Origin of the sequence: Dactylosporangium sp. McL0621 (assembly GCF_049995355.1) — a bacterium.
Classification (GTDB): domain Bacteria; phylum Actinomycetota; class Actinomycetes; order Mycobacteriales; family Micromonosporaceae; genus Dactylosporangium.
The window spans coordinates 11251129-11364285 of sequence record NZ_CP188259.1 but is presented as its reverse complement, the minus strand read 5'-3'; the positions used below and the strand labels follow the sequence as shown (position 1 = coordinate 11364285).

At 71.5% G+C, this 113157-nt stretch carries 109 protein-coding genes, 1 tRNA gene and 4 pseudogenes (1 of these 114 only partly in view); 63 read left to right on the top strand and 51 right to left on the bottom strand.

Going from position 1 to position 113157, the window contains the following annotated elements; genetic code table 11:
- Positions 1-1448 precede the first annotated feature (1448 nt).
- Positions 1449-2762: an ATP-binding protein gene (locus tag ACPPVO_RS53840; protein ID WP_426507227.1), complete on the bottom strand. Its 1314-nt coding sequence runs from the start codon at positions 2760-2762 to the stop codon at positions 1449-1451.
- Between the two features lie 35 nt (positions 2763-2797).
- Between ACPPVO_RS53840 and ACPPVO_RS53835 the strand changes: the two genes are divergently transcribed.
- Both ACPPVO_RS53835 and ACPPVO_RS53830 read left to right on the top strand, forming a co-directional pair.
- Entirely contained in the window at positions 2798-2944 is a 147-nt protein-coding gene (locus ACPPVO_RS53835) for a hypothetical protein (RefSeq protein ID WP_426507225.1), read from the top strand.
- A gap of 260 nt (positions 2945-3204) precedes the next feature.
- A complete protein-coding gene (locus ACPPVO_RS53830) occupies positions 3205-4098 on the top strand; it encodes a polysaccharide deacetylase family protein (protein WP_426507223.1) in 894 nt (297 codons plus the stop codon).
- A 540-nt stretch (positions 4099-4638) separates the two neighbouring features.
- Here the strand turns inward: ACPPVO_RS53830 and ACPPVO_RS53825 are convergent.
- Positions 4639-4959, bottom strand: coding sequence for a hypothetical protein (locus ACPPVO_RS53825; protein ID WP_426507221.1), 321 nt, complete (start codon positions 4957-4959; stop codon positions 4639-4641).
- Between the two features lie 53 nt (positions 4960-5012).
- Between ACPPVO_RS53825 and ACPPVO_RS53820 the strand changes: the two are divergent.
- Positions 5013-5547, top strand: a pseudogene (locus tag ACPPVO_RS53820) (IS6 family transposase); the annotation flags it as partial.
- Positions 5548-5730: 183 nt separating this feature from the next.
- Here ACPPVO_RS53820 and ACPPVO_RS53815 read toward each other — a convergent pair.
- Positions 5731-6081, bottom strand: a complete 351-nt coding sequence (locus ACPPVO_RS53815) for a DUF6086 family protein (RefSeq protein WP_426507219.1) — start codon at positions 6079-6081, stop codon at positions 5731-5733.
- Positions 6082-6345: 264 nt separating this feature from the next.
- On the opposite strand from ACPPVO_RS53815, the gene ACPPVO_RS53810 reads away from it, so the two are divergent.
- Together ACPPVO_RS53810 and ACPPVO_RS53805 are read left to right on the top strand one after the other, a co-directional pair.
- A complete protein-coding gene (locus ACPPVO_RS53810) occupies positions 6346-6708 on the top strand; it encodes a transposase family protein (protein ID WP_426507218.1) in 363 nt (120 codons plus the stop codon).
- Positions 6621-7226, top strand: a complete 606-nt coding sequence (locus tag ACPPVO_RS53805) for an ISAs1 family transposase (RefSeq protein ID WP_426514866.1) — start codon at positions 6621-6623, stop codon at positions 7224-7226. Before ACPPVO_RS53810 ends, ACPPVO_RS53805 begins: the two co-directional genes overlap by 88 nt.
- A gap of 393 nt (positions 7227-7619) precedes the next feature.
- On the opposite strand, the gene ACPPVO_RS53800 is transcribed toward ACPPVO_RS53805, so the two are convergent.
- Both ACPPVO_RS53800 and ACPPVO_RS53795 read right to left on the bottom strand, forming a co-directional pair.
- Entirely contained in the window at positions 7620-8048 is a 429-nt protein-coding gene (locus ACPPVO_RS53800) for a hypothetical protein (RefSeq protein ID WP_426507216.1), read from the bottom strand.
- Positions 8049-8648: 600 nt separating this feature from the next.
- Positions 8649-9374, bottom strand: a complete 726-nt coding sequence (locus tag ACPPVO_RS53795) for an SDR family NAD(P)-dependent oxidoreductase (RefSeq protein WP_426507214.1) — start codon at positions 9372-9374, stop codon at positions 8649-8651.
- Positions 9375-9428: 54 nt separating this feature from the next.
- On the opposite strand from ACPPVO_RS53795, the gene ACPPVO_RS53790 reads away from it, so the two are divergent.
- On the top strand, positions 9429-9983 hold the full coding sequence (locus ACPPVO_RS53790) for a MarR family winged helix-turn-helix transcriptional regulator (RefSeq protein ID WP_426507212.1): 555 nt from the start codon (positions 9429-9431) through the stop codon (positions 9981-9983).
- Between the two features lie 90 nt (positions 9984-10073).
- On the opposite strand, the gene ACPPVO_RS53785 is transcribed toward ACPPVO_RS53790, so the two are convergent.
- From ACPPVO_RS53785 to ACPPVO_RS53755, 7 genes are all read right to left on the bottom strand, one after another.
- A complete protein-coding gene (locus ACPPVO_RS53785) occupies positions 10074-10241 on the bottom strand; it encodes a hypothetical protein (protein WP_426507211.1) in 168 nt (55 codons plus the stop codon).
- Positions 10242-10346: 105 nt separating this feature from the next.
- A complete protein-coding gene (locus ACPPVO_RS53780; protein ID WP_426507209.1) occupies positions 10347-10667 on the bottom strand; it encodes a hypothetical protein in 321 nt (106 codons plus the stop codon).
- Positions 10668-10672: 5 nt separating this feature from the next.
- Positions 10673-11272 (bottom strand): GTP-binding protein, encoded by a 600-nt coding sequence (locus ACPPVO_RS53775; protein ID WP_426507208.1) that lies wholly within the window; start codon positions 11270-11272, stop codon positions 10673-10675.
- On the bottom strand, positions 11250-11669 hold the full coding sequence (locus ACPPVO_RS53770) for a DUF742 domain-containing protein (protein ID WP_426507206.1): 420 nt from the start codon (positions 11667-11669) through the stop codon (positions 11250-11252). The genes ACPPVO_RS53775 and ACPPVO_RS53770 overlap by 23 nt, the downstream gene beginning before the upstream one ends.
- Positions 11666-12118, bottom strand: coding sequence for a roadblock/LC7 domain-containing protein (locus ACPPVO_RS53765; protein WP_426507205.1), 453 nt, complete (start codon positions 12116-12118; stop codon positions 11666-11668). The genes ACPPVO_RS53770 and ACPPVO_RS53765 overlap by 4 nt, the downstream gene beginning before the upstream one ends.
- Positions 12115-14643: a sensor histidine kinase gene (locus ACPPVO_RS53760; RefSeq protein ID WP_426507203.1), complete on the bottom strand. Its 2529-nt coding sequence runs from the start codon at positions 14641-14643 to the stop codon at positions 12115-12117. The genes ACPPVO_RS53765 and ACPPVO_RS53760 overlap by 4 nt, the downstream gene beginning before the upstream one ends.
- Positions 14630-15742, bottom strand: coding sequence for a hypothetical protein (locus tag ACPPVO_RS53755; RefSeq protein ID WP_426507201.1), 1113 nt, complete (start codon positions 15740-15742; stop codon positions 14630-14632). The genes ACPPVO_RS53760 and ACPPVO_RS53755 overlap by 14 nt, the downstream gene beginning before the upstream one ends.
- Positions 15743-15989: 247 nt before the next feature.
- Between ACPPVO_RS53755 and ACPPVO_RS53750 the strand changes: the two are divergent.
- Positions 15990-16109, top strand: a pseudogene (locus tag ACPPVO_RS53750) (integrase core domain-containing protein); the annotation flags it as partial.
- A gap of 224 nt (positions 16110-16333) precedes the next feature.
- Here the strand turns inward: ACPPVO_RS53750 and ACPPVO_RS53745 are convergent.
- Positions 16334-17965: a glycoside hydrolase family 6 protein gene (locus ACPPVO_RS53745; RefSeq protein ID WP_426507199.1), complete on the bottom strand. Its 1632-nt coding sequence runs from the start codon at positions 17963-17965 to the stop codon at positions 16334-16336.
- 442 nt (positions 17966-18407) lie between these two features.
- Between ACPPVO_RS53745 and ACPPVO_RS53740 the strand changes: the two genes are divergently transcribed.
- Positions 18408-19598, top strand: a complete 1191-nt coding sequence (locus ACPPVO_RS53740; protein WP_426507198.1) for an integrase core domain-containing protein — start codon at positions 18408-18410, stop codon at positions 19596-19598.
- 445 nt (positions 19599-20043) lie between these two features.
- On the opposite strand, the gene ACPPVO_RS53735 is transcribed toward ACPPVO_RS53740, so the two are convergent.
- From ACPPVO_RS53735 to ACPPVO_RS53725, 3 genes are all read right to left on the bottom strand, one after another.
- A tRNA-Lys gene (locus ACPPVO_RS53735) sits at positions 20044-20119 on the bottom strand.
- Between the two features lie 78 nt (positions 20120-20197).
- Positions 20198-20332, bottom strand: a complete 135-nt coding sequence (locus tag ACPPVO_RS53730) for a hypothetical protein (RefSeq protein ID WP_426507197.1) — start codon at positions 20330-20332, stop codon at positions 20198-20200.
- 71 nt (positions 20333-20403) lie between these two features.
- Positions 20404-21432, bottom strand: a complete 1029-nt coding sequence (locus ACPPVO_RS53725) for a LacI family DNA-binding transcriptional regulator (protein WP_426507196.1) — start codon at positions 21430-21432, stop codon at positions 20404-20406.
- 199 nt (positions 21433-21631) lie between these two features.
- On the opposite strand from ACPPVO_RS53725, the gene ACPPVO_RS53720 reads away from it, so the two are divergent.
- The 10 genes from ACPPVO_RS53720 (at position 21632) to ACPPVO_RS53675 (ending at position 31136) form a co-directional block, all read left to right on the top strand.
- On the top strand, positions 21632-22969 hold the full coding sequence (locus ACPPVO_RS53720; RefSeq protein ID WP_426507195.1) for an ABC transporter substrate-binding protein: 1338 nt from the start codon (positions 21632-21634) through the stop codon (positions 22967-22969).
- A gap of 67 nt (positions 22970-23036) precedes the next feature.
- Positions 23037-24023 (top strand): carbohydrate ABC transporter permease, encoded by a 987-nt coding sequence (locus tag ACPPVO_RS53715; RefSeq protein WP_360381677.1) that lies wholly within the window; start codon positions 23037-23039, stop codon positions 24021-24023.
- Complete coding sequence (locus ACPPVO_RS53710; protein ID WP_426507193.1) at positions 24020-24967, top strand: carbohydrate ABC transporter permease; 948 nt, start codon at positions 24020-24022, stop codon at positions 24965-24967. Before ACPPVO_RS53715 ends, ACPPVO_RS53710 begins: the two co-directional genes overlap by 4 nt.
- A gap of 77 nt (positions 24968-25044) precedes the next feature.
- Entirely contained in the window at positions 25045-26580 is a 1536-nt protein-coding gene (locus tag ACPPVO_RS53705; RefSeq protein ID WP_426514865.1) for a glycoside hydrolase family 13 protein, read from the top strand.
- A 22-nt stretch (positions 26581-26602) separates the two neighbouring features.
- Complete coding sequence (locus ACPPVO_RS53700; RefSeq protein WP_426507192.1) at positions 26603-26803, top strand: hypothetical protein; 201 nt, start codon at positions 26603-26605, stop codon at positions 26801-26803.
- Between the two features lie 69 nt (positions 26804-26872).
- Complete coding sequence (locus ACPPVO_RS53695; RefSeq protein ID WP_426507190.1) at positions 26873-27235, top strand: response regulator; 363 nt, start codon at positions 26873-26875, stop codon at positions 27233-27235.
- A 241-nt stretch (positions 27236-27476) separates the two neighbouring features.
- A complete protein-coding gene (locus ACPPVO_RS53690) occupies positions 27477-28175 on the top strand; it encodes a phosphoribosyltransferase (protein WP_426507188.1) in 699 nt (232 codons plus the stop codon).
- Between the two features lie 97 nt (positions 28176-28272).
- The gene (locus ACPPVO_RS53685; RefSeq protein WP_426507186.1) at positions 28273-29067 is read left to right on the top strand and encodes an ATP-binding protein; all 795 of its coding nucleotides are present in this window, start codon (positions 28273-28275) and stop codon (positions 29065-29067) included.
- Between the two features lie 106 nt (positions 29068-29173).
- Positions 29174-30319: a SigB/SigF/SigG family RNA polymerase sigma factor gene (locus tag ACPPVO_RS53680; RefSeq protein WP_426507185.1), complete on the top strand. Its 1146-nt coding sequence runs from the start codon at positions 29174-29176 to the stop codon at positions 30317-30319.
- An 88-nt stretch (positions 30320-30407) separates the two neighbouring features.
- Entirely contained in the window at positions 30408-31136 is a 729-nt protein-coding gene (locus ACPPVO_RS53675; RefSeq protein ID WP_426507184.1) for a GAF and ANTAR domain-containing protein, read from the top strand.
- A 286-nt stretch (positions 31137-31422) separates the two neighbouring features.
- On the opposite strand, the gene ACPPVO_RS53670 is transcribed toward ACPPVO_RS53675, so the two are convergent.
- Positions 31423-31902: an LNS2 domain-containing protein gene (locus ACPPVO_RS53670; RefSeq protein ID WP_426507182.1), complete on the bottom strand. Its 480-nt coding sequence runs from the start codon at positions 31900-31902 to the stop codon at positions 31423-31425.
- 116 nt (positions 31903-32018) lie between these two features.
- Here ACPPVO_RS53670 and ACPPVO_RS53665 point away from each other — a divergent pair, with 116 nt between their 5' ends.
- Both ACPPVO_RS53665 and ACPPVO_RS53660 read left to right on the top strand, forming a co-directional pair.
- Positions 32019-32747 (top strand): S8 family serine peptidase, encoded by a 729-nt coding sequence (locus ACPPVO_RS53665; RefSeq protein ID WP_426507180.1) that lies wholly within the window; start codon positions 32019-32021, stop codon positions 32745-32747.
- A gap of 137 nt (positions 32748-32884) precedes the next feature.
- The gene (locus ACPPVO_RS53660) at positions 32885-34339 is read left to right on the top strand and encodes an RtcB family protein (RefSeq protein WP_426507179.1); all 1455 of its coding nucleotides are present in this window, start codon (positions 32885-32887) and stop codon (positions 34337-34339) included.
- Here ACPPVO_RS53660 and ACPPVO_RS53655 read toward each other — a convergent pair.
- Positions 34329-34643, bottom strand: coding sequence for an EAL domain-containing protein (locus tag ACPPVO_RS53655; RefSeq protein ID WP_426507177.1), 315 nt, complete (start codon positions 34641-34643; stop codon positions 34329-34331). The two genes, ACPPVO_RS53660 and ACPPVO_RS53655, sit on opposite strands and share 11 nt — an antisense overlap.
- Before the next feature lie 173 nt (positions 34644-34816).
- Between ACPPVO_RS53655 and ACPPVO_RS53650 the strand changes: the two genes are divergently transcribed.
- From ACPPVO_RS53650 to ACPPVO_RS53630, 5 genes are all read left to right on the top strand, one after another.
- A complete protein-coding gene (locus ACPPVO_RS53650; protein ID WP_426507176.1) occupies positions 34817-35845 on the top strand; it encodes a LacI family DNA-binding transcriptional regulator in 1029 nt (342 codons plus the stop codon).
- A gap of 415 nt (positions 35846-36260) precedes the next feature.
- Complete coding sequence (locus ACPPVO_RS53645) at positions 36261-37652, top strand: ABC transporter substrate-binding protein (protein ID WP_426507175.1); 1392 nt, start codon at positions 36261-36263, stop codon at positions 37650-37652.
- Between the two features lie 97 nt (positions 37653-37749).
- Positions 37750-38694 carry a carbohydrate ABC transporter permease gene (locus tag ACPPVO_RS53640; protein WP_426507173.1) on the top strand — a complete coding sequence of 315 codons (945 nt, stop codon included), beginning with the start codon at positions 37750-37752 and terminating at the stop codon, positions 38692-38694.
- A 26-nt stretch (positions 38695-38720) separates the two neighbouring features.
- Positions 38721-39710, top strand: coding sequence for a carbohydrate ABC transporter permease (locus ACPPVO_RS53635; protein WP_426507171.1), 990 nt, complete (start codon positions 38721-38723; stop codon positions 39708-39710).
- A 53-nt stretch (positions 39711-39763) separates the two neighbouring features.
- Positions 39764-41350: a glycoside hydrolase family 13 protein gene (locus tag ACPPVO_RS53630; protein ID WP_426507170.1), complete on the top strand. Its 1587-nt coding sequence runs from the start codon at positions 39764-39766 to the stop codon at positions 41348-41350.
- A 391-nt stretch (positions 41351-41741) separates the two neighbouring features.
- Here the strand turns inward: ACPPVO_RS53630 and ACPPVO_RS53625 are convergent, their stop codons facing one another.
- On the bottom strand, positions 41742-42626 hold the full coding sequence (locus ACPPVO_RS53625; protein WP_426507168.1) for a helix-turn-helix domain-containing protein: 885 nt from the start codon (positions 42624-42626) through the stop codon (positions 41742-41744).
- Positions 42627-42713: 87 nt separating this feature from the next.
- Here ACPPVO_RS53625 and ACPPVO_RS53620 point away from each other — a divergent pair, with 87 nt between their 5' ends.
- Complete coding sequence (locus tag ACPPVO_RS53620) at positions 42714-44354, top strand: alpha-amylase family protein (protein WP_426507167.1); 1641 nt, start codon at positions 42714-42716, stop codon at positions 44352-44354.
- On the opposite strand, the gene ACPPVO_RS53615 is transcribed toward ACPPVO_RS53620, so the two are convergent.
- Positions 44335-46035 (bottom strand): putative bifunctional diguanylate cyclase/phosphodiesterase, encoded by a 1701-nt coding sequence (locus ACPPVO_RS53615; RefSeq protein ID WP_426507166.1) that lies wholly within the window; start codon positions 46033-46035, stop codon positions 44335-44337. The two genes, ACPPVO_RS53620 and ACPPVO_RS53615, sit on opposite strands and share 20 nt — an antisense overlap.
- Before the next feature lie 53 nt (positions 46036-46088).
- Positions 46089-46559, bottom strand: coding sequence for a MarR family winged helix-turn-helix transcriptional regulator (locus tag ACPPVO_RS53610; protein WP_426507165.1), 471 nt, complete (start codon positions 46557-46559; stop codon positions 46089-46091).
- Positions 46560-46616: 57 nt separating this feature from the next.
- On the opposite strand from ACPPVO_RS53610, the gene ACPPVO_RS53605 reads away from it, so the two are divergent.
- Positions 46617-46988 carry a hypothetical protein gene (locus ACPPVO_RS53605; protein WP_426507164.1) on the top strand — a complete coding sequence of 124 codons (372 nt, stop codon included), beginning with the start codon at positions 46617-46619 and terminating at the stop codon, positions 46986-46988.
- 419 nt (positions 46989-47407) lie between these two features.
- On the opposite strand, the gene ACPPVO_RS53600 is transcribed toward ACPPVO_RS53605, so the two are convergent.
- Positions 47408-48550, bottom strand: coding sequence for a geranylgeranyl reductase family protein (locus tag ACPPVO_RS53600; protein WP_426507162.1), 1143 nt, complete (start codon positions 48548-48550; stop codon positions 47408-47410).
- Positions 48551-48859: 309 nt separating this feature from the next.
- On the opposite strand from ACPPVO_RS53600, the gene ACPPVO_RS53595 reads away from it, so the two are divergent.
- Positions 48860-49951 (top strand): hypothetical protein, encoded by a 1092-nt coding sequence (locus tag ACPPVO_RS53595; protein ID WP_426507160.1) that lies wholly within the window; start codon positions 48860-48862, stop codon positions 49949-49951.
- A gap of 33 nt (positions 49952-49984) precedes the next feature.
- Here ACPPVO_RS53595 and ACPPVO_RS53590 read toward each other — a convergent pair whose 3' ends face one another.
- Complete coding sequence (locus ACPPVO_RS53590; RefSeq protein WP_426507158.1) at positions 49985-50170, bottom strand: hypothetical protein; 186 nt, start codon at positions 50168-50170, stop codon at positions 49985-49987.
- 102 nt (positions 50171-50272) lie between these two features.
- Here ACPPVO_RS53590 and ACPPVO_RS53585 point away from each other — a divergent pair, with 102 nt between their 5' ends.
- From ACPPVO_RS53585 to csrA, 3 genes are all read left to right on the top strand, one after another.
- Positions 50273-52522, top strand: coding sequence for an MMPL family transporter (locus ACPPVO_RS53585; protein ID WP_426507157.1), 2250 nt, complete (start codon positions 50273-50275; stop codon positions 52520-52522).
- Positions 52523-52544: 22 nt separating this feature from the next.
- Positions 52545-52718, top strand: a complete 174-nt coding sequence (locus ACPPVO_RS53580; RefSeq protein ID WP_426507156.1) for a hypothetical protein — start codon at positions 52545-52547, stop codon at positions 52716-52718.
- A gap of 136 nt (positions 52719-52854) precedes the next feature.
- Positions 52855-53091 carry a carbon storage regulator CsrA gene (csrA, locus tag ACPPVO_RS53575; protein WP_426507154.1) on the top strand — a complete coding sequence of 79 codons (237 nt, stop codon included), beginning with the start codon at positions 52855-52857 and terminating at the stop codon, positions 53089-53091.
- Between the two features lie 51 nt (positions 53092-53142).
- On the opposite strand, the gene ACPPVO_RS53570 is transcribed toward csrA, so the two are convergent.
- The 3 genes from ACPPVO_RS53570 to ACPPVO_RS53560 form a co-directional block, all read right to left on the bottom strand.
- Entirely contained in the window at positions 53143-53460 is a 318-nt protein-coding gene (locus ACPPVO_RS53570) for a hypothetical protein (RefSeq protein ID WP_426507152.1), read from the bottom strand.
- Positions 53461-53544: 84 nt separating this feature from the next.
- Positions 53545-53976, bottom strand: a complete 432-nt coding sequence (locus ACPPVO_RS53565; RefSeq protein WP_426507150.1) for a DUF5655 domain-containing protein — start codon at positions 53974-53976, stop codon at positions 53545-53547.
- A gap of 34 nt (positions 53977-54010) precedes the next feature.
- A complete protein-coding gene (locus ACPPVO_RS53560) occupies positions 54011-54136 on the bottom strand; it encodes a hypothetical protein (protein WP_426507148.1) in 126 nt (41 codons plus the stop codon).
- A 216-nt stretch (positions 54137-54352) separates the two neighbouring features.
- Here ACPPVO_RS53560 and ACPPVO_RS53555 point away from each other — a divergent pair, with 216 nt between their 5' ends.
- From ACPPVO_RS53555 to ACPPVO_RS53545, 3 genes are all read left to right on the top strand, one after another.
- Positions 54353-55135 (top strand): hypothetical protein, encoded by a 783-nt coding sequence (locus ACPPVO_RS53555; protein WP_426507147.1) that lies wholly within the window; start codon positions 54353-54355, stop codon positions 55133-55135.
- Positions 55136-55143: 8 nt separating this feature from the next.
- On the top strand, positions 55144-55398 hold the full coding sequence (locus tag ACPPVO_RS53550) for a hypothetical protein (protein WP_426507145.1): 255 nt from the start codon (positions 55144-55146) through the stop codon (positions 55396-55398).
- Positions 55399-55664: 266 nt separating this feature from the next.
- A complete protein-coding gene (locus tag ACPPVO_RS53545) occupies positions 55665-57110 on the top strand; it encodes an RICIN domain-containing protein (RefSeq protein ID WP_426507143.1) in 1446 nt (481 codons plus the stop codon).
- Positions 57111-57165: 55 nt separating this feature from the next.
- Here the strand turns inward: ACPPVO_RS53545 and ACPPVO_RS53540 are convergent, their stop codons facing one another.
- A complete protein-coding gene (locus ACPPVO_RS53540; RefSeq protein WP_426507141.1) occupies positions 57166-57669 on the bottom strand; it encodes a response regulator transcription factor in 504 nt (167 codons plus the stop codon).
- A gap of 158 nt (positions 57670-57827) precedes the next feature.
- Between ACPPVO_RS53540 and ACPPVO_RS53535 the strand changes: the two genes are divergently transcribed.
- The gene (locus ACPPVO_RS53535) at positions 57828-58154 is read left to right on the top strand and encodes an MmcQ/YjbR family DNA-binding protein (protein WP_360381727.1); all 327 of its coding nucleotides are present in this window, start codon (positions 57828-57830) and stop codon (positions 58152-58154) included.
- Positions 58155-58193: 39 nt separating this feature from the next.
- On the opposite strand, the gene ACPPVO_RS53530 is transcribed toward ACPPVO_RS53535, so the two are convergent.
- The 3 genes from ACPPVO_RS53530 to ACPPVO_RS53520 form a co-directional block, all read right to left on the bottom strand.
- Positions 58194-58394: a hypothetical protein gene (locus ACPPVO_RS53530; RefSeq protein ID WP_426507139.1), complete on the bottom strand. Its 201-nt coding sequence runs from the start codon at positions 58392-58394 to the stop codon at positions 58194-58196.
- Between the two features lie 238 nt (positions 58395-58632).
- The gene (locus ACPPVO_RS53525; RefSeq protein WP_426507137.1) at positions 58633-59358 is read right to left on the bottom strand and encodes an SRPBCC family protein; all 726 of its coding nucleotides are present in this window, start codon (positions 59356-59358) and stop codon (positions 58633-58635) included.
- 141 nt (positions 59359-59499) lie between these two features.
- Positions 59500-60009 (bottom strand): DUF7594 domain-containing protein, encoded by a 510-nt coding sequence (locus ACPPVO_RS53520; protein ID WP_426507135.1) that lies wholly within the window; start codon positions 60007-60009, stop codon positions 59500-59502.
- 541 nt (positions 60010-60550) lie between these two features.
- Here ACPPVO_RS53520 and ACPPVO_RS53515 point away from each other — a divergent pair.
- Together ACPPVO_RS53515 and ACPPVO_RS53510 are read left to right on the top strand one after the other, a co-directional pair.
- Positions 60551-60769, top strand: a complete 219-nt coding sequence (locus ACPPVO_RS53515) for a DUF7455 domain-containing protein (protein WP_426507134.1) — start codon at positions 60551-60553, stop codon at positions 60767-60769.
- 58 nt (positions 60770-60827) lie between these two features.
- A pseudogene (locus ACPPVO_RS53510) lies at positions 60828-61082 on the top strand (diguanylate cyclase domain-containing protein); the annotation flags it as partial.
- A 233-nt stretch (positions 61083-61315) separates the two neighbouring features.
- Here the strand turns inward: ACPPVO_RS53510 and ACPPVO_RS53505 are convergent.
- A complete protein-coding gene (locus ACPPVO_RS53505) occupies positions 61316-62812 on the bottom strand; it encodes a GGDEF domain-containing protein (RefSeq protein ID WP_426507133.1) in 1497 nt (498 codons plus the stop codon).
- A 134-nt stretch (positions 62813-62946) separates the two neighbouring features.
- Here ACPPVO_RS53505 and ACPPVO_RS53500 point away from each other — a divergent pair, with 134 nt between their 5' ends.
- Together ACPPVO_RS53500 and ACPPVO_RS53495 are read left to right on the top strand one after the other, a co-directional pair.
- Complete coding sequence (locus ACPPVO_RS53500) at positions 62947-63192, top strand: hypothetical protein (protein ID WP_426507131.1); 246 nt, start codon at positions 62947-62949, stop codon at positions 63190-63192.
- Positions 63193-63230: 38 nt separating this feature from the next.
- Positions 63231-64760, top strand: a complete 1530-nt coding sequence (locus ACPPVO_RS53495; protein WP_426507130.1) for an ATP-dependent DNA ligase — start codon at positions 63231-63233, stop codon at positions 64758-64760.
- Here the strand turns inward: ACPPVO_RS53495 and ACPPVO_RS53490 are convergent.
- Entirely contained in the window at positions 64742-65557 is an 816-nt protein-coding gene (locus ACPPVO_RS53490; protein ID WP_426507128.1) for an SURF1 family protein, read from the bottom strand. The two genes, ACPPVO_RS53495 and ACPPVO_RS53490, sit on opposite strands and share 19 nt — an antisense overlap.
- 90 nt (positions 65558-65647) lie before the next feature.
- Here ACPPVO_RS53490 and ACPPVO_RS53485 point away from each other — a divergent pair, with 90 nt between their 5' ends.
- A complete protein-coding gene (locus ACPPVO_RS53485) occupies positions 65648-69517 on the top strand; it encodes a cobyrinate a,c-diamide synthase (RefSeq protein WP_426507127.1) in 3870 nt (1289 codons plus the stop codon).
- A 65-nt stretch (positions 69518-69582) separates the two neighbouring features.
- On the top strand, positions 69583-70092 hold the full coding sequence (locus tag ACPPVO_RS53480) for a GNAT family N-acetyltransferase (RefSeq protein ID WP_360381947.1): 510 nt from the start codon (positions 69583-69585) through the stop codon (positions 70090-70092).
- Between the two features lie 68 nt (positions 70093-70160).
- Here ACPPVO_RS53480 and ACPPVO_RS53475 read toward each other — a convergent pair whose 3' ends face one another.
- The gene (locus tag ACPPVO_RS53475; RefSeq protein ID WP_426507125.1) at positions 70161-70721 is read right to left on the bottom strand and encodes a hypothetical protein; all 561 of its coding nucleotides are present in this window, start codon (positions 70719-70721) and stop codon (positions 70161-70163) included.
- Between the two features lie 184 nt (positions 70722-70905).
- Between ACPPVO_RS53475 and cobC the strand changes: the two genes are divergently transcribed.
- From cobC to cobA, 3 genes are read left to right on the top strand one after another with little or no spacing between them, the layout of a single operon-like run.
- Positions 70906-71922, top strand: coding sequence for an Rv2231c family pyridoxal phosphate-dependent protein CobC (gene cobC, locus ACPPVO_RS53470; RefSeq protein ID WP_426507124.1), 1017 nt, complete (start codon positions 70906-70908; stop codon positions 71920-71922).
- A gap of 2 nt (positions 71923-71924) precedes the next feature.
- Positions 71925-72968 (top strand): nicotinate-nucleotide--dimethylbenzimidazole phosphoribosyltransferase, encoded by a 1044-nt coding sequence (gene cobT / locus ACPPVO_RS53465; protein ID WP_426507123.1) that lies wholly within the window; start codon positions 71925-71927, stop codon positions 72966-72968.
- The gene (gene cobA, locus ACPPVO_RS53460; RefSeq protein WP_426507122.1) at positions 72965-74179 is read left to right on the top strand and encodes a uroporphyrinogen-III C-methyltransferase; all 1215 of its coding nucleotides are present in this window, start codon (positions 72965-72967) and stop codon (positions 74177-74179) included. The genes cobT and cobA overlap by 4 nt, the downstream gene beginning before the upstream one ends.
- A 113-nt stretch (positions 74180-74292) precedes the next feature.
- On the opposite strand, the gene otsB is transcribed toward cobA, so the two are convergent.
- Positions 74293-76851, bottom strand: a complete 2559-nt coding sequence (gene otsB / locus ACPPVO_RS53455; RefSeq protein WP_426507121.1) for a trehalose-phosphatase — start codon at positions 76849-76851, stop codon at positions 74293-74295.
- Positions 76852-76944: 93 nt separating this feature from the next.
- Positions 76945-78345, bottom strand: coding sequence for an alpha,alpha-trehalose-phosphate synthase (UDP-forming) (locus ACPPVO_RS53450; protein ID WP_426507120.1), 1401 nt, complete (start codon positions 78343-78345; stop codon positions 76945-76947).
- Positions 78346-78455: 110 nt separating this feature from the next.
- Between ACPPVO_RS53450 and ACPPVO_RS53445 the strand changes: the two genes are divergently transcribed.
- The 8 genes and pseudogenes from ACPPVO_RS53445 (at position 78456) to ACPPVO_RS53410 (ending at position 85649) form a co-directional block, all read left to right on the top strand.
- Positions 78456-79031, top strand: a complete 576-nt coding sequence (locus tag ACPPVO_RS53445; RefSeq protein WP_426507118.1) for a hypothetical protein — start codon at positions 78456-78458, stop codon at positions 79029-79031.
- Positions 79032-79115: 84 nt separating this feature from the next.
- Positions 79116-80795, top strand: a complete 1680-nt coding sequence (gene ettA, locus ACPPVO_RS53440) for an energy-dependent translational throttle protein EttA (RefSeq protein ID WP_426507117.1) — start codon at positions 79116-79118, stop codon at positions 80793-80795.
- Positions 80796-80800: 5 nt separating this feature from the next.
- Entirely contained in the window at positions 80801-81202 is a 402-nt protein-coding gene (locus ACPPVO_RS53435; protein ID WP_360381762.1) for an acyl-CoA thioesterase, read from the top strand.
- Positions 81190-81813: a hypothetical protein gene (locus ACPPVO_RS53430; protein ID WP_426507115.1), complete on the top strand. Its 624-nt coding sequence runs from the start codon at positions 81190-81192 to the stop codon at positions 81811-81813. Before ACPPVO_RS53435 ends, ACPPVO_RS53430 begins: the two co-directional genes overlap by 13 nt.
- Before the next feature lie 307 nt (positions 81814-82120).
- Positions 82121-82537: pseudogene (locus ACPPVO_RS53425) on the top strand (YbjN domain-containing protein); the annotation flags it as partial.
- A 372-nt stretch (positions 82538-82909) separates the two neighbouring features.
- Positions 82910-84787 (top strand): translation elongation factor 4, encoded by a 1878-nt coding sequence (gene lepA, locus ACPPVO_RS53420; RefSeq protein ID WP_426507113.1) that lies wholly within the window; start codon positions 82910-82912, stop codon positions 84785-84787.
- Positions 84784-85299, top strand: coding sequence for an NUDIX domain-containing protein (locus ACPPVO_RS53415; protein ID WP_426507111.1), 516 nt, complete (start codon positions 84784-84786; stop codon positions 85297-85299). The genes lepA and ACPPVO_RS53415 overlap by 4 nt, the downstream gene beginning before the upstream one ends.
- 71 nt (positions 85300-85370) lie before the next feature.
- Positions 85371-85649, top strand: coding sequence for a GlsB/YeaQ/YmgE family stress response membrane protein (locus ACPPVO_RS53410; protein WP_426507109.1), 279 nt, complete (start codon positions 85371-85373; stop codon positions 85647-85649).
- Positions 85650-85721: 72 nt separating this feature from the next.
- Here the strand turns inward: ACPPVO_RS53410 and ACPPVO_RS53405 are convergent, their stop codons facing one another.
- The 3 genes from ACPPVO_RS53405 to ACPPVO_RS53395 form a co-directional block, all read right to left on the bottom strand.
- Complete coding sequence (locus tag ACPPVO_RS53405; RefSeq protein WP_360381772.1) at positions 85722-86642, bottom strand: phytanoyl-CoA dioxygenase family protein; 921 nt, start codon at positions 86640-86642, stop codon at positions 85722-85724.
- Positions 86643-86788: 146 nt separating this feature from the next.
- On the bottom strand, positions 86789-87682 hold the full coding sequence (locus ACPPVO_RS53400) for a hypothetical protein (RefSeq protein WP_426507108.1): 894 nt from the start codon (positions 87680-87682) through the stop codon (positions 86789-86791).
- Positions 87683-87739: 57 nt separating this feature from the next.
- Positions 87740-88516, bottom strand: a complete 777-nt coding sequence (locus ACPPVO_RS53395; RefSeq protein ID WP_426507106.1) for an enoyl-CoA hydratase-related protein — start codon at positions 88514-88516, stop codon at positions 87740-87742.
- Positions 88517-88533: 17 nt separating this feature from the next.
- Here ACPPVO_RS53395 and hemW point away from each other — a divergent pair, with 17 nt between their 5' ends.
- A complete protein-coding gene (gene hemW, locus ACPPVO_RS53390) occupies positions 88534-89730 on the top strand; it encodes a radical SAM family heme chaperone HemW (protein WP_426507104.1) in 1197 nt (398 codons plus the stop codon).
- A gap of 20 nt (positions 89731-89750) precedes the next feature.
- Here hemW and ACPPVO_RS53385 read toward each other — a convergent pair whose 3' ends face one another.
- Positions 89751-90341: a DUF4870 domain-containing protein gene (locus tag ACPPVO_RS53385; protein ID WP_426507103.1), complete on the bottom strand. Its 591-nt coding sequence runs from the start codon at positions 90339-90341 to the stop codon at positions 89751-89753.
- A gap of 183 nt (positions 90342-90524) precedes the next feature.
- Between ACPPVO_RS53385 and hrcA the strand changes: the two genes are divergently transcribed.
- From hrcA to ACPPVO_RS53370, 3 genes are all read left to right on the top strand, one after another.
- Positions 90525-91547 carry a heat-inducible transcriptional repressor HrcA gene (gene hrcA / locus ACPPVO_RS53380; protein ID WP_426507101.1) on the top strand — a complete coding sequence of 341 codons (1023 nt, stop codon included), beginning with the start codon at positions 90525-90527 and terminating at the stop codon, positions 91545-91547.
- A gap of 26 nt (positions 91548-91573) precedes the next feature.
- On the top strand, positions 91574-92698 hold the full coding sequence (gene dnaJ / locus ACPPVO_RS53375) for a molecular chaperone DnaJ (RefSeq protein WP_426507099.1): 1125 nt from the start codon (positions 91574-91576) through the stop codon (positions 92696-92698).
- A gap of 375 nt (positions 92699-93073) precedes the next feature.
- The gene (locus ACPPVO_RS53370; RefSeq protein WP_426507097.1) at positions 93074-93772 is read left to right on the top strand and encodes a 16S rRNA (uracil(1498)-N(3))-methyltransferase; all 699 of its coding nucleotides are present in this window, start codon (positions 93074-93076) and stop codon (positions 93770-93772) included.
- A gap of 386 nt (positions 93773-94158) precedes the next feature.
- Here the strand turns inward: ACPPVO_RS53370 and ACPPVO_RS53365 are convergent, their stop codons facing one another.
- Positions 94159-94884 (bottom strand): SDR family NAD(P)-dependent oxidoreductase, encoded by a 726-nt coding sequence (locus ACPPVO_RS53365; protein WP_426507095.1) that lies wholly within the window; start codon positions 94882-94884, stop codon positions 94159-94161.
- A gap of 15 nt (positions 94885-94899) precedes the next feature.
- On the opposite strand from ACPPVO_RS53365, the gene ACPPVO_RS53360 reads away from it, so the two are divergent.
- Complete coding sequence (locus tag ACPPVO_RS53360) at positions 94900-95253, top strand: HIT domain-containing protein (protein ID WP_426514864.1); 354 nt, start codon at positions 94900-94902, stop codon at positions 95251-95253.
- Positions 95250-96599 (top strand): serine hydrolase domain-containing protein, encoded by a 1350-nt coding sequence (locus ACPPVO_RS53355; RefSeq protein WP_426507093.1) that lies wholly within the window; start codon positions 95250-95252, stop codon positions 96597-96599. The genes ACPPVO_RS53360 and ACPPVO_RS53355 overlap by 4 nt, the downstream gene beginning before the upstream one ends.
- Here the strand turns inward: ACPPVO_RS53355 and ACPPVO_RS53350 are convergent.
- The gene (locus ACPPVO_RS53350) at positions 96596-97381 is read right to left on the bottom strand and encodes a VOC family protein (protein ID WP_426507091.1); all 786 of its coding nucleotides are present in this window, start codon (positions 97379-97381) and stop codon (positions 96596-96598) included. The two genes, ACPPVO_RS53355 and ACPPVO_RS53350, sit on opposite strands and share 4 nt — an antisense overlap.
- A gap of 222 nt (positions 97382-97603) precedes the next feature.
- Here ACPPVO_RS53350 and ACPPVO_RS53345 point away from each other — a divergent pair, with 222 nt between their 5' ends.
- The 4 genes from ACPPVO_RS53345 (at position 97604) to ACPPVO_RS53330 (ending at position 100894) form a co-directional block, all read left to right on the top strand.
- Entirely contained in the window at positions 97604-98677 is a 1074-nt protein-coding gene (locus tag ACPPVO_RS53345; protein ID WP_360381789.1) for a PhoH family protein, read from the top strand.
- Between the two features lie 14 nt (positions 98678-98691).
- Positions 98692-99147: an rRNA maturation RNase YbeY gene (gene ybeY / locus ACPPVO_RS53340; protein ID WP_426507090.1), complete on the top strand. Its 456-nt coding sequence runs from the start codon at positions 98692-98694 to the stop codon at positions 99145-99147.
- A gap of 93 nt (positions 99148-99240) precedes the next feature.
- On the top strand, positions 99241-100563 hold the full coding sequence (locus ACPPVO_RS53335) for a hemolysin family protein (RefSeq protein WP_426507089.1): 1323 nt from the start codon (positions 99241-99243) through the stop codon (positions 100561-100563).
- A complete protein-coding gene (locus ACPPVO_RS53330; RefSeq protein ID WP_360381794.1) occupies positions 100556-100894 on the top strand; it encodes a cytidine deaminase in 339 nt (112 codons plus the stop codon). Before ACPPVO_RS53335 ends, ACPPVO_RS53330 begins: the two co-directional genes overlap by 8 nt.
- A 66-nt stretch (positions 100895-100960) precedes the next feature.
- On the opposite strand, the gene ACPPVO_RS53325 is transcribed toward ACPPVO_RS53330, so the two are convergent.
- The 4 genes from ACPPVO_RS53325 to ACPPVO_RS53310 are packed head-to-tail and all read right to left on the bottom strand — an operon-like array spanning position 100961 to position 106700.
- A complete protein-coding gene (locus tag ACPPVO_RS53325; protein ID WP_426507087.1) occupies positions 100961-101758 on the bottom strand; it encodes an isoprenyl transferase in 798 nt (265 codons plus the stop codon).
- Positions 101755-102561: a DNA repair protein RecO gene (gene recO / locus ACPPVO_RS53320; protein ID WP_426507085.1), complete on the bottom strand. Its 807-nt coding sequence runs from the start codon at positions 102559-102561 to the stop codon at positions 101755-101757. The genes ACPPVO_RS53325 and recO overlap by 4 nt, the downstream gene beginning before the upstream one ends.
- Positions 102561-103454 carry a GTPase Era gene (gene era, locus ACPPVO_RS53315; protein WP_426507083.1) on the bottom strand — a complete coding sequence of 298 codons (894 nt, stop codon included), beginning with the start codon at positions 103452-103454 and terminating at the stop codon, positions 102561-102563. The genes recO and era overlap by 1 nt, the downstream gene beginning before the upstream one ends.
- 15 nt (positions 103455-103469) lie before the next feature.
- On the bottom strand, positions 103470-106700 hold the full coding sequence (locus ACPPVO_RS53310) for an FtsK/SpoIIIE domain-containing protein (RefSeq protein WP_426507082.1): 3231 nt from the start codon (positions 106698-106700) through the stop codon (positions 103470-103472).
- 198 nt (positions 106701-106898) lie between these two features.
- On the opposite strand from ACPPVO_RS53310, the gene ACPPVO_RS53305 reads away from it, so the two are divergent.
- Positions 106899-107603 (top strand): HAD family hydrolase, encoded by a 705-nt coding sequence (locus ACPPVO_RS53305; RefSeq protein ID WP_426507080.1) that lies wholly within the window; start codon positions 106899-106901, stop codon positions 107601-107603.
- A 161-nt stretch (positions 107604-107764) separates the two neighbouring features.
- Here ACPPVO_RS53305 and ACPPVO_RS53300 read toward each other — a convergent pair whose 3' ends face one another.
- The 6 genes from ACPPVO_RS53300 to ACPPVO_RS53275 form a co-directional block, all read right to left on the bottom strand.
- The gene (locus ACPPVO_RS53300) at positions 107765-108652 is read right to left on the bottom strand and encodes an aminotransferase class IV (RefSeq protein ID WP_426507078.1); all 888 of its coding nucleotides are present in this window, start codon (positions 108650-108652) and stop codon (positions 107765-107767) included.
- Position 108653: 1 nt separating this feature from the next.
- Positions 108654-109163 carry a MarR family winged helix-turn-helix transcriptional regulator gene (locus ACPPVO_RS53295; RefSeq protein WP_426507077.1) on the bottom strand — a complete coding sequence of 170 codons (510 nt, stop codon included), beginning with the start codon at positions 109161-109163 and terminating at the stop codon, positions 108654-108656.
- A gap of 48 nt (positions 109164-109211) precedes the next feature.
- A complete protein-coding gene (locus tag ACPPVO_RS53290; RefSeq protein WP_426507076.1) occupies positions 109212-109589 on the bottom strand; it encodes a hypothetical protein in 378 nt (125 codons plus the stop codon).
- Complete coding sequence (locus ACPPVO_RS53285) at positions 109589-111310, bottom strand: PHP domain-containing protein (protein ID WP_426507075.1); 1722 nt, start codon at positions 111308-111310, stop codon at positions 109589-109591. The genes ACPPVO_RS53290 and ACPPVO_RS53285 overlap by 1 nt, the downstream gene beginning before the upstream one ends.
- 77 nt (positions 111311-111387) lie before the next feature.
- On the bottom strand, positions 111388-112095 hold the full coding sequence (locus tag ACPPVO_RS53280) for an energy-coupling factor transporter transmembrane component T family protein (RefSeq protein WP_426507074.1): 708 nt from the start codon (positions 112093-112095) through the stop codon (positions 111388-111390).
- A protein-coding gene (locus tag ACPPVO_RS53275) for an ABC transporter ATP-binding protein (RefSeq protein ID WP_426507072.1) crosses the window boundary here: on the bottom strand, positions 112092-113157 show its 3' portion. The gene runs 263 nt beyond the window's last position; 1066 of the gene's 1329 nt are visible here — the last part of the coding sequence; the start codon falls outside the window, past its right edge; its stop codon occupies positions 112092-112094. The genes ACPPVO_RS53280 and ACPPVO_RS53275 overlap by 4 nt, the downstream gene beginning before the upstream one ends.

Genomic DNA, 113157 nt, shown 5'->3' with positions numbered 1-113157 from the left:
ATGGGGCACAAGGCCGCAAGGACGACCTGGAGCGGATGATCGAACTTCGGGGGCCTGCCGAAGACAAGGTAGGACGACGTCCGGCAAGATCAGACGCGCGACCCCAACGCGGACGCCAAGGCGGACGCCCGAACAGGGGTCAAGCCGGAGTCTTTCACCGCGGTCAGCTGGCGACCGCGACGGCGATGGCGAGTGGTGGAACGACAACGGAACTGCCTTTCGAAAGTGGGCAAGGGGGAACCCTGCCGGGTCACGCCCGGCCGGGCGGGCCGCGCGAGGGTGGCCAAGGTGGTACATCCACTGTGGAGTTTTCAACGAACGTGCCGTCCGGCGTCGGGCGGATCAGGGCAGCAGTCATCGTCACGACCGTGGCACGCACGGCCGTGCGCAGAGGGGAACAACAAACAGCGGCGCGAACCGGCGGCCCTGGACAGAGCATCCTGCCGGTCCTCGTCGATGCGGGTGACGGACGGGGCGCTGGCTCAGCCCGCCAGGAGAAGATCCTTCATGGCGGTCCTCCTGTCAGTCGTACCGGCGCCCGGTCGGCAGGGTCGGTTGAACACCGGGCCACAACGACAACGAGCGCCCCCAACGGGAGCGCTCACCCATCGACCTATGTGGCCCGGCGCGAGACGCCGCACGGGGAACGTACTTCCAGTACGCCGCGCCCGAACCGGCAAGTCAAGTGCCTCTGCCGGACCATTTCGACGGAGACACCAAACCGTCCTCAGTGGACCGTCCGGAACGAGGTCGATCCGTGCTGGAACGTCCATGGGCGTCCGTCAACGGTGCCGAACGTCCACGCCGGTAAAGTGTGCCAACTTTCGCCCGTCACTCGCCGTAGGCGACTTCGGAAGACTTCGGCTGGCCGCTCGATGATCGTTTGTGTTGCGACGCATTCAAGCGCGCCGTTCCCGCAGCGGGCCGCCTGTCCATCGACGTGGATGACTTGACTCCTTGGCGAAGTGGAGCGTGGATCCACGTCCACGTCCCAATTCGCCGCCCGCGAGGAGCCTGGTCCGATGGCCGCACCAGTCCGTCAAGCGCGCCACTGCATTACTCGGACGGCGTGCGGTTCGGGCAGTTGATCGCCCAGCGCAGGCGGGAGCTCAAGCTCAGCCAGCGTGTCCTCGCCGACCGTCTGTGCGCGGCATCGGGCACTCGCACCCACAGTCGGGTACCCCTCCGCTCGCTTCAGGACGGGGCATCGTGCGGGGCCGAGCCGCGGTGGACGGGCCGGAATCGGTCGAGTGCGGTTGGGGTCAGGGGCCGCAGGAACGCACTCTGGCGGTCACTCAGTGGGGTGACATCCGGCGGCGGCGTGCGGTCGACCTGTGCCCATCAGGATGGTCTCGGGGCGAGTTGCTTGAGTAGCGCGCTGCAGGAGCTGCAGCGAACCAGCTCCGAGCGGGCCCGGCGCTGATACGCCACGGTCGTATCGAGGGGCGTCAGTCTTGATTGGTGGTCGTTGACCACAGTGCCTCGATGGGAAGGGCGCGGATCTTCTCGCCGTAGGGGAGTGTCTGCTGGCCGGTGTAGAGGATGTAGCCGGCGACGAAGCGGTCACCGACTCGGTCGGCGAGGTGTCGCAGCCCGGCGAGGTCGCCGCCGCGCACATTGGACGCGGCCTTGACCTCGATACCGACGATCCGGCCGTCGGCGGCTTCGAGAACGGCGTCGACCTCCACACCGTCCTTGGTGCGGTAGTGGTACAGGCGTACTCGCTCGTCGTTCCAGGTGAGCTGGCGGGCCAGTTCCATCAGGACGAAGTTCTCCATCAGCTGACCGGCCGCGCCGTCGGGTTCGGCGAGTCGTCCGGCGTCCTGGCCGAGCAGGTGGCTGGCGAGGCCGCTGTCGATGTACGCCAGTTTGGGTGTGCCGACGGCGCGGTGGGTGTGGTTGCCGGACCAGGCGGGGATCTGCTTGATGAGGAACACCGCGGCGAGCAGTTCGAGGTACCGGTTGAGTGTGGTGCGGGGGATGCCGGACTGGGTGGCGAGTGACGCGGCCACCAGCAGACCGCCGGAGCGACCGGCGAGCAGGGCCAGCAGGCGGCGCAGCTCACCACGGCGTTCGATGGCGGCCAGTTCGGTTACGTCCCGCTCGATCAGCGTCGTCAGGTACGACTCGAAGAATGCCGCGCGCCGGCGTGGCGTACGGCGTACCGCCTCCGGGTAGCCGCCGCGCACGACCCGGTCCAGGTAGTCGCGGCGGCGCAGCGTCGAGGTGTGGGACAGATCCGGGCCGTATGCGAAAGCGGCGTCGACGAACCGGTCGGGCGTACCGTCGATTTCTCCTTGGGAGAACGGCCAGAGTTCGACGGTTTCCATGCGCCCGGGCAGGGCGTCGGGCAGGTCGCGCAGGGCGAGGATGCGGGCGGATCCGGTCAGGAGGAACTGTCCGGGCGTCGGGTCGGCGTCGACGACGAGCTTGATGGCCCGGAACAGTTCTGGGGCAAGCTGGACCTCGTCGATGACCATGAGGCCGTCATGTTCGACGAAGTCGGTCGGTGCCTCGTGGGCGGCGCGCAGGATCGCGGGGTCGTCCAGCAGCCGGATGACCGGGTTGCGCGCCCTTGACGTCAGTGCCGTGGCGAGCGTGCTCTTGCCTACCTGCCGGGCGCCGTTGACGGCTACCACGCGGGTGTCGGTCAGTGCTTCGGCGACCAGGGGTTCGACGTGCCGGGGGAGTAGTTCGCGGTCGTACGCCATGCCAGCATTATGGACGATCGGTCGCACGATCTGTGGACGTTTGGTCGCCATGTTCGTGGACGTCTGGACGCTCCTCCTCCGGGCAGATGGACGTCTACCGTGACCGGGGCAGGCAACCGAACCTCGACGAGCTGGCGGCACGGCTCGCGACCACACCCTGCAGCCCGCTGTACCGCACCCACATCAGTCCCGACCGCGCGTTCACCGCTCTCGTGCACGCGATCCCGTGCTGAGGCGACGCCCCGCGCGGGCACCATCAACACCACCCTTACCTGGACGCCGGCGGACCGTTCGGGCCGCCCGCGGACCGGGGTGGGGGGGATCCCGGACGAGCACCCACCGACCACCCAGCCGGATGACCGCCGACACGAAAAAGCCCCCACGGTGATTCCCACTGTGGATCCGGATGGTCGGCGGGTGTCTCGGTCGTCGGGGCTGCGAACCCGAGGCCGTTTCGGCTAGCGTGGCCGCGGACCCGGGGGAGGGCAGGACGGTGACACAACGCAGGACGGCAATCGCGCTGCTGGTCGTGGCGGTGCTCGTGGTGTTCGGCACGGCGGCGTGCAGTTCGAAGGCGCAGCCCGCGACGGCGCAGCCCGCGGCGGTCGTGCCGTCGGCCGCTTCCGGGGAGCCGTCGCTGCCGCCCGAATCGTCTACGCCGTCGACGTCGTCGCTCGCACCGTCGGTCCGGGCCTCGCGGACGGCGGGTCCGTCCGGCACGCCGAAGGCGTCCGCGGAGAGCGCTTTTGCCGTCCGGCCGCCGGGCGCCGGTTCCGGCCCGGCCGGGTCCAGGGCGCACACGGGGTCGACGGCGGTGGCGTTGACCTTCGATGACGGCCCTGACCCGGTGAACACTCCGAAGATCCTCGAGGTGTTGCGCGCCAACGGTGTGAAGGCCACGTTCTGTCTGGTCGGCTTCCGCGTGCGGGACCATCCCGAGCTGGTGCGGCAGATCGTCGCCGGCGGGCACACGCTGTGCAACCACTCCTGGCAGCACCTGACGGACCTCGCCCAGCGGGACCAGACCTATGTCGACTGGGACCTCCAGCACACCAACGAGATGATCCACGCCGCGGTCGGCAACGACGTGCCGATCAAGTATTTCCGCGCTCCGGGCGGCAACTTCACGGCCGATCTCGTGGCGAAGGCACAGTCGATGGGCATGGCCCCGATCTATTGGGATGTCGATCCGCAGGACTGGAACCACAAGAACGACGCCAGCGACGCCGCCCACATCGCGCGGGTGATCGGCGAGGTGAAGCGGCAGGTGCGGCAGGGCTCGATCATCCTGTCGCACGACAACGTGCAGCCGGACACCATCGTGGCGTACCAGACACTGGTGCCGTTCCTGAAGCGGTACTTCACGCTCGTCGCGCTGCCAACCTGACGCGCCGGCTGCGCAGTTGCCGGGATCGCGCCCGCACCGGCGTGGCCCGATTCCTCGGCTACGAGATCACCACGCAGCACAACGACCGGCAGACCACCCGTGGCCAACGGTCATCATCGCCGGACACGCCTTCATGCAGAACCTTCGACGCGGCCGCTACGAGCTCGCCGTCGACGCCTCGCCCGCGCTGCGGGTCGCCACCACCGCGTTCACCGAACTGGCCCAGGCGAGCTGAACGCGGGACACCGTCACGGGCTCGACGGGTCCGCCGATCCCTCCACGCAACGGCACCGACCGAACTGCCCAGACGATCATCGCCGGACACGCGTTCATGCAGAACCTCCGCCGCGGCCACTACGAACTCGGACTCGACGCGCCGCGCGGACTCCGCGTCGCCGCGGCGTTCACCGAACTCGCTACCGCTATCTGAAGACCGGCCGCACTCGCTCAAACGCACCCTCCGATCGGCAAACGCAACAACGCCCTTGCCGGTGAGTTGGCCCGGCCGGGCGGCGGAGCGCCGCCGCCCGGCCGGTGCCGCTATCGGACCATGAAGACGTAGTAATACGGGTCGGAGGTAGTGCCGTCTGGACTTACCGTCCAGACGTCCAGTTCGTACCAGCCGGCCGAATCTGGTGTCCAGTTGATGGTCGCTGTGCCGTCGGGCCCGACTGGCGCGGTCTGCGTCGTCGTCTCGAAGTCGAACGAGTAGGCGAACTGCGTGCTACCGGGCACCTTTGCGGTGAACGTGAAGGAGCCGCTGACGCCGGCTCCGCCCGCCTCGGCGCTCTCTGGGTAGTCCGTCGAGCTGACCGTCGGCGTCGTGTCGAAGTAGAAGTAGCTTTGGCTTGCCGGGGACACCCAACCGTTCGACCCCGTGCTGGTGACTGACAGCCATGCAGGTCCGGGCGTGGTGGGTGCAGCGCTTCACGCCGTGCTGGCCGACGCCGCCCAGTTCTGCCGGCATGCACCCGGCGACAGGTGGTTCGTCGACGAGACGTGCGTCAAGGTCAACGGAGTCTGGCGGTACGTGTACCGGGCGGTCGACCAGTACGGGCAGGTCATCGATGTGCTCGTCGCGGCGCGCCGGGACGCCGAGGCGGCGCGGAGGTTCTTCCCGCCGGGCGCTGTCGACGCTGAAGGTCAAGCCAAGCGAAGTGGTCACCCGACGCCGCCGCGGTCTACCCCGCGGTCCTGGACGAGCTGATCCTGTCCGCGTGGCACCACGTCGAGCAGTACGCCAATAACCCGATCGAGGCCGATCACAGTCGGCTCAAGCACCGGCTGAGACCGATGCGCGGGCTACGAACGGACCAGACCGCCCAGGTGTTCATCGCCGGACACGCCTTCATGCAGAACCTTCGACGCGGCCACTACGAACTCGCCATCGACGCCCCGCCCGCTCTGCGGGTCGCCGCTGCGTTCACCGAACTCGCCCAAGCGATCTGACCGCGACCCAGGGCCCCGGCAAAGTCGTGATGCATGTCCGGCTTGAGGTGCTTCATGTGGATGCGCCCTTGCTGGGCGCAGCAGGACGGGCATGACCGGCTCGGAAGATCATCGAGGTTCCTACGCCCTGTTGATCGTTCCCGAAGCTGGATGCCCGCCGATCGCCTCATCTCGTGCGGCCGGTCAGAACGGCAGTTCGGACCTGAGCTCGGTCAGCGCGGCCACCTCGTTGTCGGTCTGTCCCTCCAGTGCGATGTCCGCCCGACGCAACAGGTCGAGGGAAACGGCCAGTGGCCCGCGGAGCAACGCCCGGACGTCCCCACGCCCGCGTTCCACATAGGCGTGGAGCATCGCCCCGACGAAGTCGCGGAAGGCGTCAGGCTCGATCGTGTACCAGTCTCCCGAGACATCGGTGAGCCCGGTCGGCTGGTCGACGTAGCGCGAGGCCGCGTCGACCGTGTCGAGGTAGAGCCGAGCGACTTGGTTGGCCGGGCCCCAGATTTCCTCGTTGTGGACGTCGAAGGTGAAACTCACGGCCACTCCACGGTGATCTCGATGTCGGGGTCCTTCGCACGAAGCTGCGGCAGGATCTGTTAAGCAAAGCCAGGATGGGTCCGGCTTGAGGTGCTTCGTGTAGACGCGCCCTTGCTGGGCGCAGCAGGACGGGCATGACCGGTTCGGAAGATCATCGAGGTTCCTACGCCTTGTTGATCGTTGCCGAAGTGAGCCATGCCCGCATTGCCATCATCGCTGATCGCATCGTTGTCGGCCGCACCGGCCGGACTCCGCCCACCAGAGTTGACCGTCGGACTGCCCGCGGCCCTGGCCGCGGTACCCGATCCACGCGCCCGCCGGGGCATCCGCCATCACCTGACCGTGGTGCTCACGGCGGCTGTCTGCGCGGTCGTGGCCGGCTACCGCTCCTACACCGCGATCGCCGAATGGGTCGCCGACCTGCCCGCCGACACCGCGGTACTGCTGGGCATCGACGCGGACCGTCGACCATCCGAAGCGATGATCCGCAGACTGCTCCAAGCCATCGACCCGGATCTGCTCACTGCCGCGGTCGGGATCTGGCTCGCCGCAAGGATCCCCGCACCAGCACCCGGGTCCCGGCGAGCGATCGCCGTGGACGGCAAGACCCTGCGCGGCTCACGCTGACCGTCAAAGGCAACCAGCCCAGCCTGCACCAGCAACTGGCCAGCCTACCCTGGCGACTCGTTCCTGTCGCCGACCGCACCACCGATCGCGGTCACGGCCGCCGAGAGATCCGCACCCTGAAGATCCTGTCCGTCTCCACCGGCATCGACTTCCCACACGCCGCCCAGGCGATACAGATCCGGCGCCGCCGGCGCCGGCTCGACGAACCTCGACGCTTCACCACCGAGACCGTCTACGCGGTCACTGATCTCCTTGCCCACCAAGCGAAACCGATGCACCTGGCCGACTGGATCCGCGGCCACTGGTCCATCGAGAACAAAACCCATTGGGTCCGCGACGTCACCTACGACGAAGACCGCTCCCAGATCCGCGCCGGCACCGGCCCGCACGTCATGGCCGCCCTCCGCAACGCCGCCATCGGCGCGCTCCGCCTCGCCGGTGCCACCAACATCGCCGCCGCCAACCGCCACCACGCCCACGACACCAACCGACCACTGGCCCTACTCGGCATCAGCTAACGACTTTGCCGGGTCCCTGGACCGCGACCCCAGCACGGGTTCAACGCGTCCAACGATCCCCCAACGCAACGGCGCTCCTGATCTGGTGCAACGCGGCCACCCCGCCCACCCCGCTTTCCGGCATCGCACAGTCTGGCGTGCACGACGCCGGCATCAAGGCCAAGCCCCCGCGGGCGGCCCTCCGGGCCGGCCTTGACCCCAACGTCGCATACACGCCTTCCGAACGCATCCCGGAAACAGACAAAACAACGTCAGTCCCTCAAGCCCTCATCGACTTGACCGGCCCCGCCCCTTCATGGCTGACACGGCCCCGACCGAAAGGCGTCTGCCAAGGCTGACCTCATCCACCGTTTATCGCCCCATCCGGTAAGCAGCCGCGATCAGCGCGAACTGCTATCCGACGTGCACGTAATTACCAATGCCGTAGCTGCAGTGGGTGGCGGAGCCCGCGAAGTTCAAACGGAAGCATGCCCGCGCGAGGTAACCGATCCCATCCCAATAATCGCCGGTCGCGTCATATTGAGCAGTGGAGTAGCTCCCGACGGTATGATACCCCGAGATCGTGTACCAGTAGCTGCCGCCATCTGTTGACCGATCAAGCCATCCGATGCAGCTCAACCCCGCATGTTGGTTCACGAAGCTGCCGTACACGTAGGTAGTGGTTCCCAAATCGAGCTTTACTTCCGCCTGGCAGTAGCCGGTCGAAGTGTCTTGCTGAACCCAGGCCACCCCGGCACTACTACTACCGCCATTAGTTTGGGCTTGGGCGGCGGTTTGTGCGCCGAGCAGGATGGCAGCGGCACCGACGACGGTGAACAACACACGGGACAGTTTTCTGCGGACACGCATGATGGGTTCCATTCTGGGTTGACGGGCTGAGCGTATTCGCGCAGGCGGCGCGGTCACGCTGCGTTACCCGGGTTTCATGGTGATGCCCGACCGGCCACGGGTTGGCTCCTCCCGCGGCTCTCCTTTCGTCGGAGGTCTGCCGGCCCGCCGAAGCGAACTGCCTGTCTTGACCCGCATCCTGGCGTCCCCTCTCCGGCACCTTGTCGAGTCCCATATCTGGTATAGACAACGGCCGAAGGTGAAACTGAGCGGTCCATGCCCGCTCAGTTTCCCGAGTCGTGGTGTCTTCATCTCTGACGGCTCGAACGCTGGGGCGTCGCAGGCCGGAACAACCGGGAACCGTACCCGTCGTCCCGGTGACATGGCGGCGAAAGCCTGCTCCGCGATTTGGCCGGCCCGCACCGTCGAGAGCTACAGGTGAACTGCTTTCCGTCAATCAGTGCCAACCGTGCTGTGGGGCTAAATATAGAATTCGGTCTCTGGCCGCTCGTCACGCGGCGTGACAGCCACCGCTACCTAGCGCGCACGGTCGGCGGCAGATGAGGGCGCTATGTGCTCGTCTTGTTTCCAGCGTCATCTTGTGGTGTGCGCGCCGCCGTTGACGTGCATGGTCTGTCCCGTGATGTGGCGGGCGCCGTCGGATGCCAGGAAGTAGGCGGTTTCGGCAATGTCGCTGGGCTGCCCTGCGCGTTTGTTGTGGGTCGCGTTGATCAGGGCGGTTCGCCGTTGCTCGCTGAGCTTTCCTCGGAAGAAGTCGGTTTCGCCGATGTAGCCGGGAGCGATCAGGTTGGCGGTAAGGCCCTTGCCGCCGACCGTCGATGACAGTCCGGCGGTCCATGCGGCCAGGGCGGCCTTCGCTGCGCCATAGGAGGTGGAGGCGTATTCGGCGCCGATGGAACCGATGTTGATGATCGAGCCGCCCGGCCGAAGTTTGTCGAGCACGGCCGTCGTAGTGAGTACCGCGCTGAGCAGGTTGGCATCCAGGTTCGCCCGCCACGCGGCCGCCACTCGGTCCAGGTCCGTGCCTTGCGGGTCAGGCTGGTCGAAGTCCGTGTTGCCACCCGCCATGTTGACCACCACGTCGAGGTCTGCGCCCAAGTCGTCGGCCATTCGTGCCACTTGCCGCACATCTGTGGCGTCGCACGGAATCGGTCGTGCGCCGATCTCGGTTGCCGTGTTGGTGAGCCGGTCGATGTTCCGGCCAGTGATGATCACAGCGTCGCCGCCGGATCGGAAGCGCGCGGCGACGGCCTTGCCGAGCCCGTTCCCGCCGCCGGTGACAAGCACGATGCGACTCACAGCTACCCCTCTCCCTGCTACGTTTAGCTCTAAACGTAGTGGGAAGGGTGCGTTATGACCAACAACCTCGACGCCGAGGAATACCCGTTGGGGCCGCCCTCGGCGTGGCCGGCCGCCGACATCGCCGAGTCCTGGCAGCGAGAACTGCCGGGCGTGTGCACCGACTCCATCGAGATCATCACGCCCGTCTGGCGGCTTGCGAAGGTTCTTGCCGACGACCGGCGACGCACCCTGGCCAAGCTCGGCGTCGACCCGTCCACCCTCGACCTGCTCAGCGTCATCCGACGTTCCGGCCCGCCGTACGAGCTCACCACCCGCGAGATCACCCGCCGGACACTCATCACACCCGGCGCGGTCTCCCAGCGCGTTGCCCGCGCCGAGCAGGCCGGACTGGTTGAACGATCGCCGTCATCCCGGTCGCGTCGCGCGGTCTCGGTCAAACTGACCGAGACCGGTCATCGCCTCATCGAAAACACCGTGCGCCAACTTCTGGAACGCGAGGCTGACCTGGTCGGCTCGCTCACCGCCGCCCAGCGCACCACCCTCATCGAACTGCTCGCCAACCTCGAACGGACCCTCGTCACGTCACCCGATGAACCGCGGCGATAAGGGCCAGAACGACCGCTCATCGGCGCTCCGGAGGTGTCGATGATGGCTCCGGCGCGGTGACGTGGTCGTCTTTGGAGAGACGTCGAGGACTCAGCCGTGCCACTGCCGCCAGAGTTTGGCGTACGGACCGTCGCGAGTGATCAGGTCGTCGTGGGTGCCCAACTCGATGATCCGGCCTGCGTCCATGACCGCGAGAGCCGCATCGGCATCCCCGACTTCGCGGCCGCGAACGTTGACACCATCGAACGTTGACACCATCGGACGAGGCAGGTTCAACCGGCGGCGATTCACCGCCGCGTACGCCTAGCCGCCAGGTGTAGTCATCTCCATGTGGGAGGCCGAAGAGTCCGCCGCCGCATCGGACTAATCGAGGATCCCGGGATTCTCCCGCAAAATATCTGCCAGACGCGCGGCCGTCGATTCCGGCGGTCCGGCGTCGGTGTCGAGCACGGCCTCGACCTCGACCCCGCTGTCGGTGCGGGTGACACGTAGGCGCCAGGCGACCCCGGCGTCCTCGGCCACGACGGACAGAGACAGCGACGGGTGGCGCTCCGCCAGGTCCCGCGCGGTCTGGATCACGTCGTCGATGACCGGCGGGGCGGCCCCGCCGCCGGCCGCGCGGCGACGCAGCGCGTCCCATCTCGCCAGGCGCGTGAGCGCATCGTCGGGTGGGCGGGCTCCCATGGCGATTACTGCGCTCCGGTGACCAGGGCGCGCTGCAGCGCGCCTTCGAGCACGATCAGCATCGCGTCGCGCACCGAGGTGCGCACGCGGGCGTCGAAGCTCACGACCGGGACCTGGTCGGCGACGGCGAGGGCCCACCGCACCTCCTCGAGGCTGTGCGCCATCCGGCCGTCGAAGGTGTTGACCGCCACGACGAAGGGCAGCCCGGCCCGCTCGAAGTAGTCCACCGCCGGATAACAGTCGTCCAGCCGGGAGCTGTCCACCACGACGAGGGCGCCGAGCGCGCCGCGGACCAGGTCGTCCCACATGAACCCGAAGCGGTCCTGGCCGGGGGTCCCGAAGAGGTAAAGCTTCAGGCTGTGGTCGATGGTCACGCAGCCGAAGTCCATCGCCACCGTGGTGGTGGTCTTGGTGCTGGCTTCGCCGGGTTCGTCGATGCCGAACGAGGCGGACGTCATCTCGGCCTCGGTGGTGAGCGGGGCGATCTCGGAGATCGCCCCCACGGTCGTAGTCTTTCCCACGCCGAATCCCCCGGCAACGATGATCTTGACGGGGACGGGTGCCCGGGTGGCAGCGGGCCTATCAGCTGATTGAACGAAGTCCATGCATCACTCGCAGGATGGTCTCGGCGGATTGGGAGTTGACGATGTCGACAACGTGCACGTCGAGGTAGCCCGCGACGCGCAGGTCGGCCACGAGGATGCGGGCGACGCCCAGGTGGAGGGGGACCAGGGCGGACAGCTCGGCCACCGAGATCGGCCGTTTGCACAGCCGCACGATCGCCTGCATCTCCGGCGTGAGCGCCACCGTTGCGGCGGCGTCGCCGCGCAGCGTCACCTGGGTCTCCAGGCCGATCTCACGATCGACCGCCTCGACCCGGCCGGACGTCAGCACGAACGGGCGCGGCTCGGCCGCGCCGCCCCCGGCCTCCTCGGCGGGGTCGTCGGCGCCGCTCAAGCCACCACGCAGATACGGCGGGATCCGCCCGATCGACCCGGTCACGTCTGGACGGAGTTTTTCAGTTCCGCGATTAGGGCGGGAGTCAGCGCGGCGCCGGCCCGGCCCGCGAACAGGGTCATCTCGTACGCCACCGTGCCCAGGTTGGCCGACCGGTCGGCGATCACACCCAGCACCGATCCCCGGCTGATCGCAGTGATGAGTAGGTACCCACCGGCCATGTCGACGATGACCCTGTTGAGCGAGCCCAGCGAGTACCAGCCGGCGGCGCCCGCGGAGAGGCTGGTCATCCCGGACACGATCGCGGCCAGCCGGTCGGCGTTGGCCCGGTCGTGTACCGCCGACATGGCCATCACCAGACCGTCGGACGATACGGCGATCGCCTCCCGGACACCCGCGGTGTTCGTGGTGAACGAGTCCAGGAGCCAGTTGAACTTCTTCGCATCGGCGCTGAGCCCCGACGGGCTGCTCGCGGGCGTGAAGGTGCTGCTCATCGTGGTGTTCCCTCTTCGGTGTCGGTTGCGGGCGGCGCGTCGCGCAGCGCGCGGGCCACGCCGGTTTCGAACTGCTCGACGAGACTACGGACTGTCTCGGGATCAGCCACGGCCACGCCCGGTTCGGGCGGGCGGTTCGGCCGGTCCATCCCGGCGAGGGCGGCGCCGGGGGTCCGCCGCCGCAGGGGCCGCGGGCCGGTCCCGTTCATAGGCGGTGGCGTGGGAGGACAATCCGGCGGCGGTACGACCAGTGCCGCGGCGTCCGCATCGGCGCGACGCACGCCGGCCTCGAACTGCTCGATCAGGTCCCGCGCGGCGAGCGCGTCCGGGGGCCCCGGCGGCGCCTCCGGCACCACACGCTCCAGGCCGGTCGGCAGCTGACGGCCCGGCACCCGACGGCGCAGGCCGGACGGCCCGCGGTCCTCCTGGGTCGCCGGCATCTGCGGGGTTGCCGCGGGCAGTGCGCGGGAGCCGGTCTCGAAGGCGTTCCACGGCCGCCAGTTCCGCATCGCCTCGCCGGCCTCCTGCAGCCGGCGGGCCGGCGCGACGGCCGCGCGGGGTGCCTCGAGCTCGCGCGTGGGCGCGTCGTTCAGCGACACCGCCGGTTCGGTCCGCACCTGCACACCGACAACCGGGCGGGTGTCGTACAGGAACGCGCCGTCGGTGCTGATCGCCGGGGCGGAGACGACGTGCGACGGACCGAGGTCGACGGTCGCGGTGACGCCGCCGGCCGGGGTGTGGCCAAGCTTCACGCCGAAGCCGTGACGGCGGGCGAGCCGACCGGCCACGAACAGGCCGAGGACGCGGCTGGGCGCGAGGTCGAGCCGCTCGCGGCGCACCAGCCGGGCATTCTCCTCGGCCAGGCGCTCGTCGCTCATCCCGATGCCGTTGTCGATCACGGCGATCCGCAGGCCGCCGGGCACGGCGCGCGCGGCGACGGTGACTCGGGTGTGCGGCGGCGAGAAGTTCGACGCGTTCTCCAGCAGCTCGGCCGCGAGCAGCACCAGGTCGCCGGCGACACCAGGGGCGACGAGCAGCTCGATCGGGATGTCGGTGTCGACGCGGGTGTACTCCTCGATCTGGCCGAGGGCGAGCCGGACGACGTCGATCAGCCGGACCGGGGCCACGTGGTCCTCGCCCTGGCCGGAGCCGGAGATGACGACGAGGCTGTCGGCGCTGCGGCGCAGGCGGTTGGAGAGGTGGTCGAGGCGGTACAGCTGCTCCAAACGGGCCCCGTCGGTCTCCCGCGACTCGAGCTGGTCGATGATGCCGAGCTGGCGGCCGACCAGGTTCTGGGTGCGCCGGCCGATGTGGCCGAACATCTCCGCCACGTTGCGCCGGCTCGCGACCTGACGCTCGACCAGCTGCGCGGCCGTGGTCTGGACCCGGTCGAACGCGCGGGCCAGGTCGCCGATCTCGTCGACGCCACCGGCGTCGAGCACGTCGAGGTGCACCGGCGTGCCGGCCTCGACATCGTCGTCGGCGACGCGGCGCAGCTCCTCCTCGCCCGCCTCGGCGATCCGCTCCGCGGACCGGGTCAGCCGGGTCAGCGGCGCGGCCACGGCTCGGACCACGGAGGCGACCAGCACCAGCACGAGGAGCAGGATCAGCGCGGTCAGCGCGCCGGCGCCGTACGTCGTGGTCAGCGCCTGCTGCTGCTCCCGGCTGACGGTGGAGCTGAGGTCGTCGATGAGGCGCTTCTCGACGTACCCGCCGAGCACGCTGAACGACAGCAGCTTCGGGAACAGCTCCGCCAGCGGGCGTTCCTGCATCGTGGCGACCGGGTTGACGTCGAAGTCGTCGTCGAACGAGGTGCCCAGCCGCTGATGGAAGGCGGTGGCCACGAGGCCGTACAGCTGGGCCTGCGCGGGCGTGGCGAAGGCGGCGAACCGCTCCTCGTACAACTCGCGCTCGATCTGCTCCTCGCGGTACCGCACGAACAGCGACTCGGCGTCGCCGCGCGACATCATGGCCAGGATGGCGGTGCTCTCGGTGAGCGACTCGTTCGCGCGCAGCAGCACATCGAGCGTGAGCAGCTCCCGGCCGGTGGCGGTGGTGGCGTCGGCGCGGCCGACGAGCCCGAGCGCCTCGATCGTGTCGTCCAGGAACGGCGCGAACGCGTCGAGAATCTCGTCCGGGGTGGCCGCCCTGATGCGCACGCGCTCGCGCAGCGGCGGCAGCTGCTGGCGGATCGCGTCGAGCGAGGTCACCAGCTCCGCGGGCACATTGCCCGCGGCGAGCACGGCGGCCAGCTGCTCGGAGACCCGGGCCGACTGCCGGGCCAGGTCGGTGCGGTCGACCGCGCCGAGCAGGTAGCCCACGGACAGTAGCCGCTCCTGCTGGAGGTCCTCCACAAGGGGGCCGACCCGTTCGGTGAGCCTCACGGCGGCGTCGGTGTCCGCCGCGCGGTTCGCGGTACCCACCAAATTCACCACTACGGGCACGAACAGGCCGAACATGGCCAGCAGCGGCACCGCGACCAGCAGCGTCAGCTTGCCGCGGATGCGGAACCTACCGAGCAGCACCTAACCGCTCCCTGTTGTCGTACTGCGGGCCGGGTGCGACGCTGGGCCACGCCGGCCGCGGGTTGCTCACGGCGTCGTTGCGCCGCCTGCGTCGGCGTAGCGCCTGCAGCAGGGTCAGCGCTGGCGCCGCCAGACCGAGCAGGATGGCCGCGACCAGGGTGGCGACGGCCACGGCCTCGCGCGATTCGAGGCTCGACACCCGCTCACGCAGCAGGCCGTCGATCTTGCTCAGCAGCGACGCGGACAGGTCGGCCCCGGCGCGCACGAGGTCGTCGCGGTCCTTGGCGAACCGCGCCGGGTCGACGGCGAGCGTCGCGCTCGCCGTCTCCGCCGACGGGACGAGGGCGTCGGTCGCCCGGCTGAAGCCGTCGATCTTGGTCAGCAGGGACGTGTCGAGGCTCTGGTTCGCGGTGCCCTGGGCGGCGCGTTGGACGTCCTCGGACAGGTCGCGGGCGGACCCGACGAGGTCGGATCGGGCGGCGGCGATGCCGAACAGCGCGTCGGCCTGCGCGGCCGCGGGCAGCCGCCGGGCCTGCAGGACAAGGCCGGCGTACCGCCCGGCGGCGGCGATGCCCTCCGGTAGCTCCTGGGCGCCGCCGTCGGCGAGGTTGTAGGTCTCGGCGTGCGGGTCGCGGGCCAGGCCGGATGCGCTGCGCACATTGTCGACGAGGTCCACGAGCAGGTCGATGGCCTCGCCGTAGGCGTCGAAGAGGGCGGCGGGGGTGCCGGTGGGCGGCACCGCCTCGATCTTGCTGCGTACGTCGGCCCACCGGTCGTACGTGAGCAACTCGCCGCCGTACTCGTCATCGAGCCTGGCCGCGCTGCCGACGGCGGCGGTCAGCGGCCCGCCCTGCACCGGGTTGCCGGCGGCCGCGACCGACTGCGCATTCACGAGTTCGATCTCCAGCGGCACGAGGGCCTGCAGGTACGCCACGCCGTGGCGCTCGGTGACGGCGAACGCGGAATCGTCGTCGGTGGACTGACGCTGCAGCCCGAACAGCACGGCCGTCGGCGCGATGAGCGCCACCGGCAGCACCAGCCGCACGAGGAATGCGACGGCACCGCGGGACCGGCGGTCGGGGGATGTCGAGATAGCCATGAATCACTCTCTGCAGGACATGCCCGCGTGGGAGCGCGGTCGACGGGGACCCGACCTTAGCTTTCCGCCAGTTGATCGCGTCATGAACGGGTCGATTGGATGTGCATGGCGGACTGGGTAATCGCGCTCACCAATCCGGTGAGAACGTCAGCTAATCATTGCCATATGCGCATGTCATCCATATAGTGCTCTGCCACCCTCCAGCCAGTCCCCACGAAACGTCGCGGCCGGCTGAGTGTCGCATTACTACGTGTTCTTCGTCATGGAGGTCGCCACCCGGTACGTGCACATCCTCGGGGTCACGACCAACCCCGACGGCGCGTGGACTACGCAGCAGACCCGCAACCTGCTCATGGACCTGGCAGAGCGGGTCATGACGACCGCGCCTCTGCGTCCGCACATCGGCTCCAGTTCAGTGCGCCTCGGTGGCCTGTGCATCCGTCACGGTCCGTGACTAGCGGCGTGTGGCGGGCACGTGGCCGGCGCGCACTACGCGGCATATCGCACCCGATCATGGCGTGCGTGACCTGCGGGACGTCGAGCCGCGCCGCGGGCGGACGGTTCTGTCGGTCTTCGAGATGCGCGGTGGTGTCACAGCGCCGGGTAGGCGTTGGCCATGAGCTGCCGGAACTGGGCGGAGAACCAGGCGCCGCGGGACGGGGCGTTCGGGAGGGCGCCAGTGGGGCGGTAGCCGTTCCCGCTGCCCGAGTACGTCGAGTCGCACATCAGGTTGCCGCCCGTGGCGGCGCCGTCGGACTCGCCCGGGGGCTTGATCCACACGTAGGCGTCGATGCCGGGGGCCGGGGTGGCGCGGGGGCGCTCCCCCAGGCCTGTGCCGCTCTGATTGCACCAGTTCCCAACCTGGTACCGCCGGTCGATGCGGCTCTGGTCGACGAAGGTGTTGACGTCGATCGAGGTGCTCGGGCCGGTGGGCCGGGCCGGGCCGCCCCAGCCGTTACGCGAGGTGTCGATGAGCATGCCCAGGCCCGCCGGGAAGCCCTTGGCGATCAGGGCGGCGCGGAAGCCTTGGGTGAAGGTCAGTTCGTCGGCGTACGAGTTCCAGTCGACCCAGCGGGACTGGCGGACCGAGACGCCCGAAACGGTGGTGCCGATGGTGAAGTACGGTTCGGTCGTCGCGCCGTAGTCGGCCGTGTTGGCCACGAAGCCGTCGACGGATGCGAGACCGGCGAATGTTCCCCGCGCGGTGTCGGTGATCAGCGTGACGGCCGCGTCGAACTCCGCGTCCCAGCCGAGCTTCCCGTGGTGACCGATGCCGAGGTAGTTGTAGATGTTCGGGCGGTGCAGCGTGTTCAGCGCGTACTGGATACCCTGCACGTAGACGCCGCTGGTGGCCGGCTCGTTGCAGGCCTGCATGTGCACGCCGGTGATCAGATCGGCCAGGGCATCGGGCTCGACGACGTTGACGATGCGCAGGCGGCTGTACTTCGGGTCGGCCTCGATCGCGCCGATCGGGTCGATGAACTCCGTCCGGTACCGACTCAGGCCGTCGCCGGCGATTGACAGCTCGCCGTCGGGCGCGGGCTTCGTGCAGTCGCGGCCGGGAAGGTCGTGGAGCACGAACTGGATGACCACCGGCGTGCTGCCGGTGGCCTGGGCGAGGGCGGCGTCGAGGTGCGCACGCACGCCCTTGGCCCCGTCGGTGCCCGAGATCGCGGCGATCCGGTCGATCCAGACGGCGGTCGAGGTGTTCGCGACCTGGCTGCCGCCCGGCTCGGCGGCGGCCTTCGCTGACCAGTCGGCGTTCACATAGCCCGTCGCGCCCAGGTACGGATTGTCGACATGCGCGTCGGGCGTCGGGCCGCCGCCGGTGCACGCAGCCCCGTTGAGCGTGAACGCGCCCGGAACCGGGTTGGCGGTGGTCCACGAGCCGACGAAGCCGAAGGCGACCTTCCCGCCGGCCGGCACGGAGCCGTTGTAGGTCTGGTTTCGGGCGGTCACGTGCAGCCCGGAGACCGCCGGGACGGCCTGCCACATGTGCTCGACCCGCTGGCCGGCGACGAAGTCCCAGCCAACACTCCAGCCGTTCAGGGCGCTGCCGGTGTTGGTGAGCTCGACGGTGGCGCCGAAGCCCCCCGGCCACTGGCTGTCCACGGTGTACCGCACAATGCACCCAACCGCCGCGAAGGCCGGCTGCCCGACGGCCGTCACACCGGCGGCCGCTGCGGCGACGACAACGCAAGCACTGGCGATTGAGCGCCTCATGCCCACACCGTTTCGGCGGACGCTCCCACTGGTCAAGCCCTGCCGCCGGGCGGCCCAGCCGACCTGGAGGCACGGTTGAAAGTTACCGGCGTCTCCGGGCCCGGCGCGTTGACCCGGGGATTTGCGGGTGCGGTAATCGACAACTGCGAATTCGGCAATTGACTGCGGCGCACCGCCCGCCGACTCCCAGCCGATTGCCTCGCTAGCGGCCTGCGGCGCCCCGTCGAACTCCGCGTACCAGGCCGTCGTACACCACGCCCGTGGACGCAGCCCCGCCAACTTCGTGGACAACTTCCGCGAACTGCCGTGGACAGTCACAGCGGGACAATCACGCCCGGTGTGACCTCGCTCATTTAGGAACGATTTGAACAGGCCACGTACGTACAACTCACCCTTGACCCGCTGGTCCGAACGCCGGACCGCACCATCCAACATCTGCGCGGTGAACTCGACCAACCGCGGCCCAAGCCTCGCAAGCTCGTCCTGTTGGGCTCGTAAATTCGGTTCGGTGGGTGTGACGTGCGGCTTGTGCGAGGTGGGCCAAACCAGGGCGGCGACGATCCAAAGTATGGCAGCCTCGCTGGTGTACCTGCTCCTGCGTCAGATCCTGCAGATGCTGACCCAGCTCGCTCGCGACGGCGGCGCGAAGGACGTCGAACTCCTGGTCTTACGCCATCAGGTGGCGGTGCTGCGCCGGCAGGTGCACCGACCCGACCTGCAGCCCGAAGATCGGGTGGTGCTGGCGGCACTGTCGCGGCTGCTACCCCGACCGAAGTGGTCGGCGTTCTTCGTCACCCCAGCCACACTGCTGCGCTGGCACCGGCAACTGATCGCCCGGCACTGGACCTATCCGCACGCGGGGCCCGGCCGGGCACCCGTCGACCGGGAACTGCGCGACCTCGTGCTGTGTCTGGCCGCGGAGAACCCGACGTGGGGGCATCGCCGCGTACATGGTGAACTGGCTCGACTGGGGTACCGGCTCGCGGCCAGCACGGTCTGGAAGATCCTGCACCGGGCCGGCGTCGACCCGGCACCACGCCGAACGGGACCGACCTGGCAGCAGTTCCTGACCGCACAGGCCCACACGATGCTGGCCTGCGACTTCTTCACCGTCGACAGCGTGCTGCTGAAACGGATCTACGTCCTGTTCTTCATCGAACTCGCCACCCGGCAGGTCCACATCGTCGGTGTCACCGCACACCCGACCGGCGCCTGGGTTACCCAGCAGGCCCGGAACCTGCTCATGAGCCTCGACCAGCACGCCGACAGGCTGCGCTTCCTGCTGCGAGACCGAGACACGAAGTTCACCGCAGCGTTCGACACGGTCTTCACCGCCGCCGGCATCGACGTGGTTCGCACACCGCCACAAGCGCCGAGGGCGAACGCCTACGCGGAGCGCTGGATCGGCACAGTGCGACGCGAGTGCACCGACCGGATCCTCATCGCCAGCGAACGACACCTGACGAACGTCCTGACCGAGTACACCGCCCACTACACCAGCCACCGACCACACAGACCGCTCGACCAGCAACCACCGAACCCACCACCACAGGTCATCGACCTCACCGCCGCCCGCGTTCAACGACGCCCGATCCTGGGCGGGCTGATCAACGAATACACGCAGGCCGCATAGCCGAAACCCGATTTACGAGCCCCACAGGATCGCGCTAGGCATGCGTACGCGGGCCGCTCCGCCCGACTGATCCGTCGCCCGTTGGGCTGTGGCGAGCGAATGAAGGCGCTTGGTCCTGATGGCATGCGTGCGTTGGCCGTCGTTGGTGCGACCGTGTTGTTGATTGTCAAATAGATCGCGTGGGTAGCTACCTCGCGGAGAGCCTGCATGCACGCCGTGCGCTCTGTCGTCCATAGAGTTGCAGGGCGGCCTACGCTCCGTTGCCGCGGCTCATCGGGTTGCGGATCAGTCCTGCTTGCAGGTTGGAACTGAAGGTCACGGGGCCAGCTGATTAAGGACCGAATGGTCTGGTGCGAGCGAGCACCCGCCGAGCACCAAACCAACCATTCATGCAATGAATCAAGGCCCTGATTCCTGGATAGCTCCAGGTCAGGGCCTTGTTAATTGGTACGCCGCGTAGGACTTGAACCTACAACCCGCAGATTAAGAGTCTGCTGCTCTGCCAGTTGAGCTAGCGGCGCTGGCCGAACGGAGGTAACCCTAGCACGCACCCGCAGGCCCGCAAAAACGAGATACCCCCGTCCGGAGCGTGGCCTCCGTTACTCCTCGTCGTCCTCCCAGAAGAAGTCCGTCTCGGCGGTCTGCGCCGGGTCGGCGGCCATGTCGTCGGCGAGCAGGTCCGAGTCCGGAGCGGCGAGCTCGTCCAGCTCGTCGTCCGGCTGGTCCCAGGTCACACGCGAATTTGGCATCTCGGCTGTCATCAAACACCCCCGTGCGTGGGTTCGAACAACTGGCGACGCGCGAGCTACCCGGCCCCCGCCGTCCTAACCGCCACCGGCCAGGTGGAGGCGCGCAGGACGAGGGTGGTCGGCATGAGCAGCTCTTCGGGGGTCCAGTCGCCGGCGGTCATGGCGCGGCGGAGCATGCCCGCGGCCAGGACGCCCTGCTCGAAGACGCGCTGGCGGACGGTGGTCAGGTCGAGCAGTGCGCTCAGTTCGTGGTCGTCGAAGCCGATGACCGATACGTGACGTCCGGTGCGGCGCAGTGCGCTCAGGGCCCCGAAAGCGAGTTCGTCCGATTCGGCGAACACGGCGGTCGGGGGGTCCGGGAGGGTGAGCAGGCGACGCATGGCCAGTTCGCCGCCGTCCATGCCGTGCGGTACCGACATCACGAGCGACTCGTCCACGTCGATGCCGGCCACGGCCAGGGTTTCGACGTACGCGCGCCGCCGGGCGTGGGCGACCGGCAGGAACATGCTCTGGTCGTTGAACGTGGAGATCATGCCGATGCGGCGGTGGCCGAGGGCGAGCAGGTGCTGCACGGCCGAGGCCGCGGCGGCCACGTCGTCGATCCGTACGCAGCCGGCGCCCGGCACGTCGTGGCCCACGGCGACGATCGGCACGCCCAGGGAGCGCAGGTCGGCGATCTCGGCGTCGGTGAACTGCATCGCGACCGTGAGCACGGCGTCGACGCGGCGGCGCAGCGGCAGGGCGCCGAAGAAGCGCTGGCGGGACGGGATGTCGCCGATGTTGTACAGCAGCAGGTCCAGCGAGTGCTCGCGCAGGACCGACTCGGCGCCGGCGACGATCTGGCCGAAGAACCAGCGCGACGCGTACGGCACGATCACGCCCACGGTGTGGGTGCGCCCGCTCGCCAGCCGCGAGGCGATCGGCGAGACGACATACGACAGCGACGCCGCGGCGTGCAGCACGCGGTCGCGTGTCTCGTCGGAGACGTTGGGCAGCCCGCGAAGCGTGCGCGACACCGTTGCGGTCGAGACTCCCGCCAGCCGGGCAACGTCTTCCATGCTGACGGGCGATGGAACGTCAGCCACACGCGGAAGGCTAGGCAACGCGCGGTCCCACGGCAATATGTCCGCCGTGTTGCTAACTCGTTATCGATGAAAGCGCCCCAAGGCCTCGACAAACCGACCTTGCAAACGCTTACATCCGAGGAACACAAGGACACCCCAGCACACCGGGTACGCGGGCGAGGTTCGCCCAAGGACCGGGTATAGCCAAAGGAGGCTAACCATGGCCGTCCTCTCGAGGCGGCGTCGAGCGTTCACGCTCGCCGGTGTGGCCGCGTTGGCCCTCGCCGCGTCCGCCTGCGGCAGTGACAGCGGCTCCGGCTCCAGCAACGCCGACAAGCCCGAGTGCGCGCCCTACGCGCAGTACAAGGTCGACAAGACCAAGCACGTCTCGATCTACGCGACCATCCGCGACACCGAGGCCGACAAGCTCGAGCAGTCGTGGAAGCAGTTCGAGGACTGCACCAATATCAAGATCGACTACGAGGGCTCCGGCGAGTTCGAGACCCAGATCAAGGTTCGCAGCGACGGCGGCCAGCCGCCGGACATCGCGGTGTTCCCGCAGCCCGGCCTGCTCGCCTCGTTCGCCAAGACGAACAAGCTCAAGGAGCTGCCGGCTCCGGTCAAGGCCAACCTCGACAAGAACTGGTCGAAGGACTGGGCGGCCTACTCGACCGTTGACGGCAAGGTCTACGGCGTGCCGATGGGTGCCAACGTGAAGTCGCTGGTGTGGTACTCGCCCAGCCTCTTCAAGGAGAAGAACTACACGGTCCCGAAGACGTGGGACGAGATGATCGCCCTGTCCGACAAGATCGCGGCGAGCGGCATCCAGGCGTGGTGCGCCGGCATCGAGTCCGGTGACGCGACCGGCTGGCCGGCCACGGACTGGATCGAGGACATCGTCCTGCGCGACCAGGGTCCGGACGTCTACGACCAGTGGGTCAACCACAAGATCCCGTTCAACGACCCGAAGATCTTCTCGGCCGCCGAGCGCGCCGCGTCGATCCTGAAGAACCCGAAGTACGTCGGCAACCCCAAGACCATCGTGACCACCTCGTTCCAGGAGGGTGGCCTGCCGGTCAAGGACAAGAAGTGCGGCATGCACCGTCAGGCCAACTTCTACTCCAACCAGTGGCCGAAGGGCACCAACGTCGGCCCGGACGGTGACGTCTACGCCTTCTACTTCCCGGCCGTCGACCCCGCCAAGGGCAAGCCGGTTCTGGTCGGTGGCGAGTTCGTCTCCGCGTTCACGGACCGCGACGAGGTCGTCAAGGTGCAGACCTACCTCTCCTCCGGCGAGTGGGCCAACAGCAAGGCCAAGCTCGGCGACTGGATCTCGGCCAACAAGAGCCTCGACGTGAGCGCGGTCAGCGGCTCGATCGACAAGCTCTCCGTGCAGATCCTGCAGGACCCCGCCACTGTGGCGCGGTTCGACGGCTCGGACCAGATGCCCGCCCAGGTCGGCTCGAAGTCCTTCTGGACCGGCATGACCGACTGGATCAACGGCACGAAGGACACCAAGCAGACGCTGGACTACATCGAAAGCACCTGGCCTAAATAACTGAACTGAGGTCCGGGTCCGGCGTCATGCACCACGGCGCCGGACCCGGCTGGTCGGAGGACACCCCATGGATTACGACTTCTCCGAGGACGTCGCCAAAATCTGGCCGGCGCTCATGTTCATGGCCGGTTTCATCGTCGTCGTCGCCGCGCTGCTGTTCGTGCTCGACATCCTGCCCCGGTGGGGGAGGGGCAAGGAACGGCTCCAGATGGCCGGGTTCCTGGGGCCCGCGCTGGCACTGCTCGCGGTCGGCCTGGTGTACCCGCTCATCCGCACCGTGTACCTGTCGTTCTTCAACGACACCGGTGACTCGTTCATCGGCATCGACAACTACACCTGGATCTTCACCAACGACGACACGCTCATCATGCTGCGCAACACGCTGCTGTGGGTGGTCTGTGTGCCGCTGTTCTCCACGGGCTTCGGCCTGCTGTACGCGGTGCTGGTGGACAAGGCCCGCGGCGAGGGCATCGCCAAGTCCCTGATCTTCATGCCGATGGCCATCTCGCTCGTGGGCGCGTCGATCATCTGGAAGTTCATCTACGCGTACCGCGACCCGGGCGTCGAGCAGATCGGCCTGCTCAACCAGATCCTGGTGTGGCTCGGTGGCAAACCCCAGCAGGTCCTGAGCAACGCCCCCGGCAACACCTTCTACATGATCGTGATCCTGATCTGGATCCAGGCCGGGTTCGCGATGGTCATCCTCTCCGCCGCGATCAAGGCCATCCCGGCCGAGATCGTCGAGGCGGCCCGGCTCGACGGCGCCAACCCGTGGCAGATGTTCTGGCGCGTGACCATGCCCAGCATCCGCCCCGCCGTCATCGTCGTGGTCGTGACCATCACGATCGCCACCCTGAAGGTGTTCGACATCGTCCGGACCATGACCGGCGGTCAGTTCAAGAGCAGCGTGCTCGCTTTTGAGATGTACAACCAGGCCTTCCGCTCCTATGACGACGGCAAGGGTTCCGCCCTCGCGGTGCTGCTGTTCCTGCTTGTCGTGCCGATCGTCATCTACCAGGCCCGGCAACTGCGGCACCGAACGGAGACCCGATGAGCAGCACTGACGCCGTCAGCACCGACGCTGCTGACGTGCCCGAGGCCAGCCCGCTCTACCGCCCCCAGGGCGCTGAGACGATGGCGGGCCGGGTGCGCCGCAAGCTCGCCTCCCGGGCCGCCAGCGTCGTGTCGATCATCATCGCCCTGGTCTGGACGATCCCGACCTTCGGGCTGCTCGTCTCGTCGATCCGCCCCGAGAACGACATCAAGACCAAGGGCTGGTGGACGTTCTTCGCCCACCCCAGCTTCACGCTGGACAACTACAACGAGGTCGTCTTCGGCACCTCGGCCACCTCGGGCCGGCTCGCCAGCTACTTCATCAACTCGCTGGTGATCACGGTCCCCGCGGTGCTGTTCTCGGTCACGCTGGCGGCGATGGCGGCCTACGCGCTGTCCTGGCTGAACTTCCGGGGCCGCGACTGGATCTTCATCGGCGTGTTCGCGCTGCAGATCGTGCCGCTGCAGATGGCGCTCATCCCGATGCTGCAGCTGGTCAAGGGGTACACCGAGTGGGGCGGCGGCTTCTTCGCCGTGTGGTTCGCCCACACCTGCTTCGGTCTGCCGCTGGGCGTGTTCCTGCTGCACAACTTCATGTCCGAGCTGCCCAAGGACCTCTTTGAGGCCGCGCGGGTGGACGGGGCCGGCCCGGCGGTTACCTTCCGGCGCATCGTGCTGCCGCTTGTCACACCGGCGCTGGCCTCCCTCACGATCTTCCAGTTCCTGTGGATCTGGAATGATCTACTGGTGGCGCTGGTGTTCACCTCGGGCCAGGGCAACCGCCCGCTGACGGCGCGGCTCGCCGAGCTCGCCGGCACCCGGGGCAACGACTGGCAGCGGCTGACCTCCGGCGCATTCGTGTCGATGATCATTCCGCTGATCGTCTTCCTGTCGCTGCAACGCTATTTCGTACGCGGCCTGCTGGCCGGTGGAGTCAAGGGGTGAGTCAACTGCTCTGGTGGCGCGATGCCGTGATCTATCAGGTCTACCCGCGCTCGTTCGCCGACGCGGACGGGGATGGGATGGGGGACCTGCGCGGCATCACGTCGCGCCTCGACCACCTGGTCGAGCTGGGCGTCGACGCCCTCTGGATGTCGCCGTTCTACCCGTCTCCACAGCACGACGCGGGGTACGACGTCGCGGACTACCGCGACGTCGACCCGCGCTTCGGCACCCTGGCCGACTTCGACGCGCTCATGGCCGCCGCCAAGGAGCGCGGCCTGCGCGTCGTGGTCGACCTGGTGCCCAACCACACCTCCAGCGACCACGTGTGGTTCCAGGAGGCGCTGGCCGCGGGCCCGGGCACCGCGGCCCGGGACCGGTACCACTTCCGCAAGGGCCAGGGCGTCGACGGCGAGCTGCCGCCCAACGGCTGGCAGAGCGTGTTCGGCGGGCCGGCCTGGACCCGGGTGCCGGACGGCGAGTGGTACCTGCACCTGTTCGACACGAGCCAGCCCGACCTGAACTGGGACCTGCCCGAGGTGCGGGCCATGTTCGAGGACGTGCTGCGCTTCTGGCTCGACCGCGGCGTCGACGGCTTCCGCGTCGATGTGGCGCACGGGCTGATCAAGGAGAGCGGCCTGCCCGACTGGACCGAGGCCCAGGTGCCGATCACCTCGCCCGGCGCCGAGCACCGCACGCCGCCGATGTGGGACCAGGACGGAGTGCACGAGGTGTACCGCACCTGGCGGCGCATCCTCGACAGCTACCCCGGCGACCGCATGATGGTCGGCGAGGCCTGGGTCGCACCGGCGGAGCGGCTCGCACGGTACGTCCGCCCGGACGAGATGAACCAGGCGTTCAACTTCAACTACCTGATGGCCCCGTGGACGGCGGCGGACCAGCGCGCGGCGATCGAGTCCAGCCTCGCCGGCGTCGAGCCGGTCGGCGCGATCTGCACCTGGGTGCTGTCCAACCACGACGTGGTCCGCCACGCGAGCCGCCTCGGCTTCGAGCCCGGGTACTCCACCCAGGGCGGCATCGGCGCCGGCGACCCCCAGCCCGACGAGGCCCTGGGCCTGCGCCGCGCCCGGGCCGCCACGCTGCTGATGCTCTCGCTGCCGGGCTCGGCGTACGTGTACCAGGGCGAGGAGCTCGGCCTGCCCGAGCACACCACCCTGCCGGACGACGTGCGGCAGGACCCGACCTGGTTCCGCTCGCGGCATGAGGTACGCGGCCGCGACGGCTGCCGGGTGCCGATCCCGTGGGAGGCCGACGCCCCCGCGTACGGCTTCGGACCGAGCGGCAAGACCTGGCTGCCGCAGCCGACGGACTGGGCCCGCTTCGCCGCCGACCGCGAGCGCGGCGTGCCCGGGTCGACGCTGTCGCTGTACACCGCGGCGCTGCGCCTGCGGCGGACCCATGGGCTCGGTCGCGGTACCGTCGCGTGGAATGCCGTTGAGAATGGCATCGACTTCATCAACGGACCGGTCCGGGTGATCACCAACTTCGGCTCGGCCCCCGCCCCGCTCCCGCCGGGTGAGGTCCTGCTGGCCAGCGGTGATCTGGCCGCCGACGGCAGCCTGCCGCCCGACACCACGGCCTGGCTGCGGGCGTGACAGCGGCGGTTACCGTCGAAGCATGAACGCTCTGATCGCGATGTTGTACAGCTACCTGAGCCCGGCCACGCTGGACGCCCTGGACACCGGACTCGAGCTGGAGCGCCGCCGCCGCAGCTACGGCGGCGGCGGGGTGATCGGCGGTTGCTGCTGCGCCGTGGTCGTGATCATCGCGATCGTGGTGCTCGTGATCGTCATGCGCCGGCGGCGCCCGCGGGCTTGATTTCCCGCGCCGGCGACCGATGGTCCCGGTGGGGAGGTTGGGATCCTCCGGGAAGGGAACCATTCGCTCATGGCGCGAGTCCTGCTCATCGACGACGACGCGGAGATCCGTGAGACCACCGCCATCCGTCTGCAGATCGGCGGCCACCACGTGATCTCCGCGGCCAGTCCGCAGGAGGCCCTGACGGTGGCCGCCGACGAGCCCCATTTCGACGTGGCCGTGCTGGACCTGCACCTGCCCCGGGTGGACGGGGACGAGCTGCTGGACCTGCTGCGCAAGCACGACGCGACGGCCGACGTGCCGGTGGTCTTCTACAGCGCGAACGCCCCGCACGCCACCTCGGTGCACGGCCTGTCCCTGGCCGACACGAGGCTCACCAAGGGCCGGCCCCTGAACAGCCTCCTCGCCACGATCAGCTGCCTGTCGACCTGAGCCAGGTCCGACAAGGCGGGCGCACTCATCCGGTGCGAGTGAGCGAAAGCCACGTTTTCGCAGGTCATGCGGGGGTAGGCTTCGCACCGGGCGCGGCGCCGCAGCAGAGCGGCGACAGGGATGGGGCGCTACTGGCACCGGAACACCGCGCCGACCGAAGGGGGTGTCCGCTTGATGCGGATCGATGTGCGGATCGCGTGCGACGCCCGGCGTACCGCCGGCCGGACGGAAGGGGACGGCCATGTGGCCGCCTGAGCACGAGCGGTTCGCGGACCGTACGGCCGCCGGACGCATGCTTGGAGTCACCGTCGCGGAGCACCTGCGCCAGCGGGAGACCGCGAGCACGAAGAAGCCTCTGGTGCTGGCACTGCCCAAGGGTGGGGCGCCCGTCGCGGTCGCCGTGGCCGAGGCCATCGGCGCCGAGTTCGACCTCGTGATCTCCCGCAAGATCGGCCTTCCCTGGCAGGCCGACCACGGCGTGGGCGCGATCGCCGAGAACGGGCCCGCCGTGTTCGACCTCAGCGCCGTGGCCGCGGTCGGCCTCACCGTCAGCGACCTCTCGCCGGCCGTCCAGCGCGAGCGCGTGGAACTGCGGCGGCGGCAGGAGCGCTACCGCGGCTCGCGCCCCGCGCCCGACGTGACGGATCGTGTGGTCGTGGTCGTCGACGACGGTCTCGCGACCGGAGTGACGGCCCGGGCCGCCGTACGCGCGCTGCTGGTCGGCAAGCCCGAGCACCTGATCTTCGCCGCGCCGGTGTGCGCGGCCGAGTCGGTCGACCTGCTCGCCGCCGACGTCGACATGGTCATCGACATCCACAGTCCCCGCGAATTCCACGCGCTCGGACTGTACTACCACGATTTTGCCCCGCTGACCGACGCCCACGTCCTCGAGATGTGCTCGCAGATGTGGAGCGACAGCAAGATTCCTACGCCTGTGTAGCAATTCCCGCATCACCCATTCGCGATCCCGGTGCCGAAAAGATTTGGCACCGGGATCGCGGTGTTTATAACGCCCGGGGTGGGTAGAGCATCACCCCATGAGGGCGGAAGACCTGCGGGCCCGCGTCGAGCGGCGGGGTGATGCCACCGTCGTACGCCTCGCCGGCCGGCTGGACGTGGACAACTCGCCGGCGCTGCGCGCGGCGGTGCTGGCCTGCCTCGCCGCCGAGCCGTCGGTGATCGTGCTCGACGTAGCCGGCCTGCGCCACGACGACGACGTGGCCCTGACCGTGCTCCCCGCGCTGGCCCAGCACGCCGCGGCCTGGCCGGGCAGCGCGCTGACCCTGGCCGCCGCCCCGCCGTCGCTGGCCTCGGCCCTGGACCGCATGGCCGTGGCGCGGCTCATGCGGATGTACCCGACCGCCGACGCCGCCCTCGCCGGCGCCGCCGCCACCGAGGCGACCGAGCGGGTCCGCGCCACGCTGCCGCCCATGCTCGACGCCACCGCGGCCGCGCGGCACCTGGTCGGGCGGGCCTGCACGCGCTGGGGCTTCGACCGCCTGCGCGACATCGCCGAGCTGGTCGTGACCGAGCTGGTCAGCAACGTGCTGCGGCACGCCGGTACCGACATGGAGGTCACCGTCGCCCACGACCGCCGCCTGCTGCACGTCTCCGTGCGCGACCGCGGCCAGGGCGTCCCGCGCCTCGGCGGCCGGCCGAGCCGCCCGGCCCCGCGCCTCGGCCGTACCGGGCGGGAGAACGGCCGGCCGGACCCCGATGAAGGACCGCGCGAGGACGGCCGCGGACTGCTCGTCGTGAGCGCCCTGACGCGGGCCTGGGGCTGCATTCCGGTGCCCGACGGAAAGGTGGTGTGGGCGACCGTCGCCAATTGAAAAGCTCACCCTGGAACTCATCCGGCGACGTTGAATTCGCGCCGGAATTGGTGTCTACAGTGATCCGGAAAGCAAATCCGCCTCAAGATCAGGGGGAGTCTCCGCCATGGAGACAATGCCTACGGATTCGGTACTCGAACTGGACACCTGGCGGAATGGCGACGACGAGATTCTGCGTCCTTCCGGGGTCCTCGACTATTCGGCGAGCGTCGGCCTGCGGGTCGCACTCGCGCGGCGCCTAGACGCCGGCCAGCTCAGCCTGACCGTGGACCTGTCCCGGCTGCGTCTGCTCGACTGCGCGGCCGCGGACACCCTGCTGCACGCCCAGACCGACGCCGAGGAGCGCGGGGGTGCACTGCGCGCCCCGGGCGCGTCCGACCTGGTGCTGGACGTGCTCGAGATCATCGGGGCGGCGAAGCAGCTGCGGGCGTACGACGACCCGCCGCCCGGCGCGCCGCCGGTGGCCGAGGAGGAGTCGTCCGGCGACGCCGAGCCGCCGAGCCAGTGGACCACCGTCAACGAGCTGCTGCGCCAGGCCGCGGCGCTGGAGCGCGGCGACCCCCGGCGGGGCGCGCTGCGGGACCGCGCGGTGGCGCACAGCCTGCCGCTGGCCGACCGGCTGGCCCGCCGTTTCCACGGCATGGGGGAGTCACCGGCCGATCTGAGCCAGGTGGCCGCGCTCGGGCTGATGAAGGCGATCGAGGGCTTCGACCCGGACTACGGCACCGACTTCGGCGGCTACGCGACGCCGACGATCGTGGGGGAGCTCAAGCGGTACTTCCGCGACAAGGGGTGGGGCGTGCACGTTCCCCGGCGCCTGCAGGAGCTGCGGATCGAGATCAACCGTGTCCGCGACTCACTCGGGCAGCGCCTGGGCCGCTCGCCCACCCCGAAGGACGTCGCCGAGCATCTCGGGATCGACGAGGAGCAGGTGCTCGAGGCGCTGGTGGCGTCCTCGGCGTACCGACCGGTCTCGCTCTTCGCCCCTCTGGGTGGGGACGACGACGCGGGCACCCTGGCCGACGTGCTGGGCGACGACGACCGGGACATCGACGGCGTCGAGTTCCGCCAGGCCGTGCGGCCGCTCATCGCCCGGCTCCCGGAGCGCGAGCGCCGGATCCTGTCGCTGCGCTTCTACGGCAACCGCACGCAGGCTCAGATCGCCGCCGACCTGGGCATTTCCCAGATGCACGTGTCCCGTCTGCTCAGCCGCACACTGGAGGGGCTGCGCCGCGCTCTGCTGGACGGGTGAGGCCCCTGTTACGGATGGGGCCGGAGGCAAACGGTTGAGACGATCGCGGTACGGGTAGTACGCCCCCCGGTTCGACGAAGGGGGAGCCGTGACTGACCTCCACACCGTGGAGTTCGCCGCCGTGCTGCGCCAGCTCACCGCCCGGCTGATCGCCAGCGACGATCTTCACGAGGCGCTGGAGGACCTCGTGGAGACCGCCGCCGACCTGGTGGACGGTGCGGCCTGGTGCGCGGTCACGCTGATCCGCTCGGGCGGGCCGTCCACCGCGGCGGCCTCGTCCGGCCTGCCGGAGTCGCTGCTCGACAGCCAGTACGACAGCGGCGCCGGCCCGTCGATGGAGGCGATCCGAAACCGGGACATCACACTCAGCGACGACCTGGCCGCGGAGGAGCGCTGGCCGCAGTGGCGTTTGCGTGCGCTCGAGGCCGGGGTGAAGGCGGTCCTCGCGGTGCCGGTCGACATCGACTCGCACGCGATCGGGGCGCTCACCGTGTACGCCTCGGAGGCCGGCCGCTTCACCGCCGACATCGGGCTGACCGCCATGCTCGTGGCCGAGCACGCGGGCCTGCTGCTGTCGGCCGTGCTCGACCGCGGGCGCCGCGCCGAGGTGCAGGCGCAGCTCACCTCGGCGCTCACGGAGGCGCTCACCGAGGGCGAGATGGTCAACCGCGCGGTCGGGATCATGATGGTGCAGCGCGCCTGCTCGTCGGAGGCCGCGCTGGACGTGCTGCGGGGGACGTCGGCCCGGCTCGGCCTGCCGCTGACCACCGTGGCGGAGCGCCTGGTGCAGACCGTGGAGCAGCGGGTCAGCTCGTAGAAACCGACTTATGCGGTGTCGGGGTATAAATCCGATAAGTCGTGGCGCGGAGCGCCCGACTTATCGTGGCTGGACAGCGTCGGGCTGCGGAGCTTCATGAGGCGTTCGGCCGGCGTCTCGCCGCCGGGGGTTTTGCCGGGCCGGCCGTCGATCCATGTCCGCGGCCTGCCGCCCTGGTGCACCGCGTCCGGCCGGTAGGCGCCGCTACCCGAATGCCGGTGGCGGGGTGATCTCCCGGCTGATCGTGCACCGCGGCCGGCCCGGCTCCGCCGCGATCACGATCCGCTCAGGTGCGGCCCTCCTGTTCCTGGGCTCGCTGCAGCGTCGAGGAGTGCGGCACCCAATCGGCCAGGCGTACCGTGTAGCCCAGGCCCCGCAGCCGCTGTACCACCTCCGGGTCGTCGTCCACGACCAGCTCGATCCCGGTCTCCCGGGCCATCCGCCCGAGCTGGCGCGCCTTGAAGTCGCGGGCCGGGCGGCGGTCGTTCGGCGGGCGCATGAACAGCAGGTCGGCCGGCAGGTCCGCGGCGCGCAGCCACGCCGCCGTGACGTCGCGCAGGTACTCCGGGCGGCCCGTCAGCCACACGAGCACGTGCGAGTCCGCGTAGGAGCGGGCCAGTTCTACGCCCTCGGCCAGCACCGGGTCGCGGTCGGCCGCGGCGAAGAAGCGGGTCCAGTCCTTCGGGCGGCGGTCCAGGTACTTCAGCCGGTGCCGCACGTCGGCCACCACTCCGTCGATGTCGAACACCGCCAGCGAGTCCTCCATGCCCCCCAGTCTCTCCCGCAACCGCGCGGCAACGTCCGGCGACCTGGACGCGCACCCCGGGTTCCCGAGTCTTGAACGACACCGCCTCGGCGTCGTCTGATTGGAGATCCGGCATCATGCGAGCGATCCTGCGCCGTTCGACCCTGATCGCGGCCGCGGCGGCCGCCGGGCTGATCGGGGCCGGTACGCCCGCCCTGGCCGCCCCGGAGGGCACCGTCCTCGGCGCGAACGAGGCCGGCACGATCCGGGACCGCTACATCGTGGTCTTCAAGGACTCCGTGGACGCCGGCCGTACCGCGGCCGACGCCAGCCGGCTCGCCGAGCAGTTCGGCGGGCGCGTGGGCCGCTCGTTCAGCCGGACGCTCAAGGGCTTCTCGGCGCAGCTGTCGGAGAAGGCGGCGAAGCGGCTGGCGGTCAACCCGCTCGTGGACTACGTGCAGCAGGACAAGAAGGTGAGCGTCGAGGGCGCCGAGTCCGGCGCGCCGTGGGGGCTGGACCGCATCGACCAGCAGTACCGGCCGCTGAACGGCGCCTACACCTACGCGAGCACGGCGTCGAACGTGACCGCGTACATCCTCGACACCGGCGTGCGCCTGACCCACGCCGACCTCGGCGGCCGGGCGCGCTCCGGGTACGACTTCGTCGACAACGACACCGACGCGAGCGACTGCCAGGGGCACGGCACCCACGTGGCCGGCACCGTCGGCGGCGCCGCGTACGGCGTGGCCAAGAACGTGAAGCTGGTCAGCGTGCGGGTGCTCGGCTGCGACGGCTCCGGCAGCTACTCCGGCATCATCAGCGGCATCGACTGGATCACCGCCAACGCGCAGAAGCGGCCGTGGTGAACATGAGCCTCGGCGGCGACGGGGACGGCTCGGTGGCGGCGCCGGCACCCTCGACAGCTGGACCCTCACGGTCTAAAACCCTTCGCCCGCACCGTGCCCCGAGCCCTACGCTCGGGGCACGCTGCTGAAGGGGCACGATGCTGAAACGGACCGACCCCCGTCTCGTCCGGCTCGACGAGTCCTGGACCACCCTGCCCAACCCTTACGACATCCCGGTCGAGATCTGCGCCGCCCCCGGCGTGCCGATCGAGCCCGCCGCCCTCGACGAGCTGCTGACGGTCCTGGACACTCAGCGCAGCCTCGAGGCGCTGTCCCCGGACGCCCGCATCGAGCGCGTGGTCTGCACCCCCGACTTCCACAAGGGCGCCGGCATCCCGATCGGCACGGTCCTGCAGACCCGCGGCGCGCTGGTACCGCAGGCCGTCGGCAACGACATCAACTGCGGCATGCGCGTCGAGGCGACCACGCTGAGCGTCGAGCAGGTCCGCCCCCGCCTCGACGAGCTCGAGCGCCGCCTGCGCCACCTGTTCTTCGAGGGCGGCCGCCACATCGGCCTCACCCCGGCCCAGCGCGAGGGCCTGCTCCGCGCCGGCCTGCCCGGCCTGCTCGCCCACGGCCCCCTCGACACCCCGGTGCGGCACACCGTCCGCGACGGCGACCGCCTGCACGCGAGCGGCTTCCCGGCCGAGCACGCCGAGGAGTTCCGCGACTGGGTGCACAGCGGCGGCGGCACGAGCTACGACTCCATCATCGGCGGGGTCGGCGGCGGCAACCACTTCGCCGAGCTGCAGTACGTCGCCGCGGTCCACGACGGCCCGACCGCCTACGCGTGGGGCCTCGCACCCGGGCGGGTGGTCACGATGGTGCACAGCGGCTCGCTGTCGCTGGGGCACCAGGCTGGCGCCACCGGCCGCGACCTGGCCCGCAAGGGCTGGCCGACCCGGCTGCCGCAGCCCGCGAACGGCATCCTGCCGATGCTGCTGGACGATTCGACCCAGCAAATGCGGCGGCGGTACCTGACCAGCTTCGCGAACGCCGCGAACTTCGCGGTCGGCAACCGGTACTTCCTCAGCCTCATGCTGCGCGCGGGCCTCACCGGCGCCGTCGGCGAGCTCGACGCCCGGCTCGTCTACGACGCCCCGCACAACCTGCTGTGGCCCGGCGAGGACACGGTCCTGCACCGCAAGGGCGCCACGCCCGCCGGCCGGTCGGACGACGGCTGGGGCGAGCCGGTCATCGTCCCGGGCTCGATGGGCGCGCCCAGCTACCTGCTGCGCGGCCTGGGCAACGAGCGCGCGCTCGGCAGCGCGTGCCACGGCGCCGGGCGCAGCGTCCCGCGCGGCGCGGCGGCCCGGGGCAGCGACGCGGAGCTCGACGCCTTCCTGCGCGAGTTCCGCGTGGTGACGCCGCTGAACCACCGCGACCCGGCGGTGGCCACGCGGCGGGACATCATCGCGGCGTGGCGGCGCGACCTGAAGCAGGAGGCGCCGTGGGCGTACAAGGAGGTGCTCCCGGTCGTGGACAGCCTGCGCACCGCGGGCGTCGCCGAGCCGGTCGTCGAGCTGCGCCCGCTGCTGACCGTCAAGGGCTAACAGCGACGGCCTGCTGGGCCTGCTCGGCCTGCTGGGCCTGCTGGGCCTGCTGGGCCTGTCCGGCCTGCCCGGCCTGCTGGGCCAGGAGTGAGGCGAGCGCCGGGGCCGGCAGCGGGCGGGCGAACAGGAAGCCCTGGGCCAGGCCGCAGTCCAGCTCGCGCAGCACCGGCGCCTGGCCCGGGGTCTCCACGCCCTCGGCGACCGGGGACAGGTACATGCTGCGCGCCAACTCCGCCACCGCGCGGAACAGCGACTTGTCCTGCTGCTCCTCGATGCTCGCCCTCGGCCGGCGGCCGGACCTCAAGGTGGATGTTTCAGGCTACGGCGGCGGCAAGATCTCCCTCGTTCTCGTCGGCTGACGCGGTGCCCGGAAAATACGGTATTTTTCGGGCACCCAACCGGCCGGCTCCTGGCCCGCACGGTTGCGTGGGCGACATCGTGCAAAAAATTGCGTAGTCATGCACTACGCTTGCGGGCATGACTCGACGACTCGCTGAGGTGGCGAAGTACGCCGGCGTGAGCGAGGCGACCGTGAGTCGGGTGCTCAACGGCAAGCCAGGCATCTCCGACGCGACCCGCACGGCGGTGCTCACCGCGCTCGACGTGCTCGGCTACGAGCGCCCGACCAAGCTGCGCGGCGAGCGGGCCCGCCTGGTCGGCCTCGTGCTGCCGGAACTGCAAAACCCGATCTTCCCGGCCTTCGCCGAGGTGGTCGCCGGCGCGCTGTCCAAGCGCGGCTTCACCCCGGTGCTGTGCACCCGGACCGCCGACGGCGTCTCCGAGGCCGACTACGTCGAGATGCTGCTGGACCAGCACGTGTCCGGCATCATCTTCTGCGGCGGCCTCTACCACCAGGCGGCCGCGGAGCACGAGCACTACCACCGCCTGCACGACCGCGGCCTGCCCGCGGTGCTGGTCAACGCCGCGATCGACGACCTGGGCTTCCCGCGGGTGTCGGTCGACGACGGCCACGCGGTGGACCAGGCGTTCAACCACCTCAGCTCGCTGGGGCACAAGCGGATCGGGCTGATCCTCGGCCCGGCCGACCATGCGCCGTCCAACCGCAAGCTGGCCGCCTTCCAGGCCGCCGCGGCGGACTCGGGCACCGTCAACGCCGACGATGTCGAGCGCGTCATCTTCTCGATGGAGGGCGGCCGCGCCGGCGCCACCCGGCTCATCAAGCACGGCGTCACCGGCATGATCTGCGCCTCCGACGTGCAGGCGCTCGGCGCGATCCGGGCCGCCCGCCGGCTCGGCCGCGAGGTGCCCGACGACATCTCGGTGGTCGGCTTCGACGACTCGCTGTTCATGAACTGCACCGACCCGCCGCTGACCACGGTGCGCCAGCCCATCCAGTCGATGGGCCAGGCCGCGGTGACCCTGCTCGTCAGCCAGGTGGCCGGCACGCTCGTGCCGACCGAGGAGATGCTCTTCGAGCCCGAGCTCGTCGTGCGCGGCTCCACGGGTGCCCTGCAGGAGGCGCGGGCGGCCACCACGGCCGCGTAACCCCCACCGACCTCGAGCGCCACGACTCCTGCGGGAGTCGTGGCGCTCTTTGCGTTGGTTGCGCAACCGGCTTGCTGGGCGCGCTCCCACCGGCCGCCGGCGGGCGCCGCGCTTCCCGCCTGCGCGTTTTCGGGCGATTCCGTGCAAGTTGCGGGCCCTTGGGAGGGCGTCTGTGCAAACGCCTGTACGGAGATCATTAAAATTTTGCAACGGACCATGGACTTCTTGTGCGACGTGAGCCTAATCTCTTGCCAACGCCAGGCGGAAACCCTGACGCGATGCGATGGAAACCGAGCAGTAACGCGCTTGATGCACTCCGGCAGCCGACGTCAGGCTGCGCGCCCGTGCGAGCGGCCCAGGTCGGACGCCCCCCGCCCGCATGCCTTGCCGAAACACCCCCCAACAAGGAGCGACGATGAAGTTCTCACGTACCACGATGGCGCTGGCCGTCGCGGGTGCGCTCGCGCTCAGCAGCACGCTCGTCGCGTGCTCCTCGAGCGACAGTCCGAGCGGCGATGCGGGATCGACCACGCTCGACCCGAACACCAAGGTCACCCTCAACGTCGTGGGCCTGGTCCCCGGCGCCAAGCCCGAGGCGCAGAAGGCGCTGGCCGACGAGGTCGCGGACTTCCAGAAGGAAAACCCGAACATCACGGTCAAGACCCACGACTACGAGTGGAAGGCCACCACGTTCGCGGCCGACCTCGCGGGCGGCACGCTGCCGACGGTGTTCGAGATCCCCTTCACCGACGCCAAGACGCTGATCGCCAACCAGCAGATCGTCGACATGCAGGCGTACCTCAACCAGCTGTCGTACGCGGGCAACTTCAACAAGAACCTGCTGCAGTACGGCCAGGGCCCCGACGGCCACGTCTACGCCATCCCGGCGAAGAGCATCTACGCCGTCGGCCTGCACTACAACCGTGACCTGTTCACCCAGGCCGGCCTCGACCCCAACAAGCCGCCGACGACCTGGGACGAGGTCCGCACCGCCGCCAAGACGATCGCGACGAAGACCGGCCAGGCCGGCTTCGCCCAGATGGCCAAGGACGGCACCGGCGGCTGGCAGCTGACGGTCGACACCTACGCCCGCGGCGGGCGCATGGAGGACGGCAAGAAGGCGACGCTCACCAACGAGCAGACCAAGGCGTCGCTGCAGTTCCTCAAGGACCTGCGCTGGACCGACAACTCGATGGGCGCGAACTTCGACTACGACTGGTCGAGCATCAACCAGGCCTTCGCCGCCGGCAAGGTCGGCATGTACACCTCGGGCCAGGACGTCTACACGAGCCTGGTGCAGACGAACAACATCTCCCCGAAGATGTACGGCCTCACGATGATCCCCCTCGCGGGCGGTGACTCCGGCGTCCTCGGCGGTGGCACCATGGCCGCCGTGTCCAGCAAGGCCGCGGGCAACGACAAGGCCGCCGCGGTCAAGTGGATCGACTACCACTACCTGCGCAAGTACACCAACCAGGACGCCGCCAAGAAGAGCGCCGAGATCCAGATCGCGAGCAAGCAGCCCGTGGGCACCCCCGAGCTGCCGATCTTCTCGCAGCAGCAGTACCAGCAGTACCAGGACTGGATCAAGACGTACGTCAACGTCCCGGTGGACCAGATGACCACGTTCACCGGCAAGGTCTTCGACGCCAAGCTCGTCAACGAGCCGGCCGTGGCCACCCAGGACGTCTACAAGTCGCTCGACACGGTCGTGCAGGCCGTCCTGACCAACAAGGACGCCAACATCGACCAGCTCCTCACCGACGCCAACACGAAGGCGCAGCGCGCCATCGACGCGGCCGGCTGACCCGCACCGCGATGACCCGCACGGTGTGGGCCGCTGGGAGTCCGGCGGCCCACACCTGGCACTGTCCCCGAAGATCAGGACGAGGAGTGATGTTGTCGTGAGTACCTCGGACGTCGCCGGGGGCGGTCAGGGCGGGCGGGGCCGCCGGCGCAGTCCGGTGACCTGGGTCCAGCGCGGCGGGCTGAGCTCGGTCGCGTTCGCGCTGCCGCTGCTGGTCATCTTCGGCGTCTTCTCGTGGTGGCCGATCGTGCGGTCGGTCGTCATGAGCTTCCAGAAGACCAACCTCGTCGGGGACCCCCGCTGGGTCGGCTGGAACAACTTCCACTACGTGCTCACCGATCCGGACCTGCCGACCGCGATCGGCAACACCCTCTACTTCGCGCTGCTGGCCCTGGTGATCGGCTTCCCGATCCCGCTGGTGACGGCGGTGCTCATCAGCTCGGTCCGGCGGCGCAAGGGCCTGTACTCGGTGCTCGCCTACCTCCCGGTGGTGGTACCGCCGGTCGTCGCCGTGCTGCTGTGGAAGTTCTTCTACGACGGCGCCCCCGACGGCGTGTTCAACACCATCCTCGGCTGGGTCGGCCTCGGCCCCTACACCTGGCTGTCGAGCCCCGGCCTGGCGATGCCCTCGCTGGTCGTCGAGGCGACGTGGGCCGCGGCCGGCGGCACGGTCATCATCTACCTGGCCGCGCTCATCGGTGTCCCCGACGAGCTCTACGACGCCGCCGAGGTCGACGGGGCCGGCCTCTGGCGCAAGGTGTGGCACGTGACCATGCCGCAGCTGCGCGGCGTCCTGCTCATCACGTTCATCCTGCAGATCATCGGTACCGTCCAGGTGTTCCTGGAGCCCTACCTGTTCACCGGCGGCGGCCCCGCGAACGCGACACTGACGATCCTGCTCATGATCTACAACTACGCGTTCGGCAGCTCCCTGGGCGCGAACTACGGCGCCGCGACGGCCCTGTCCGTCCTGCTGGCCGCCTTCCTGGCGATCCTGTCGCTGGTGTACTTCAAGCTCACGTCCGGCTGGAGCAAGTCGTGACCGGTCCCGAGGGGAAGCGAAGCACCATGGCCGTCATCGATCCCGCCCGGCAGCGGCCGGGCGCCGGGCCCGTCGCGACACCGGTCGACGTGGCCAAGGCGGCCCGCCCGCCCCGCAGGCGCAAGACGTCCCAGTTCGAGGGCAGCCGCGGTTACGTCTCGGCCCAGGACTGGCGCAACCGCCGGGTCAGCCTGGTCATGAAGACCATGCATACGATCCTGCTGGTGTTGCTCCTCGTGGTCGGCATCGGGCCAGTGCTGCTGCTGGCGAAGTACGCGATCACGCCCACCCAGGACATCATCCGCACGCCCCTGGCGATCTTCCCGCACGGCGTGCGCTGGCAGAACATCAGCGAGGCCTGGAACGACGTCCGGATCAGCCACTACTTCCTCAACACCATCTGGCTCGCCGCCGGCTCGTGGTTCGTGCAGCTGCTGGTCGCGACCACGGGCGGCTTCATGCTCTCGGTCCTGCGCCCGGCCTGGGCCCGGTTCGTCAACGGCCTGGTGATCGCGACCCTGTTCGTGCCGAGCGTCGTGCTCCTCGTGCCGCTGTACCTCACGATCCTGAACCCGCCGCTGGTCGGTACGTCGCTCATCAACAATTTCTTCGCCGTCTGGCTACCCTCGGGCGCGAGCGCGTTCAACGTGGTACTTGTGACACGGTTCTTCGACAGCCTCCCGCGCGAGGTGTTCGAGGCGGCCCGGGTCGACGGGGCCAGCTCGTTCCGGCTGTTCTGGTCGGTCGTCCTGCCGATGTCCAAGCCGATCCTCGGCGTGGTGTCCGTGTTCGCGGCGATCGCGAGCTGGAAGGACTTCCTGTGGCCGATGCTGGTGCTCAAGGACCCGAACATGCAGCCGCTGTCGGTGCGGCTGCCCGCGATCGCGTCACAGACCGACCTGGGCGTGTTCCTCGCGGCCCTGGCCATCTCGACGCTTATCCCGGTCGTGTTCTTCCTCATCTTCCAGCGCATGTTCCTGTCGAGCGCCGGCCTGGGAGGAGCGGTCAAGGGCTGAGCCCGGGACCGTCGTTTCAACACCTTCGATCTTCGTGAGAAAGCAGGTTCCACGTGGCCGACCAAGCTTGGTGGCGTAGCGCCGCTATCTACCAGGTGTACTTGCGGAGCTTCGCCGATGGCAACGGCGACGGCGTCGGCGACCTGGCGGGCCTGCGGTCGCGCCTGCCGTACCTGGCCGGCCTGGGCATCGACGCCATCTGGATCGTGCCGTGGTACCCCTCGCCGCTCGCCGACGGCGGCTACGACGTCGCCGACTTCCGGGCCATCGACCCGATCTTCGGCACCCTCGCCGAGGCCGAGAAGCTCATCGAGGAGGCCCACGCCACCGGCATCCGGGTCATCTGCGACATCGTGCCCAACCACTGCTCCGACCAGCACGCGTGGTTCCAGCGGGCCCTCGCGGCCGCGCCCGGCTCGCCCGAGCGGGACCTGTTCTGGTTCCGCAAGGGCCGCGGCGAGCACGGCGAGCTGCCCCCGACCGACCTGCAGTCGATCTTCGGCGGCCCGGCCTGGACCCGGGTCGCCGACGGCGAGTGGTACCTGCACCTGTTCGCCTCCGAGCAGCCCGACTTCAACTGGGACCACCCGGCGGTGCGCGAGGAGTTCGAGGACATCCTGCGGTTCTGGTTCGACCGCGGCATCGACGGCATCCGCATCGACTCGGCCGCCGTGCTCATCAAGGACCCGCTCGTCAGCGACGTCTACGAGGACAACGAGGGCATCCACGAGGTGTACCAGGCGTGGCGGCGCATCGCCGACACGTACACCCCGCGCCGGGCGCTCATCGGCGAGGTCTGGCTGCCCGACCACGAGGCGTTCGCCCGGTACCTGCGCCCCGACGAGCTGCACACCGCGTTCAACTTCGCGTTCCTGGGCGCCCCCTGGGAGGCCGCGCAGCTGCGCCGCGAGATCGACATGACGATCGAGGTGCACGCCCCCGTCGCCGCCCCCGCCACCTGGGTGCTGAGCAACCACGACGTCACCCGCGAGGTGACCCGCTTCGGGCGCGAGGTGACCAACTTCGCCTTCGCCGACAAGCGCCGCGACGTGCCGTCGGACCTGGAGCTGGGCACCCGCCGGGCCCGGGCGGCCGCGCTGCTGACCATGTCGCTGCCCGGCGCCTACTACCTCTACCAGGGCGAGGAGCTCGGCCTGGAGGAGGTCGAGGACCTCGACGACGCGCTGCGCGAGGACCCCATGTTCCACCGCTCCGGGGGTGTGAACCCCGGCCGGGACGGCTGCCGCGTGCCGCTGCCCTGGTCGGGGACCTCGGCCCCGTTCGGCTTCAGCCCGCCCGACGCCACCGGGGAGCCGTGGCTGCCGCAGCCGGCGCGCTGGGGCGGGCTCGCCGTCGCCGCCCAGCAGGGCGAGCCGGGATCGTTCCTGCAGCTGTACTGTGACGCGCTGCGCATCCGCCGCAACGAGCCCGCGCTCGGCGACGGGCCGATGCACTGGCTGGACTCGGCGCCGCAGGTGCTCGCCTTCACCCGCGGCGCCGGCGACTTCGCCAACGTCACGAACCTGGGTGCGGAGCCGGCCGTGCTGCCGCCGCACCGCGAGGTGCTGCTCAGCAGCGCCCCGCTCAACCCGGACGGCACCCTGCCGGCCGACGCCTCCGCCTGGCTGCGCCTGGCGTAACGGCACCTGCACGGGGGACTCAGACGCCGGGCGGTCGCACAAGTTGGCGGGTGCGGCCGCCCGGCCCTTTCTCGCTAACTTAACTGTTAATACCGGGTCGACCCCAGAGCGTTAACTGTTAAGACGATCCACAATCTTGATGGTCCGCGGCGCCGCCCAATATGTTCTCTGACAAGGAAAGACACTTCCTTGTGGAGGCGGCACATGCGTTCCACCCTGACCGTCGCGGCGACATCCCAGCCGTTCCGATGGTGACGCCGGATTGTTCCGGGAACAGAGGCGGGGCGCTGGCCACACCGGCGCCCCGTTGTTCTTCACTGCCATCGAAGGTGCTGTGACAAATGCCATCGAAGATTCTGTAGACCCCGCCGGGCGGCCCGGCCCGCTCGCGCTACTCCCAGTCCCAGCGCAGGCCGTAACGCCCGGGACCGTAGTCGAGCGCGATCGCGTGCACCGTGTGGCCCGTGTCGGCCTCCATTGACAGGACCTGTTCGTCCTGCCCGTCCATCTGCTGGAACTGATACACGGCCCGGGGTAACGCGGCGGCGTCGAAACACACCTCGACGACGTATTCACGCACCGGCAGCCGGAACTTGCGCTCGTACTGAGTCGCCAGCGGAAACGGCGGATAATTGTTCAGCGCGTGCTCGGTGATGACCGTCTCGCCCTTGGCGAGCGGGCGGTCGAACAACAACTCGGCCAGCAGCAGGCCGCTTTCCGGGTGCTCCACGACCCGGCCGAGCCGGCAGTTGCGCACCGGGGTCAGCAGCGGCAGCGGGTTCCCCGGCACGTCGAGGCGGATGATCGCCACCCAGCGGTCCGGCCCGTCGGCCTCGGCCCGCAGCACCTGCCGCACCAGGAACGACACCTCGCCGCGGTCCGGGCCCACGTTGACCCGGTCGTGCTGGCTGAGCCGGGTCAGCCGCTCGTCCCAGCGGGTCTCGATGCCCTGGGCCAGGTCGACGATCAGGTCCCGTTCGGACCAGAACGCGCCCAGCTCCACGGTGTCGGGGCTCTTGTGCAGGTGCCGGCCGCGCGGCCGCGGCGGCCCCACCAGGGCCGCGAGGGAGCCCGGCTCCACCTCGAGAATCTTCTCGAGCTCGGCCAGCGCCGCGAGCGACTCGCGCCGCTCCGGCCGGCTGCGCCCGGTCTGCCAGTAACTGAGCGTGGCCAGGCTCACCGAGTAGCCCTCCGCGCGTAACCGCTCCTGGATGCGCTCCAGCCCCAGACCACGTGCCTGGATTGCATCTCGTAGCGCGCCAGCGAAGTCGACCATCAGCCCCCCGGGAGCCATCCTCGCGTTCCGGGCCGCACACACGCAAGCGCGCGTTTGAGCCGAGGCCGATTCGGTTACCCGTCCGTCATGGGCGAGCGGTGGTACACCGAGAGTGTCATCTACTGCCTGGACGTCGAGACGTTCCAGGACTCCAACGGCGATGGTATCGGCGACTTTCAAGGTCTCATCAGTCGGCTGGACTATCTGACCAGGCTCGGAGTCAACTGCCTGTGGCTCAGTCCCATCCATCCGACGCCCGGCAAGGACGACGGCTACGACGTCACGGACTTCTACAACGTCGATCCGCGGCTGGGCACCCTCGGCGACTTCGCCGAACTGCTGCACCAGGCCGCGAACCGGGGCATCAAGATCATCATCGACCTCGTCGTCAACCACACCTCCGACGAGCACCCGTGGTTCCAGTCCGCGATCTCGTCGCCGGACTCGCCGTACCGCGACTGGTTCGTCTGGGCGGACAAGGAGCCCTCCGACCGCCACCAGGGCATGGTGTTCCCCGGTGAGCAGGCCGAGACGTGGACGTACCACCGCAAGGCCCGGGCCTGGTACTACCACCGCTTCTACAACTTCCAGCCCGACCTGAACTTCACCAACCCGCAGGTGCGCACCGAGATCAAGAAGATCATGGCGTTCTGGCTCCAGCTCGGCGTGGCCGGGTTCCGCATGGACGCGGTGCCGTTCATCATCGAGCTCACCGAGCCCGGCAACCCGAACAGCCCGATGGACTTCGACTTCCTCTCCGAGCTGCGCGCCCACGTCCAGTGGCGCCGCGGCGACGCGATGCTGCTCGCCGAGGCCAACGTCGAGCCGGAGAAGCTCCCCGAGTACTTCGGCGACTCCGGCGGCTCCGGCAACCGCATCCACATGCTCTTCGACTTCATGCTCAACGTCCGCCTCGTGCTCGCCCTGGCCCGGCAGAACCCCGAGCCGGTCATCGAGTGGCTGCGCACCACCCCGAAGCTGCCGGCGGGCGGGCACTGGGCCACGTTCCTGCGCAACCACGACGAGATCGACCTGTCCCGGCTCACCGCCGAGCAGCGCGACGACGTCTTCGCCGAGTTCGGCCCCGACCCCGACATGAAGCTCTACGAGCGCGGCATCCGCCGGCGGCTCGCCCCGATGCTCGGCGGCGACCGCACCCGCATCGAGCTGGCGTACTCGCTGCAGTTCACCATGCGCGGCACGCCCGTCCTGCGCTACGGCGAGGAGATCGGCATGGGCGAGGACCTGTCCCAGCAGGGCCGCTACGCCATCCGCACCCCGATGCAGTGGTCGTTCGACAAGAACGGCGGGTTCTCCGCGGCCGAGCCCATCCGGCCGGTGATCAGCAAGGGCGAGTACGCGTACGAGAAGGTCAACGTGACCGCCCAGCGCCACGACGACAAGTCCCTGCTCGCCTGGTTCGAGCGCATGATCCGCACGCTGCGGGAGAGCCCGGAGGTCGGCAACGGCACGTGCACCGCCGTCGACCAGCCGCTGCCGCCGGGGGTCCTGGCGCATCGGGCCGACGGGCCGACCGGCTCGATGCTGTTCCTGCACAACCTCGGCACCGACGACGTGGTCGCGGACCTGAGCTCGCTGGCGGCCGACACCAACCACCCCAACGACGTGTTCGCCGACAAGGAGTACCCGGAGGTCGGGGACTTCTCCGCGCTCGCGCTCGGCCCGTACGGGTACCGCTGGATCAGGCTTAAGCGGGAGAACGTGTAAGGGGGATCTGCACCGGTTCGACCGGGCGGCCGAAGTGCCAGCCCTGGCCCAGGTCGCAGCCCAGGGCGGCCAGGCGGGCCGCCTGGTCGGCCGTCTCGATCCCCTCGGCGGTGACCGTCATCTGCAACGTGTGCGCGAGGCGGATGACGGTCTCGACGATCTGCTCGTCGACGTGGTCGCTCTCCAGCTTGCGGATGCCGGCCATGAAGGCGCCGGCCAGCTTCAGCCCGTGCACCGGCAGGTGGCGCAGGTAGGCCAGGTTCGAGTAGCCGATCCCGAAGTCGTCGATGACGATCCGCACGCCCAGGTCGGCCAGCTGCCGCAGGGTCTGCACCGGGCGGCCGGTCTCCTGCATGAGTACCGTCTCCGTCAGCTCCAGCTGCAGGCTGGCCGGCTCCAGCCCCGACTCGGCCAGCGCCGCCCGCACGTCGTCGAGCAGCCGCGGGTCGGAGCACTGCCGGGGCGAGACGTTGACGCTGATCAGCAGCGGCGCCCCCGACGGGTCACGCGGCCACGCGGCCGCGGCCAGGCACGCCTCGCGCAGCACCCACCGGCCCAGCGGCAGGATCATGCCGGACTGCTCGGCGACCGGGATGAACGTGTTGGGCGAGACCGTGCCGAGCTCCGGGTGCCGCCAGCGCAGCAGTGCCTCGGCGCCGCGCAGCCGGTTGTCGGCCAGGCCCACCAGCGGCTGGTACACCAGCTCGAACTCGCCGCGGTCCAGGGCGCCCGAGAGCCGCCCGGTCAGCCCGTACTGCAGCAGCTGCTGCGCGTTGCGCTGCTCGTCGAACACCGCGTAACGGGCGCGGCCGTCGGCCTTGGCGAGGTACAACGTGGCGTCGGCGGCCCGCAGCAGCTCCTCGGGCTCGGCCCCGCGCGCGGGCTGCTCGACGATGCCGATGCTCGCCGAGACCGCCAGCTCGTGGCCGTCGAGGCGCACCGGCCGGGACAGCTCCTCGAGCATCGACTCGGCCAGCGCGGTCAGCTCGTCGGGCCCCTTCGTGTCACGCACCACGACGACGAACTCGTCGCCGCCGACCCGCGCCACGAAGTGCCCGGCCCCGTTGACGCAGCCCCGCAGCCGATCGGCGAGGGCGACGAGCAGCTCGTCACCGTACCCGTGCCCGAGCGTGTCGTTGATGGTCTTGAACTCGTCGAGGTCCAGGAAGCACACCCCGATGCGGGCGCCGTCCTCGGCCTCGCGCAGCGCCTCGGTGAGGTGGCCGTAGAGCAGTACCCGGTTCGGCAGCCCGGTCAGCGGGTCGTGGTGGGCCTGGTGGTGCAGCTCGCGCTGGAGGGTGTGCTCGGCGTCGGTGAGCGCCCGGGTCCACGCCCGCCGGATGCGCTCCTGGTCGTCGAGGATCTTCTGCCGCTGCGCCCGCGCGAACCCGGCCGCGAACCCGCCGAGCACCTCGCCCGTGGCCGTGTTCGTCAGCACCCCGATCGAGCGCTGCAGCGCCTCCGGGCTGTTGAGCCCGATCTGGATCAGGGCGGCCCCGACCTCTTCGGCCGCCGCCGCGTCACCTGTCGCGAGGGCGCCGGTCAGCTGGACGGCCTGGCGCTCGAAGAAACGCTGCAGAGCATCGGCGCTGAGGTCGAGATAGCTCGTCTGCCGCACGGCCGCGAGCCACTGCCGGGCAAGCTGCGACAGCGCCGGATCGATGCCGTCCGTGCCCGCCACTCCATCACCCCCGGCGAAGATTACTGCACGGCGGCCCCGCGAAGAATCGACGCTCAGTACCGTTCTGCCGCCGTTTCGGTGAGCCCGCCGACGAACCGCGCCAGGAGCTGCGCGAACGCGGCCCGCTCGGCCCGCGACCAGTTCCGCGTCGCGTCGGCGAACCGCCGCCGGCGCGCCTCGTGGACGCGCTCGCAGAGTTCCCGGCCCGTCACGGTGAGTACCAGCAACGCTTTCCGCCCGTCGCGCTGATCCGCCTCCCGCCTGATCAGCCCCGCCTCGACCGCGTTCGCGACGAGCTTGCTGGCGCGCGGCTGCGCCACGTCGAGCGCGCTGGCGATGTCGGTCACGGTGACGGGCCGTTCGCCGGCTGCACCGCCCTCGACCGCGTCGACGACGTCGAAGAGCGCGGGGTCGGCCTCGGGCGAGCTACGGGCGAGCGCGCGGCGCGTCTGCCGCCGCCGGATGGCCACCATCGCGCCCTCGATGACGGCAAGCACTCTTGCGTCTTCGTCGTCGTATTGCATAACCTTTATTATCTACATCCTCTCGTGTATGTAGTTCCGTCTCGTCAGGAGTGTGCCATGCGTCCCATCGGGTACTGGCTGCGCGAGCTCGACCGGCGCCTGGAACTGGCCTTCGCCGACGCCTTGTCGGCATCGGGGGCGACGCGGCGGGAGTGGCAGGTGCTGAACGGCCTGGGCCCGGACGCGCCGTTCTGGGTGGCGGGCGAGCCCACGTACGCGGACGTGGTGTCATCCTTGACCGCGCGCGGCTGGACCACGCCGGACGGCACGGTGACGGAGGCGGGCGCAGCGGCGCGGGCGGCACTGGCCAAGTCGGTCGAAGAAATCCGGGCGAAGTCCTTGACAGGCGTGGAGGACGACTCTTACCTGGTCACGGTGCGGACGCTGGAGCTCATGGCCGCGAACCTTCCGGCGGGGGGTCACGGATAGCTACGGCGGTTGACGGTGGGCGATCGGCGGAGATCGACTGAGGCCGAAATTTGGATGGCCTGGGTAGCGTGGATTTAGCGGAACGGCCCACCGCACGGCAGGGGTGCGTTGTTTCGCTCGTGCTCTGGTTGCTGCTGCCTTTCGCCTGTCGTTGGTTACGGGTCGCCGCTCGCTCGTGTCGCCGCTCGCTCGCTGCCTCGCGCGCGTGGCTCACGGCGATGGGGTAGGTGCAGTCGTCGGCGGCGGGTGGCTGCCGTCGGCCGCGGCGGTCACGCGTCGGCGGTGGGTGGATGCCGTCCGCCGTGGCGGTCACACGTCGGCGGTGGGTGGATACCGTCGGCCGTGGCGGTCACACGTCGGCGGTGGGTGGATACCGTCGGCCGCGGTGCTCACGGCCGGTCGGTCGCCGGGGTGCGCCGTCAGCGGCGGCTGGTGGTGGCGGCTCGGGCGATCGCGGCCAAGGTGCGCGGGGTCAGGCGCCCGTCGCCCAGGCCGAGCTCGATCAGCGCGTCGAAGACCCGCTGGTCGCGGTCGGCGGCTCGGACGGCGGCGTCGACGACCCACTGGCGCTGGCTGAGGGCCGCGGCCACGCGCGAGTGGCGCAGGTGCGGGCCGAGACGGGCGCGCAGGGCGCGGCGGTATCGGCCGGCCGGGTCGTCGCGGTGGGCGGCGGCGGCGCCGGCCAGGGCGCCGGAGAGGACGGCGTAGAAGATGCCCTCGCCGGTGAAGGGGTTGATCAGGGAGAGGGCGTCGCCGGCCAGGAGGAGGCGGCCGCCGGCCGGGGGCGGGCGGTGCGTGGAGAGCGGGAGGTGGTGGGCGCGCAGGTTCGTGGCGGCCGTTGTGTCCAGGTCCGGGAGGAGCTCGGCCAGGCGGTCCAGGAGCCGGCGGCGGGACAGCGCCGGGCCGCGCAGGACCTCGCCGTAGCCGATGTTGGCGCGGCCGTCGCCGATGGGGAAGGCCCAGGCGTACGCGGGCCAGCCCGACTTCGTGGTGACGATTCGCTGCTCCGGCGCCAGGTTCGGCGCTGGGGCGTAGCCGCGGATGGCCAAGGCCAGGTGGCCGGGGCCGTTGGGGGCGTGGCCCAGGGCCTTGCGGACCAGGGAGTACGCGCCGTCCGCGCCCACCACGGCGCCGGCGTGGATCTCGCCGTCGAGGACGGCGTGGGTGCCGTGGTCAGCGACGCTGCGGACGGTGTGGCGGCGGAAGACCGCGCCGGCCCGAATCGCGGCCTCCACCAGGTGGTTGTCGAAGATCGTCCTTGGGATCGTGTACGCGGGGCGGGCATGCGGGCGGGCCACCGCGCCGCCGGACGGGCCGACCAGGTGCAAAGCCAGGATTGGTGCGAAATTTGCCGAAATATCCGGCACGCCCAGATCCGTCAGGATGTCCAAGGCGTGCGGCGCTATGCCGTCGCCGCACGGCTTGTCGCGGGGAAAGTCCGATTTGTCCAGCAGGAGGACCGTCGCCCCCGACCTGCGGGCTGACAGGGACGCCGCCGCTCCTGCCGGGCCGGCGCCGATCACGACCACGTCGTACCGATCTGTGTCGGTATCCATGGGCATGACACTGCCACACGCCACGCGGGGAAGGAGTGACCTCGGCGCGGCCGCCCACGCCGCGTTCGTGCGATGGCGGCATGGCGGAACCAACCGGCCATCCGTCCTGCGCAGTCCGTCGGTTCGTCGCCCACGCGGGACGCACGGTGGTTCACGCTGGTTGCCGTGGATCGTTACGCTCGCGGTATGCCCTGCCCTACCTGTTACTTTCCGGGCAACGACCCTGCCGCCACGCAGTGTGCGCAGTGCGGTTCGGCGTTGACGCCCACGGCGGGCGCATACCCCGGCTCGCCCGTCGCCTATGACGTGCAGCCGATGTCCGACCAGGGTGCGATGCCGCCGCCCCCGGCGCAGTACCCGCCGGGCTACATGGCACAGCCGCCGTTCCCCGGCCCTCCGGGCCAGTACCCGCCCGGCCCTCCGGGCCAGTACCCGCCCGGCCCTCCGGGCCAGTACCCGCCCGGCCCTCCGGGCCAGTACCCGCCCGGCCCTCCGGGCCAGTACCCGCCCGGCCCTCCGGGCCAGTACCCGCCCGGCGTTCAGGGCCAGTACCCGCCCACCAATCCCGTGCAGTACCAGCCCGCCAACCCGGGCCAGTACCCCTCCGGCGCCTACCCGCAGTACCCCACCGGCGGGTACCAGCAGGTGCCGCCCGTCTCCGGCGCGCCCTATCCAGGGGTTCCGGTCTCGCCCACCCCGATCTCGGTAACGCCGATCTCCGGCTCGCCCCAGCCGGAGTACTACCAGCCGCTCAAGCCGTCCCGATCCCGCGTGCTGCTGCCGCTCACCGTCATCGTGGTCGTGCTCGTCATCGCCAGTACGGTCATCGCCGTCGTCAAGCTCACCGGCGGGCCGAGCGGCGCAGCGGTGGCGAGTCAGTCCTCGGACGCGCCGGCGCCGGTGCCCACCACGACGGCGCCCGGGCCGACGCCGACCACGGCCGGGCCGACCCAGCCGGCCGGCGACCCCAAGGCGCAGGCCGCGGCGGTCGACGCCTTGCTCGATGCGAGCATTTCCAGCCGTACGAAGCTCAACGCCGCGATCGACCTGGTGAACAACTGCACGTTGTTCGAGAAGGCGATCGGGGACATGCGGACCGTCGGCACCGAGCGGCAGTCCCAGATCGACAGCGTCAGCCGGTTCGACCTGTCGGCCATCCCCGAGGGCGAGCAGGTGCGCTCGATGCTCAAGGAGGCGCTCGGGTTCTCCCTCGCCGCCGACCGCAGCTTCGTGCCGTGGGGGCAGGCTCGGCAGTCCAGCGGGTGCAGTGGCGGCGGGCAGGCCGACTACGAGGAGGCGCAGCGGCAGTCGCAGAACGCCAGCGACGCCAAGGGCCGGTTCCTGGGCGTGTGGAACCCCGTCGCGAGCCGCTACGGGCTGCGCACGCGGTCGTCCAACGACATCTAGGTGCCGTCCTCCGAGCGGCGCTGCGGGAACGGCTCACCCGCGACCGCCTCGGGCGCGCAGCGGCTCGCCGGTGGCCGGGTCCGCCTCCTCGGGCGCGGCCGCGGGCTTCTCGGGCACTTCGGGCTTGCGGCCGTACCCCTGCGTGACGATCCGGAACACGCCCAGCATGACGGCGGCCACCGGCACCGCGATGAGCAGTCGCAGCAGTGCGGTCTGCATGTCGAGCCCTGATACTCAGGGAAACCCCCGGTTCGCGGATCCGGGTGCGGGGCGGGTGCAGCCCGGATGTCCGCGGCCCGCCGGATCCATAGCGTCGACGGCGTGGAGAAGAGACCAGTCACCGTCCGCGTCGCCCGCTGGAGTGCCGAGCACCCGTGGCGCGCCATTGCTCTGTGGGTCGTGTTCGTCGCCGTCTGCTTCGTCGGCGGGAGCATGGCCGGTACCGTCGAGGCCACCAACCGCGACCAGGCCATCGGCGAGTCCGGCCGGGCCGACGTCATCGTCGGCGACGGCCACTTCGACAACCCGGCCGCCGAGAGCATCCTCATCACCGCGCGCACCGGCGCGCTGGACAACGACGCGGCGATGCGCGCCGCGGCCGACGTCAGGACCGCGATGCAGGCGCTGCCTGACGTCGCCGAGGTCGCCGACCCGCTGCCGTCGCACGACAAGAGCGCCCTGATGGTCCGGGTGACCCTGAAGGGCGACCCCGACACCGCTCAGGACCGCCTCGCTCCGCTCGTCGCGGCGACCGCGGACGTCCAGCAGCGCCACCCGGACCTGCGCGTCGAGGAGACCGGCGGGCCGTCCATCTCCAAGGCGATGGACGACACCCTGGGCAAGGACTTCCAGCGCGCGGAGTACCTCAGCCTGCCCGTCACCTTCGCCATCCTCATCGTCGCCTTCGGCGCGCTCATCGCGGCCGGCGTGCCCGTGCTGCTCGCGCTCTCCTCGGTCGCGGCCGCCCTCGGCCTCTCGACCCTCGCTTCGCACCTCGTGCCGTCGACCGACACCACCTCCAGCGTCATCCTGCTCATCGGCATGGCCGTCGGCGTCGACTACTCCCTGTTCTACCTGCGCCGCGAGCGCGAGGAACGGGCTCGCGGCCGCGAGCACCTCGACGCGGTCGAGATCGCCGCGGAGACCTCCGGGCACGCCGTCGTCGTCTCCGGCGTCGCCGTGACGATCGCCATGGCCGGGCTCTTCCTCGCCGGCGACGTCGTCTTCTCGTCCCTGGCCATCGGCTCCATCCTCGTCGTGCTCGTCGCCGTGCTCGGCTCGCTGACCGTGCTGCCGGCGCTGCTGTCGAAGCTCGGCCGCTGGATCGACCGGCCCCGCGTGCCGCTGCTGTGGCGCCTCACCCGCCCCCGCAGCTCAATGACACAGGCCTCGTCGGTGGGGACCCAGTCGGCCCGCGCCGGCGATCCCCCGCAGGGCTCCCGCGTCTGGTCCGCGATCCTGCGCCCGGCCCTGCGCCGGCCCGCCGCGACGCTCACGATCTCCGTGCTCGCCCTGCTGGCGCTGGCCGCGCCGGCGCTGAGCATGCGGCTCACCTTCCCCGGCATGGAGGACCTGCCGCGGACCACGCCGGCGATGCAGGCGTACGACCGGCTCGTGAAGGCGTACCCGAGCAACGGCACGACGCACACCGTCGCCGTGCGGGTCCCGGCCGGGCAGGTGGACAACGCGAAGGCCGCGCTGACCCAGCTGGCCCAGAAGGCGGCGGCCGACCCGCTGTTCGCGCCGCTGGACCAGGAGCCGCGGATCGAGGTGTCCGCGGACGGGCGGGTCGCCGTGCTCGACGTCGCCACCCCGTTCGAGGGCCGCTCCGAACAGGCCCGGGAGTCGCTGACCCGGCTGCGCACCCAGCTCGTGCCGCAGACCCTCGGCGCGGTCCCCGGCGCCGAGACCGCCGTCGGCGGGTTCGTCGCGGCCGACGTCGACTACGCCGCCCACGTCCAGCAGAAGCTGCCGCTGGTGATGGGTTTCGTACTCGTACTGACCTTCATCGTCATGGCGTTCACGTTCCGCTCGGTGGTCGTCGCGCTGACCTCCATCGCGCTGAACATGCTGTCCGCGGCCGCCTCCTACGGCCTGGTGGTGCTCATCTTCCAGGGCACCTGGGCCGAGGGCATCCTCGGCTTCAAGTCCATGGACGCGGTCGTGTCCTGGCTGCCGCTGTTCCTCTTCGTGGTCCTCTTCGGCCTGTCGATGGACTACCACGTCTTCGTCGTCAGCCGGATCCGCGAGGCGGTCCGCCGGGGCCTGACCACCCGCGAGGCGGTCGCCCAGGGCATCTCCGGCTCGGCCGGCGTGGTCACCAGCGCGGCCGTGGTCATGGTGGCCGTGTTCACCATCTTCGCCACGCTGAGCACCATCGACATGAAGCAGCTCGGCGTCGGCCTCGCCGCGGCCATCCTGCTCGACGCGACGATCATCCGGGCGGTCGTACTGCCCTCGCTGATGACCCTGCTCGGCGACGCCAACTGGTGGGCGCCGCGGTTCATGCGCCCGCGGCCCAAGCCGCAGCACGCGCTCGCCGAGGGCGAGCGGGTCTTCCTGAAGGTGTGATTCGGGTGCCGACGGGGCCGGTGTGCGCGACAACACACGCCGGCCCTGTGCGGTCGTCCTGCCCTCCCGCGACTCGATCGCCTACCGGCGCTGCGTCACCCTGGCCCGCCAGGTCGCGGCGCGGGGCTGGGACGTGCTGACGATCGAGCCGGACCGGGGCCCGGCGCTCCCGCTGCGCAACAACCCCGCGGTGTAGCTGATCCTGAGCCACAGCGGCCTTCCGGTGCGGCAGAAGCTCATAGTCGCCTGAACGGGGTGGCGCCGGGCATACCGGCCCGGCGATGCCGACAATTCGGCTACTGTTCGCCTATCGCCCAGCGAAGGAGCGGCTTGTGCTCGTCCTGACCCGACGTCCCGGGGAAAGCGTGATGGTCGGTGACGACGTCGTCGTCACCGTGCTCGACGTGCGTGGCGACGTGGTGCGGCTGGGCATCAAGGCGCCCCGCAGCATCCAGGTCCACCGCGAAGAGGTCTATCGCGAGCTCCAGAAGGCCAACCGCGAGGCCGCCTTGCCCGGCGACGTGGCGGTGCGGGCGCTGAGCCGGATGCTGCGTACCGAACCCGAGTAAGTTCGGCGTCGTCCTGCTGCTCAACATCGGCCGCGACGGCGGGCCGGCCGGCTACGCGCGCTCGCCCTGCTGCCCGTGCTGTGGCTCGGCCTGTACCACGGCCGGCTCGCCACCGCGGCCGGCGTCGCCCTCATGGCGCTCACGTTCGTTGTGCCGGCCGTGGCGGACCCCGGCGTGCTGCGCACCGAGTGCGCCCGCCACCGACCCGCCGGCGACCACGCTCCAGCTGCCGCCGGAGCGGGGCCACCCGCCGGCGTCGCCGTACTCGAAGTCGTCGGCGAACAGCGTCGCCGCGCCCGCGCGGGCGGCCACGACGCCGACGAGCACGACGACGCCGGCGAGCACGGGCAATGCTCGGATTGCTTTCACGGAGTGCCTCCCGGTCGTTCTGGCGGGATCCGGGGAAAGGCCTTTCCTGAGCGCTAGAACCGAACATCGATCGAAGTCAACGCGTTACGTGTGCAGGTTGGTTGCAGCGTCCTCGTACGCCTCGGCGAGCCAGCCGTGCAGCCGCTCGTCGACCTGGCCGTCGCCGGTGAGGCGCACGACGTTGACGAACCGCTCGCGGCCGATGGCGTAATGCCGCACGACCCGCGCGTCGCCCTCGATCCGGCGGGGGAGGTAGAGCTCGACGGAGAGGGCGCGGGCCATGGGCCGGACCTCCGCGAGCTTGCGGTCGGCCTTCAGGAAGACGCCGACCTTGACCGCGTCCTCGTGTACCGGCCCGAGCTCCGCGAGGAACGCGAGGATGGCGTCGTAGGCGGCGCGCTGGTACGCCGGCCGCCCTTCGAACGTCTCGTCCACCGTGCCCCCGGGCACGCACACGTGGCCCTGCCGGGCCTTGTCGAACTCCCGCTCGCACTGCGGGCACACCCACCGCGCCATGGACCGATTGTGCCGGGTGCGGCGCGCCCGCGAACTACCAGGACGATCCGAACAGGGTGATGGCGGCGACCAGCGTGATCCCGGCAGGATCGCGCCCAGGCTCACGTCGAGCGACGCGGTCGGAGCGGTCGGAGCGGGCGGCGCGCGCCATCAGCTTCATGGTGGAACCCCCTCGGCTCGGTGTGGCTCCAGCATGACCGGGTGTCACCCCGTCGGTCTGTCCCGAGGCCGATCGCCGGACGGCGACGTTCACCCGGCGGGCCGGTGCCGGGTGGGTGTCGAGCGGGCGCAGATGGGCAGCTAGCGGGCCATGGCGTCGCGGGCGCATTTGCCGAAAGTCACCCCTGCGGGGGGTTGCGCGGATCAGAATGGATTCGTGCCGAAGATCGACACTGGTCTGGCGGTGGTCCTGCGGGCCCTGCTTCCGCTGGTGCTCTGCGCGGCCTGGCTGGTGGGCGAGCCGCCCACCGTTGTGCAGACCGCCCGGTTCGCCATCGTGATCCCGGGCCCGCCGACCGGGCAGCTCGCCGAGGCGGCCCTGGACGGTGGTCGCTGCGCCGACCCGGCCGGGACGTGGCTGGGCATGCGCTGGCGCAACGAGCTCAAGTGGCGCGTCAACGAGCAGACCATCCCGGCGTACCTCGGCGACCGCACGGCCGTCGTCAACGCCCTGCGCAGCGCGGCCTACACGGTCGACACCGGGCGCAACGACTGCGGCCTGCCCGAGAACCTGGGCATCTCCGAGTCCTACGAGGGCAAGACCGACCACGTCGCGGGGGTCACGCCCACCGGCGGCTGCGGCGAGCGCGACGGGCACAACGCCGTGTCGTTCGGCCCGCTCAACCAGGGGCTGCTCGCGGTCACGTGCATCTGGTGGTACGGCGGGAAGGACAACGGCCGCAGCGTCGAGGCCGACATCCTGATCGACGACACCGAGGGCCTGTTCTTCCTGAACACCCCGCCGGCGTGCGGCGGCCGCTGGGACCTCGAGGGCACCGTCACGCACGAGTTCGGCCACGCCTTCGGGCTCGGCCACGTCGCGTACGCCCAGCACGCCGCGCTCACCATGACCGACGGGCTGCCCGACTGCTCCACCGCGTACCGGGGCCTCGGCCTCGGCGACTACCTGGCGCTCAAGCAGCAGTACGGCACCAACTGAGCCGGCTCGTGTGGCGCGCGTTCCTCGTCGCCGCCGCCGTGTCGCCGGTGGCACTGTGGGACGACGGGCCCGTCGCGCGCCTCACGAACCTGGTCCTTCAGGGCGCCGCGGTCGCCGCCACCGCCGCGGGGCTGCGGCGCAACCGGCCCGGGGCGCGCCGCGCCTGGCGGCTGCTGTGGGCCGCGCTCGCCCTCGGCGCCGCAGCGGTACCCGCGGCCGCTTCGCGCTGCTCCTCGTGCTCTCACTGGTCGGGCCGGTGGTGACCGCCCTGGAGCGCCAGCGCCACCGAGATCGGGGCGCGCTTCGTGGTGCCCGGGTTCGCCGGGCTGCTCGCCCTGCTGCTCGTGGCGCGCTGCTGGCCGACCGGGTGCGGGAGGCGCCCGCCGCACGCTGCTGCGACCTCAGCGTTTGACCTGTGCGAACTGCGGCCAGTAAACAAAGTTAAACAATTCACTATTTGACATTGTTCGATGGCAATGGTGTGGGACACACTGGGCGCTCCTGACCCGTCCGCCAGCGGGAGATGCTCATGTTTCGATTGCGGTTCAAGCCGAGGCGCAGGGTTCTGGTCATGATGGCCGGGGCTTTGCTGGTTGTCGGTGTCGGTACGGCGCCTGCATGGGCGCAGCAACAGCAGCAGCAGGGGCCGCCGGACCCGACGATGCCGGCGAATGACGGTGCGCGGGGCCTGAACTATGACGGGTTCAAGGTCGGTACCGGGCGGTGTAAAGGCCTGTTCGAGGTGCGGAGCGTGCCGGGGGCGTGTACCCACGGGCCGGATGCGGCGTTCGCCGGTGCTGATGTGCGGCAGTCGGTGGCACCCCTGGCTGCGGGGGTGGCGGCGGCGCCGGCGGGTGTTGTGTGTGATGGTGACGGGCAGTCCGGGAACCGGGTGCAGGTGTTGTATGTGCACGGTTCGGGGAACGCGGACCGGTACGGCCAGTATCTGGCGTCGATCCGGACGTGGACGTCGGGTGTCGACGACATTTACAGTGCCAGCGCGGCGCAGACGGGTGGGGTGCGGCACATCCGGTTCGTGACGGACGGCTCGTGCAATATCGCGGTGGCCGATGTGGCGATCGACAACGGTGCGTTGGCCGATTTCGGGAACTCCGTGAATGCGGTCAAGGCGGCGGGGTACAACCGGACCGACCGGAAGTATCTGATGTATGTCGACGCGACCGCGTTGTGCGGGGTGGCGTATGTGACGTTGGATGACCGTCCGGGGCAGGACAACGCGAACAACTCGGGGGCGAGTTTCTCCCGGGTGGACTCGGGGTGCTGGGGTTCGGGGCCGGCCGCGCATGAGCTGACGCATGCGATGGGTGCGGTGATGTCCAGTTCGCCGAACCACACCGCGTACGGGCACTGCACCGATGACTACGACATCATGTGTTACAACGACGGGCCGGGGACGGTCCTGCGGGTCGTCTGCGGTGACCAGGCCCAGGACAACCGCCTGGACTGCAACAAGGACGACTACTTCAACACCAGCCCGCCCGCCGGGTCGTACCTCGCCACCCACTGGAACACGGCCAACAACCGGTTCCTGCTCACCAGCGGCGGAACCGGCGGCGGAGGGTCGAAGACGGGCCCGGTGACGCTCGTGCAACTGGGCAAGTGCGTCGACGTGAACAACTCGGGCACCGCCAACGGCACCAGGATCCAGGTCTGGGGCTGCAACGGTACCGGCGCCCAGCAGTGGACCTTCCCGGGCGACGGCACCGTCCGCGCGCTCGGCAAGTGCCTCGACGTGACGTCGGCCGGCACCGCCAACGGCACGAAGATCCAGCTGTGGGACTGCAACGGCACCGGCGCGCAGCAGTGGACCTACGTGTCCGGCTCGCAGGCGCTGCGCAACCCGGCGTCGGGGCGCTGCCTCGACGACCCGAACAGCAGCACCGCCGACGGCACCCAGTTCCAGATCTGGGACTGCAACGCCACCAACGCCCAGCGCGTCACCGTCCCGGCGTAGAACGGGAAACGGCCTGGCTCCAGGGGGAGGAGCCGGGCCGTTCGTCCACGCCCCGCTAGGCGGCGTCCGCCGAGAGCAGCAGGCCCTGGTTGACCGCGGCCATGAGCGCCTGGGAGCGGTTGTTCACGCGCAGCTTGCTGTACAGCCGCGACACGTAGGTCTTGACCGTCGCCTCGGACACGGTCAGGCGCTGGGCGATGGTCGGCAGGCTGAGCCCGTCGCGCATCAGCATCAGCACCTCCTGCTCGCGCTGGCTGAGCAGCCCGGCCTGGCCGCGGCGGCGCGAGAGCGCGGAGGGCAGGCCCGGCGCGGTGAACGAGTGCGGGGCGACCGCGGCGTGGCGGATCGCGGCGAGCACCGACGAGATCGGGGCGGCCTTGGTCACGAGCGAGGCGTCGATCGTCACGACGGGCGCGGCCGTCTCGGCCACGACGCGCTCGGCCTCGGCGGCGCTGCTGGCCTCGCCGACGAGGAAGATGTCGGGAACTGTGGCCACCACCCGGTTGAGACCGAGACGGAGAAGGACGTGTTCGTCGACGGCGACCAGTCGGATCGTCATCAAGGGCTCCTCAAGAAGGGGTGTGGCCTGGGCGGATGGCGTCTTGCCCAATCAGCGTCGCAGCGTGGCCCGGCCGCGGCCATAGGCTGCAATGGACCTGCGCTCGTCGGCACCCGTGCTGCACCGGCTGACACTCGTCCTCATCTAGGCTGAAGCGCATGACCGATGTGGTGACACGGGTCCGCGCGATCTGCCTCGCGCTGCCCGGCGTGACCGAGCACGTCAGCCACGGCACGCCCCTGTTCAAGCGCGGGCGGAAGGCGTTCGTGCAGGTCTGGCCGGACGGTCACCACCAGAACCGGTTCCCGCACCTGTGGGCGGCGGCCCCGGAGGGCGTGCAGGAGCTGCTCATCGAGCAGGATTCCGAGGTGTACTTCCGGCCGCCCTACGTCGGGCACCGGGGCTGGGTGGGCGTCGCGCTCACCGCGCCCGACTGGCAGGACGTGGAGGAGCGCATCGACTCGGCGTACGAGTCGGTCCGCTGACGAGCGCCGGACCGATCTGCCCGGCGGGCTTGGGCAGCGTCACGCGCGTGGTGGTGCCGCCGCCCGGGGTCTCGTCGATGACCAGCCGGGCGTCGCGGGGTCGTCGTCGCCGGCGGCGATGGCGAGCAGCAGCCGGCGGGCGGGCTGGGCCAGGCGCGTGCGCCGGGCCTCGCGGGCGCGCCGCACGCTGCGGCCGCCGACGATGAGGGTGCCGAAAACCAGGGCGGCGCAGAGCAGCACGAACAGAGGGCGGCAAGGCCGTTGTCGACCGCCACCACCTCGTAGCCCGCCTGCTCCAGCTTGAAGGCGACGAGGTCCCGGATGTCCATGTCGTCGTCGGCGACCAGGATCGCGGTCATGGGTGCGCTCGCTCCCCTCAACCGGTGCGATTTAGATCATATGCGGCTTTCGTAGGTATATCTGCGGGATGGCCAAAGGGCGCCGGCCGGTCGGCCGACGCCCCTGGGATGCCCGGGTCCTAGAAAGGCTGCTGCGGCGTGGGCCGGGTGTGCGAGGCCCGCTCCGGGCCGTGGTGCGCGCCGAGGTTGCCGCTACTGGGCAGGGGCTGCGCGGGCCGCTCGTTGGCCGCGTGCGCGGGCCCCTCGCCGGTCGTGGGCGTGATGCCCGGGGCTGGTGCGACGCCTCGCGCGACCGCACCCGGGCCGGGCCGGGCGCCGGGCATGTTCGCCGGCGACGGCTTGATCTCCCGCGTGGCCGCGCTGCCGCTCCCGGTGGTGGTGGTGTCCGCGGTCGTGTTCGTCGCGTTTGCCGCGTCCATCGCGCGGGGCCCGGCCGACTCCTCGCAGAAGCGCTTGAAGCCCTTCAGGTCGGCCTTGAGACGGTGGTTGAGCACCTCGACCGCGTGCGCCTCGGTCGGCATCAGCTCGCGCGCGTCGATCTGCAGCTCGGCGATGACCCGGGTCATGTCCCCGGCCATCGGCTCCAGTCGCAGCGCCTCGATGACCTGCGGGCCGTCCATCGCCTCCCAGCACAGGAACTCGTCGGTGCGGCTCTCGGTGATCCGCGCGTCGAACTCGGCCCGGTTGCCGCCGATGTCGAGCACCATGTGCGCGGTGGACGCGTCGATCGGCGCCATGCTCATGACGCCGGACATGAACTGCGGATAGTTCTCGAAGTGGGCGAGCTGCTCGTAGGCCACTGCCACCGGTACGGCCACCTCGATCGAATCTCGGGCTGTGCTCATGGTGGTCCCCCTTGCCGTCGGAGCCTGATGGTTGCCCACACCGTACGGCCGAGTCGCCCCTTTTGCGGGTGATTCCAGGGAATGGTCGGAGACGCCAGAAAGCCCCCGCCGAGGTGGCGGGGGCTTTCTGGTGTGGATGGGTCAGACGGTGAGGGTCCAGCCGGTCAGGGTGCCCGCGTCGCCCGCGAAGACCGTGACGTCGAGCGCCGGCTGGCCCGCGCTGGCCTCGGCGGAGCGGAAGCGCGCCGTGGTGTTCACGACGGCCGAGGAGACTGCGAAAGTGTACGTCCCGGCGCCGGTGACCACGGAGCTCACGTCGAACGTCACCGCGTCGGCGGTGGCGGCGGGCTTCGCGGTGACGACCGCGGTGCCGAGCTTCGGGGCGGTCCTGCCGCTCAGGCTCTTCTCGAGCGACGCGGTGTCGGCGACGCGGTTGAGCGTCAGCGTGCCGGGCAGGTTGCCCGAGTCGCGGGTGAGGGTCACCTTGGCGCCCTTGACCGTCGCGCCCGAGGCCGGCGTGGCGACCTTGAACTTCAGGAAGCCGATCATCTGGTCTCCGCCCTGGCGGCCGGCGACGACCGTGGGGGAGGCGCCGAAGTTGTACGTCGGGCGGGCGCTCGAGCTGTAGGTGTCCTCCGCCCGAGCGCACAACGTCGGTCGTCTCGGCGGCGGCAACACCGCTGTGCATCGTGGTCCGGCACCGATGGCGCGAGGCGCAGGCGCGGCGATCGGCATGAATGCGCGGGCGTTACGGGGAAACATCTATTGGGGCCCTTCCGTGGCCGGCGAAATCCTGTGGAGCAGGTTCTGCATCCGGCGTTGTCATCCGGACCTCCACAAGATTCGGCAGTCGGGGTTCCCCCCGGTTCGCCGGAAGTTGCCGTTCGGGTGTGCACCGTCCGGTCGATGTGTCCACAGTGGACTCGCCGCGCTCGGGCCGCGCTCAGGACCGCCGTCGGCGACCTCGCCGGGGGCCTGGTGTCGAAACGTTGCCTGGCGGGTATGTGAATTGCCCGCGTGATGCATCGGACGATCGGACAGGAGTGGCAACCGAGCGGTGACCGAATGCCGACGCATCCGAACTAGGCGCTCAAATCCGACGAACGTAATGTTGGTCAGGTACGGCGCAACTCCCGGATAAGCCTCAAATCGGACCGCACCTACCCCGTCATAATTTTTCGAGGAGACCGACATGACCCCGATGCTGATCTCGCGCCCGGCCGTTCACGTCGTCCCCGAACTGGCGGGCGAGCGCTGCGACAGCTGCAACGCCGCGGCCAAGGCCGTCGTGACCTTCGCCAACGCCGGCGACCTGGCGTTCTGCGGGCACCACGCGAAGAAGTTCGCCGACCGCATCACCGCTACGGCCGACAAGGTCGTGGTGGAGGAGGGCTTCGACTGGCGGAGCTGAGCCACCAGGCAACCGGCGGGGCGTCGCGGCAATGTAGCCGCGGCGCCCCGCTGTCGTTTTGTGCCGCCTGGGGGCGGCTCGTCCGCGTGGGCACGAGCTCGCGCGGCGGTTGCGCGCGGCGCTGCCCACCGCCGACCTGCTCGCGCGGCACGGGGACGGCGAGTTCGCGGCGGTGTGGCGGGGCGCGGCGCCTCCGGACGCGGCGGAGCGGGCGCTGGCGCGGCTGCGGCCCGCGTACCGGGTGGGGGAGCGCTCCGTGCACCTCACCGGCAGCGCGGGCGTGGTCGTCGCGCGGGGGTGGCGGGGCTCGGCCGAGGTGCTGCGCGACGCGGGGCTGGCGCTACAGGCGGCCAAGGAGGGCGGCAAGGACCGCATCGTCCGGATGCGCGATCCTGCAGCTGGCCGGCGGGCTGTCGCTGCAGACCGTCGCCGAGGGCGTGGAGACCGAGGAGCAGGCGGCCACCCTGCGCGCGCTCGGCTGCGAGTACGCCCAGGGGCTTCCTCTTCTCCCGCCCGGTGCCGCCGGCCGACCTCGACGCGCTGCTCTCAGGCCGCCTCGAGCTCGGCGCGGCGCGGGCGGGGTAGCGGGACGGGCCACTCGTCGGTCGCGGGCTCGTCGTGCGGGGCCGCAGCGGGGGAGATGGCCACATCCGCGGCTGCCGCGCGCCGGCCGACAGGCGCGGTTGCGTTCGCGGCGTTCGCGGCGGTCCAGTCGCGCGGGGCGCCCGCCGGTGGCCCGCCGACGGCGTCCGCGACCCGGTCGCGGGCGGCGCGCGCGGGCGGCGTGTCCGTGGCGTTTGCGGCCCGGCCGCGCACGGCGGTCTCGGTGTCGCCGGCCCGGTCGCGCATTGCGGCCTTGGCCTCTGCGCCTCGGCTGCGCGTGGTGCCCTTGGTGCCCTTGGCGCCGGCGGCGCGGTCGCGCGTTGCGGCCTTGGCGTCTGCGGCGCGGTCGCGTACGGCGGTCTCGGCGTCGGCGGCGCGGTCGCGCGTTGCGGCCTTGGCGTCTGCGGCGCGGTCGCGCACGGCGGTCTCGGCGTCGGCGGCGCGGTCGCGCGTGGCGGCCTTGGCCTCCGCGGCTCGGCTGCGCGTGGTGGTCTCGGTGCCTGTGACCCGGTCGCGCGAGGTGGCCTCGGCGCCGGCGGCTCGGTTGCGCGGGGCGGGCCTGGCTGCTGCGGCTCGGTCGCGCGTTGTTCCGGGGCGCGGGGCCGGTGTAGCGGCGACCACGCGGTCGCGGCCCGCGCGCTTGGCGGCGTAGAGGGCGCGGTCGGCCAGGGGAATGAGCTCGTCGGGGCTTGTGGTGTCGGTGGGCAGCACGGCGGTACCGGCGGAAATTGTCACGACGCGAACCGCGCCGCCGCCCAGGTCGACCGCGGTCGCGCCGATCGCCGCGCGCAACCGGTCGGCCAGGCGGGCCGCGTGCGGGGCCTCGGCGTCGGGGACGAGCAGGGCGAACTCCTCGCCGCCGTAGCGGGCGACGGTGACGCCGGGGCCGGCCGCCTCCCGCAGCCGGTGCGCGACCGCGCGGAGGACCCGGTCGCCGGCCGGGTGGCCGAAGGCGTCGTTGATGCGCTTGAAGCGGTCGATGTCCAGCAGCAGCACGGCCACCGGGCGCCCGCGCCGCAGCCCGTGCAGGCGCTCCTCGAACGCGCGGCGCGTGCACAGCCCGGTCAGCGCGTCGGTCGCGGCGATGCGGCGCTGGTCCGCGACGAGCCGGGCCATCCGCCCGAGGACCAGCAGGAACACCAGCGCGCCGGCGACCGCGGCCGGCGGCACGTCGCGCATTTGATTTTGGGTGTACCGCACGAGCAGTACACCCGGAGCCACCAGCGACACGAGAACCAGCGTGGCCGGGCCGGCGGCTCGGGCGACCGGAAGCCGGCGCAGCCATGGGTGCAGCGTGATCACGGCGAGCAAGGTGGCGAGCGCGGCCGGCACCGCGCGCGGGCCTGGCAGGTATACCCAGCTCAGCAGGCCCGTGACGACCGCCGCGACCCCGGCGTCGAGTGCCGCCGGGCCGAGCCTGCGATCACGGAGCGTATTCACTCCACTATTTTCCGTCATCTCGTCAAGGATCGCCAGGTTGTGTCGCCGGACCGATACCACCCGGTCTGCACCTGTCCCGGACCGCCCGTGCTCTGGCGGAGGCGTGGACTGGGTCCGGGCGAAGGGAGCCAGTCATGACGCCACAGCTGCTCGAACATGTCCGCGCCGAGGCACTCTTCGTGTCGGACGTGCAGTCCTCGGACACGCTGGACCCCGAGCGCATCCGCCGGGCGGTCATGCTCAGCGTGCGCCGGCACGGGCCCCGCGGCTGCGCGGCGTTGGTCGCCCACGAGTTCGGCGAGCACCCCGACATCGCCGTGAGCCGGATGGGCTGGGTGCTGGACTGCATCCGCCGCGCGTACGCCCGCGCGATGGTCTGAGCCGGTTTTTGTCGTACCCCTGGGCGAGAATCCGGGGTATGCGATTCGAGCAGCTGGCCGAGGTCTCCGGGGCGGTGGCGGCCACCCCCGCCCGCAACGCCAAGATCGAGCTACTGGCGGCCGCCCTCCGCGACCTGGCCGCCTCTGGCGACGAGCGCACGGTCTCGGCCGGCGCCGGGTATCTCGCGGGTGAGCTGCGCCAGCGCCAGACCGGGGTCGGGTATGCCAGCCTGCGCGACCTGCCGCCGCCCGCGACCGGCGCGTCGCTGAGCGTCGCCGAGGTCGACCTCGCCTTCGAGCGCATGGCCGGTCTGGCTGGCAAGGGCTCCCAGGCCGCCCGCCGGGCCGAGGTCGCCGCGCTCTTCGGCGCCGCCACCGAGCCCGAGCGCCGCCTGCTGGTCGGGCTGCTCAGCGGCGAACTGCGCCAGGGCGCCCAGGCCGGGCTCCTCGCCGACGCCGTCGCCCGGGCCGCCGGGATTCCCTCCGCCGCCGTGCGCCGCGCCCTGCTGCTCGCCGGCGACCTCAAGGCCGTCGCCGCCGACGCGCTGCTGCACGGGCCCGAGGCGCTCGACGCCTACCGGCTCAACGTCGGGCGGCCGCTCGCCCCGATGCTCGCCTCCAGCGCCCCCGACGCCACCGAGGCGCTCGCGGCCACCGGCACACCGGCCGCGGCCGACATCAAGATCGACGGGGTGCGGATCCAGGTGCACCGGGACGGGGACGCGATCTCGGTGTACAGCCGCAGCCTCGACGACATCACCGCCCGCGTGCCCGCGGTGGTCGCGGCCGTCGCCGGGCTCGGGGTGTCCGCGGTCGTGCTCGACGGGGAGGCGGTCGGCGTCGACCCGGGCACCGGCCGGGCGATCCCGTTCCAGGAGACGTCCAGCCGGGCCGCCCGGCGCGACGGGGTGTCGATCCTGCAGCCGTACTTCTTCGACGTGCTCCACCTCGACGGCGAGGACCTGCTCGACCGCCCGGCCGGGGAGCGCTGGGCGGCCCTGGAGCGGGTCGTGCCGGAGCCGATGCGGGTCGGGCGCACCGTGGTCGACTCGCCCGAGGCGGCCGAGGAGGCGTTCGCCGCGGCGGTCGCGGCCGGGCACGAGGGGCTGGTGATCAAGTCGGCCGCCGCCCCCTACGACGTCGGGCGGCGCGGCGCGGCCTGGGTCAAGGTCAAGCCCCGGCACACGCTCGACCTCGTGGTGCTCGCCGTCGAGTGGGGGCACGGGCGGCGCCGCGGCTGGCTGTCCAACCTGCACCTGGGCGCCCGCGACCCCGCGACCGGCGGGTTCGTGATGCTGGGCAAGACCTTCAAGGGCATGACCGACGAGATGCTGCGCTGGCAGACGGAGAGGCTGCGGGCGCTGGCCGTCGAGGAGTCCGAGTGGGTGGTGAAGGTGCGCCCCGAGCTGGTCGTCGAGATCGCCTTCGACGGGGTGCAGACCTCGCCGCGCTATCCGGGCGGGGTGGCGCTGCGGTTTGCGCGCGTGTTGCGGTACCGGGAGGACAAACGCCCCGACGACGCCGACACGATCGACGCCGTTCGGGCGATTCACAAGGGGGCGTTGTGAACCGGCTCCTCCTCCTCGTCCAGCTCCTCGTCCAGCAGGTTCTCCGGCCGCGGGCCGATCGCCTCCCGGCGCGCCAGGTAGCCGAAGCCGTAGAGGGTCATGGCCGCGAAGAGCCACCACTGCAGGACGTAGCCGGCGTTCTGCAGGGCGTTCTGCTTCTCGGCGGGCACGGCGGTGAAGCCGGCCGCGGGCTCGTCGGAGCTGACGTAGGCGTCGAAGAGCGCGTAGGGCACGGTCGGCGCGATCGCCGCGGGCGTGATCCGGCGGATCTCCGCGTGGCCGGCGACCTCCTGCGGGCGGCCGCCCCGGCTCTCCGACGGGCGCAGCCGGCCCGCGACGGTCACCGTGCCGGAGGGCGCGGCGGGAACGTCGGGGGCGGTCAGGGCGCCGGACGAGGCGGGCCGCACCCAGCCCCGGTCGACGAGCACCGCGGTGCCGTCGCGCAGGACGAGCGGGGTGAGCACCTCGAAGCCGACGGCGCCCTCGACCGTACGGCCGCGGACGAGAATCTCGTGCGCCGGGTCGTAGGTGCCGGTCACGGTCACCCGCGTCCACTCCGAGTGCTCCGCCGGCTCGGGGCCGACCGTCCCGGCGCCCGCGCGCGGCGCGCCGACGACGTCCGTCAGCGGCACCGGCGTCGCCGAGGTGCCGGCGTCGATCCGGGCGTTGATCTCCGCCCGCTGGTCGTAGCGGTCGAGCTGCCACAGGCCGAGCAGCACCATGACCGTCGCCGCGGCCAGGGTCAGCGCGGCGTAGCCGAGCCACCGGGGCGTCGCGAGAAACCGGTACACAACCATGCACGGTAGCCCGTCCACTTCCGGACGGTCATGTTGGCGCCCGTTCGGTATCGTCCGGGACACACGTATGCCTCAGCGCCGGAGGAGCCCATGAGCACGATCCCGCGGCTGGTGATCAGCGCCCCGTCGTCCGGTCACGGCAAGACCGCCGTGTCGGTGGGGCTGCTCGCCGCGCTTTCCGCCCGTGGCTACCGCGCCGCCGGCTTCAAGATCGGGCCCGACCACGTCGACGCCGCCTACCTGGGCCTGGCCGCGGGCCGCCCGGGGCGCAACCTCGACCCGCGCATGGTGAGCGCCAAGCGGATGGGCCCGCTGTTCGCGCACGGGGCCGCGTCGCTGGACATCGCCGTGGTCGAGGGCACGATGGGCCTCTTCGACGGCCTCGCCGGGCGCACCGACAGCGAGTCGACCGCGCAGATCTCCGGCCTGCTGCGCGCGCCGGTGATCCTGGTCGTCGACGTCGGGGCGATGGGGCAGTCGGTGGCCGCGCTGGTGCACGGCTTCCGGGCCTACGACGAGCTGCTCTGGCTCGGCGGCGTGATCCTCAACCGGGTCGCCTCCACCCGCCACGAGCAGCTGCTGCGGGAGGCCCTCGACGACATCGGGGTCCCGGTCCTGGGCGCCCTGCGCCGCCACGCGCTCACCGACGCCGGCGAGTCGGGGGCCCCGCTGCCCTCCCGCCACCACGGCGTCGCCCCGGTCGTACACCACAACCTCGACGCCGTGCGGGCCGTGCGCCGCCTCGGCGAGGTCATCGCGGGCGCCGTCGACATCGACCGCACCATGGCCCTGGCCCGCTCCGCACCCCGGCTGACCTCAGACCCGTGGAGCGCCGAGGCCGAGATCGCCGCGGCCGCCGAGAGCCAGTCCCCGGTCGCCGCCACCCGCATCGGCCGCCGCCCGATCATCGGCGTCGCGTTCGCCTACCCGGAGACCGCCGAGCTGCTCACCGCGGCCGGCGCCGAGGTCGTCCCGTTCGACCCGCTGCGCGACGAGGTCCTCCCGGCCGGCGTCGACGGCCTGGTCATCGGGGCCGCGCTGCCCGAGTCGTACGCGGAGGAGCTGACCTTCAACGGCCGGCTCCGCAGCGCCGTGGCCGCGCACGCCGCCGCGGGCAAGCCGATCGCCGCGGAGGGCACCGGCCTGGTCTGGCTCTGCCGCGACTTCAACGGCCGCCCGATGTGCGGGGTCGTGGACGCCTCGGCCCGCGAGACCGACCTCGTCGTGCTCGGCTACCGCGAGGCGACCGCCCGCTCCTCCTCGGTCCTGCTGCCCGTCGGCGCGCAGGTCATCGGCCACAAGATGCATCGCACGAGCATCACCCCGCGGGCCGGCCTGCAGGCCGCCTGGACCTGGGCCGGCGGCCCGGCGGAGGGCTTCGTGCAGCGCGGCGTGCACGCCTCCTACCTCGGCCTGCACTGGGCCGGAACCCCCGCGATCGCGTCCCGCTTCGTGGCAGCGGCCGGGGCCACGGCGGCGCCGGCTCCGGGGCAGTGGAGCACGCCGTCGGCCAGCCCGTACGGTCGGCCCTCGGTGCCCGTCATGAACTTCCCGACCGCGCCCGTGCTGCCCGCTTCGCCGATCACCGGGGTTCCGGCGTCGGCCTCGGTCACCGCGCCGCCGGCCGCCGCGCTCACCTCGTCTCCGGCCGGGGCCCTCACCTCGTCTCCGGCCGCCGCCTCGGTCACCGGGCCGCCGGCCGCCCCGCTCGCCGGGTCTTCGGCCGCCGCTTCGGTCACCGCTCCGCCGGCTGCTGCCTCCGCGCTCAGCTCTGCGGCCGGCCCTTTGCCGGGTGCCTCTGCGGCCGGCTTTTTGCCGGGTAGCTCTGCGGCCGGTCCTCTGCCGGGCGTCTCTGCGGCCGGCTTTTCGCCGGGCGGCTCTGCGGCCGGCTTTTTGCCGGGCGGCTCTGCGGCCGGGCCTGCGCCGGTCGCCTCGCACGGGATTTCGTCCGAGGGTGAGCCGCTGCCGCCGGGGGCGCTCAGTTACGCGGCCGACTACACGACGCCGGACGCGCCGGCCCCGAAACTGCCGGCCGCGATCCCGGGGTCGATCCTGGCCAGCCCGGGCGGGGCCGGGACCATCGCGGCATCGGTGCCCGCGTCGGCGGGGACGCATCCGGCGGTGGGCGCGACGTACCGGTCTTCGGCTCCGGCCAGCGCGCCGACCTCGCCGGGGGCGTCTTCGCCGTTCGGGCCGGCGCTGGGGCCGGCCATGCCGGTGCCGTGGTCGGCGGCGACCGGGTCCGCGCCCGTCGGGGGTGCGGCGTCGTCGGCGGTTTCCGCCCCTGCGTCGTCGTCGGTCTCTGCTCCTGGGGCGGTTTTGTCGGTTTCGGGCCCTGCGGCAGCGTCGTCAGTTTCCGCCCCTGCGGCCGGCGCGTCCTCGGTCTCGGGTCCTCCGGCCGGGGTGGCTTCGGTCGCCGGTCCTCCAGCCGGGGCGTCGTCGGTCTTCTCCTCCGCGGCGGGATCGCTGCCGGGTGCGACGGCTCCGGTTTCCGGGGCGGCCGCGTCCGTGTCCGGTGCGCCCGCGTCCGTGTCCGGTGCGCCCGCGGTGGCCTCGTCTTCCGCGCCCTCGTCGACCGCTGAATCTGTCTCTGGGGCGAACGCCGACTCGGGGGATGTTTCGGGCAATTCGGGCGACGGGGATGGGTCCGAGGCTACGACGGTGCTGGGTGTTCCTGGCGCGACGGATGAGGCGAGCGTTGGGGTGCCTTCCGGGCCGAACGAGCCCGCGGGGGCGTCCGGGCTGCCATCGTCTGGGGTTGTGCCCGTCCAGTCTTCCGCCCAGCCTGTGTCGTCGCCGGCCCGGCCCGTGTCGTCGTCCGCCTGGCCGATGTCGTCGTCCGCTGGGTCTGTGCCTTCGCCCGCCCGGCCGGTGTCGTCGCCGGCTCAGCCTGCGACTTCGGCCGCCGCGCCCGTGTCGTCACCCGCGCGCCCGGTGTCATCGCCCGATCACTCTGTGTCCTCGCCTGCCGCGCCCGTGTCTTCGGCTGCTGGGCCGGTGTCTTCGCCTGCCGGGTCCGTGTCTTCGGCGGGGGGTTCGGTGACGGGGCCGATCACCGCGTACGGGCCGGGGGCCGGTGCTCGGATCGCCTCCGCCGCCGGTGTGCAACCCGTCTCGTCGCCCGTTGCCGGGCCGGTCTCCGGGGCGGCCGGGGGTGCCGGGCTCGTCGCGGGCGGGGCGGCCACGTCGGCCGCCATGCCGGTGTCGTCGGCTCCGATGCCGGTCTTCGCCGACCCGATGCCGCAGGCCTCGGCGCCCGTTTCGGCGGCGCCCGGCGGGGTGACCTCGATGCCGGCGGGGGAGTCGGAGGCGGTGCAGTCGGGGGAGGCGGGGTCGTACCCGTCGCAGGAGCGACCGGGGGTCGAGATCGCGGAGCAGGCGCCGGTGTCGGCGCCGCCGGTCTCGGCGCCGCCCGCGGGTGGGCGCTCTGTCGGAACTGCGTCGATTCCCGCCGCGCCCGTGTCGGGGCCCGTGTCGGCGCCGCCCGGTTCGGTAGTGTCCGGTTCCGTGCCTTCTTCGCCAGTTTCGGGAACGGCGTCCGATCCATCCGCCGCCGCGATCTCCGCTCCGCCCCTTTCCGGTGTCGCCGGGCAGGGCGCGCCCGGCGCTTCGAACGTGGGTGTCATCGGGGCCGGGGGTCTGGGCGCCGGTCACGTCGCGCCGGGTGACCCAGGTGCCCTGGCTGCGCCGGGCGCCTCAGGGGCCGTGGCTGCGCCAGGTGGTCGGGGTGTCCCGGGCGCCGTCGCTGGGCCGGGTGCTTCAGGTGCTGTGGTTGCGTCGGGTGTCCCGGGGGCCGTCGCTGGGCCGGGCGGCTCAGGGGTCGTGGCCGTGTCGGGTGTGGGGGCCGCGCCAGGGGCGTCCGGCGCCTCGGGGCTCGGTGCGCCGCGGGCCGACGGTGATACGGACGGTGACGGGGGCGGCGGGAAGCCGCCCGCCGGTGGGTCCAGCGAGGCGGCCTAGTGTCGACCTGGTCGGTGGCGCTGCGGCGCTTTCCATCGTTGCTCGTTGACACGCCTCGGCTCAGCGTGCGGCCGCTCTGTGCCGATGACGACAAGCGCGTCGGGGAGATTTTTGCCGACCGGCTCGTGCGGCGGTGGCTGCCCGTGGCGCAGGACGAGATCGAGGAGTTCGACGGGTACGCGTGGTGCACCGAGCTCGCGGTCGAGCGCCGTGACAGCGGGGCCGGGGACCACTACGGCATCGTACGGCGCGAGGACGAGCGGCTCGTCGGGTGTCTCTGGACCAAGAACACCGACTGGCTGACGCGCTCGACCGAGATCGCCTACGCCGTGGCCGCCGACGCCCGGGGGTACGGGGTCGCGCCCGAGGCCGTCGACGTGCTCGCGCTCTCGCTGCTGCTCGAGCACCGGTTCCAGCGCATCGAGCTGCGGGTCGCGCCCGGGAACGTGGCCTCGCGGCGGGTGGCGGAGAAGGCCGGGTTCACGTACGAGGGGCTGATGCGCAACGCGGGATCGCTGGCCAGCGGGCGGGTCGACCTCGAGAGCTGGTCGTTGCTGCCCTCGGACATCCGATAACGGCGAAGACATTCGGTAACGGCGAAGACATTCGGTAACGGCGAAGACATTCGGTAACGGCGAACGCTTCAGACCCGGCTGCGGGTGCGGGGCTTCGCGGCCGGTTTCTTGCCCACGATCTGCGGGCCGGGCGCTACGAAGCCGCGCACCGGCGTGCCCGCCAGGGCGTCGCGCATGGTCTCGGCCACCGTCTCGCGCGGCTTGCCCGCGTTGCCGGCGCCCACGCGGTGCACGGGGTTGTCCGGGTCGGCGATGAAGCCGGAGACCGTGAGGCCCGGGGTCATGCCCACGAACCAGGCCGAACGGTCGTCGTCCGTGGTGCCGGACTTGCCGGCGATCGGGCGGCGTACCGTCGCGAAGACCCGCGACGCCGTCGACCAGCCGCCCCAGTCGCCGGTGGCCGCCTTGTAGCCGGTCACGCACCGGGCCGCGTCAACCGCGCCGCGGGCCACGTCGGCCGACAGGACCTGGGCGCAGCGCGGCTTGGCCACCTCGGCCCCCTTGGCGTCGACGGCGGGCCGGCCGTTGCCGTCGGTGATCGACACGACGGGGATCGGCTCGCAGTGCACGCCGTCGGCGACGACGGTCGCGAACGCGTCCGCCATCTCGAGCGGGGTCGTGTCGGCCACGCCGAGGGGCGCGTAGATCGCGGTCCGCCGATCGCCGCCAGCGGATAGATCAGCGCGGCCAGCGCCAGCCCGACGATGAGGCCGGTTCGCAGGAGCGCGAAGAGGCCGCCGGCCACCCGCAGCGTGCGCGCGATCACATTCTTAAGCTAGGACAATTCGGGTCGCCGTACGCGACGATCGCCTGATGCTGCGGTTCCACGGCGACGCTGAGATCGCGCCGGGCCTCGTCGACCTCGCCGTCAACGTGCGCACGGCGGCGCCCCCGTCGTGGCTCATGGCGCCGGTGGCGGCCTCGCTGGCGCACCTGGCCCGGTACCCGGACCCGGCCGAGGCCACCGCGGCGATCGCGGCGCGGCACGGGCGGCCCCCGGACGAGGTCCTGCTGACCGCCGGGGCCGCGCAGGCCTTCGTGCTCCTAGCGCGGGCGCTGCGCCCCGAGCGGGCGGTGGTGGTACACCCACAGTTCACCGAGCCCGAGGCCGCCCTGCTGGCCGCGGGTCACGCCGTCGGGCGGGTCGTGCTGCGCGCGGCCGACGGCTTCACGCTGCGCGGGTCCGACGTGCCCGCCGAGGCCGATCTGGTGGTCGTCGGCAACCCCACAAACCCGACGTCGGTACTCCATGAGGCGACCGTGCTCGCGAGCCTGACGCGACCGGGCCGGACCACCGTGGTCGACGAGGCCTTCGCCGACACGGTCCCGGGCGAGCCCGAGTCCCTCGCCGCCCGCCGCGACCTGCCCGGGCTGCTGGTGATCCGCAGCCTGACCAAGACGTGGGGCCTGGCCGGCCTGCGGATCGGCTACGTGCTCGGCCCGGCCGGCCTGCTCGACCGGATGCGCGAGCAGGCGCCGCTGTGGAGCGTCTCCACGCCCGCGCTCGCCGCCGCGATCGCGTGCGCCTCCGAGCGGGCGGTCGACACGGAGCGTGAGATCGCCGTCCGGCTCGCATCCGAGCGCGAGCACCTCGTCGCGGCGCTCGGGCGGGCCGGCGTGACCGTCGCCGGGCGCCCGGCGAGCTCGTTCGTGCTGATCAGGGTCGCGGGCGGCGAGCGGGTGCGGGCCGTGCTGCGCGAGCGCGGGTTCGCGGTGCGACGTGGCGAAACCTTCCCAGGACTGGGCCCGGACTGGTTACGTATTGCCGTGCGGGACACTGCCACCAGTGACGCCTTCGTCGCGGTGTTGTCCGACGTACTGGGAGGGTGAACATGCTGAACGAGACGATCGCCGCGATCCGGCCGCTCGACGACGAGGCCATCGCGGCCGCCCGGGCCCTGCAGGGCCGACTCACGAAGCCGATGGGGTCGCTGGGGGCGCTGGAGACGCTGGCGGTACGCCTGGCCGGTCTCGCCGGCACCTGCCCGCCGCCGATCCCGGAGCCGGCCGCGCTCGCGATCTTCGCCGGCGACCACGGCGTGCACGACCAGGGCGTGACCCCGTGGCCGCAGGAGGTCACCGCGCAGATGGTGGCCAACTTCCTGGCCGGCGGGGCCGTGGTCAACGCCTTCGCGCGCCAGGCCGGGGTGGCGGTCACGGTCGTGGACGTGGGCGTGAAGGCGACCCTGGACCCGGCCGAGGGGCTGCTCGACCGCAAGATCCGCGCCGGTACCCGCGACCTGAGCGTCGAGCCGGCGATGACCCGCGACGAGGCGGTACGCGCGATCGAGGCCGGCATGCAGGTCGCCGAGGACCTGGTCGCCGGCGGCGCCCGGGCGCTGCTCACGGGCGACATGGGCATCGCCAACACCACCCCGTCGGCGGCGCTCATCGCGGCGTTCACGCACGCCGACCCGGCCGCCGTGACCGGGCTCGGCACCGGCATCGACAGCGAGACCCACGCCCGCAAGGTGGCCGTGGTCACGTCCGCGGTCGTCGGGCTGCACGCCGAGGACCCGCTCGACGTGCTGGCCGCGGTCGGCGGGCTGGAGCACGCGGCGCTGGCCGGGTACATCCTGAAGGCCGCCGAGCTGCGGGTGCCGGTCGTGCTCGACGGCGTGATCGCCGCCTCGGCCGCCCTGGTCGCCTACGCGCTCGCCCCGGCCGCGACCGTCGCGATGATCGCCGGGCACCGCTCGGCCGAGCCGGGCGCGACCGTCGCCCTGGGCTATCTTGAGCTCGAACCGCTCGTCGACCTCGGCCTGCGCCTGGGCGAGGGCACCGGCGCCGTCCTGGCGCTGCCGATCGTGGCCAGTGCTGTCCGCGTGTTGCACGAGGTTGCCACTTTCGATTCCGCTGGAGTTGCCCACAAGTGAACCCCTACCCCCTCGGTCTGCGGCTCGACGGGTTGCGCGTCCTGGTGGTCGGCGGCGGCGCGGTCGCCACCAGGCGCGTGCCCGCCCTGCTCGACGCGGGCGCGGACGTCGTGCTCGTCTCGCCCCACATCACCCCCGCCCTGCGCGCGCACCTCGACGCCGGCCGGCTCACCTGGCGCGAGCGCCGTTTCGAGCCCGCCGACGCCGACGACGCCTGGCTCGTCCACGTCGCCGTCAGCGACCCGGAGGCGGCCCGCGCGATCAGCGAGGTGACCGCGGCGAAGCGGATCTTCACCGTGCGCGCCGACGACCGGCACGCCGCGACCGCGTGGACGCCCGCGGTGACCCGCCAGGGCCCGCTCACCGTGGCCGTCCTGGCCGGCGGCGACCCGGTGCGCGCGGTCGCCGTGCGCGACGCGATCGGCGAGCAGCTGGCGACCGGCGCGGTCCCGCTCGGGGAGAACCGGGCCGGGACGGTGGCGCTGGTCGGCTCCGGCCCCGGCGACCCCGAGCTGCTGACCGTACGGGGCCGCCGCCTCCTCGCCGCCGCCGACGTCGTGGTGATCGACCGCCTGGCGGCCGGCCTGCTCCTGGACGAGCTGCGCCCCGAGGTCGAGCTCTTCGACGCCTCCAAGATCCCGTATGGCCCCTCGGCCGCGCAGGAGGAGATCAACCGCGTCCTGGTCGAGCGGGCCCAGGCCGGCAAGTTCGTGGTCCGCCTCAAGGGCGGCGACCCGTACGTCTTCGGCCGTGGCGGCGAGGAGGTGCTCGCCTGCGCCGCGGCCGGGGTGCCGGTCGTGGTGGTACCGGGGATCACGAGCGCGATCGCGGTACCGTCGGCGGCCGGAATCCCGGTGACGCACCGCGGGGTGGCGCACGAGTTCACGGTCGTCTCCGGGCACCTCGCGCCCGGGCACGCGGAGTCCCTGGTCGACTGGGCCGCGCTGGCCCGGCTGCGGGGGACGGTGTGCGTGCTGATGGGGCTGAAGAACCTGGCGTCGATCGCGGCGGTACTGCAGGAGCACGGACGGTCCCCCGACACGCCCGTGGCCGTGGTCCAGGAGGGCACGACGCGCGACCAGCGCATGGTGCGGGCGACGCTGTCGACGGTCGCGGACGCGGCGAAGACCGCGGGCCTGCGCCCACCGGCCGTGATCGTCATCGGCCCGGTCGTGGCCGCTCTTTCCGACATTTCTGCCGACGGGGTATAAGTCCGATATGTTGGCCGCGTCGGCCGCGACGCGGCTGACATATCGCGCATATTGCGGCAAGAAGAGGGCGCCCCCTCCGGTCAAGGAAGGAGCGCCCCCGGCGACAAAGAGCGTTACGCGCGGTCGAGCTCCAGGGCGCAGCGGATCAGGCCCAGGTGCGAGTACGCCTGCGGGTGGTTGCCCAGTGCGCGCTCGGTCAGCGGGTCGTACTCCTCCGGGATCAGCCCCGTCGGGCCGGCGCACTCGATGAACTGGGCGAACAGCTCCTCGGCGTCGGCTCGGCGGCCCGTGCGCAGGTAGGCCTCGATCATCCACGTGGTGCACAGGTGGAAGCCGCCCTCGACGCCCGGTAGGCCGTCGTCCCAGCGGTAGCGGTACACCGTCGGGCCCTCCCGCAGGTCGGCCTCGACGGCCAGGACCGTGGCCAGGAAGCGCGGGTCGTCGTCCTGCAGCAAGCCTGACAGGCCGATCCACAGCACCGAGGCGTCCATCTCCTCGTAGCCGTAGGCGACCGTGTAGGCGCCGATCTTGTCGTTCCAGCCCTTGTCCAGCACGTTGCCCGCGATGGTCTTGCGCAGCGTGTGCCAGGCCTCGGGCACCGGGCGGCCCTGGCGCTCGCAGAGCCGGATGCCGCGGTCGACGGTCATCCAGCACATGACCTTGGAGTACACGTAGTGCCGCGGGCGGCGGCGGGCCTCCCAGATGCCGTGGTCCGGCTCGTGCCAGCGGCGTTCGACGGCCTCGACCATCGCGCTCATGAGCGCGAAGTCGCCCTCCTCGGGCGGGCGCACGTCGGCCAGGGCGCAGATCAGGTCGGCGACCGGGCCGAAGACGTCCAGCTGGACCTGGCCGTTGGCCGCATTGCCGATGCGTACCGGGCGGGAGCCCGCGTACCCCGGCAGCGCCTCGATCACGGCCTCGGGGCCGAGCTCGTTGCCGTCGAGGGTGTACAGCGGGTGGAGCCGCTCCGGATGGCCGTCGGTGTTGTCGGCCACCCGCAGGGTCCAGCGCACGAGCGACTCGGCCTCCTCGGTCGAGCCGAGGTCGACCAGGGCCTTGGCGGTCAGGGAGGCGTCGCGCAGCCAGCAGTACCGGTAGTCCCAGTTGCGGGAGCCGCCGATCTCCTCCGGCAGCGACGAGGTCGCCGCGGCCAGGATCGCGCCGCTGGGCTTGTGCCACAGGCCGCGCAGGGTGAGCGCGCTGCGCCGGACCAGGTCCTTGGCGACCGAGGGCAGCTTCAGCGACTCCGCCCAGTCCCGCCAGGTGGCCTCGGCGGCGATCTGGCGCTCGGTCAGGGCGACCCGGGGGGCCTCGATCGAGTCGGTACCCAGGCGCAGCTCCAGCATGGCCGAGCCGCCGGCGGCGTTGAGGTCGACCGTCGCGCGGGCCATGTCGCTGTGACCGTCGGAGCTGATCTCCCAGTCGATGCCGGGGGAGTACAGGGCGATCGGCTCGTTCGAGCCCAGCACCAGCAGGCCGTCGCCGCCGAGCGGCTGCAGGCGGATGTGCACCTGGCCGAAGTCGGGGCGTGGGACGAAGTCGATGCGGGCCCGGGAGCTGCCCGACAGCACGCGGATCAGCGAGTTGCCGGTGCGGTGGTGGTCCAGCCAGTCGGTGACGGTCAGCCCCGACCAGCGGGTCTCCACCGTCATGGTCCCGGGGCGGTACCGCTGCCCGAGCGGCGTGCCGCCCTTCTCCGGCTGCACCGTGAAGTGCCCGGCCGCGGTGTCGCCGAGCAGGTCGGCGAAGACCGCGCCGGAGTCCGGCTTGGGGTGGCACAGCCAGGTCACCCGCGCGGCCGGGGTCAGCAGCGCGACGGTGTGGGTGTTGGAGAGCATCGAGTGGCGCTCGATCGGCACCGCCTGCTCGCCGAAGAGCCAGCGCCGGCGGGTGAAGAGCAGCAGCTCGAGCACGGCCACGGCCACGGCCGCGTCGGCGATGCGGAAGCGGGCCTGGGTCTCCTCGTCCGCGGTGCCGACCTTGATGCCGAGGTCGGGGCCGTGCAGGTGGGCGAAGGCCTTCTCGTCGGTGGCGTCGTCGCCGAGGTACACCACCGCGCTCGCCGAGACCTGCATGCGCAGGGCGTCGACGGCCAGGCCCTTGTCGGTCGGCACCACCGAGAGCTCGATGACCTCCTTGCCGGTGGTCACCTCGATGTCGGGCCACAGGGCCGCGCCGCTGCGCACGGCGTCGAAGACCCGCTGGGCCACGTCCCGCGGCGCGGCCCGGGTGTGCACGGCCACGCTCGCGGGCTTGCCCTCCAGCCGGACGCCCGGCTGGTTGTTGCAGATGGCGGTGAGCGCCGCCTGGAGCTCGCTGCGCCGCTGCTGGCGCTCGGGGGGTAGCTCGTCGACGAAGCCGACGTCGAACTCGGAGCCGTGGCTGCCGACGAGGCGTACCTCGGCGGGGAGGCGGGACAGAGCGGCAAGATCGCGCAGGGCCCGTCCGCTGATCACGCCCACCGTCGTCTGCGGCAGCGACGAGAGGGCGCGTACGGCGGCTACGGACTCGGCGGTCGGAGTCGCCTTGGTGGGATCGGCAACGATCGGCGCGAGGGTGCCGTCGTAGTCACATGCCACCAAGAGGTTGGGCACGCGGGCGACGCGTAGCACCGCCGCGCGGAGGTCCGGGTCGAGCGAGAGGCCGCTGCCTGTCGTCGAGATCTGGTTCATGTCCGGCCTGTTCGTGGAAGTCGGTTGTGCATTCCGGGTGTGCTGCAGGGTGTCGGGTGGTGCGGCCGTGCGGGCGCCGGGCGGGCGGGCGGGTCATGATGCGGCGCCGAGCGCGTCGAGGAACGAGTCCGCCCAGGTGCGGACATCGTGCGCGCGCAGGTGCGAATGCATAGCATGCATTCGCTTGCGGCCCTCGACCGGGTCGACATGGATCGCACGCGTGAGTGCGTCTTTCACCCCGTCGAGGTCGTGCGGGTTGCACAGGAACGCCTGGCGCAGCTCGGCGGCCGCGCCCGCGAACTCGGAGAGCACGATGGCGCCCTTGCCGTCGGCGTGGGCCCCGACGTACTCCTTGGCCACCAGGTTCATGCCATCCCTCAGCGGAGTCACCATCATCACGTCGGCCGCAACATACAACGCGGCCAGCTCAGCCCGACTGTACGACTGATGGAGATAGTGCACGGCCGGTTGGCCCACACGTCCGTACTCGCCATTGATCCGCCCGACCTCACGCTCAACGTTCACCCGGAGCGTCTGGTAGTGCTCCACCCGCTCCCGGCTCGGCGTAGCCACTTGTACCATCACCGTCTCGGGCGCCGTGAGTCGTCCATCCGACAGCAGTTCCCTGAATGCCTTGAGCCTTCTTTCGATTCCCTTGGTGTAGTCGAGCCGGTCCACGCCGAGGATGATCGTGCGCGGCTCGCCGAGCTCGGTGCGGATCGCGGCCGCCCTGGCCTGCACCTCCGGGGAGGCGGCGAGGCGGCGCATCTCCTCGACGTCGATCGAGATCGGGAAGGCCTCGGCGCGCACCGTGCGCCCCTCCCACTCCACGATGCCGCGGCGCACGCGGGTGCCCAGCAGATGTCGGGCCAGTTGGACGAAGTTCTGTGCGCCGAGTGGACGTTGGAAACCGACCAGATCGGCACCGAGCAGACCCTTGAGAATGTCGGCGCGGCGCGGTAGTTGCATGAACAATTCGACCGGGGGAAATGGAATGTGCAGAAAAAATCCGATCTTGAGATCGGGCCGGGACTCGCGCAGCAGGGCCGGCACGAGCTGCAGCTGGTAGTCCTGCACCCACACCGTCGCGCCGGGCGCGGCATCGTCGGCGACCGCTTTCGCGAACCGCTCGTTGACCAGGCGGTACGACTCCCACCAGCGCCGCTTGAAGATCGGCGTCTCCACGGCGTCGTGGTAGAGCGGCCAGAGGCTGGAGTTGGAGAAGCCCTCGTAGTAGCGCTCGATCTCGCCGGCGCTCAGCGGCACGGTGTGCAGGTGGACCCCGCCGGCCTCGAACGTCTCCTCCTTGGCGTCGGCGTCCCCGGCCCCGCCGGGCCAGCCCACCCAGGTCCCGTTGCGCTGCTGGAGGACCGGCTCGAGCGCCGTCACCAGACCGCCCGGGCTCCTGCGGTAGCTGACCTCCCCGTCCGGTCCCACCACCTTGTCGACGGGCAATCGGTTGGCGACCACTACGAATGCACTGTCTCCAGCCACGTGTCGAGTCCTCCCCCTGGGTGATCCACCCTCGTACTTTCAGCCTACTGATCGCGGGAGCGACCTGGCAGCATGCGGAGTGCTGGCTCACAGGTGCGATCCTGCTGTGCATGTCGCGAATCGGGACCGAGCCCGCCCCGGAGTCGAGCCGGACCTTCACTGTCGTCGGTCTCTCGTTGCTCATCCTCACCGTCGTCGGGGCGCTCTTCGGATACGTCCTGGGCTTACGCGACATTGATGAGAATAAGTCAACGTCCAGTGACGGTCCGTTGGCGGTGTCCTCGGGCGGGGCGACGGCCAAGCCGAGCACGGTCAGCCGGCCGGCGAACTGCCCGCAGTTCATCAGCGACGGCGCGCGCAAGCAGGACCCGGGCGCCGCGGTGCCGATGCAGCTGGTGCAGTACGTGCGCAGCTCCACCAACAAGGAGGCCTGGATCTGCCAGGAGCGCGACGGGTCCGGGCTGTGGTACCAGGGCCACGACCGGGTCCAGGACTGGTACGCCGAGGTCGGCGGCGAGATCCCGGAGGAGGGCCGCAACGGCCTGCTGCGGCCGAATGTGCGCGCGGACACGAAGAACCGCTCGTACTCGGTCACCAACGACGACACGACCTACACCGTCACGCCGCGGGGCCTGACCATCGGGTCGAAGACGTACCCGGCGATCCAGGCATATCCGCCCGCGTGAGGGCCGGGTTGGGCGCTTCGGCGCGGGCCTGGAAAGATTGAGCCGATTCCGCACACGAAAGCTGACCGGAGGTAGGGGCGCACCGTGGCTCAGTACATCTACGTGCTCGAGAAGGCGCGCAAGGCGCACGGCGACAAGGTCGTGCTCGACAACGTCACGCTGTCGTTCCTGCCCGGCGCGAAAATCGGTGTGGTCGGCCCGAACGGGGCCGGCAAGTCGAGCCTGCTCAAGATCATGGCCGGGCTGGACAAGCCCAGCAACGGCGAGGCGCGGCTCATGCCCGGGTACACCGTCGGCATGCTGCTGCAGGAGCCCCCGCTCAACGAGAGCAAGACGGTCCTGGGCAACATCGAGGAGGCCGTCGCCGAGATCAAGGCCAAGCTCGCGCGGTTCAACGAGGTCGCCGAGCTCATGGCGACCGACTACACCGAAGAGCTCATGGACGAGATGGGCCGCCTGCAGGAGGAGCTCGACCACGCCGACGCGTGGGACATCGACTCCAAGCTCCAGCTGGCCATGGACGCCCTGCGCTGCCCGGCCCCCGACGCCGATGTGACGCAGCTCTCCGGTGGCGAGCGCCGCCGCGTCGCGCTGTGCCGGCTGCTGCTCCAGGCGCCCGACCTGCTGCTGCTCGACGAGCCCACCAACCACCTCGACGCCGAGAGCGTCAACTGGCTGGAGCAGCACCTGCAGAAGTACGCCGGCGCCGTGCTGGCCGTCACCCACGACCGGTACTTCCTCGACCACGTCGCCGAGTGGATCGCCGAGGTCGACCGCGGCCAGGTGCACGGCTACCAGGGCAACTACTCGACCTACCTGGAGAAGAAGGCCCAGCGGCTGGCGGTCGCGGGCCGCAAGGACCAGAAGCTGCAGAAGCGCCTCACCGAGGAGCTCGAGTGGGTCCGCTCCAACGCCAAGGCCCGCCAGACGAAGTCCAAGGCCCGCCTCGAGCGCTACGAGGAGATGGCCAACGAGGCCGAGAAGACCCGCAAGCTCGACTTCGAGGAGATCCAGATCCCGCCGGGCCCGCGCCTGGGCAACCTGGTGATCGAGGCCCAGAGCCTGGTCAAGGGCTTCGACGAGCGCGGCGTGCTGATCGACGGGCTGTCGTTCTCGCTGCCCCGCAACGGCATCGTCGGCATCATCGGCCCCAACGGCGTCGGCAAGACCACGCTGTTCAAGACCATCGTCGGGCTGGAGAAGCCCGACGCCGGTCAGGTGCGGGTCGGCGACACGGTCAAGCTGTCCTACGTCGACCAGAACCGCTCCGGCCTCGACGGCGACAAGACGGTGTGGGAGGTCGTCTCCGACGGCCTGGACCACCTGATGGTCGGCAAGGTCGAGATGCCCTCGCGGGCCTACGTGGCCGCCTTCGGCTTCAAGGGCCCCGACCAGCAGAAGCCGACCAAGGTGCTCTCCGGCGGCGAGCGCAACCGGCTCAACCTCGCGCTGACGCTCAAGATCGGCGGCAACGTGCTGCTGCTCGACGAGCCGACAAACGACCTCGACGTCGAGACGCTCTCCTCGCTGGAGAACGCGCTGCTGGAGTTCCCGGGCTGCGCCGTGGTCATCTCCCACGACCGGATGTTCCTCGACCGGGTCGCCACCCACATCCTGGCCTGGGAGGGCGACGACAAGGACCCGGCCAAGTGGTTCTGGTTCGAGGGCAACTTCGAGTCGTACGAGAGGAACAAGGTCGACCGGCTCGGCCCCGAGGCCACCCGGCCGCACAGCGTCACGTACCGCAAGCTGACCCGCGACTGACAGTAGTGGGACGCTTCATCTACCACTGCGCCCTGCGCTGGTCCGACCTGGACGCGTACGGGCATGTCAACAACGCGCGCTTCCTCACCCTGTACGAGGAGGCGCGCGTTGCGCTGATGTTCACCGCCGCCCGGGCGGCCGGCCTGGAGTCGTTCGAGAACGGCATCGTCATCTCACGTCATGAGATCGACTATCTCCGGCCGATCGACTACGGCGACCCGGTGCGCATCGAGCTGTGGATCGAGGAGATCCGGGTCTCCCGGCTGACGGTGGCCTACGAGCTCTTCGACGGCGACGATCTCGCGTCCCGGGCGCGGACCGTCTGCGTGCCCTACGACCTCGAGGCCGGGCGTCCCCGCCGGGTCCGCGACATCGAGCGCGAGTTCCTCTCACCATGGCTTGGATAACGGGTTCCGGGCGCGCCGACGCCGTCGCCTTCCTGTCCCGGGTGGTCCGCCTGGACCCCGGGGCGATGGCCCGGCTGCGGCCGGCCGGGCAGGGCGTTCTCGTGCTCTGGTCCCGGCTGCCCTGGGGGGTGCTCGTGTGCCGGGCGCTGCCGGCGACGACCGCCTCGGACCGGACCGTCGCGGCCGGTGATCTACTGGCGTCCGTCGATGGCGAGCTTCCCGCATCGCGGGACACGGATTGGCGATGGTCGCTGCCCACGGTGCCCGGCGAGGCCGTCGAGCGCATCCCGGCACCCGACGTCCACCGGGTCGGCGCGGCCGCCGCCGAGACCCTGCGCACCGCCGCCGCCGAGGGGGTCGGCGGCCGCGCGGTCGGCTCCCGGATGCTGCGCGACACCCTGCTGGATCATGAACCCATCGTGGTCACCACCGACGCCGGCCGGCGTATACCCGTCACGCAGCGTCTCGTCCAGGCAGTCATCCGGATGGGTTTCGTCGGACCGGGTCCGCAAGACTTCGTCGATGTTCGGATTTCGGGTCCATGGACGGCCCTGGCCTGCGCATATGGCTCTGCCTGGCATCGCGGGGGCGGATCACTGCTCATCGGATAGACGGCTATAAGACCCTCACCCGAACGGGTGGTACGAGGGTGAAATTGGGGGCTGCTGAAACTCGACCGAACGGGTACCGTCCTCTTTCGGGTCCACCGCCGAGCGAATCCGGTTGGCGACGGACCGCACATGCGGGTGGAGGCGCACGGGGGAGCAGGGAGCCGGGACGATGCCAAGGTGGCCATGGCGGGCGGAGCAGGCGAGCGGGTCGAAGACCGACTCGAACGTCGCTCAGCTGCCGCGGGAAGATGTGACCCCGACGATCGACGGAGTGTGCGAGAAGCCGCAGGAGGAACTCGCGGGCGGGATAGCGCCCGTGACACTGCCACGGGTCGCGGAGGCCCTCGAGCAGCTCGACATCCGATACCTGACCGACGGCGACGGCAGCCTGCTCGCGCTGTGGGAGCGCCACGCGGTGCTCTTCGCGCTGGAGGGACCGTCGGACGAGATCCTGGTCATCCGGGCCCGGCCGCATGCGACGGTCCCGCCTGACTGGGCCGACCGCGCCTACCGGGTGATCAACGAGTGGAACCACACGCGGCGCTTCTACAAGGCCTACGTCGGTGACGCCACGGACCGCGGCCAGCTGCCCATCTACGCCGAGATGCAGGTGCCGCTGATGTCGGGCGCGCACGATGCGCTCGTCGCCGAGCTCGTCGACTGCGCGGCCGTGGTGGCCCTGGGCTTCGTCGACTGGCTCCACGACGAGGGCGCACTGCTCTGACGCTCTTCTTGACTTGTTGGCCCCTTGTGGGGGCCCCGCTCCGGAGCGTGCCTTCAACGGTCCCACTGGCGTCCGGTCGGCGAGGCCGGGCGCGCGACCTGTCTCGCCGACCCCCGTTCCGGACGTGACCGGGGGACCGCGGTCCAGTATTCGATGCAGGCCTCTCGATGTCCTCTCGACCGGCTCTCACGGGCCTCTCGGTGGCGTTCCGACCTGGGTCACGTACCCAATGGTGCCCGGTTTATGCGGGGAACGCCCGGGATTCCCGGAAGAGCCGGTCGGGGAGATCTCCGCGAGGCACGGCCATGAGCCGGATCCGCGGCGGGCGTGGGACGATGTAACTGATCCCAGCCCGATGGAGAACGGAAGCCTGTGCCACCGACGATCGACCCCGGCGTGAACCGCCCCGGCGCCACCGTGCCGGACCGGATTCGCAACTTCTGCATCATCGCCCACATCGACCACGGCAAGTCGACCCTGGCCGACCGGATGCTGCAGCTCACCGAGGTGGTCGACGTCCGGCAGATGCGGGCGCAGTACCTCGACCGCATGGACATCGAGCGCGAGCGCGGCATCACGATCAAGAGCCAGGCCGTGCGCATGCCCTGGCGGGTCCGCGAGGGCGGCCAGGCCGGCGACGAGTTCGTCCTCAACATGATCGACACGCCGGGCCATGTGGACTTCACCTATGAGGTCTCGCGCAGCCTGGCCGCGTGCGAGGGCGCCGTCCTGCTCGTCGACGCCGCCCAGGGCATCGAGGCGCAGACGCTGGCCAACCTGTACCTCGCCCTCGAGAACGACATGCAGATCATCCCCGTGCTCAACAAGATCGACCTGCCGGCCGCGCAGCCGGAGAAGTACGCGGAGGAGCTGGCCCACCTCATCGGCTGCGAGCCGGACGACTGCCTGCGGGTCTCGGGCAAGACCGGCGTCGGCGTCGCGCACCTGCTCGACGAGATCGTGCGGCAGCTGCCGTCCCCGGTCGGCGACACCCCGGGCGCGGCCCGGGCGATGATCTTCGACTCGGTCTACGACGTGTACCGCGGCGTGGTCACCTACGTCCGGGTCGTCGACGGGCGGATCGAGGCCCGCGACCGCATCCGCATGATGTCCACCGGCGCCGTGCACGAGCTGCTGGAGATCGGCGTCATCTCGCCCGAGCCGATCAAGAGCACCGGGCTCGGGGCGGGCGAGGTGGGGTACCTCATCACCGGCGTGAAGGACGTGCGCCAGTCGCGGGTGGGCGACACGGTCACCATCAACGCGCGGCCCGCCACGGAGGCGCTGGGGGGCTACAAGGACCCCAAGCCGATGGTGTACTCGGGCCTGTACCCGATCGACGGCTCGGACTACCCGCTGCTGCGCGACGCCCTCGACAAGCTCAAGCTCAACGACGCCGCGCTGGTGTACGAGCCCGAGACGAGCCTCGCGCTCGGCTTCGGCTTCCGCTGCGGCTTCCTCGGCCTCCTGCACCTGGAGATCATCCAGGAGCGGCTGGAGCGCGAGTTCAACCTCGACCTGATCTCCACGGCGCCCAACGTGGTGTACCGGGTGATCACCACGGACGGCACCGAGGTCGCGGTCACCAACCCCAGCGAGTTCCCCGACGGCAAGACCGGCGAGATCTTCGAGCCGACCGTCCGGGCCACGGTGCTGACCCCGAACGACTTCGTCGGCGCGGTCATGGAGCTCTGCCAGGGCCGGCGCGGCACGCTGCTCGGCATGGACTACCTGTCCGCCGACCGCGTCGAGCTGCGGTACACGCTGCCGCTGGGCGAGATCATCTACGACTTCTTCGACCAGCTGAAGAGCCGGACCAAGGGCTACGCGAGCCTCGACTACGAGCCCTCCGGCGAGCAGGCCTCCGACCTGGTGAAGGTCGACATCCTGCTGCACGGCGAGCCGGTCGACGCCTTCAGCTCGATCGTGCACAAGGACAAGGCGTACAACTACGGCGTCACCATCGCCGGCAAGCTGCAGAAGCTCATTCCGCGCCAGCAGTTCGAGGTGCCGATCCAGGCCGCCATCGGCAGCCGGATCATCGCCCGCGAGACGATCCGCGCCATCCGCAAGGACGTGCTCGCCAAGTGCTACGGCGGTGACATCAGCCGCAAGCGCAAGCTGCTGGAGAAGCAGAAGGAAGGCAAGAAGCGCATGAAGATGGTGGGCCGGGTCGAGGTGCCGCAGGAGGCGTTCATCGCGGCCCTGTCGACCTCCGACGCCCCGAGCGGCGACAAGACCAAGAAGTGACGGCCCCGGCGGGCCGGCACTGCCCCCGCTGCGGCGCGTCCACCGGTGAGCTGCCCGCCAGGTGTGCCGCCTGCGGCTACGAGAGCTACCTCAACCCGCGCCCGACCGGCACCGCCATCATCGTGCGCGACGGGACTTTCCTGGCCATCTGGCGGGTCCGGGAGCCGCGCGCGGGCTTCTGGGACCTGCCCGGCGGCTTCTGCGACGCCTTCGAGCACCCCGCCGACGCGGCCGTGCGCGAGGCCCGGGAGGAGCTCGGCGTGACCGTCGAGCTCGGCGAGTTCGCCGGCATGTTCATCGGCTCGTACGACTTCCAGGGCGAGCGGCTGCCGGTGCTGGACTGCTTCTGGCTGGCCACCATCACCGCCGGCGAGATCGACCTCGATCCGGCCGAGGGCAGCGAGTACACGTGGTTGTCGCTGGCCGACCCGCCCGAGATGGCGTTTCCGACGATGGACGCGGTTTTGCGCAATCCGGTCGTACTTCGAAGCAAGTCGCGTTTGGGTCGCTGAGGCGTCGGGCAATACAAGTTCAACCGCAAAGCAACGCCCCCCTGGTTGAGCTTTTTCAAGGAGGAAGACCAGTGACTGTCACCGGAATCATTACCGCGCTGATCGTCGGTCTCATCGTCGGTGCGCTCGGGCGACTGGTCGTCCCCGGCCGCCAGAACCTGCCGATCTGGCTGACCATCGTGGTCGGCATCATCGCCGCGTTCCTGGGCACCCTGATCGCCAACGCCATCGGCATCTCCACCGACACCCCGGGTGTCGACTGGGGCGAGCTGCTGTGCCAGGTCGTCGTCGCCGCCATCGGCGTGGCCCTGGTGGCCGGGTTCGCCGGCCGTGGCCGCCGCGCCCTGTAAGTTTCAAGATCTGCAAAACGCGAATGGCCCCCGGTTTCGACCGGGGGCCATTCGCGTTTACGTGCGCCGATTTTATCGGAGCCAGGGAATCGAACGGTCGAGCAGGCCGCGGGTCTTCAGCTCCTTGCGGAGCGGAATCTCCTCGTCGATGTAACCGTTCCAGTTGATGCCCCAGTAGTTCGCGGTGTGACTCGCCTCACCGAGCAGCTGCCGCTGCACCGGGGTGCGGTTCTTCCACCACTCGCCGTCGAAGTCGATCGGCATGTCGTCGAGGATGCGGATCCACCGGTAGGTGTACCCGACGAACAGCATCTTGCGGGTGACGTCCGAGTAGTTGGGCGACCGCGAGTGCCAGAGGCGGCGGTCGAAGATGAAGCAGTCACCGGGGTTCGCGGTGATCTCGACGGTGCCCTCGGGGTCGGGGTTGTGCACCGTGGTGTCGGCCGGGCGGGGCAGCGAGTTCCAGAGGTGGCTGCCCGGGATGACCTTCGTGGCGCCCCGGCCGGTCTCCGAGAGGTCGGAGATCACGTAGGCGACCTTCAGCGAGAACATGGGCCGCGGCAGGTTCGGGTCCATGGTCTCCGGGTCGGAGTTCTGGCGGTACCCGTCCTGGTGCCAGCCCCACGAGGGCGGCTCCTCCTCGGACGTCGGCGGGGTCACGTCGAGGTGGTTGTGGTGCGTGTAGATGTTCCACCCGGCCAGGCCCCACATGTAAGGGAAGATGGTCGGCTGGGTCAGCAGGTGCCCGAAGAGCTCGTCGCGGTTGAGGAAGCCCAGCAGGTGCAGCGTGCCGTCCTTCTTCATGCTCTTGGAGCCGGCCGCCTTCTCCTCCCCGTAGACCCGGTCCATCGCGGCCTCGAGCTCGGCCCGGTGGTCCTCCTTGAGGACGTTGCGGACCAGCAGGAAGCCGTTTTCGAGGAACTCCTTGCGGTCAGCCTCGCCGATCGGCTCGTAGCCGGTGAGGTCGCCGTAGTCGGGTGCAGCGGACGTCATGTCCTCCCCTTACCTTCGTCGTGCGCTCGCGATGTCTCGAACGACCGATGGTAACGCGAGGTGCATGCGGGGCCGACTCGGGAGTTGGCCACCGGACAATGTCCGAACGGGCGACAACCCGCTGCTCGCGCGCAACGTCAAGGTCTTCAGTAGACCTCGGCGACGACCCGCTCCCCGCCCGGACCGGCATCGATGCCGCCACGCTCCGTCACGTGGACCCAGGCGCCGCCGGAGGCCGTCCACTGCATGTCGCCGTAGACCACCCGCTTCACGCCGCGCTCCTGGGCGTGGGCGACCAGCCAGTGGGCGTACTGCCAGCCGGTCTTCGCCTCGCCGACCTTCAGCGCCACCCCGACGATGTTGTTCACGTCGGCGGTCTTCACGCTGCCCCAGTCCAGCTTCAGGCTGGCGCCGAGGGAGCGGGCCGCCTCGGGGCCGTGGCTGGACTCCTCGGTGACCGAGCACGCGACCGCGCCGGGCACGTCGCCGCTGAGCGCCTTGACCATGATCTCGGACTCGTCGGCCCACTTCTCGTAGGCGTCCGGGTGGGCGCTGCGCTGCACCTCCTGGGCCGCGTCGGTGACCCGCATCTTGTCCCAGCCCTTGATCTTGAGTAGGGCGGTGAAGAAGGCGCCGGCGGCGAAGCGGGGGTCGGCGATCTGCTCCGGCGTGCCCCAGCCCTGGCTCGGCCGCTGCTGGAACAGCCCGATTGAGTCGCGGTCGCCGCCGGTCAGGTTCTCCAGCTTCGACTCCTGCCAGGCGGTGGCCAGCGCGACCACGAGGGCGCGGGACGGGACCCGGCGGGTCAGCCCGACGGCGGTGATGGTGGCCGCGTTGGCCAGCTGTTCGGCGTCGAGCTCGACCTCCGCGGCGCCCGCGGTGGCCCCGGCGGCCGCGTTGCCCGCGCTCACCACGCAGGCGCGGCCGGTGGCGATGGTCAGCGGGAGGTTCTCGCCGATGCGGTTGATGACGACGTACGCGCACAGCGCCACGGCCACGGCCGCCAGGACCGCCACCGTCAGCAGTCGTCGTGCACGCATCGTCACCTCCCACACGTCAGGTCGAACAGCGTACGTGCCGCGGGCCACCGTGCGCGGTCAGGCGGCGCCGTCGGGTACCCAGTTCGGGTCCCTTTTCTCGCGGAATGCGAGGACTCCCTCGACTCCTTCGGGGGAACCGAAGTACGACACCGACAGCTCGGTCATCGCCCGGACCTCGTCACTGAACGTATCGGACCGCGGCCGGCGCAGCAGCTCTTTCGTGCCGGCCAGGGCCCGCGGGGCGCCCCGCACGAGGTCGCGCACGTAGCCCTCGACGGCCGCGTCGAGCTCTTCGGGGGCCACGGCGGCGCTCACCAGCCCGATGCGCTCGGCCCGGGCGCCGCCGAACGTCGCGCCGGTCAGGAACAGCTCGGCCGCGGCCCGCCGGTCCAGCCGCGGCAGGACTGTGGCGGAGATCACCGCCGGGATCACGCCGAGGCGCACCTCGGAGAACGCGAACGTGGCGGTGCTCGCGCACACCGCGATGTCGGCCGCGGCGACCAGCCCCAGGCCGCCCGCCCGGGCCGGCCCCGCCACCCGGGCCACGACCGGCTTGCGGCTCTCCCAGATCGCGGCCAGCACCTCGCCGAGCCGGCTCACCGGCGGGCGGCCGGAGCCGAACGCGGCGGCCGTCTCCTTCAGATCGGCACCCGAGGAGAAGACCGGCCCGGTGTGGGTCAGCACGATCGCGCGTACCGCGTCGTCGGCGTCGGCCGCGGCCAGCGCCGCGAGCAGCTCCTCGATCAGGGCCGTGGACAGCGCGTTGCGGTTGGGCGGGCTGTCCAGGGTGAGCGTCGCCACGCCCCGCACGGTTTCCGAGAGCACCAGAGACATGCGGGCACACTAGTGGGATGCCCGGATCACTGCCAGAAGGCGAGCCGATGCCCCGCGACGGGAGCCTGCCCGCCGGCGTCGCCGACGGAGCCGGTCGCGCGGGCTTCGGGGTGTACGTCCACGTGCCCTTCTGTGCCACGCGGTGCGGATACTGCGACTTCAACACGTACACCGCGAGCGAGGGCGTGCTCAGCGCCGGCTACGCCGAGCAGGTGCTCGACGAGCTGGCCCTGGCCGCGAAGGTGGTCCGGCCGCCGCGCGTGGACACCGTCTTCTTCGGCGGCGGCACCCCGACGCTGCTGCCCCCGGCCGAGCTCGGCCGCATCCTGGCGGGCATCGACCGCACCTGGGGCCTGGCCGCCGGCGCCGAGGTGACCACCGAGGCCAACCCCGAGTCCGTCGACGCGGCCGGGCTGCGCGAGCTGCGCGCGGCCGGCTTCAACCGCATCTCCCTCGGCATGCAGTCGGCCGCCCCGCACGTGCTGGCCGTGCTGGACCGCCGGCACACGCCCGGCCGGCCGGCCCTGGCCGCGGCCGAGGCGCGCGCGGCCGGGTTCGAGCGGGTCAACCTCGACCTGATCTACGGCACGCCGGGGGAGCGGCCCGAGGACTTCGCCGCGTCCCTGCGCACCGTGGTCGACGCGGGGGTGGACCACGTCAGCGCGTACGCGCTCATCGTGGAGGACGGCACCCGCATGGCCGCCCGGATGCGCCGGGGCGAGCTGCCGTACCCCGACGACGACGTGGCCGCCGACCGGTACATCGCCGCCGACGAGGCGCTGAATGCGGCGGGCTTCGGCTGGTACGAGGTGTCGAACTGGTCGCGCGACTCGCCGTGCCGGCACAACGAGCTGTACTGGCGCGGCGGGGACTGGTGGGGGCTCGGCCCGGGCGCGCACAGCCACGTCGGCGGGGTGCGCTGGTGGAACGTGAAGCACCCGCACGCCTACGCCGCGCGGCTCGCGGACTCCGCGTCGCCGGGGCAGGCTCGTGAGGTACTGACGCCGGATGAGCGGCATCTGGAGGACGTGCTGCTGCGCATCCGGCTCGCGGACGGCCTGCCCCTGTCGGTGCTCGACGCGGCCGGTCTCGCGGGTGCGCGCGACTGCCTGGCCGACGGGCAGCTGGACCCGTCGGCGTTCGCGGCCGGCCGCGCGGTGCTCACGCTGCGGGGGCGGCTGCTCGCCGACAGGGTGGCGCGGGCCCTGACGTGAGCCCGCGCCCTCCCGGGGTGTTACTTGATCATGCGAATGCTCATCGGGTAGTGGTACAGCTCCCCGTTCGTGGCCTTCATGCCGCCGATGATCGCGAAGACCACCGGCACGATCCACACGAGCAGCGGCAGGAAGAACAGGATGCCGAACGAGCACACCGCGATGATCGCCGAGACGAGGATGGCGATGCCCCACGTGATGTGGAAGTTCAGCGCCTCGGTCGCGTGCGCCTTGACGGTCGGCGACTCGTTGCCCTTCGCGAGGAGCGCGATGAGCGGGCCGATGAAGCCGACCAGGCCGCCGAAGTGGGCGATCTGGGCCCACGTCTTCTCGTCGCTGTTGGCGTAGCCGACCGGCGCGCCGGGCTGCCCGTAGGCGCCGGGCTGCTGGTACCCGGGCTGCTGATACCCGGGCTGCTGGTACGCGCCGGGCTGCTGGTACCCGGGCTGCTGCTGCTGATATCCCGGCTGCTGGTACCCGGGCTGCTCGTACCCGGCGCCCGACGTGGGCGGGGTGCCGTAGGCCCCGCCACCGCTCGACGGCGGGGGGTACCCGGAATTGGGGTCCGAGGGCGGGCCGTAATCCCCCGGCGGACGAGGTGGTTCACTCATGGGGCCACGGTAGGTGCATCGATCAAGTGGCGCCAGCGACACGTCATGACTTCTTTTGGACAACTTTTGCCCAGTCCAGCGCCGTTGGCGTCTATCGTGCGCCAAACGATCATCGCGTGCCCCTGCGCGACTGACGTAGACTGGCACTCACCAGTTGGGAGTGCCAGTCCTGGAGGAGGTGTCATGGGCCTTGACGAGCGGAAGCTCGAAGTGCTTCGCGCCATCGTCGAGGACTACGTCGCCACCCAGGAACCGGTCGGGAGCAAGTCGCTCGTCGAGCGGCACAACCTGCGGGTGTCCCCGGCGACGGTCCGTAACGACATGGCCGTGCTGGAGGAGGAGGGGTACATCCGGCAACCGCACACCAGCGCGGGCCGGGTGCCCACCGACGCCGGCTACCGGCTCTTCGTCGACAAGCTCTCCCGGGTCAAGCCGCTGAGCCAGGCCGAGCGCCGGGCCATCGAGCGGTTCCTGATCGGGGCGGTCGACCTCGACGACGTGGTCCACCGCACGGTGCGGCTGCTCGCGCAGCTCACCCGGCAGGTGGCCGTGGTGCAGTATCCGAGCCTGTCGCGGGCCAGCGTGCGGCACTTCGAGCTGGTGCCGATCTCGACCACGCGGATCATGGTGGTCATGATCGCCGAGACCGGCCGGGTCGAGCAGCGCCTCGTCGACCTGCCCGGGCCGATCCTGGCCGACGACGTCACCGAGCTGCGGCGCCTGATCAACGAGAAGCTCGTCGGCAAGCGGCTGGCCGACACGCCGCCGCTCGTGGTGGCCCTCGTCGAGGAGACGGCACCGTCGCTGCGGCCGCCGATGACGGCCCTGTCCACGGTGCTGCTGGAGACCCTGGTCGAGCGGTCCGAGGAGCGCATCGCGCTCGCCGGCACCGCCAACCTGGCCCGCGGTGGCCTGCTGGACTTCCAGGGCTCGCTGCGGCCGATCCTCGAGGCGCTCGAGGAGGAGGTCATCCTGCTCAAGCTCTTCGGCGAGGTCGAGCCCAGCATGACCCGGGTGCGCATCGGCGACGAGAACGAGATCGAGGACCTGCGCACCGCTTCGATCGTGGCCACCGGCTACGGACCGGGCACCATGGTCGTGGGCGGGATGGGCGTGCTCGGCCCGACCCGCATGGACTACCCCGGAAACATCGCGACCGTGCGCGCCGTGGCACGCTACGTCGGCGACCTGCTGGCACAGAGTTGACATCTATCTCAGGGGCATAGGACTCAGTGGCGAAGGACTATTACGGGATTCTGGGCGTCAAGCGGGACTCCACGGCCGATGAGATCAAGCGGGCCTACCGTCGGTTGGCCCGCGAGTTCCACCCGGACGTGAATCCCGACCCGGCGGCGCAGGAGAAGTTCAAGGAGATCAACGCCGCGTACGAGGTCCTGTCCGACCCGCGCAAGCGGGAGATGGTCGACCTGGGCGGTGACCCCCTCGCGCCCAGCGGCGGCGGGGGCGGCCCCGCCGGCGGCGCGTTCGTGGGCTTCCAGGACATCATGGACGCCTTCTTCGGCACTCAGTCGGCCCGCGGGCCCCGCCCGCGCGTGCGCCCGGGCGCCGACGCGATCCTGCGCCTCGACCTCGACCTGCACGAGACCGCGTTCGGCGTCGAGGCCCCGATCCAGGTCGACACCGCCGTGGTCTGCACCACCTGCCAGGGCGCCGGCACCGCGCCGGGCACCCACCCGCAGACCTGCGAGATCTGCCAGGGCCGCGGCGAGGTCCAGTCGGTCCAGCGCACCTTCCTCGGCCAGGTCGTCTCGGCCCGCCCGTGCTCGGCCTGCCAGGGCTTCGGCACCGTGATCCCGCACCCGTGCGCGACCTGCGGCGGCGACGGCCGGGTCCGCACCCGCCGCTCGCTGACCGTCAAGATCCCCTCGGGCGTCGAGGACGGCATGCGCATCCGCCTGGCCCAGCAGGGCGAGGTCGGCCCCGGCGGCGGCCCGCCCGGAGACCTCTACGTCGAGATCCACGAGCGCCCGCACGACGTGTACTCCCGCAAGGACGACGACCTGCACTGCCGCGTTACCGTGCCGATGACCGCGGCCGCGCTCGGCACCCGCCTGACCATCAAGACCCTCGACGGCGAGGAGACGGTCGAGGTGAAGGCCGGCACCCAGCCGACGTCTACCCTGCGCATCCGCGGCAAGGGCGTGCCCCACCTGCGCGGCGCCGGCCGCGGCGACCTCTACGTCCACCTGGACGTGCGCACGCCGACGCGCCTGGAGCCCGAGCAGGAGAAGCTGCTGCGCGAGTTCGCCCGCACCCGGGGCGAGGAGGTCGCGGAGCTGTCGAAGCAGGGCGGCTTCTTCTCGCGCATGCGCGACGCCTTCAACGGGCACGCGTGAGCGGTTCGGAGCGGAGCGGAGAGGCCGCTCACCGGGGGCGCAGGTTTGGCTCGCGCTGCTGGAGCGGAGCGGAGGCGGCGTGAGCGGTTCGGTTCGGAGCGGAGAGGCCGCTCACCGGGGGCGCAGGTTTGGCTCGCGCTGCTGGAGCGGAGCGGAGGCGGCGTGAGCGGTTCGGTTCGGAGCGGAGAGGCCGCTCACCGGGGGCGCAGGTTTGGCTCGCGCTGCTGGAGCGGAGCGGAGGCGGCGTGAGCGGTTCGGAGCGGAGCGGAGAGGCCGCTCACCGGGGGCGCAGGTTTGGCTCGCGCTGCTGGAGCGGAGCGGAGGCGGCGTGAGCGGTTCGGAGCGAAGCGGAGAGGCCGCTCACCAGGAGGTGGCGTGAGCCTGCCGCTTTTTCTGGTACCCGCGCTGCCGCCCGGCCCGTCGTTCGTTCTCGACGGCCCGGAGGGACATCACGCGGCCGATGTGCAGCGGATCACGCCCGGCGAGGCCCTGCTGCTGGCCGACGGGCGCGGCGGCGTCGTCCGCGCCGTGGTCGCCGCCGCCCGCAAGGGCGCGCTGACGCTGGAGCTCGACGAGCGCACGTTCGAGCCCGCCCCCGACCCGGCGCTGACCGTGGTGCAGGGCATCGCCAAGGGGGAGCGGGCCGAGCTCGCCGTGCAGCTGCTGACCGAGGTCGGCGTGGACCGCATCGTGCCCTGGCAGGCGGCGCGGAGCATCGCGCGCTGGAAGGACGAGCGGCCGCTGGAGCGCTGGCGCGCGACCGCGCGCGAGGCGGCCAAGCAGTCCCGGCGCTCGTGGGTGCCGGTCGTCGAGCCCGCGCGCACCACGAAGCAGCTCGCGCTCGCCGGCCCCGTGCTGGTCCTGCACGAGGAGGCGGCGGAGCCGCTGTCGTCGGTGCGGCTGCCCGCGTCCGGGGAGATCACGCTGGTGGTCGGGCCCGAGGGCGGGGTCGCCCCGGAGGAGCTGGACCTGATCGGGGGCACGCCGGTGCGCCTGGGCCGGGAGGTGCTGCGGACCTCGACGGCGGGGGCGGCCGCGGTGGCCGCCCTGTCGGTCCGTCTCGGCCGCTGGTAGCCGGCTTTGCAGCGGAAGCTGAGGTGGTCGCTGGTGGCCGGCGCTGCGGCGAAGGTGGTCGCTGGTGGCCGGCGCTGCGGCGAAGGTGGTCGCTGGTGGCCGGCGCTGCGGCGAAGGTGGTCGCTGGTGGCCGGCGCTGCGGCGAAGGTGGTCGCTGGTGGCCGGCGCTGCGGCGAAGGTGGTCGCTGGTGGCCGGCGCTGCGGCGAAGGTGGTCGCTGGTGGCCGGCGCTGCGGCGAAGGTGGTCGCTGGTGGCCGGCGCTGCGGCGAAGGTGGTCGCTGGTGGCCGGCGCTGCGGCGAAGGTGGTCGCTGGTGGCCGGCGCTGCGGCGAAGGTGGTCGCTGGTGGCCGGCGCTGCGGCGAAGGTGGTCGCTGGTAACCGGCGCTTCAGCGGAAGTAGCTCGCGCCGTTGAGGTCCAGGACCGCGCCCGAGGACCACTCGGCCCCGGGCGAGGCCAGGTACAGCACCGCCGCCGCCACCTCCTCCGGCGTCGCTACCCGGCCGAACGGGCTCTGGGCCCGGATCGCGTCGCCCTCCGCGGAGGCGAGCAGGCCCGCCACCAGGCCGGTGGCCACGAAGCCCGGCGCGACCGCCGACACGGCGATGCCCCGCGGCCCGAGAGCCCGCGCCAGGCTCTGGGTCATGGCGTTGAGGGCCGCCTTCGCCGCGCCGTACGCGGGGTGGTCCGGCTCCCCGCGGTAGGCGCCCCGCGAGCTGACGTTGACGATGCGCCCGCCCGGGCCCAGGTGCCGCACCGCGCACCAGCAGACGTTCGCCGGGGCCAGGAGGTCGACGGCCAGGGTGTCGCGCCAGGCGGCCTGCCACTCCTCGTACGACACCTCGGTGATCTTGTGCTCGAGGTACACGGCGGCGTTGTTCACCACCACGTCCAGCCCGCCGAGGGCGTCGGCGGCGGCGTCGACCAGTGCGCGTACCGCATCCGGGTCCGCCAGGTCGCCGGTCACCACCGTGTGGCCCTCGCCGGGCAGGTCGAGCGGGCCGGGCGAGCGGCGGTGTACGGCCACGCGCGCCCCGCCGCCGGCGAACGCGTGCGCGATCGCGGCGCCGATGCCACGCGCCGCGCCGGTGATGAGGACTCGTTGGGCAGTCATGGTCCTTAGGATGCCCTGGTGACGAGTGACTGCGTGTTCTGCCGCATCGTCGCGGGCGAGACTCCGGCGACGGTGGTCCACGAGACCGCCACGACGCTGGCCTTCCGCGACATCCACCCCCAGGCTCCGGTGCACGTGCTGGTGATCCCGAAGGCCCACCACGCCGACGTCGCCGCGCTCGCCGTGGCCGACCCGGGCCTGGCCGGCGACGTGCTCGCCACGGCCGCGGCGGTGGCCGCGGCCGAGGGGGTGGCGGCGAGCGGGTTCCGGCTCGTCTTCAACACCGGCGCCGACGGCGGCCAGGACGTCTTCCACGCGCACGGGCACGTGCTCGGGGGCGTCCGGACCGGGCCGATGGTGGCGCGGTGAAGGCGACGCAGCGGTACGAGCGGATCGCCCGCCGCGTCCAGGCCGACGCCCGGGTGCCGGCCCTGAGCGTCGCGGTCCACCGGGCCGACCGTCCGATGTGGACGTTACAGGTGGGCGAGGGGGTCGACGCCGGCAGCCAGCTGCGGATGGGGTCGATCACCAAGACCTTCACGGCGGTGCTCGTCATGCAGTGCCGCGACGAGGGGCTGCTCGACCTCGACGACCAGATCGCCCGGCACCTGCCCGTGAAGGCCCACGGCGAGCTCACCGTCGGCCGGATGCTCTCGCACTCCTCGGGCCTGCAGCGCGAGCCGTTCGGCGACGTCTGGGACACCATGCAGGCGCCCGACCTGGAGGAGCTGCTGGGCCGGCTGGACCGGGCCGAGCAGGTGCTGCGGCCCGGGCTGCGCTTCCACTACTCGAACCTGGCCATCGCGCTGCTCGGGCACCTGGTCGGGCGGCTGCGCGGCGGCACCTGGGCCGAGGTGCTGCAGGACCGCATCCTCGACCCGTTCGGCCTGAACGACACGGCGGTCGTCCCGCAGCGGCCGGTGACCGGCTACCAGGTCGACGCTTGGTCCGACTACGCCCACCCGGAGCCGTCGACCGACTTCGGCGCCGTCGGCCCGGCCGCGCAGCTGTGGAGCACCGCGGCCGACCTGGCCCGCTGGGCCGCCTTCCTGTCCGACCCGCGCGAGATGGACCCGAACGGCACCGTGCTGTCCGCGGCGACGGTCGAGGAGATGCGCGCGCCGCAGGTGGTGACCGAGGACGTGCTGTGGGCCCGCGGCTTCGGGCTCGGCCTGATCCTGCACCCGCGCCCGGGCCCCGAGCGGGTCGTGCACGTCGGGCACGACGGGGCGATGCCCGGGTTCCTCGCCGGCGCCTACGGACGGGCCGGCGGGGGAGCCACGCCCAAGGCGCTCGCGGCGGCCGCGCTGGGCTCTTCGGGTACCGCCGGCGAGATCTTCGAGCTGCCGCACGAGCTGCTCGAGGCCGTGGTCGAGCACGACCCCGCCGACATCGCGCCGTGGGTCCCCGGGCCCCCCGCGCCGGCGCAGTACCGCAGCGTGCTCGGGCGGTGGTGGAGCGAGGGCTTCGAGTACGGCTTCAGCTGGCGCGACGGCACCCTGCACGCGCGCTCGATCGACGCGCCGGGCAAGCGGCCGCCGGCGGTGTTCGCGGTCGTCGACGGGGCGCCGGACGTGTTCCGCACCGTGTCCGGGCGGGAGGCGGGGGAGCTGCTACGGCTCACGCGCGACGCCGACGGCACCGTGGTGCGGATGCACTGGGCGACGTACCGCTTCAGCCGGGGCCAGGAGGCCTTCGACGGCCACGCCTTCTAGCGGCTGATCATGGTGAACACGGCCCCGTTGGGGTCCTCGACCACGGCCAGGCGGCCGTGCGGGGAGTCGAACGGGCCGTGCTGCACCCGGCCACCCGCCGTAACGACGCGCCCGGCGGCGGCGTCGGTGTCGTCGGTGGCGAAGTAGACGCTCCAGTGGGCCGGGACGCCGTCCCACTCCGAGGTCATCGTGAGGCGGCCCGCGACCGGGTCGGCGTCACCGAGGCTCCACGCTGAGTAGTCGAACGCTTCGTCCCCGGAGTCGGGGATACCGGCGATCCTGGTCTGCCGGTATCCGAAGAGGCCGTGGTAGAAGAAGTCGGTCACGGTGGGTTCCCGCGTCGTCACCTCGGCCCAGCACAGGGCGCCGGTCTCGTCGAACAGCTGCGAGCCGGTGTGCCGGCCCGGCTCCCAAGCCCCGAACGCGGCGCCCGAGGGGTCCATCGCGAAGAGCATCCGGCCGTTCCCGGGGATGTCCATCGGCGCGACGAGCATCTTGCCGCCGTGCTCCTCGATGCGCCGGGACGTCGCGGCGAGGTCGTGGGACATGAGGTACAGGCTCCAGGCGGCCGGCAGCTGCTCCGACCCGGGCATCGGCGGGCTCATGCCGGCCACGATCCGGCCGTTGCGCAGGCACATGACGTAGTTGCCGAAGTGGGCGCCGGTGTCGGCGTACTCCCAGCCGAACACGGATGTGTAGAAGTGCTGGGCGGCCGGGACGTCCGCCGCCACGACATCCGCCCAGCAGGGCTCGCCGTCGATGTATCCGTTGCGTTCGACCATGGCTCCGGCCCCCTATTCGAATCGGTCAACTGCCTCCCTATCAGCCCAGGTGGGTGGTGCGTGGTCGATTCGTCACAGACAGCATGATCGGCTGAACACGTACGGAGCAAAAAAATGGGGCCGGTCGCTCGCGCCCGCAGCCGATACCATGAAGAGCCTGGACATGAGCCCAGGTTGGAGCGAGCCCGGAAGCAGGTGCTTGAGGCCCACCGCGGCCAAGGTATGACCGAGACCCCAAACCCCGTGCCGGCGACGTCGTCGGAGCAGCCCGTGCGGGCCATCAGCAAGATCACCGTTCCCGACCCGCACGTCATGGTCAGGCTGCTCGGGGCCGGCGACGAGATCCTGAAGCTCGTCGAGCGGTCGGTCAGCAGCGATGTGCACGTGCGGGGCAACGAGATCACCATCACCGGCGCCGCCGCGGACAACGCGCTGGCCGAGCGCGTCTTCAGCGAGCTGATCGAGCTGGTGCGCAAGGGGGAGACCCTGACCGCGGACAACGTCCGGCGCACCGTCGGCATGCTGCAGCAGAACACCAGCGAGCGCCCGGCCGAGGTGCTGACCCTCAACATCCTCTCCCGGCGGGGCCGCACGATCCGCCCCAAGACCCTGGGCCAGAAGCGCTACGTCGACTCGATCGACCAGCACACGATCGTGTTCGGCATCGGCCCGGCCGGCACCGGCAAGACCTACCTGGCCATGGCCAAGGCGGTCCAGTCGCTGCAGGCCAAGCAGGTCAACCGGATCATCCTGACCCGCCCGGCGGTCGAGGCCGGCGAGCGGCTGGGCTTCCTGCCCGGCACGCTCTACGACAAGATCGACCCTTATCTGCGGCCGCTGTACGACGCGCTGCACGACATGATCGACCCGGAGTCCATCCCGAAACTGATGGCGGCCGGGACGATCGAGGTGGCGCCGCTGGCGTACATGCGCGGCCGGACCCTCAACGACGCCTTCATCATTCTCGACGAGGCCCAGAACACCACGCCCGAGCAGATGAAGATGTTCCTGACCCGGCTCGGCTTCGGCTCGCGGATCGTCGTCACCGGCGACGTGACGCAGGTCGACCTGCCCGGGGGTACCCGCTCGGGCCTCCGGGTCGTCCGTGAGATCCTCGACGGCGTCGAGGATGTCCACTTCGCCCAGCTCGGCAGCGCCGACGTCGTGCGCCACCGGCTGGTCAGTGAGATCGTGGACGCCTATGCCCGCTGGGACGAAGCGCAGGAGGCTCAGCAGCCGGTGCGTGCCGTCCCGGACCGCGCCGCACAGGGCGGCCGGCCCGGGCGACGCAGATAGCCACGGGAGCCCTGTTGTCCATCGAGATCGCCAACGAGTCCGGCGTCGACGTCAACTCCGACACCGTGCTCGCGGTGGCCCGGCACGCGCTCGACGAGATGGGGGTCAACCCGCTCGCCGAGCTGTCGATCCTGTGCGTCGACGTCGAGTACATGACCGAGCTCAACCACCGCTGGATGGACGGCGACGGCCCCACGGACGTCCTGGCCTTCCCGATGGACGAGGGCAGCGTCGACCACGGGCCCGGCGAGGGCTCCGGCGAGCCGGCGCTGCTCGGCGACATCGTGCTCTGCCCGGAGGTGGCCGCCAAACAGGCCGCCGCCGCCGGGCACGCCGCGATCGACGAGCTGGCGCTGCTGACCGTGCACGGCATCCTGCACCTGCTCGGGTACGACCATGCCGAGCCCGAAGAGGAGGCCGAGATGTTCGGCCTCCAGGCGAGACTGCTGGAGAGCTGGCGAAAGTCTTGATCCCGTGAGCGGTTCGGAGCGCAGCCGAGAGGCCGTGAACCATAGGCGCAGCCATGACTCGCGCCGGCGCCGGAGCGAAGCGGAGGTGTCGGCGTGAGCGACGTCACACTGCTGACCACGGCCGCCGGATTGGTCGTGCTCGCAGGGCTGTTCGCGATGACCGACGCCGCGCTCAACGTGGTCTCCCCGGCCCGTGCGCACGAGCTCGCCCGCGAGGGCAAGCCCGGCGCCGGGGCGCTCGAGGTGATCGCGGCCGATCCCGCGCGGTACATCAACCTGCTCCTGCTGCTGCGCCTGCTCTGCGAGCTCACCGCGACCACCCTCGTCGCACTGGAGACCGCGGCGGCCGTCGGCGGCCGCCGCGACTGGCTCGCCGCCCTGATCACCGCCGGCGTCATGACCGTCATCAGCTTCGTCGTCGTGGGCGTCGCGCCGCGGACGATGGGGCGCCAGCACGCGTACCACGTCGCCCGCTTCGCCGCCCCGCCGGTGCGCTGGCTCGGCACGGCCCTGGGCCCGCTCGCCCGGCTGCTGATCCTCATCGGCAACGCGGTGACGCCCGGCAAGGGGTACCGCGAGGGCCCGTTCGCCACCACCATCGAGCTGCGCGAGCTCGTCGACATCGCCGAGCAGCGCGGCGTCGTGGAGCACGGCGAGCGCGACATGATCCACTCCGTGTTCGCGCTCGGCACGACCATCGCCCGCGAGGTCATGGTGCCGCGCACCGAGATGGTCTGGATCGAGGCCCACAAGACCGTGCGCCAGGCCCTGATGCTCGCGATGCGCAGCGGCTTCTCGCGCATCCCCGTGGTCGGCGAGAACGTCGACGACGTGCTCGGCATCGCGTACCTCAAGGACCTCGTCCGCCGTACCGCCGGCAACGACACCGGGGCCGCGGAGGTGCCGGTCGCCCAGGCCATGCGCGACGCGACATTCGTGCCCGAGTCCAAGCCGGTCGACGACCTGCTGCGCGAGATGCAGGCCGCGCGCACGCACATGGCGGTGATCATCGACGAGTACGGCGGCACGGCCGGGATCGTGACGATCGAGGACATCCTCGAGGAGATCGTCGGCGAGATCACCGACGAGTACGACGTGGCCGAGCGCCCGCCGGTCGAGGAGCTGCCCGACGGCGCCGTGCGCGTCACCAGCCGCCTGCCCATCGAGGACCTCGGCGAGCTGTTCGACGTCGAGCTGCCCGCCGACGAGGTCGAGACCGTCGCGGGCCTGCTGGCCCAGGCCCTCGGCCGCGTCCCGATCCCGGGCGCGACCGCGGTCGTGGGCGGGCTGGTGCTCGTCGCCGAAGGTACCGCCGGCCGCCGCAACCGCATCGACACCCTGCTCGTCCGCCGGGCCGATCCGGGCGACGAGGACCAGGCCAGCCACGAGACCGAGAGGCAGCACGCCGATGCCTGACCTGTCCGCCGAGGACGCCAAGCTGGTGACCCTGGCCCGCGCGGCCCGAGCCCGCACCGGCGCGGTGGAGGGCGCCGCCGTCCGCGACGGCGACGGCCGCACGTACAACGCCGCGTCCGTCGCCCTGCCGTCGCTCTCGCTCACCGCCCTGCAGCTGGCCGTGGCGTCGGCGGTGTCGTCGGGCGCGACGAAGCTCGAGGCGGCCGCGGTGGTGACGGAGGCCTCGACCCTGGACGGCCTGGGCCACGCGGCGGTGCGCGACGTCTCGCCGGCGGCGCCGATCCACGTGGCCGCCCCGGACGCGAAGGTCTTCACCACCGTCACCGACTGACGCCCACCCGGCGACGAAAGTCCGGCGCCGGCGCGCTCAAGGCGGCAAGGACCAGCGGATCCCGGCTCAGTCCGTCAGGGTCGGGATCACCGGGTTGGGGATGGCGCCTCCGAAGCGGCGGTCGCGCTTGGCGTAGACCTCGCACGCGTACCAGAGGTGGCGGCGGTCGAAGTCGGGCCACAGCGTGTCGACCGAGACGAACTCGGCGTACGCGGCCTGCCAGATCATGAAGTTCGACGTGCGCATCTCGCCCGAGCTGCGGATCATGAGGTCGACGTCGGGCAGGTCGGGCTCGTCCAGGTAGCGGGCGAAGGTCTTCTCCGTGATGCGGTCGGCCTTGAGGCGGCCCGCCTTCACGTCGGCGGCTATGCGCGCCGCGGCGTCGGCCACCTCCGCGCGGCCGCCGTAGTTGACGCACATCGTGAACGTGAGCAGGTCGTTGTGGCGGGTGAGCTGCTCGGCGTGCTCGAGCTCGCCGATGACCGAGCGCCACAGGCGGGGGCGGCGGCCCGCCCAGCGGACGCGGATGCCCATCTCGTGGAACTGGTCGCGGCGGCGGTGGATCACCTCGCGGTTGAAGTTCATGAGGAAGCGGACCTCGTCGGGCGAGCGCTTCCAGTTCTCGGTGGAGAAGGCGTAGGCGCTGACGTACTTCACGCCGAGCTCCAGGGCGCCCTCGATCACGTCGAACAGGGCGGCCTCGCCGGCGGTGTGGCCCGCGGTGCGGGGCAGGCCGCGCTGCTTGGCCCAGCGGCCGTTGCCGTCCATGATGATGGCCACGTGCTGCGGCACGGCCTCCTTCGGCAGCGCCGGGGGGCGGGCACCGGTGGGGTGCACGGACGGCGGGCGGAAGTTCCTGCTCACGAACGTTCCTCTCGGATGGGGCCGGGCGGTTGCGCGGGAATGCGGCGCTCCTCGCGATCCACCAAGGGTAGTGAGCGCAGGGTGCGTTCCAGGTGCCACTGCAGGTGCGCGGCCACGAGGCCGCTCGCCTCGCGCTGATGGACCGGTGACGCGTTGTCGGCCACGGCCCAGTCGCCCTCGGTCAGCGCCGTCATCAGGCCGATCGTCGCCGGGGCGGGGTGGGCCGCGCCCGGGGGGCGGCAGTCGGGGCAGACCGCGCCGCCCGCCGCGATCGAGAAGCCGCGGTGCGGGCCGGGCGTGCCGCAGACGGCGCACTCGCGCAGCGCCGGGGCCCAGCCGGCCGAGCTCATGGCCCGCAGCAGGTACGCGTCGAGCACCAGGCTGCACGCGTGCTCGGCCACGGCCAGCGCGCGCAGGGCGCCCAGGGTCAGCTGGAACAGCCGCAGCGACGGCTCCTGCTCGACGGGGGTGAGCCGCTCGGCGGTCTCGGCGATGGCGCTGGCCACCGTGTACCGCGAGTAGTCGTCCAGGAACCGCCGGCCGAACAGGTCGACGCCCTCCACCTGGCTGATCACGTCGAGGGTGCGCCCCTCCAGCAGCTGTACGTCGATGTGCCCGAACGGCTCCAGGCGCCCCCCGAACTTCGAGGTGGTGCGGCGCACGCCCTTGGCGACGGCGCGGACGCGGCCGTGGTGGCGCGTGAACAGCGTGATGATCCGGTCCGACTCGCCCAGCTTCTGCACCCGCAGCACGACCGCGTCGTCCCGATACAGCTTTCCCCGAAAGCCGGAGCCGCCGGACATCAGAAGCCCAGGCGGCGAAGCTGCTTCGGGTCGCGCTGCCAGTCCTTGGCCACGCGCACGTGCAGGTCGAGGTAGACCCGGCCGCCGATGAGGTCCTCGATCTCCCGGCGGGCCCGCGTGCCGACCTCCTTGAGCCGGCTCGCCTGGTGGCCGAGGACGATCGCCTTCTGGCTGGAGCGCTCGACGTAGATGTCGGCGTAGATGCGGGTCAGGCCGTCCTCGGGGATTACCTCCTCGACGAGCACGGCGATCGAGTGCGGCAGCTCGTCGCGGACCCCGTCGAGGGCCGCCTCGCGGATCAGCTCGGCCATGAGCACCTGCTCGGGCTCGTCGGTGAGCATGTCGTCGGGGTACAGCTGGGGCGAGCGGGGCATGTGGTTGATCATCACGTCGACGAGCGTCTGCACCTGCTCGCCGGAGACCGCGCTCACCGGCACGATGTCGGCGAACTCGCCGAGCTCCTGCACCGCCAGCAGGCGCTTGGCCAGGGTCGCGCGGTCGACCAGGTCGGTCTTGGTCACGACCGCGACCAGGGTCGCCTTGAGCTCGGCGATCTCGCCGCTGATGAACCGGTCGCCGCGGCCGATCTCCTCGTCGGCGGGCAGGCACAGGCCGATCACGTCGACCTCGCTCCAGGTGGCGCGCACGAGGTCGTTGAGGCGCTCGCCGAGCAGCGTGCGCGGGCGGTGCAGCCCGGGCGTGTCGACCAGCACGAGCTGGGAGTCGGGCCGGTGGACCACGCCGCGCACCGTGTGGCGGGTGGTCTGGGGCTTCGGCGACGTGATCGCGATCTTCTGGCCGACGATCGCGTTGGTCAGCGTCGACTTGCCGGCGTTCGGACGGCCGACGAAGCAGGCGAAGCCCGCACGGTACTCACCAGAATTGTGCTGCACGATGGTTCAGCGTACTCAAACCTCCAGCTGCAACTGGCGGGGGCGCTGTGCAGGAGTTGTGGGGACCGGGTGCGAGGCCGCCCGGGCGACCTGGAGCTCCACCGTGCTCTCCACCACGCCCCGCCCCGCCGAGCGCAGCACGATGCGGCCGGGCATGAGCCGGGACAGCGACGTCGGTACCGCACTGCGCTGCTCGGTCGCGAGGATCAGGTGCACCCCGACCGCCTTCCCGCCCGCCGCGACGGCGGTCAGCGCGTCGTTGAGCAGCGGGTCGTGCCCGTCGACGAGCACCAGCACCCGGGCCCCGTCGTGCTCCTCGAGCGCGGCCCGCTCGGCGACGAGCTCGCCGATGGTGCACAGCAGCTTGGCGGTCGCCGCGGCGTCGGCGGCGTCGACGCGGTACACCCGCAGCGCCGCCCCGTCGTAGCGCCGGGCGAACGCGGCCGCCACCGTGTCCAGCAGCGTCGTCTTGCCCGCCCCGGACGGCCCGAAGACCAGCAGGTGCCCGAGCTCGTCGAGGTCCAGCGGCCAGACCTGCACCGCCTGGGAGTTGGGCAGGTCCACCATCCCGATCGGCGCGGCGAACGCGTCCCCGGTCGACTCCGGCAGCTCGTCGAGCTCGTACGTGGCGTCCAGCGGCGCGTGCCAGGCCTTGAGCTGGTCGGGCACCCGCGCCTCCCGGTGCGCCACGGAGATCGCCGCGACCAGGCGCTGCAGGTCGGTGACCTCGCCGTCGTCGGCGGGCGGGGCGGTGGGGGCGGGGGCGGCCGGGCCGGGGTCGTCCTCGAGCTCCGGCACCGGCGTGTGCAGGCCGGACTCGAAGCGCCACTCGGTGACCAGGGTCGGGCCGGCCGAGCGGTCGGCGGGGGAGCGGGCCCCGCCGTACGCGATCTGCACCGCGTCGGGGTCCGACGTCACCGTGCGCACGAACGCGCGGCCGGGCAGCAGCGGGGACAGGTGCGCGGCGTCGGGGCGCTCCAGCACCTCCAGGCTGTCCTGCTCCGTCTCGACCCGCAGCGCGATGCGCAGCGGCGCCTCCGCGCGCAGGTCGTCGTCGACGGCGCCGGCCGGGAAGGCGGTGGACAGCAGCAGATGTACCCCGGCCGTCCGCCCCCGCCGCGCCAGCTCCCGCAGCCCGGTGACGAACTCCGGCGGCACGGTGGTGAGCTCGGCCACGACGATGAGCAGGTTGGCCGGGGCCGCGGCCGGGTGCCGGCGCTCCATCTCGACGATGTCCTTGACGCTGTGCCGGCGCAGGACCGCCTCCCGCCGGCGCACCTCGGCCCCGAGAGAGACCAGAACCCGCCGGGCGGCGTAACCAGGGTCAGGGGCCCAGTCGTCGCCGGTGAACAGCCCCACGGTGTGCGGCAGCTCGGTGCACTCGGCGAACGTGGTGCCGGCCGCGTCGACGAGCACGAACGTGAGCCGGTTGGCCGGGTACGTCGCCGCCAGCGCGGCCAGGTAGGAGCGCAGCAGCCAGGCCCGGCCCGAGCCCGGGGTGCCCGCGATGATGCCGTTGGGCCCGTCGCGGCGCAGGTCGACCACCAGCGGGCCGGTGCCGCCGAACCCGATCGGGGCGGCCAGGCCGCGGTCGCGGGTCGAGGGCACCCAGCGCTTCACGATCGCGCTCGGGGCCGGCTCCCCGCCGAGGCCGAGGACTTCGCCCAGCGGCGCGATGCGGGGCGCGGCGCCGCCGGCCGCGTCGCGGTTGGCGGCCAGGACGTGCGCGACCCGGTCGGCGACCGCCGCGCCGATCCCGTCGCCCTCCAGCGCGACCACCCCGGCCGGCAGCGCCCGGGCGCTGCCGGCCGCGGTGAGCAGGCTGATGCCGCCCCGGGGCCCGTCCTCGACGAGGCGGGCGAGGGCGTCCGGCGGTACCGAGTCCGGGTCGGGCAGGACCACGACGACGTGCGGGACGAACTGCTCGGCGATCGCGTGCCGGCCGAGCCGCCGCTGCCGCAGCAGGGCCTCGACCAGGCCCAGCACCCGCCGGCGATCCTCCTCCTGGGCGGCCACGGTGCGGGCGCCGGGCGCGAACGCCGCGGTCAGCGTGCGGGTGTGCGGCAGCCAGCCGGTCCAGCGCCAGTGCTCGGCCTCCTCCGGCGTGGCCAGCACGACCAGGGCCAGGTCGTTCGGGCCGGCCAGGGTGGCCAGCTGCACGACCCAGGAGCGCAGCACGGCCCGGCGGGTCTCCTCGTCGCCGAGGGCGCCGAGGGCGCCGAGGGCGCGCAGGTCGGCCTCGACGGGGACGTCGGGGTCGACGGAGTACCGCTGCCGCAGCTGCGCGATCCGGTCGGTGTGCGCGATGTCGAAGTCGCCGGTGGTCGCCGCCTGCTCGAAGCGCAGCCGGCTCGGCTGGTCGGCGGTGGCGATGCGCAGCGTGAGGAAGTCCCGGTCGTCGGGGCGGCGGGCCGGCTTCTCCTGCCGGTCGGCCGCCCGGGCCAGGTGCGCCACGCTGGGCGCCTCGGCCCGGCGCGCCTCCACGACGGCCCGGTGCTTGATGGCGGCGTCGGCCTCGGCCCGCTCCATGGCGTCCGCGAACTCGGCGGTGGGGTCGGCGGCCCGGCGGCGCAGGCCGAGACGGCGGCGTTTGGGCGGCTGCGGTACCACCGGAAGCCACACCGCCGGCGGGGGCCCCTTGGGCGCGGGCGCCTCCGCAGGCACCTCCTCGACCGTGACGAGCGTGGCCCCGAGCCGCAGCAGCTGCCCGCCGGCCAGCGTCACCGTCCCGGTCAGCGGCTCGCCGTCGAGCCGGGTGCCGGCCGGGGAGCGCAGGTCGGTCGCGGCCACCTCGTGGCTGCCGATGCCCAGGTGCAGGTGGCGCCGCCCGGCCGAGGCGTCGGTGAGCACCAGGTCGCTCGCCGGGTCGGTGCCGATCACGAACTCGCCCGGGGCCAGCGGCACCCAGATCCCGGCGTCCGGGCCGGCCAGCACCAGCAGCTCGAAGCGGTGCCCCTCGACCCGTGCCGGCCGCTCGGGGCGCTGCTCGGGCGGGGCCAGCAGGACCGTGTCGCCGCAGCGCAGCCCCTGGTCGCCCAGCGGGCGGTTCGGGTCCAGCCGGCGGCCGGTGCGGGCCAGCCAGGCCCACGTGGTCTGCTGCGGCCGTTCGGCCGGGTCCAGCAGGCCCAGCAGGGCGGCGATGAGGTCGGCGACCGCGCCGCCCGGGTCGGCTCGCAGCCGGACCGTGCGATCCAGCGTCGCCGACGAGTCGCGCCTCGTCACTCGCACGTCGATCAGCAGGTCCATCGACCGGCCCCCTTCTTCCCGCGCAGCAGATCCGTCGTCGGTCTCCAGAAAGCCTGGTGGCGGGGCGGACGCACTGCGAGGCTCCGTCCTCGACAGTAAGCGCCGCAACGCCGAGTGGATCGCATCGACGCGCGCCAGGATTTCGTGCTATACGCGAGTAAAACGGGTGGAACGGTGCGTGGGTTACCCTCCTGGACCATGACGGTGCGAGTCGCGATGTGGTCAGGGCCCCGCAACATCTCCACGGCGATGATGCGCAGCTTCGGCGCGCGGCCCGGCACGGTCGTCGTCGACGAGCCGCTCTACGCCCACTACCTGGCCGCGACCGGCCTGGCGCACCCGGGCCGGGAGGAGATCCTGGCCTCCCAGCCGCAGGGGTGGGCGGACGCGGTCGCCGGGCTGCTGGCGCCCGTGGACGCCGCGGTGTTCTACCAGAAGCACATGACCCACCACCTGCTGCCGGAGGTCGGGCGGGACTGGCTGGCGCGGGTGAGCAACGCGTTCCTGATCCGCGACCCGGCCGCGGTCGTGGCCTCCTACGCCAAGGTGCGCGGCGAGCCGACGCTGGAGGACCTCGGGTACCCGCAGCAGGCCGAGATCTTCCGCGCGTACGGCGGGCCGGTCGTCGACGCCGCCGACGTGCTGCGCGATCCGGCCGGCACGCTGGGCGCCCTGTGCGCGGCGCTCGGGCTGGCCTGGGACCCGGCGATGCTGTCCTGGCCGGCCGGGCGGCGCGCCACGGACGGGGTGTGGGCGCCGCACTGGTACGCCGCGGTCGAGCGCTCCACCGGCTTCGGGCCCTACGACCCGGCCCCGGCCGAGGTCCCCGCGCACCTGCGGCCGCTCGTGGACCGGGCCCGGCCGCTGTACGAGGAGCTCGCCGCGGCGGCGCTGCGCTCCTAGGGGCTGTGTTGAAGTGGATGGCCGGGCTGCGGCGGACTCAGACGCCGCCGGGAACCGTAGCGGTCACACCCCGATACAACCCCGGTATCGGGGCGCGCCCGGCGCGGCCCCAGCCGACGCCTGAGCCTCGCCTCGCTCCGACCCCCACTTCGACACAGCCCCTAGACCGGGACGGCGTTCTCGCGGGCGTGGGCGCGGTACAGCTCCGCGATCTGCCGGGTCACCGGGCCCACCTTGCCCTCGCCGATCGGGCGGCCGTCGATCGCGACCACGCCGGCGATCTCGCCCATGGTGCCGGTGCAGAAGACCTCGTCGGCGGTGTACATCTCCACCTGGGCCAGGTCGCGCACCCGCACCGGCAGCGGCGCGATCCGCAGGACGGTGTCGCGCGTGATGCCCTCCGGGCAGGCGACCGCGTGCGGGGTCATCAGCTCGCCGCCGGCGACCGCGAACAGGTGGGTGGCGTTGGTCTCGGCGACGAAGCCGCGCGCGTCGAGCATCATCGCGTCGTCGGCGCCGGCCACGTTCGCCTCGATCTTGGCCAGGATCGAGTTGAGCAGGTTGTTGTGGTGGATGCGCGGGTCGAGCACGTCCGGGGACGGCCGGCGCACGCTGCTCGTCACGAGGGTGAGGCCGGTGGTGTCGTACACCGGCGCCTTGAACTCGGCGAGCACGATCAGCGTGCAGCCGGAGCGGTTGAGCCGCGGGTCCATGCCGCTGGTGACCTTCACGCCCCGGGTCAGGGTGAGCCGGACGTGCACCCCGTCGCGCATGTCGTTGGCGGTCAGGGTCTCGCGCAGGGCCGCGATGATCTCGGCGTCGGCCGGGATGCCCTCGAAGCCCAGCGACAGGGCCGAGCGCCGCAGCCGCGTCAGGTGCTCGTGCAGGCCGAAGACGCCGCCGTCGTACAGTCGCAGCCCCTCCCACACCGCGTCGCCGCCCTGCACGACGGAGTCGAACGGGGAGATGCCCGGCTCGTCGCGGTGCCGGAGCGTGCCGTTGACCCAGTACCGGAGGCCGGCGTTGCGTGCGTCGTACCGCTGCAGCATTTCAGTCCTTGTCCTTTGCGGTGTCGCCGAGCGCGATGAGCAGCTCGCGGAGCCGGTCGGCCGCCTCGGCCACCAGGGTCGCGTCGGCGGCGGCGAAGAGGCGGGCCTGCGCGCCGGTGACGGCCCGCACGATCTTCTCGGCCGCCGCGACGCCGGGCTCGCTCAGCCGCACCCAGGCGACCCGGGCGTCGGCGGGGTCGGCCGCGCGCTCGATGAGCCCGTCCTGCTGCAGCCGGCGCAGCACGTTGCTGATCCCGCCGGAGGTCAGCAGCAGGCCGGCGGCGAGCTCGGAGGGCTTGAGCGCGTAGGGCGGCCCGGCCCGGCGCAGCGCCGAGAGCACGTCGAACTCGGCCGGGGTGAGCCCCATGGCCGCGGTCTCGTGGCGCACGGCCTCCTGCAGCCGGCCGGCCAGGCGGTGCACGCGCTTGCCCAGCTCCATGGACGGGCCGACGACGTCGGGCAGCTGCTGCCGCCACTCGTCGACGATCGACTCGACGTGGTCCCTGGGCATGGGTACGAGACTAATAGGGCCCTTCGGGGTTCCGAAGGGCCCTACCGTCTAGTGGCCGGCGCAGCAGGGCCGGTTGTTCGGTGGTTCGAAGGGCACCAGGACCCCGTTGCGGGCGAACTGGGTGACGAGCGTCAGCACGCCGTCACGCCAGACCGGCCGCACGAAGTCGCGGGTGTCCACGAGCATCTCCGGCACCGCCGCCAGGCCGCCGAGGATCACGACCTTCTCGATCGCCGAGCCGGCCAGGATGGCCGAGACCGGGATCGTGCCCTTGAGCCCCTCGTGACCCGCGAACGCCACCTGGCGGGCGCCCTCCGGCGGGGCCTCGGTGCCGACCTCGACCTGGCCGCCGGCGAAGTACGTGAACGCGGCGCGGCCTTCCGTCAGGATGTGGTGGTCCGCCGCCTGGACGTCGGGGAACGGCATTACCGGGGGAGGATCCAGATCGGGTTCGCGTAGAACCAGAGGTCCTTCCACGGGTCGGCGTCGCCGAGGACGTCGATCGCCGGGCCGGTCGGGTCGATCGCCGCGCCAAGGTAGCCCGGCGCCGTGCGGTTGCCGTCGGTGCCGCGCAGCCGCACGTAGAACGGCTGGTCGGCCACGCCCAGGTCGTAGGTGAACGACACGGTCCCGGTCGACTTGTTGACCTCGAACGACTTGACGACCTTGGTGTCCGGCGCCTTGAACGTGTCCTTGTCGGACACGGCACCCTTGACGGCGCCGCGGATGACGTCGACACGGGCCAGGGTCGGCACGAAGTTCGCCCAGTTCGGCGTGTTGGCCAGGTTGATCCGGATGACCAGCTCGGCGCTCTGGCCGCGGCGCAGCATCAGCGAGTCGCCCAGGGTCACGCCGACCGGCGAGCCCTTGACGCGCACCTGCACGTCGAGGTCGCTGATCAGGCCGCCGTGGTCGACCCAGACCCGGCCGGCGCGCAGGCCCGCCATGACCGCGGCGTAGGCGAAGTTGCTCGCGCCGACGTGGGTGCGGCTGTAGTAGCCCGGCCAGAAGTCACCGGTGGTGAGGTTGGTCGGCTGGCCGTACACCGGGTCGAAGTGGTACCCGTTGGTGGCGAAGTCCGTGTTGTCGGGGCGCTTCGCCGTCTCCTCGTAGACGACGTGCGAGTCCGAGTTCGCGGTGATCCACCACGGCTTGCCCTCGGCCAGGAGGCTGTCCCAGAGGCCGCCGACGGTCGCGGTCATCCAGTCGAAGCCGCCCCAGGTGCGGTAGCTCTCCGGCGGGTAGGCCGCGAACGAGTTCGCGTTGGGGGCGTTCTCGTAGAAGCCGCGGCCGGCGCCGGCGCCGTTGGGCTTGGCGATGCCGGCGGCCTGGTGGCCCGGCGCGCCCTCGAAGCCGATCGCGATCTGCGGGTTGGCGTCGCGCCAGCCGCGGATCTCGTGCGGCGAGTCGACGCCGTTGCGGGCCGGGTGGTTGGCCAGGAACAGCGCGTCCTGGACCCGCCGCTTGGTGACCTGGTCGCCGAGGAACTTGATGCCGGCGATGGCCAGGGCCTCGGTGACGTTGGCCGGGTTGACCGCGCCCTGGACCGAGCCGTCGAACGTGCCCTCGAACTCCTTGAGCACGGCGAGCTCGTTGGCGCCCGGGTGCACGAAGACGGTGCCGTGCTCCGCGGCCGGGATGTTCCACTCCAGGCCCTGGAAGACCAGCATGTCCTTGAAGTCGTCGCGGGCCTCGCGGATCAGCGGGTTGACCTTGTCGACGCCGATCTTGGAGTGCTGGACGCTGCCGTGGTCGGTGATGACCATCCAGTCCAGGCCGTAGGCGGAGGCGTGCCGCACGTGGTCGGAGACCCGGTACATGGCGTCGCTGGAGAACTGGGTGTGGATGTGGTGGTCGCCCGCCAGCCACTTGTAGCTGCGCGCCGTCGGGCGGCTGTGCCCGTGGCGGTCCCAGCCGTCGAAGTCGTGGTGGTCGTTGTCGTCGTGCGCGTGCGCGACGCCGGCGTTGGCGAGCGCACCGCCCGCGGCGGCCGCCGCTCCGAGCAGGCCCGCCCGGCGCAGGAAGCCGCGCCGGGAGACGTCGCCGGGGGAGAGCTCGCTGTCCGGGATCGAGGCGTCGAGCACCGCGGGGACGTCGCCGGCGGCCTGCGGCATGTCCTCGTGGTGGTGATGATGGCCGTGACCCATGAAGGCTCCTCAGCAGAGTTAGATGGTCCTCATGGGCGACCCTCGACCGCACGGGCGAACAACAGGTAGCGATATGCCTATGCCCGCGCGAACTTCAGCAAGATCACAGCCGCCGCGAGGGTGAGGCCGAGGGTCACCACCAGCGCATCCATCCAGCCGAATCGCGTGTCCCGGGCGATCGTGCGCGGTCCGGCACGGTCGAACCCGCGCGCCTCCATGGCCGTGGCCAGCCGGATGCCCCGCCGGATGGCCGCCACCAGCAGGCCGAAGAGCGTGGAGAAGGGCCCGGCGGCGGTACCGCGGGCACGCCGGGCCAGCCGGATCAGCCGGTACTCCCCGGCCAGCAGCGGCGCCAGGCGCAGCGCGGCCAGGGCGCCGATCGCGAACCGGGGCGGGACCCGCAGGTGGGCGACGAGCGAGTCGGCGAGGTCGGTCGGGTCGATGGTGGCGAAGACCACGAAGCCGGGCAGCCCGACCGCGAGCAGCCGCAGCGCGTAGCCGACCGCGTTCGCGCGCACGTCGAGCCCGGCGAGGTGGGCGACGACCGGCGAGTCGCGGGCCCCGAGGAGCACCGTGAACAGGAAGATCCCGGTGGCGGAGAGCAGGATCGGCCAGCCCCGCCGCCACAGGGTCGCCGGCCCGAGCCCGGTGAAGGGCAGCAGCACCAGCAGCGCGCCGATGACGGTCAGCGAGGCGACCGGGTCGAGGGTGGTGACGACGGCCGCGGTGACCAGCAGCGCGGCGGCGAGCTTGGCGGTCGCGTCGCGGCGGGCGAGCCAGGTCATCGTCCCAGCTCCAGCCGTCGGTCGCCGATCGCCGCCACGAGCTGCGGGTCGTGGGTCACCAGCACCAGGGCCCGGCCCTCGTCGCGCAGGTCGGCCAGCAGGGTCACCAGCTCGCGCCAGGTCCGCAGGTCCTGCCCGAACGTCGGCTCGTCCAGGACCAGCACCCGCGGGGCGGCGGCGAGGGCGGTCGCGACGCTGAGCCGGCGCTGCTCGCCCCCGGAGAGCGTGAAGGGGTTGGCCAGGGCCAGGCGGTCGAGGTACAGCCGCTGGAGCAGCTCGTCGACCGTCGCCTCCGGCGCGCCCCCCAGGGCCAGTTCGGCCCGGACGGTGCTGGTGACGAACTGGTGCTCCGGGTTCTGGAACACCGAGCCGATCCGGGCGGCCAGGCTGCGCGCCCGCCAGCGGTGCGGCGGGCGGCCCGCGTCCCGGCCGGCCAGCGCGGCCGCGGCCACCACCCGCCCGCCGGACGGCCGCGTCAGGCCGCCGAGCAGCAGCGCCAGGGTGGTCTTGCCGGCGCCGTTGGGGCCCTCGACGGCGAGCGCCTGGCCCGCGAGGACGGCCTCGTCGACCGTGTTGGCGGTGTGCGGCAGGGCCAGCCGCTCGGCGGTGAGCAGGGCCTCGCCGGGGGCGGAGGCGGCCCGGCGGGACGGCAGCGGGGCGCCGGGGGTCCAGACGGCGCCCGCGTCGTCGCCGATCACGATCGTGCGGTCGACCAGGGGCAGGGCCTCGTCGACGCGGTGCTCGACCAGCACCAGGGTCGCGTCGAGATCCTGGATGACCTTGGCGATGGCGGTGCGGACGAGCTGCGCCCCGTCCGGGTCGAGGTTCGCGGTCGGCTCGTCGAGCAGCAGCAGCCCGGGCCGCAGCGCGATGACCCCGGCGATGGCCAGGCGCTGCTGCTCGCCGCCGGAGAGCTCGGCGGTACCGCGGCCGCGGTCATAGGGGAACCCGACGGCCGTCAGCGCCGCGTCGACCCGCGGCCAGATCTCGGACCGGGGCACGCCCCGGTTCTCCAGGCCGAAGGCGACGTCGTCGCCGGCCCGGCTCATCACGAGCTGGGTC

Coding starts and splice junctions, on each gene's coding strand:
- ACPPVO_RS53840 (WP_426507227.1), bottom strand. CDS start 2,762: ATGGCGACCAAACGTCCACAGATCGTGCGACCGATCGTCCATAATGCT.
- ACPPVO_RS53835 (WP_426507225.1), top strand. CDS start 2,798: ATGGACGTCTACCGTGACCGGGGCAGGCAACCGAACCTCGACGAGCTG.
- ACPPVO_RS53790 (WP_426507212.1), top strand. CDS start 9,429: ATGACCAACAACCTCGACGCCGAGGAATACCCGTTGGGGCCGCCCTCG.
- ACPPVO_RS53785 (WP_426507211.1), bottom strand. CDS start 10,241: ATGGTGTCAACGTTCGATGGTGTCAACGTTCGCGGCCGCGAAGTCGGG.
- ACPPVO_RS53780 (WP_426507209.1), bottom strand. CDS start 10,667: ATGGGAGCCCGCCCACCCGACGATGCGCTCACGCGCCTGGCGAGATGG.
- ACPPVO_RS53775 (WP_426507208.1), bottom strand. CDS start 11,272: ATGGACTTCGTTCAATCAGCTGATAGGCCCGCTGCCACCCGGGCACCC.
- ACPPVO_RS53765 (WP_426507205.1), bottom strand. CDS start 12,118: ATGAGCAGCACCTTCACGCCCGCGAGCAGCCCGTCGGGGCTCAGCGCC.
- ACPPVO_RS53755 (WP_426507201.1), bottom strand. CDS start 15,742: ATGGCTATCTCGACATCCCCCGACCGCCGGTCCCGCGGTGCCGTCGCA.
- ACPPVO_RS53745 (WP_426507199.1), bottom strand. CDS start 17,965: ATGAGGCGCTCAATCGCCAGTGCTTGCGTTGTCGTCGCCGCAGCGGCC.
- ACPPVO_RS53720 (WP_426507195.1), top strand. CDS start 21,632: ATGGCCGTCCTCTCGAGGCGGCGTCGAGCGTTCACGCTCGCCGGTGTG.
- ACPPVO_RS53715 (WP_360381677.1), top strand. CDS start 23,037: ATGGATTACGACTTCTCCGAGGACGTCGCCAAAATCTGGCCGGCGCTC.
- ACPPVO_RS53710 (WP_426507193.1), top strand. CDS start 24,020: ATGAGCAGCACTGACGCCGTCAGCACCGACGCTGCTGACGTGCCCGAG.
- ACPPVO_RS53705 (WP_426514865.1), top strand. CDS start 25,045: ATGGGGGACCTGCGCGGCATCACGTCGCGCCTCGACCACCTGGTCGAG.
- ACPPVO_RS53700 (WP_426507192.1), top strand. CDS start 26,603: ATGAACGCTCTGATCGCGATGTTGTACAGCTACCTGAGCCCGGCCACG.
- ACPPVO_RS53695 (WP_426507190.1), top strand. CDS start 26,873: ATGGCGCGAGTCCTGCTCATCGACGACGACGCGGAGATCCGTGAGACC.
- ACPPVO_RS53690 (WP_426507188.1), top strand. CDS start 27,477: ATGTGGCCGCCTGAGCACGAGCGGTTCGCGGACCGTACGGCCGCCGGA.
- ACPPVO_RS53685 (WP_426507186.1), top strand. CDS start 28,273: ATGAGGGCGGAAGACCTGCGGGCCCGCGTCGAGCGGCGGGGTGATGCC.
- ACPPVO_RS53680 (WP_426507185.1), top strand. CDS start 29,174: ATGGAGACAATGCCTACGGATTCGGTACTCGAACTGGACACCTGGCGG.
- ACPPVO_RS53670 (WP_426507182.1), bottom strand. CDS start 31,902: ATGGAGGACTCGCTGGCGGTGTTCGACATCGACGGAGTGGTGGCCGAC.
- ACPPVO_RS53665 (WP_426507180.1), top strand. CDS start 32,019: ATGCGAGCGATCCTGCGCCGTTCGACCCTGATCGCGGCCGCGGCGGCC.
- ACPPVO_RS53660 (WP_426507179.1), top strand. CDS start 32,885: ATGCTGAAACGGACCGACCCCCGTCTCGTCCGGCTCGACGAGTCCTGG.
- ACPPVO_RS53650 (WP_426507176.1), top strand. CDS start 34,817: ATGACTCGACGACTCGCTGAGGTGGCGAAGTACGCCGGCGTGAGCGAG.
- ACPPVO_RS53645 (WP_426507175.1), top strand. CDS start 36,261: ATGAAGTTCTCACGTACCACGATGGCGCTGGCCGTCGCGGGTGCGCTC.
- ACPPVO_RS53635 (WP_426507171.1), top strand. CDS start 38,721: ATGGCCGTCATCGATCCCGCCCGGCAGCGGCCGGGCGCCGGGCCCGTC.
- ACPPVO_RS53625 (WP_426507168.1), bottom strand. CDS start 42,626: ATGGTCGACTTCGCTGGCGCGCTACGAGATGCAATCCAGGCACGTGGT.
- ACPPVO_RS53620 (WP_426507167.1), top strand. CDS start 42,714: ATGGGCGAGCGGTGGTACACCGAGAGTGTCATCTACTGCCTGGACGTC.
- ACPPVO_RS53610 (WP_426507165.1), bottom strand. CDS start 46,559: ATGCAATACGACGACGAAGACGCAAGAGTGCTTGCCGTCATCGAGGGC.
- ACPPVO_RS53605 (WP_426507164.1), top strand. CDS start 46,617: ATGCGTCCCATCGGGTACTGGCTGCGCGAGCTCGACCGGCGCCTGGAA.
- ACPPVO_RS53600 (WP_426507162.1), bottom strand. CDS start 48,550: ATGCCCATGGATACCGACACAGATCGGTACGACGTGGTCGTGATCGGC.
- ACPPVO_RS53595 (WP_426507160.1), top strand. CDS start 48,860: ATGTCCGACCAGGGTGCGATGCCGCCGCCCCCGGCGCAGTACCCGCCG.
- ACPPVO_RS53590 (WP_426507158.1), bottom strand. CDS start 50,170: ATGCAGACCGCACTGCTGCGACTGCTCATCGCGGTGCCGGTGGCCGCC.
- ACPPVO_RS53565 (WP_426507150.1), bottom strand. CDS start 53,976: ATGGCGCGGTGGGTGTGCCCGCAGTGCGAGCGGGAGTTCGACAAGGCC.
- ACPPVO_RS53560 (WP_426507148.1), bottom strand. CDS start 54,136: ATGAAGCTGATGGCGCGCGCCGCCCGCTCCGACCGCTCCGACCGCGTC.
- ACPPVO_RS53545 (WP_426507143.1), top strand. CDS start 55,665: ATGTTTCGATTGCGGTTCAAGCCGAGGCGCAGGGTTCTGGTCATGATG.
- ACPPVO_RS53540 (WP_426507141.1), bottom strand. CDS start 57,669: ATGACGATCCGACTGGTCGCCGTCGACGAACACGTCCTTCTCCGTCTC.
- ACPPVO_RS53535 (WP_360381727.1), top strand. CDS start 57,828: ATGACCGATGTGGTGACACGGGTCCGCGCGATCTGCCTCGCGCTGCCC.
- ACPPVO_RS53525 (WP_426507137.1), bottom strand. CDS start 59,358: ATGAGCACAGCCCGAGATTCGATCGAGGTGGCCGTACCGGTGGCAGTG.
- ACPPVO_RS53515 (WP_426507134.1), top strand. CDS start 60,551: ATGACCCCGATGCTGATCTCGCGCCCGGCCGTTCACGTCGTCCCCGAA.
- ACPPVO_RS53500 (WP_426507131.1), top strand. CDS start 62,947: ATGACGCCACAGCTGCTCGAACATGTCCGCGCCGAGGCACTCTTCGTG.
- ACPPVO_RS53495 (WP_426507130.1), top strand. CDS start 63,231: ATGCGATTCGAGCAGCTGGCCGAGGTCTCCGGGGCGGTGGCGGCCACC.
- ACPPVO_RS53490 (WP_426507128.1), bottom strand. CDS start 65,557: ATGGTTGTGTACCGGTTTCTCGCGACGCCCCGGTGGCTCGGCTACGCC.
- ACPPVO_RS53485 (WP_426507127.1), top strand. CDS start 65,648: ATGAGCACGATCCCGCGGCTGGTGATCAGCGCCCCGTCGTCCGGTCAC.
- cobC (WP_426507124.1), top strand. CDS start 70,906: ATGCTGCGGTTCCACGGCGACGCTGAGATCGCGCCGGGCCTCGTCGAC.
- cobT (WP_426507123.1), top strand. CDS start 71,925: ATGCTGAACGAGACGATCGCCGCGATCCGGCCGCTCGACGACGAGGCC.
- otsB (WP_426507121.1), bottom strand. CDS start 76,851: ATGAACCAGATCTCGACGACAGGCAGCGGCCTCTCGCTCGACCCGGAC.
- ACPPVO_RS53445 (WP_426507118.1), top strand. CDS start 78,456: ATGTCGCGAATCGGGACCGAGCCCGCCCCGGAGTCGAGCCGGACCTTC.
- ACPPVO_RS53430 (WP_426507115.1), top strand. CDS start 81,190: ATGGCTTGGATAACGGGTTCCGGGCGCGCCGACGCCGTCGCCTTCCTG.
- ACPPVO_RS53405 (WP_360381772.1), bottom strand. CDS start 86,642: ATGACGTCCGCTGCACCCGACTACGGCGACCTCACCGGCTACGAGCCG.
- ACPPVO_RS53400 (WP_426507108.1), bottom strand. CDS start 87,682: ATGCGTGCACGACGACTGCTGACGGTGGCGGTCCTGGCGGCCGTGGCC.
- ACPPVO_RS53395 (WP_426507106.1), bottom strand. CDS start 88,516: ATGTCTCTGGTGCTCTCGGAAACCGTGCGGGGCGTGGCGACGCTCACC.
- hemW (WP_426507104.1), top strand. CDS start 88,534: ATGCCCGGATCACTGCCAGAAGGCGAGCCGATGCCCCGCGACGGGAGC.
- ACPPVO_RS53385 (WP_426507103.1), bottom strand. CDS start 90,341: ATGAGTGAACCACCTCGTCCGCCGGGGGATTACGGCCCGCCCTCGGAC.
- hrcA (WP_426507101.1), top strand. CDS start 90,525: ATGGGCCTTGACGAGCGGAAGCTCGAAGTGCTTCGCGCCATCGTCGAG.
- ACPPVO_RS53365 (WP_426507095.1), bottom strand. CDS start 94,884: ATGACTGCCCAACGAGTCCTCATCACCGGCGCGGCGCGTGGCATCGGC.
- ACPPVO_RS53350 (WP_426507091.1), bottom strand. CDS start 97,381: ATGGTCGAACGCAACGGATACATCGACGGCGAGCCCTGCTGGGCGGAT.
- ACPPVO_RS53345 (WP_360381789.1), top strand. CDS start 97,604: ATGACCGAGACCCCAAACCCCGTGCCGGCGACGTCGTCGGAGCAGCCC.
- ACPPVO_RS53330 (WP_360381794.1), top strand. CDS start 100,556: ATGCCTGACCTGTCCGCCGAGGACGCCAAGCTGGTGACCCTGGCCCGC.
- recO (WP_426507085.1), bottom strand. CDS start 102,561: ATGTCCGGCGGCTCCGGCTTTCGGGGAAAGCTGTATCGGGACGACGCG.
- ACPPVO_RS53310 (WP_426507082.1), bottom strand. CDS start 106,700: ATGGACCTGCTGATCGACGTGCGAGTGACGAGGCGCGACTCGTCGGCG.
- ACPPVO_RS53305 (WP_426507080.1), top strand. CDS start 106,899: ATGACGGTGCGAGTCGCGATGTGGTCAGGGCCCCGCAACATCTCCACG.
- ACPPVO_RS53300 (WP_426507078.1), bottom strand. CDS start 108,652: ATGCTGCAGCGGTACGACGCACGCAACGCCGGCCTCCGGTACTGGGTC.
- ACPPVO_RS53295 (WP_426507077.1), bottom strand. CDS start 109,163: ATGCCCAGGGACCACGTCGAGTCGATCGTCGACGAGTGGCGGCAGCAG.
- ACPPVO_RS53290 (WP_426507076.1), bottom strand. CDS start 109,589: ATGCCGTTCCCCGACGTCCAGGCGGCGGACCACCACATCCTGACGGAA.
- ACPPVO_RS53285 (WP_426507075.1), bottom strand. CDS start 111,310: ATGGGTCACGGCCATCATCACCACCACGAGGACATGCCGCAGGCCGCC.
- ACPPVO_RS53280 (WP_426507074.1), bottom strand. CDS start 112,095: ATGACCTGGCTCGCCCGCCGCGACGCGACCGCCAAGCTCGCCGCCGCG.